This is a genomic window from Streptomyces sp. NPDC050560, from assembly GCF_044457285.1.
GTDB lineage: Bacteria > Actinomycetota > Actinomycetes > Streptomycetales > Streptomycetaceae > Streptomyces.
The window spans coordinates 334919-427264 of sequence record NZ_JBITGT010000009.1; the positions used below are offsets into that span (position 1 = coordinate 334919).

The 92346-nt window shown below is 74.0% G+C and carries 74 protein-coding genes (1 of these 74 running past the window's edge); 40 read left to right on the plus strand and 34 right to left on the minus strand.

The features are described 5' to 3' along the window. On the minus strand, positions 1-120 hold the 5' portion of the coding sequence (locus ACIBIW_RS22780; RefSeq protein ID WP_399338796.1) for a carbohydrate-binding protein. The gene continues 2412 nt to the left of window position 1, outside the view; only the first 120 of its 2532 coding nucleotides appear in the window; its start codon is at positions 118-120; its stop codon lies off the left edge, out of view. A 510-nt stretch (positions 121-630) separates the two neighbouring features. Between ACIBIW_RS22780 and ACIBIW_RS22785 the strand changes: the two genes are divergently transcribed. Beyond that, complete coding sequence (locus ACIBIW_RS22785) at positions 631-2706, plus strand: DUF2264 domain-containing protein (protein ID WP_399338797.1); 2076 nt, start codon at positions 631-633, stop codon at positions 2704-2706. Between the two features lie 18 nt (positions 2707-2724). On the opposite strand, the gene nhaA is transcribed toward ACIBIW_RS22785, so the two are convergent. The 6 genes from nhaA to ACIBIW_RS22815 form a co-directional block, all read right to left on the minus strand. Continuing rightward, positions 2725-4623 (minus strand): Na+/H+ antiporter NhaA, encoded by a 1899-nt coding sequence (gene nhaA, locus ACIBIW_RS22790; RefSeq protein WP_399338798.1) that lies wholly within the window; start codon positions 4621-4623, stop codon positions 2725-2727. A 120-nt stretch (positions 4624-4743) separates the two neighbouring features. Continuing rightward, positions 4744-5559, minus strand: a complete 816-nt coding sequence (locus tag ACIBIW_RS22795) for an alpha/beta fold hydrolase (RefSeq protein WP_399338799.1) — start codon at positions 5557-5559, stop codon at positions 4744-4746. 121 nt (positions 5560-5680) lie between these two features. After that, positions 5681-6451: a DeoR/GlpR family DNA-binding transcription regulator gene (locus ACIBIW_RS22800; protein WP_399338800.1), complete on the minus strand. Its 771-nt coding sequence runs from the start codon at positions 6449-6451 to the stop codon at positions 5681-5683. Next, on the minus strand, positions 6448-8802 hold the full coding sequence (gene pdxA / locus ACIBIW_RS22805; RefSeq protein ID WP_399338801.1) for a 4-hydroxythreonine-4-phosphate dehydrogenase PdxA: 2355 nt from the start codon (positions 8800-8802) through the stop codon (positions 6448-6450). The genes ACIBIW_RS22800 and pdxA overlap by 4 nt, the downstream gene beginning before the upstream one ends. Beyond that, positions 8799-9911: a 2-keto-3-deoxygluconate permease gene (locus tag ACIBIW_RS22810; protein WP_399338803.1), complete on the minus strand. Its 1113-nt coding sequence runs from the start codon at positions 9909-9911 to the stop codon at positions 8799-8801. The genes pdxA and ACIBIW_RS22810 overlap by 4 nt, the downstream gene beginning before the upstream one ends. Before the next feature lie 229 nt (positions 9912-10140). Continuing rightward, on the minus strand, positions 10141-11931 hold the full coding sequence (locus tag ACIBIW_RS22815; protein WP_399338804.1) for a sulfatase: 1791 nt from the start codon (positions 11929-11931) through the stop codon (positions 10141-10143). Between the two features lie 286 nt (positions 11932-12217). On the opposite strand from ACIBIW_RS22815, the gene ACIBIW_RS22820 reads away from it, so the two are divergent. The 4 genes from ACIBIW_RS22820 (at position 12218) to ACIBIW_RS22835 (ending at position 18087) form a co-directional block, all read left to right on the plus strand. After that, positions 12218-13174: a carbohydrate ABC transporter permease gene (locus ACIBIW_RS22820; RefSeq protein ID WP_399338805.1), complete on the plus strand. Its 957-nt coding sequence runs from the start codon at positions 12218-12220 to the stop codon at positions 13172-13174. Positions 13175-13185: 11 nt separating this feature from the next. After that, complete coding sequence (locus ACIBIW_RS22825; RefSeq protein WP_399338806.1) at positions 13186-14115, plus strand: carbohydrate ABC transporter permease; 930 nt, start codon at positions 13186-13188, stop codon at positions 14113-14115. A 39-nt stretch (positions 14116-14154) separates the two neighbouring features. Further along, complete coding sequence (locus tag ACIBIW_RS22830) at positions 14155-15534, plus strand: ABC transporter substrate-binding protein (protein ID WP_399338807.1); 1380 nt, start codon at positions 14155-14157, stop codon at positions 15532-15534. A 123-nt stretch (positions 15535-15657) separates the two neighbouring features. Further along, positions 15658-18087 carry a glycosyl hydrolase 2 galactose-binding domain-containing protein gene (locus ACIBIW_RS22835; RefSeq protein WP_399338808.1) on the plus strand — a complete coding sequence of 810 codons (2430 nt, stop codon included), beginning with the start codon at positions 15658-15660 and terminating at the stop codon, positions 18085-18087. Positions 18088-18158: 71 nt separating this feature from the next. Here ACIBIW_RS22835 and ACIBIW_RS22840 read toward each other — a convergent pair whose 3' ends face one another. Both ACIBIW_RS22840 and ACIBIW_RS22845 read right to left on the minus strand, forming a co-directional pair. Further along, positions 18159-18971 (minus strand): hypothetical protein, encoded by an 813-nt coding sequence (locus tag ACIBIW_RS22840; RefSeq protein WP_399338809.1) that lies wholly within the window; start codon positions 18969-18971, stop codon positions 18159-18161. After that, the gene (locus tag ACIBIW_RS22845) at positions 18965-21109 is read right to left on the minus strand and encodes an alpha-galactosidase (protein WP_399338810.1); all 2145 of its coding nucleotides are present in this window, start codon (positions 21107-21109) and stop codon (positions 18965-18967) included. The genes ACIBIW_RS22840 and ACIBIW_RS22845 overlap by 7 nt, the downstream gene beginning before the upstream one ends. A gap of 205 nt (positions 21110-21314) precedes the next feature. On the opposite strand from ACIBIW_RS22845, the gene pip reads away from it, so the two are divergent. Beyond that, the gene (gene pip / locus ACIBIW_RS22850) at positions 21315-22274 is read left to right on the plus strand and encodes a prolyl aminopeptidase (RefSeq protein WP_399338811.1); all 960 of its coding nucleotides are present in this window, start codon (positions 21315-21317) and stop codon (positions 22272-22274) included. Here the strand turns inward: pip and ACIBIW_RS22855 are convergent. Further along, positions 22261-23586, minus strand: coding sequence for an MFS transporter (locus tag ACIBIW_RS22855; protein WP_399338812.1), 1326 nt, complete (start codon positions 23584-23586; stop codon positions 22261-22263). The genes pip and ACIBIW_RS22855 overlap by 14 nt on opposite strands. Before the next feature lie 229 nt (positions 23587-23815). On the opposite strand from ACIBIW_RS22855, the gene ACIBIW_RS22860 reads away from it, so the two are divergent. Both ACIBIW_RS22860 and ACIBIW_RS22865 read left to right on the plus strand, forming a co-directional pair. After that, the gene (locus ACIBIW_RS22860; RefSeq protein ID WP_399338813.1) at positions 23816-24493 is read left to right on the plus strand and encodes a TetR/AcrR family transcriptional regulator; all 678 of its coding nucleotides are present in this window, start codon (positions 23816-23818) and stop codon (positions 24491-24493) included. Then, the gene (locus tag ACIBIW_RS22865) at positions 24490-24903 is read left to right on the plus strand and encodes a Dabb family protein (protein WP_399338815.1); all 414 of its coding nucleotides are present in this window, start codon (positions 24490-24492) and stop codon (positions 24901-24903) included. The genes ACIBIW_RS22860 and ACIBIW_RS22865 overlap by 4 nt, the downstream gene beginning before the upstream one ends. Before the next feature lie 19 nt (positions 24904-24922). Here the strand turns inward: ACIBIW_RS22865 and ACIBIW_RS22870 are convergent, their stop codons facing one another. Both ACIBIW_RS22870 and ACIBIW_RS22875 read right to left on the minus strand, forming a co-directional pair. Then, positions 24923-26386, minus strand: coding sequence for an FGGY family carbohydrate kinase (locus ACIBIW_RS22870; RefSeq protein WP_399338816.1), 1464 nt, complete (start codon positions 26384-26386; stop codon positions 24923-24925). Then, entirely contained in the window at positions 26383-27447 is a 1065-nt protein-coding gene (locus tag ACIBIW_RS22875) for a 2-hydroxyacid dehydrogenase (protein WP_399338817.1), read from the minus strand. Before ACIBIW_RS22875 ends, ACIBIW_RS22870 begins: the two co-directional genes overlap by 4 nt. Positions 27448-27631: 184 nt before the next feature. Here ACIBIW_RS22875 and ACIBIW_RS22880 point away from each other — a divergent pair, with 184 nt between their 5' ends. The 3 genes from ACIBIW_RS22880 to ACIBIW_RS22890 are packed head-to-tail and all read left to right on the plus strand — an operon-like array spanning position 27632 to position 30573. Beyond that, positions 27632-28270 carry a histidine phosphatase family protein gene (locus ACIBIW_RS22880; RefSeq protein WP_399338887.1) on the plus strand — a complete coding sequence of 213 codons (639 nt, stop codon included), beginning with the start codon at positions 27632-27634 and terminating at the stop codon, positions 28268-28270. A gap of 4 nt (positions 28271-28274) precedes the next feature. Then, on the plus strand, positions 28275-29051 hold the full coding sequence (locus tag ACIBIW_RS22885) for a DeoR/GlpR family DNA-binding transcription regulator (protein ID WP_399338818.1): 777 nt from the start codon (positions 28275-28277) through the stop codon (positions 29049-29051). A 52-nt stretch (positions 29052-29103) separates the two neighbouring features. Further along, positions 29104-30573 carry an FGGY-family carbohydrate kinase gene (locus ACIBIW_RS22890; protein WP_399338819.1) on the plus strand — a complete coding sequence of 490 codons (1470 nt, stop codon included), beginning with the start codon at positions 29104-29106 and terminating at the stop codon, positions 30571-30573. A gap of 159 nt (positions 30574-30732) precedes the next feature. On the opposite strand, the gene ACIBIW_RS22895 is transcribed toward ACIBIW_RS22890, so the two are convergent. Genes ACIBIW_RS22895 through ACIBIW_RS22910 form a run of 4 tightly spaced genes read right to left on the minus strand, consistent with a single transcriptional unit; the run spans position 30733 to position 34650 of the window. Next, entirely contained in the window at positions 30733-31446 is a 714-nt protein-coding gene (locus ACIBIW_RS22895) for a glycerophosphodiester phosphodiesterase (protein ID WP_399338820.1), read from the minus strand. A 20-nt stretch (positions 31447-31466) separates the two neighbouring features. Continuing rightward, entirely contained in the window at positions 31467-32816 is a 1350-nt protein-coding gene (locus ACIBIW_RS22900; RefSeq protein WP_399338821.1) for an ABC transporter substrate-binding protein, read from the minus strand. After that, positions 32813-33694: a carbohydrate ABC transporter permease gene (locus ACIBIW_RS22905; protein ID WP_399338822.1), complete on the minus strand. Its 882-nt coding sequence runs from the start codon at positions 33692-33694 to the stop codon at positions 32813-32815. The genes ACIBIW_RS22900 and ACIBIW_RS22905 overlap by 4 nt, the downstream gene beginning before the upstream one ends. Next, positions 33691-34650, minus strand: a complete 960-nt coding sequence (locus ACIBIW_RS22910) for a carbohydrate ABC transporter permease (protein WP_399338823.1) — start codon at positions 34648-34650, stop codon at positions 33691-33693. The genes ACIBIW_RS22905 and ACIBIW_RS22910 overlap by 4 nt, the downstream gene beginning before the upstream one ends. A gap of 364 nt (positions 34651-35014) precedes the next feature. On the opposite strand from ACIBIW_RS22910, the gene ACIBIW_RS22915 reads away from it, so the two are divergent. Further along, positions 35015-35455 (plus strand): SRPBCC family protein, encoded by a 441-nt coding sequence (locus ACIBIW_RS22915; protein WP_399338824.1) that lies wholly within the window; start codon positions 35015-35017, stop codon positions 35453-35455. A gap of 92 nt (positions 35456-35547) precedes the next feature. Here the strand turns inward: ACIBIW_RS22915 and ACIBIW_RS22920 are convergent, their stop codons facing one another. From ACIBIW_RS22920 to ACIBIW_RS22940, 5 genes are all read right to left on the minus strand, one after another. Continuing rightward, a complete protein-coding gene (locus ACIBIW_RS22920) occupies positions 35548-36792 on the minus strand; it encodes an XdhC family protein (protein ID WP_399338825.1) in 1245 nt (414 codons plus the stop codon). Between the two features lie 101 nt (positions 36793-36893). Beyond that, positions 36894-38351 carry an NCS2 family permease gene (locus ACIBIW_RS22925; RefSeq protein ID WP_399338827.1) on the minus strand — a complete coding sequence of 486 codons (1458 nt, stop codon included), beginning with the start codon at positions 38349-38351 and terminating at the stop codon, positions 36894-36896. Between the two features lie 431 nt (positions 38352-38782). Then, entirely contained in the window at positions 38783-41290 is a 2508-nt protein-coding gene (locus tag ACIBIW_RS22930; protein WP_399338829.1) for a xanthine dehydrogenase family protein molybdopterin-binding subunit, read from the minus strand. Next, positions 41287-41856, minus strand: coding sequence for a (2Fe-2S)-binding protein (locus ACIBIW_RS22935; RefSeq protein ID WP_399338830.1), 570 nt, complete (start codon positions 41854-41856; stop codon positions 41287-41289). The genes ACIBIW_RS22930 and ACIBIW_RS22935 overlap by 4 nt, the downstream gene beginning before the upstream one ends. After that, positions 41856-42749: an FAD binding domain-containing protein gene (locus ACIBIW_RS22940; protein ID WP_399338831.1), complete on the minus strand. Its 894-nt coding sequence runs from the start codon at positions 42747-42749 to the stop codon at positions 41856-41858. Before ACIBIW_RS22940 ends, ACIBIW_RS22935 begins: the two co-directional genes overlap by 1 nt. A gap of 328 nt (positions 42750-43077) precedes the next feature. Here ACIBIW_RS22940 and ACIBIW_RS22945 point away from each other — a divergent pair, with 328 nt between their 5' ends. After that, the gene (locus ACIBIW_RS22945; RefSeq protein WP_399338832.1) at positions 43078-44748 is read left to right on the plus strand and encodes a PucR family transcriptional regulator; all 1671 of its coding nucleotides are present in this window, start codon (positions 43078-43080) and stop codon (positions 44746-44748) included. Positions 44749-45030: 282 nt separating this feature from the next. Next, positions 45031-45807, plus strand: coding sequence for a hypothetical protein (locus ACIBIW_RS22950; RefSeq protein WP_399338833.1), 777 nt, complete (start codon positions 45031-45033; stop codon positions 45805-45807). Positions 45808-45894: 87 nt separating this feature from the next. On the opposite strand, the gene ACIBIW_RS22955 is transcribed toward ACIBIW_RS22950, so the two are convergent. Further along, entirely contained in the window at positions 45895-46596 is a 702-nt protein-coding gene (locus ACIBIW_RS22955; RefSeq protein WP_399338834.1) for a GntR family transcriptional regulator, read from the minus strand. Between the two features lie 257 nt (positions 46597-46853). Between ACIBIW_RS22955 and ACIBIW_RS22960 the strand changes: the two genes are divergently transcribed. Together ACIBIW_RS22960 and ACIBIW_RS22965 are read left to right on the plus strand one after the other, a co-directional pair. After that, positions 46854-47726 carry a (2Fe-2S)-binding protein gene (locus ACIBIW_RS22960; RefSeq protein ID WP_399338835.1) on the plus strand — a complete coding sequence of 291 codons (873 nt, stop codon included), beginning with the start codon at positions 46854-46856 and terminating at the stop codon, positions 47724-47726. A gap of 487 nt (positions 47727-48213) precedes the next feature. Continuing rightward, positions 48214-49302, plus strand: a complete 1089-nt coding sequence (locus tag ACIBIW_RS22965; RefSeq protein WP_399338836.1) for a DUF2637 domain-containing protein — start codon at positions 48214-48216, stop codon at positions 49300-49302. A gap of 121 nt (positions 49303-49423) precedes the next feature. Here the strand turns inward: ACIBIW_RS22965 and ACIBIW_RS22970 are convergent, their stop codons facing one another. From ACIBIW_RS22970 to ACIBIW_RS22980, 3 genes are all read right to left on the minus strand, one after another. Further along, entirely contained in the window at positions 49424-49831 is a 408-nt protein-coding gene (locus tag ACIBIW_RS22970) for an ATP-binding protein (RefSeq protein WP_399338837.1), read from the minus strand. Positions 49832-50004: 173 nt separating this feature from the next. Next, on the minus strand, positions 50005-51747 hold the full coding sequence (locus ACIBIW_RS22975; protein WP_399338839.1) for a pyruvate dehydrogenase: 1743 nt from the start codon (positions 51745-51747) through the stop codon (positions 50005-50007). A 150-nt stretch (positions 51748-51897) separates the two neighbouring features. Further along, positions 51898-54447 carry a hypothetical protein gene (locus ACIBIW_RS22980; protein ID WP_399338840.1) on the minus strand — a complete coding sequence of 850 codons (2550 nt, stop codon included), beginning with the start codon at positions 54445-54447 and terminating at the stop codon, positions 51898-51900. Between the two features lie 500 nt (positions 54448-54947). On the opposite strand from ACIBIW_RS22980, the gene ACIBIW_RS22985 reads away from it, so the two are divergent. After that, the gene (locus ACIBIW_RS22985; RefSeq protein ID WP_399338841.1) at positions 54948-55934 is read left to right on the plus strand and encodes a helix-turn-helix domain-containing protein; all 987 of its coding nucleotides are present in this window, start codon (positions 54948-54950) and stop codon (positions 55932-55934) included. A gap of 57 nt (positions 55935-55991) precedes the next feature. Then, positions 55992-56474 carry a DUF456 domain-containing protein gene (locus ACIBIW_RS22990; protein ID WP_399338843.1) on the plus strand — a complete coding sequence of 161 codons (483 nt, stop codon included), beginning with the start codon at positions 55992-55994 and terminating at the stop codon, positions 56472-56474. A 150-nt stretch (positions 56475-56624) separates the two neighbouring features. Here the strand turns inward: ACIBIW_RS22990 and rsgA are convergent, their stop codons facing one another. Then, positions 56625-57761: a ribosome small subunit-dependent GTPase A gene (gene rsgA / locus ACIBIW_RS22995; RefSeq protein WP_399338844.1), complete on the minus strand. Its 1137-nt coding sequence runs from the start codon at positions 57759-57761 to the stop codon at positions 56625-56627. A gap of 360 nt (positions 57762-58121) precedes the next feature. Continuing rightward, positions 58122-59462, minus strand: a complete 1341-nt coding sequence (locus ACIBIW_RS23000) for a radical SAM protein (RefSeq protein ID WP_399338845.1) — start codon at positions 59460-59462, stop codon at positions 58122-58124. Between the two features lie 193 nt (positions 59463-59655). Between ACIBIW_RS23000 and ACIBIW_RS23005 the strand changes: the two genes are divergently transcribed. The 3 genes from ACIBIW_RS23005 to ACIBIW_RS23015 all read left to right on the plus strand — a co-directional run bounded on the left by ACIBIW_RS23005 (position 59656) and on the right by ACIBIW_RS23015 (position 64686). Further along, positions 59656-60903, plus strand: coding sequence for an FAD-binding protein (locus ACIBIW_RS23005; RefSeq protein WP_399338846.1), 1248 nt, complete (start codon positions 59656-59658; stop codon positions 60901-60903). Positions 60904-61119: 216 nt separating this feature from the next. Then, complete coding sequence (locus ACIBIW_RS23010) at positions 61120-64059, plus strand: glycoside hydrolase family 2 TIM barrel-domain containing protein (protein ID WP_399338847.1); 2940 nt, start codon at positions 61120-61122, stop codon at positions 64057-64059. A 201-nt stretch (positions 64060-64260) separates the two neighbouring features. After that, the gene (locus ACIBIW_RS23015; RefSeq protein ID WP_399338848.1) at positions 64261-64686 is read left to right on the plus strand and encodes a VOC family protein; all 426 of its coding nucleotides are present in this window, start codon (positions 64261-64263) and stop codon (positions 64684-64686) included. On the opposite strand, the gene ACIBIW_RS23020 is transcribed toward ACIBIW_RS23015, so the two are convergent. Further along, on the minus strand, positions 64656-65387 hold the full coding sequence (locus ACIBIW_RS23020; RefSeq protein ID WP_399338849.1) for a helix-turn-helix domain-containing protein: 732 nt from the start codon (positions 65385-65387) through the stop codon (positions 64656-64658). The two genes, ACIBIW_RS23015 and ACIBIW_RS23020, sit on opposite strands and share 31 nt — an antisense overlap. Positions 65388-65411: 24 nt before the next feature. Beyond that, complete coding sequence (locus ACIBIW_RS23025; protein WP_399338851.1) at positions 65412-66647, minus strand: YihY/virulence factor BrkB family protein; 1236 nt, start codon at positions 66645-66647, stop codon at positions 65412-65414. Between the two features lie 17 nt (positions 66648-66664). Between ACIBIW_RS23025 and ACIBIW_RS23030 the strand changes: the two genes are divergently transcribed. The 15 genes from ACIBIW_RS23030 to ACIBIW_RS23100 all read left to right on the plus strand — a co-directional run bounded on the left by ACIBIW_RS23030 (position 66665) and on the right by ACIBIW_RS23100 (position 80688). After that, a complete protein-coding gene (locus tag ACIBIW_RS23030; RefSeq protein WP_399338852.1) occupies positions 66665-68299 on the plus strand; it encodes an acyl-CoA dehydrogenase family protein in 1635 nt (544 codons plus the stop codon). A gap of 464 nt (positions 68300-68763) precedes the next feature. Further along, positions 68764-70041: a GAF domain-containing protein gene (locus tag ACIBIW_RS23035; RefSeq protein WP_399338853.1), complete on the plus strand. Its 1278-nt coding sequence runs from the start codon at positions 68764-68766 to the stop codon at positions 70039-70041. Between the two features lie 86 nt (positions 70042-70127). Then, positions 70128-70697, plus strand: a complete 570-nt coding sequence (locus ACIBIW_RS23040; protein WP_399338854.1) for a GNAT family N-acetyltransferase — start codon at positions 70128-70130, stop codon at positions 70695-70697. Between the two features lie 187 nt (positions 70698-70884). Then, positions 70885-70968, plus strand: coding sequence for a putative leader peptide (locus ACIBIW_RS23045; RefSeq protein WP_399338888.1), 84 nt, complete (start codon positions 70885-70887; stop codon positions 70966-70968). A gap of 168 nt (positions 70969-71136) precedes the next feature. Then, positions 71137-72831, plus strand: coding sequence for a nitrite/sulfite reductase (locus ACIBIW_RS23050; RefSeq protein ID WP_399338855.1), 1695 nt, complete (start codon positions 71137-71139; stop codon positions 72829-72831). A 28-nt stretch (positions 72832-72859) separates the two neighbouring features. Next, positions 72860-73051, plus strand: a complete 192-nt coding sequence (locus tag ACIBIW_RS23055) for a hypothetical protein (RefSeq protein WP_399338856.1) — start codon at positions 72860-72862, stop codon at positions 73049-73051. Then, positions 73048-73761 (plus strand): phosphoadenylyl-sulfate reductase, encoded by a 714-nt coding sequence (locus tag ACIBIW_RS23060; RefSeq protein ID WP_399338857.1) that lies wholly within the window; start codon positions 73048-73050, stop codon positions 73759-73761. The genes ACIBIW_RS23055 and ACIBIW_RS23060 overlap by 4 nt, the downstream gene beginning before the upstream one ends. A 59-nt stretch (positions 73762-73820) precedes the next feature. Beyond that, a complete protein-coding gene (gene cysC / locus ACIBIW_RS23065; RefSeq protein ID WP_399338858.1) occupies positions 73821-74354 on the plus strand; it encodes an adenylyl-sulfate kinase in 534 nt (177 codons plus the stop codon). Further along, positions 74351-75286 carry a sulfate adenylyltransferase subunit CysD gene (cysD, locus tag ACIBIW_RS23070; RefSeq protein ID WP_399338859.1) on the plus strand — a complete coding sequence of 312 codons (936 nt, stop codon included), beginning with the start codon at positions 74351-74353 and terminating at the stop codon, positions 75284-75286. Before cysC ends, cysD begins: the two co-directional genes overlap by 4 nt. A gap of 2 nt (positions 75287-75288) precedes the next feature. Continuing rightward, positions 75289-76626 carry a sulfate adenylyltransferase subunit 1 gene (locus tag ACIBIW_RS23075; RefSeq protein ID WP_399338860.1) on the plus strand — a complete coding sequence of 446 codons (1338 nt, stop codon included), beginning with the start codon at positions 75289-75291 and terminating at the stop codon, positions 76624-76626. Between the two features lie 2 nt (positions 76627-76628). After that, the gene (locus ACIBIW_RS23080; protein ID WP_399338861.1) at positions 76629-76763 is read left to right on the plus strand and encodes a hypothetical protein; all 135 of its coding nucleotides are present in this window, start codon (positions 76629-76631) and stop codon (positions 76761-76763) included. 199 nt (positions 76764-76962) lie between these two features. After that, positions 76963-78072: an ABC transporter substrate-binding protein gene (locus ACIBIW_RS23085; protein ID WP_399338862.1), complete on the plus strand. Its 1110-nt coding sequence runs from the start codon at positions 76963-76965 to the stop codon at positions 78070-78072. A gap of 54 nt (positions 78073-78126) precedes the next feature. Next, positions 78127-78915, plus strand: a complete 789-nt coding sequence (locus tag ACIBIW_RS23090; protein ID WP_399338863.1) for an ABC transporter ATP-binding protein — start codon at positions 78127-78129, stop codon at positions 78913-78915. Further along, positions 78902-79894, plus strand: coding sequence for an ABC transporter permease (locus ACIBIW_RS23095; protein WP_399338864.1), 993 nt, complete (start codon positions 78902-78904; stop codon positions 79892-79894). Before ACIBIW_RS23090 ends, ACIBIW_RS23095 begins: the two co-directional genes overlap by 14 nt. A 32-nt stretch (positions 79895-79926) precedes the next feature. Next, complete coding sequence (locus ACIBIW_RS23100) at positions 79927-80688, plus strand: sirohydrochlorin chelatase (RefSeq protein WP_399338865.1); 762 nt, start codon at positions 79927-79929, stop codon at positions 80686-80688. A gap of 55 nt (positions 80689-80743) precedes the next feature. On the opposite strand, the gene ACIBIW_RS23105 is transcribed toward ACIBIW_RS23100, so the two are convergent. After that, positions 80744-81313, minus strand: a complete 570-nt coding sequence (locus ACIBIW_RS23105) for a DUF1697 domain-containing protein (protein WP_399338866.1) — start codon at positions 81311-81313, stop codon at positions 80744-80746. Positions 81314-81596: 283 nt separating this feature from the next. On the opposite strand from ACIBIW_RS23105, the gene ACIBIW_RS23110 reads away from it, so the two are divergent. Together ACIBIW_RS23110 and ACIBIW_RS23115 are read left to right on the plus strand one after the other, a co-directional pair. After that, the gene (locus ACIBIW_RS23110; protein WP_399338867.1) at positions 81597-83843 is read left to right on the plus strand and encodes an MMPL family transporter; all 2247 of its coding nucleotides are present in this window, start codon (positions 81597-81599) and stop codon (positions 83841-83843) included. Positions 83844-83955: 112 nt separating this feature from the next. After that, the gene (locus ACIBIW_RS23115; RefSeq protein ID WP_399338868.1) at positions 83956-84591 is read left to right on the plus strand and encodes a DUF4865 family protein; all 636 of its coding nucleotides are present in this window, start codon (positions 83956-83958) and stop codon (positions 84589-84591) included. A 69-nt stretch (positions 84592-84660) separates the two neighbouring features. Here ACIBIW_RS23115 and mgt read toward each other — a convergent pair whose 3' ends face one another. Next, on the minus strand, positions 84661-85869 hold the full coding sequence (gene mgt, locus ACIBIW_RS23120; RefSeq protein ID WP_399338869.1) for a macrolide-inactivating glycosyltransferase: 1209 nt from the start codon (positions 85867-85869) through the stop codon (positions 84661-84663). A gap of 145 nt (positions 85870-86014) precedes the next feature. Further along, the gene (prcB, locus tag ACIBIW_RS23125) at positions 86015-86905 is read right to left on the minus strand and encodes a proteasome subunit beta (RefSeq protein WP_399338870.1); all 891 of its coding nucleotides are present in this window, start codon (positions 86903-86905) and stop codon (positions 86015-86017) included. 232 nt (positions 86906-87137) lie between these two features. Between prcB and ACIBIW_RS23130 the strand changes: the two genes are divergently transcribed. Both ACIBIW_RS23130 and ACIBIW_RS23135 read left to right on the plus strand, forming a co-directional pair. Beyond that, on the plus strand, positions 87138-88001 hold the full coding sequence (locus ACIBIW_RS23130) for a phosphotransferase enzyme family protein (protein ID WP_399338871.1): 864 nt from the start codon (positions 87138-87140) through the stop codon (positions 87999-88001). A 156-nt stretch (positions 88002-88157) separates the two neighbouring features. Then, entirely contained in the window at positions 88158-89843 is a 1686-nt protein-coding gene (locus ACIBIW_RS23135; RefSeq protein WP_399338872.1) for a glycoside hydrolase family 13 protein, read from the plus strand. A 7-nt stretch (positions 89844-89850) separates the two neighbouring features. Here ACIBIW_RS23135 and ACIBIW_RS23140 read toward each other — a convergent pair whose 3' ends face one another. Next, positions 89851-90573 (minus strand): 3'-5' exonuclease, encoded by a 723-nt coding sequence (locus ACIBIW_RS23140; RefSeq protein ID WP_399338873.1) that lies wholly within the window; start codon positions 90571-90573, stop codon positions 89851-89853. Positions 90574-90743: 170 nt separating this feature from the next. Further along, complete coding sequence (locus tag ACIBIW_RS23145) at positions 90744-91988, minus strand: SAV2148 family HEPN domain-containing protein (RefSeq protein WP_399338874.1); 1245 nt, start codon at positions 91986-91988, stop codon at positions 90744-90746. Positions 91989-92346 lie beyond the last annotated feature (358 nt).

The following is a 92346-nucleotide window of genomic DNA, read 5'->3' on the forward strand; positions in this document are numbered from 1 at the left end:
GGCGAGCGGTGACGCGGGGGCGGCGCTCGCGCGGCCGGGCGCGCCCGCCAGGGGCAGGGCGAGGGCGGCCGTCCCCACCCCGGTGGCTCTGATGAAGTCGCGACGGCTGAATCCGGTCATAGCTGCTCCTCGTCTCGTTGCGGGGCAGCGGGGCACGCGCGGTCATGGTGGGTGGCCGTGCCGCACTGCGGTGCGGTGGGAACTGCGCGCGGGGAATGCGGAAGGGGCAGGAGCGGCCGCGCGCTGAGAACGCGCATGTCGGGGCGGCGTCGCCGCCCGTCGGATGCGTGGAGATGCCGTACGCCCGGTGAGGGGGGTGGGACTCAGTGTGCTCGGGGCGCGCTTTCCGGGTCAATACTCACGACGGAGAATCAGCACCCCTCCGGTCCACATATGTGAAAGCGGTAATCGATGGAACGGCTGTAATGGTGGCTCTCCAGGGGGTGTTTGACCTTGAGTCGTGCTTCATACCGGTCGTGGTTCACGGATGTGTCCCGTGGCAGCACGTGGGGCCTCGCGGTGGGTTTCGCTCAGCCGTCCCCGCGGCCGTCCACCGGACACCTCTTGTCGAGAAGATAACGCTTACTGCAAGATGAACTGCCCGAAGCCGCCGTCGAATCCGGAGTACCCGTGAACGTTTTCTGTCGTCCCGACCCGGTGGGGCCGGGCCCCTCGGCGGGCGCCGGACATGAGAGCGGCCCCCGTACCCGCGCCGAGTGGGAGGAGGCCGCCGACCGGCTGCTGCTGCCGGTGCGCGCACACGCCTCACCGCGCCACGCGCTGGTCGGGCTACCGGGGGTGGCGAGCCACAACGGCGCCTGGAGCGACGGCCTCGAAGGCTTCGCACGCACCTTCCTCCTGGCCGCGTTCCGGCTCGCGGGCGCGCGCGGCGACGACCCGCACGGCCATGCGGAGTGGTACGCGGCGGGGATCGAGGCGGGCGTCGACCCCGCGAGCGAGGAGCGCTGGCCCACCTTCGCCGAGTCCCACCAGGCCAAGGTGGAGGCCGCGTCGATCGCGCTCGCGCTGCACGAGACGAGGCCCTGGATCTGGGACCGGCTGCCGGAGCGCACCCGCGCCCAACTCCTCGACTGGCTGGGCGCGATGGCGGGCACCGCGATGCCCGGCAACAACTGGATCTGGTTCCAGGCCGTCACCGAGGCGTTCGCCCGCACCGTCGGCGGCACCTGGCTCCCCGCCGACCTGGACCGCACCGTCGAGCTGACCGACGCCTGGTACGCCCGCGACGGCTGGTACTCGGACGGCCTCAGCGGCGGCGCGCACCGCAACTTCGACCACTACAACGGCTGGGCCATGCACCTCTACCCGCTGTGGTTCTGCCGCGTCCTGGGTGCCGACGCCCCGGCCGGGCTGCTTGAGCGCTACCGCGGGCGGCTGCGGCGCTTCCTCGACGACTACCGCCACCTCGTCGGCGGCAACGGCTCCCCGCTCCTCCAGGGCCGCTCGGTGACGTACCGGTACGCGGCGCTCGCGCCGGTGTGGACGGGCGCGCTCTTCGACGCCACCCCGCTGCCACCCGGCCAGACCAGACGGCTGGCCCGGCTGGTGCTCGGGCACTTCACCGCCGCGGGGGACCGCGACGGGCGCGGGCTGCTGACACTGGGCTGGCACCGGCCCTACCGCCCGGTGCTCCAGGGCTACTCGGGGCCCGCGTCCCCGTACTGGGCGAGCAAGGGTTTCGCGGGGCTGCTGCTGCCGCCCGGACACCCGGTGTGGCACGACGCCGAGGTGCCCCTCCCGGTGGAGGGGGGCGACACCGCGCGGGTGCTCGAAGCGCCCGGCTGGCTGGTGTCGGGCACCCACGACGACGGTGTCGTACGGGTCGTCAACCACGGCAGCGACCACGCGGAACCGGCACGGCAGCACTCCGACGACCCGCTGTACGCACGCCTCGCGTACTCCACGCACACCGCGCCCGCGACCCCGGCGGACCCGGCGGGCGGGCCGCTCGACTCGGCGGTGGTGCTGCTGGACGCCGCGGGCGCGGCGAGCCACCGCCGCCCGCTGGAGCGGATCGCGGTACAGGGGCGGGTGGGTGTCTCGCGCAGCCGCGCGCACTGGCCGGACGACGCGCGCTGGGACTGCTTCGGCGGCCCCGCCACCCGCTACCGCACCGGCCCCTGGATCACGGTGGCGTCGGTGCTGCGGGGCGCGGTCGAGGTGCGGCTCGTCCGGGTGGACCCGGGTCCCGGGCGTGCCGTGCGGGACGGTGCGTACCGGGAGGAGCGGGACCCGGGGCCCTGGCGGCTCGCGCTCGGCGGCTGGGCACTGCCGGACGCGCGGCCCGACCGGGACGGCACCGGCACGGACGGCGAAGACGGCGGAGACGGGGACGGCACGGGTACGCACGGCGTGGGCACGGACGGTGTGGCCGCCGCGGTCGTGGGCGGGGGACTGCGCAGTGGGGTGCTCGCGGTGTGGGGTTTCGACGAGGCGGGCACCTCGGTGGCGGACGGTGCGAGCGCGCTGGGCGGCGCGGCCGTCATCCCCTGGGTCGCCACCCGCGGCCCCGTCGGGTACGGGGTGGTGTACGCGGCCGTGGTGCGGCTCGCCGGTACCCCGCACCGCGGCCTGCTCCCCGGGGTGTCGCAACTCGCGGGCGGGGGCGGAGCGTTGAAAGCCGCGGTGGACTGGCCTGACGGCGCGCGGGACGAGGTGGCGCTGCCCGCGCCGCCCGCGCCCTGACGCGCCGTCAGGGCCGGCTCATCCTGACGCGCCGTCAGGGACGAGGCCCGCGCGCACCCGGGCGGCGCGGGCCGCAGCCGACAGGTGCTCGATGTCGTAGGCGCCGCTGTGGCGGCGGCCGTTGATGAAGAACGTCGGGGTGCCCGAGACCCCGCTGAGGTCCGCCGAGTCCACGTCCTGCCCGATACGGTCGGCCCCGCCGCGGGCCCGCAGATGGGCGCGGAACCTCTCGGTGTCGAGCCCGATGCGCTCCGCGTACCGCACCAGGTCGGCGGGGCGCAGGTCGTCCTGGTGGTCGAGGAGCAGGTCGTGCATCTCCCAGAACGCGCCCTGCTCCGCGGCGGCCTCCGACGCCTCGGCGGCGAGCTGGGCGTAGGGGTGGACGTCGGTGAGCGGGAGGTGGCGCCACACGTAGCGGACGTCGCCGAAGTCGGCGAGCAGTTCCCTGATCACCGGCTCCGCGAGGCCGCAGTAGGGGCACTCGAAGTCGGCGTACTCGACGACGGTGACGGGCGCGTCGAGCGGGCCGCGGATCTTGTCGCGCTCGGGGTCGACGGGCACCGCGAGGTCGATGAGGGTCTGCGCGGTGCCGAGCAGCGCCCTGGCGCGCCGCTTGCGGGGCAGCGCGTTGAGCGCGGCGGTGATCAGCCAGGTCAGCGCGGAGGAGCAGACGAGGGCGCCGATGGTGCCGATCTTGGCCTGGTCGAGCCGCTTCCCGTCGAAGGCGAGGGTGGCGATCAGCAGCGACACCGTGAAGCCGACCCCGGCGATGGACCCGCCCGCGCCGATGGCGCCCCAGCCCACCGGGGGACGCAGCCGCCCGCCGCCGATCCGCACCGCGAGCCAGGAGGCGGCGGTGATCCCGATGGGCTTGCCGAGGACGAACCCGAGCAGGATGCCCAGCGTGACGGGCGAGGTGAGGGCGTCGGACAGGGAGTCGCCCGAGACCGTGATGCCGGCGTTGGCGAGCGCGAAGAGCGGCACGATGACGTAGCTGCTCCAGGGGTGGTAGAGGCGCTGTAGCCGCTCGTTGGGGGAGATCGCGGCGGCGAGGCCGAGCCGTGCCGAGCGTTCCAGGTCGGGCGTCGGCTGTTCGCGGAACCGGCGGAAGAGGCCGCTGGCGCGCTCCAGGTCGCTGCGGGCGGCGGGGTAGGCGAGGGTGATGAGGCCCACCGCGAGCCCGATGACGACGGGGTCGATGCCGGACTCCAGCAGCGCGAACCAGGCGGCGACCGCGGGCAGCGCGTAGACCGCGCCGCGCTCGGTGCCGGTGGCGCGGATCAGCAGGATGACGACGAAGAGCCCCACGGCCACGATCAGCGCGCGGACGTGGACGTCCTCGCTGTAGGCGACGGCGATCACGATGAGCGCGATCAGGTCGTCGACGACGGCGATGGACAGCACGAAGGTGCGCAGGCCCGTGGGCAGCCGCCGGCCGAGCAGCGCCAGGGTGCCGAGTGCGAAGGCGGTGTCGGTGGACATGGCGGCGCCCCAGCCGGCCGCGCCCGCGCCGCCCGCGTTGAACGCGAGGTAGATGCCCACGGGCACCGCCATCCCGGCGAGCGCCGCGGCGGCCGACAGGGCGATACGGGGCCGTTCGCGCAGCTCGCCCATGTCGAACTCGCGGCGCGCCTCAAGCCCGACGACGAAGAAGAACAGCGCCATCAGACCGCTGTTGATCCACTCCCGCAGGCCGAGGGTGACGCCGTGGGAGCCGATCCGCAGCGCGAACTCGGTGTGCCAGAACCGCTCGTACCCGCCGATGTTGGCCCACACCAGCGCGGCGAGTACGGCCGCGAGCAGCACGGCGGCGCTGCCGGTCTCGGTGCGCAGGAAGCTCCGCCAGGGGGTGCGGGTGCCGGCCGTGCAGGCGGTGGTGCGGTCGGCCGCGGCCCGTGGGGGCGAGGATTCCGTCATGGGGGAATTGTGTCCCAGCGGGGCGCCGGGTACGGAGACGGTCCGGTGTGATCCACACCCCTGCCGCCCGGTGGTCGGCAATCCCTCCCGCCGGGGCGGCCGCTCCCCCGCCGGGGCGCGTCAGTAGAGCGCGGGCGTCCGGCCCGCCCCCGGGGCGGGGCGCTGCCGGTCACGGGTGAGGAAGTCCCCGATGGCGACGGTGACCGCGTCCGGGGCCTCGACGGGCAGTTCGTGCCCCGCGTCGACGATGCGTACCAGGGCGTCCTGGTAGCGGGCCGCGAGCCCGAGCATCTGGGCGGCGGGCAGTTGGATGTCATGGCGGCCGTGCAGCATCAGGGTGGGGACGCGGATCTCGCCGGCCCGGTCGAGGATGTCGAAGGCGCGCATGGCGTCGTAGCAGGCCATGACCGTGTCCCTGGGGGTCGCCGCGGAGGCGGCGGCGTACGACCGCACCCGGGCGCGGGGGAAGCCGGGTCCGAAGGCGCGGCGCAGGTGCAGTCCGACGAACACACCGTGCGGGAGCAGCCGGGCGGCGCTCATGCCGAGGCCGCGCGCGGTGTCGGACACCAAGCGCCCGGTGGCGGAGACGAGCACCATGCGCTCCACCCTGCCGGGGTGTTCGAGCGCGAGGAGTTGGGTGACCATCGCGCCCATGGAGTGGCCGACCGGCACGCACCGCTCCACGCCGAGCCCGTCGAGCAGCCCGAGCACGTCCCCTGCCAGGTCGCGGATGCGGTAGCCGGGGCCCGGGCCGCTCTCCCCGTGGCCGCGCAGGTCGAGCCTGATCACCCGGCGTCTGCGGGCGAAGCGGTCGGCCTGCCGGTCCCACCTGTGCCGGTCCGCCGTCCAGCCGTGGACGAACACCAGCGGGGTACCGGTCCTCGGCCCCATGTCGTCGTACGCCAGCCTGACGGGGCCGACCCGCGCCACTGCCATCGCCTTGCCTCCTCACGCGCCTGCCGCCATCCGACCGCGTACGGCTTGCGCGCCGCTTGCGCGGGCGGGGAGGCGCCGGGCGTCACGCGCGGGTGGTGTGCGACTCCCCCGGCGCGGGGTGTCAGGCGCCCGGCGCGGCGAGTTCCACGGTGCACAGCGGGTCGTCGGTGAACGGGGCGAGCTGGGCCCCGGTGGCGCCGGTGTCGGTGATGAGGGTCCAGGAGCGGTCGAAGGCGGCCCACCAGTGGGACTCGGCGCGGCCCAGCTTGCCCGAGTCCGCCAGTACGTAGACGTCCCGGGAGCGGTTGATCATGAGCTGCTTCAGCGCGACCTGCTCCTGGCGGGCCTCGCAGATCCCCTGCCCCGCGACCACGCCGTCCGCGCCGAGGAAGACGGCGTCGGCGGTGAGGCGCGCCACGGCGGCCTCGGCGAGCGGGCCCACCATGCCGAGGCTGAGCTGGTGGACGGTGCCGCCGAGCACGATCAGCTCGATGCCCGGCACCCCTGCCAGTATGTCGATGGACGTGAGCCCCGGGGTGGCCACGGTGAGGCCGCCGCGGGAGGCGAGCCGCGCCGCGAGGGCGCCCACCGTGGTACCGGCGTCGAGCAGGACAAGGCGGCAGTCGGCCACATGGGACTCGGCGGCCACCGCGATGGCCGCCTTCTGGGCGCGGGCGAGCTGTTCGCGCTCCCGCAGGGGCTGCTCGTCAGGGCCCGCAGGGGAGAGCGCGCCCCCGTAGGTGCGGACGATCTCACCGGCCCCCGAAAGACGGGTCAGATCGCGGCGGATGGTGGACTCGGACACGTCGTAGCGCTCGGCAAGCTCCGCCACCGACAGCGGTCTGACCTGGAGCAGGTCACGGATCTCGGCGCGCCGCTCGGCCCCGCTCACCCCTGACCGCCCCCGGAACCCGCGCCCTCGCGCCGGGGCGCGAGTTCGACGGCCTGGCGCAGCGCCTCGACCATGCTGGCCTCGTCGGCCCTGCCGGTGCCCGCGATGTCGAAGGCGGTGCCGTGGTCCACGCTGGTGCGGATCACGGGCAGGCCGACGGTGATGTTGACCCCGGCGTCGAGGCCGAGCACCTTCACCGGGCCGTGGCCCTGGTCGTGGTACATGGCGACCACCAGGTCGAAGTCGCCGCGTACGGCGCGGAAGAAGACGGTGTCCGCGGGCAGCGGGCCGCGCGCGTCGATGCCGTCGGCGCGCACCGCCTCGATGCCCGGCACCACCTTGGACTCCTCCTCGCCGTGGCCGAAGAGGCCGTTCTCCCCGGCGTGCGGGTTGATGCCGCACACCGCGATCCGGGGCTCGGCGACCCCGGCGGCGACGAGGGTGGCGTGGCCGCGGCGGATGGTCCGCTCGACGAGCCCAGGATCGATCCGCGCGACCGCGTCGACCAGGCCGATGTGCGTGGTGACGTGGATGACGCGCAGCTTGGGCGCCGACAGCAGCATGGAGACCTCGGGGGTCCCGGTGAGTTCGGCGAGCAGTTCGGTGTGGCCGGGGTACTGGTGGCCGGCCGCGTGCAGCGCCTCCTTGTTGAGGGGCGCGGTGCAGATGGCGTCGACCTCGCGGTCGGACGCCAGTCTGGTGGCGGCCTCGACATACCGGTAGGCGCCCTCGCCCGCCACCGGTGACAGCTCCCCGAAGGGGAGGTCGGCGGGGATGTCGGCGAGGTCGAGGCAGTCGACGGTGCCGGGCTGCCAGGCGGCGTCCGCGACGGAGGCCACCGGGTGGACGGCCAGTGCGACACCGGTGATCTCGATGGCGCGGCGCAGCCGCGCCGCGTCCCCGACCACGAACGGCAGGAAGGGCAGACCGGCGGCGGCGCCCGCCAGCGCCTTGACGATCACCTCGGGCCCGACCCCGGCGGCGTCGCCCATGGTGAGGGCGATTACAGGCTTTGACATGCTGTCATCCTTCCGGACGTGGTGCGGTGCGAGGGCCCCGGGGGGCCCGGAGATCCGGTGCGGCGCGGGCGCCGTGGCCGTGCGGGCCCCGGTGGCGCCAGGTGCGGCGAGGGAGCGGGCGGCGCGCAGCAGGGTGCCCGCGTCGCCGAAGGCCCCGGCCTTGGTGACGACCGTCAGGCCGTCGGCGGTGCGGGCCCGTACGACGCCGGGTTCGCTCTCGCCCTCGACGGTGAGGACGCGTGCGCCGATCGCGAGCAGGGTGGCGCGGGCGGTCTCGCCGCCGGTGGCGAGCAGCGCCCCGGCGGCGTCGGCGCCGCCCGCGGCCGTCGCGGCGAGCGCGGCGGCGATCTCCTGGGCCCTGGCGGGTTCGACGGGGAGCGCGGGGTCGGGCAGGAGCAGGGTGTGCCGCCCGGCGCGCAGCGCGCTGCGCAGTTCGCGCGCGGCGCGGGCGGTGTCCGCGGGGACGCTGGTGACGGGGAGCGGGACGGCGGGCAGCCCCTCGGCGAGCGCCCGGCACTGGGCGGCGGCCCCGGCGCTGCGGCTGCCGACGACGGCGAGCACCGGGCCCCGCACGGCGTCGGGCGCGTCGGACGGGTGGCGCGCGGTGCGCGGGGGTGTGCCCGCGGGCAGCCTGAGGTGGTGGGCGAGTCCCGCGGAGCCCGTGGGCAGTACGGGCAGCCCCGTGGTGGCGGCCATGGTGCGGGCGAGGTCGTCGTCGGTGGTCGCGTCCACCACCACGGCGTCCACCCGGCCCACCGCGTCGGCGAGGGCGCGGGCGGGGTCGCCGGTGCGCAGTTCGCGCAGGCCGAGCAGGCGGACGGTGAGCCCGGCGGCGCGCAGGTGGTCGACGAGCGGGGTGCGGCCCGGGTGGAGCGCCGTCACGGGCTCGCCCGCGACGAGGACCACGCCGCCCTCGACGGTGCGCCCGGTGGCGGGGAAGGCGGGCGCGACGACGGCCAGGTGGCGGGCGCCGCGCACCGTGCCGAGGGCGGTGAGGGCGCCGCGGAGTTCGGGCCCGATGTTGCCGCGGAGGGTGGAGTCGATCTTCTTGTAGACGAGGGTGCCCTGGCCCGCCCTGCGGACCGCGGCGGCGGCGCGCGCTGCGGCGGTGTCCGGGTCGGCGTAACGGCTGTCGGTGTCGACGGAGACGGCGGCGGCCGGGGGCAGGGGCGCGGTGGCGTCCAGCAGGACGACGGTGTCGGCGCGGTCGGCGAAGGCGACGGCGCTGTCGGCGGCGCCCGAGAGGTCGTCGGCGACGACCAGCACGGCGGGCGCCGCGGGCGCGGCGGGTGGTGCCGCGGGCGCCGTGCGCGGGGCGGGCTGCGCGGTCACCGGTGGGTGTTCCCCTCGGGGGCGAGGGCGGCGGGCCCGGCGGCGGTGTCCTCCCGGGTGCCGACGCCGGGGGTGTCCGGTGCGGCGGGCGCGTCGGGTGTCCCGGGGGTGTCGGGTGGTGTGGCGGGGGTGCCGGTGCCCCGGACCGACTCCGGGTCCGTACGGAGCAGCCTGCGGTGGTAGGCGGCGGTGATGACCGGGGTGAGCAGGGAGGTCACCACCACCGAGGCCGCGACGAGCACGGTGGCGCGGTCGGCCGCCTCCTGGTACGCGGGGTTGGCCGCCGCCACCAGTGCGGGCACCGCGGCGGCGTTGCCCGCGGTGCTCGCGGCGGCGAGCCCGGCGAGGCCGTTGCCGCCGATGAGCTTGTCGGTGACGAAGAGGGAGCCGCCGCTGACGACGAGCACGAACACCCCGAGGCCGAGGCCGAGCAGGCCCGCGGTCCACACCGAGGCCAGGTCGATGCCGGAGCCGAGCGCGAAGGCGAAGAAGGGGATGCACACCGGGACCGCGGCGCCGAGGAACCTGCGCATCTCCGGGTCAAGGTTGCCGATGACCATGCCGACGATCAGCGGCAGGATCGCACCGAGCATGGTCTGCCAGGGGAACGCGGACAGGCCCGCGACGCCCAGCGTCAGCATGGTGAGGAACGGCCCCGACTCCAGGGACATCAGGGAGTACGCGGCGGCGTCCCTCGGCTTGCCGAACTGCCCCATCAGCGCCATGTAGAGGCCGCCGTTGGTGTCGTTGAGCGCGGCGACCATGGCGAGGGTGGAGAGCCCGGCGAAGACGCCGCCGTGCACGGGCGCCTCGTGCAGGAAGTGTCCCGCGACGACGCCGACGACGACCGCGATGACGGCCTTGACGACCAGCAGCACCCCGCCCTTCTTGAGGATGTAGGGGGTGGTGCGCAGTTCGATCGTGGCGCCCATGCACACGTAGAAGACGGCGAGGATGGTGAGGGAGCCGGAGAACAGGGCGCCGGTGAAGGAGCCGAAGAACTCGCCCGTGCCGCTGTGCGCGGTGTTGATCACGGCGCCGATCAGGAGCGGGACCAGCATCATCCCGCCGGGGATCTTCTCCAGCGTGCGCTTGATGGGGACGGACATCTGCGATCCCTGCCTTTCTCCGGCGCCGCGCGGCCCCGCCTCACGACGGCGTGCCGCGGTTGCCTCCGGAACGGAGCCGTTCCGGCGGTGTCGCGCCGAGCGTAGGCCCGGCTGCGCGTTTCGCGCAAGATGCTCGAAACAAGCACTTCACCTCGGGGTCATGTAGGGCGTACGGCATGGCGAGGGGGTGTGTTGCGCGTTTCGCGCAACAGCGATGGGCAGGCACGGGTCAGGTACCGACCCGGGCCAGCTCCGCGTCCAGCTCCCGCAGCGCGCCGACGGAGATGCCGGGGGTGGTGGCCGCGAGACGCCAGGGCGAGGCGTCGGAGAGCGGGCCCGCGAAGTCGGGGTTGGCCAGCATCGGGAGATGGCGCAGTACGGCGGCGCGGGTCGCGGGCGCGGCGAGCAGGTCGCGCACGGGCGTGGTGACGCAGGGGCCCTCCCGGTCGAACTCCGCACGGCGCGGCAGGTCCTCGGTGGCGGCGCGCACCAGTCCGTACTGCTCGCGGGCGAGCAGATGGTCGCCGGTGACGGGCCCGGTGGCGGGCAGGCCGAGCCTGGTGAACTGCTCGGCGGGGGCGTCGGCGGCCCGCATCAGCTCGGTGAGCAGGGTCGTCATGCGCAGTTCCACGGTGTCGTCGAGCAGGGGCGCGCGCTGCCCCGGGTCGCTGTCCAGGTCGAAGAGCATGGTGCCGAAGGCGTGCGGGTTGCCCCAGGCGTGCCCGGTGAGCCTGAGCACGGGGGCGCCCTTGGTGAACGGCAGCGGCCCGGCGAGTTCGGCGTCGGCCAGTTCCCCCGGGTCGAAGCGGGACGCCATGTGGGTGGGCATGAGGGTGTACTCGTGGAGGGGTTCGTTGGCGGCGCGCACCGGGGCGCGCATGTACACGTACCGGCCGTCGGTGACGTTGACATGGCCGCCGAAGGAACCGAAGAGACCGGCCTCGCGCACCGGGGTGTCGTCGGCGACGGTGCGGGCGAGCGGGCGGCCCTGCATCAGGTCCGGGACGGGCAGCCCGAAGTAGTCGAGCAGGGTGGGGCCGAAGTCGATGGTCTGCACGAGCCGGGCGCGCCGCTCGCCGCGTACACCGCTGCGCGGGTCCCAGACGAACAGCGGGGTGTGGATGTTCTCGTCGTACCAGGGCTGGATGGACTTGCCCCACCAGCCGTGCTCGCCGAGCAGCAGCCCGTGGTCGGTGCAGACGATCAACAGGGTGTCGTCCCACAGCCCGTGCTCGTCCATCGCGTCGAGGACGCGGCCGAGCGACTTGTCGCACATCGACAGCAGGGAGGCGTACTCGGCGCGCAGCCGGTCGGTCTCCGCGCCGCTCTCGGTGACACGGCGGTAGTCGGGCCAGTCGGCGGTCAGCTCCTCGCCCGCGTCGTTCTTGACGACCTCGTGGACGTAGTGGGAGCGGTGCTCGTCGTAGGTGAAGAAGGGCTCGTGCGGGTCGAAGCACTCGATCTGGAGGAACCAGCGGTCCTCGGCCGCGTTGGTGGCGACGAACTCCAGGCCCGCGTCGACGGTCAGGGTCTGCGAGTGGCGGTCCTCGGTCGCCATGTACTGCCGGTTGATCCAGTCCTGGCGGCGGTAGCGGTCGTTCCGCCAGCTCAGGGACGGCGGCAGTTCCGGGTCGGCGACGTGGCCCTTCCACTTGTCGCCCTCCTGGCCGCGGAAGAACTCGTAGGTGTCGTAGCGGTTGTGGAAGGTGGCGCCGCCGTCCTCCCAGTAGTGCTGGTGGTCGGTGACCAGATGGGTGTGGACGCCGGAGCGGGAGAGCAGTTCGGGCACCGAGTCGTCGAAGGGTTCGAGGGGGCCCCAGGAGCGGTGCAGGAAGTTGTGCCGCCCGGTGTGCATCTCCCGCCTGGCCGGCATGCAGGGCATGCTGCCCGCGTACGCACGGTCGAAGACCGCCGTCAGACCGCCAAGCCGCTCGAAGTTCGGCGCGTGCACACCCCGCGCCCCGTACGCCGGCAGGAACCGCCGGTTGAGCGTGTCGAACATGACCATGATCGCCCGCATTTGTCCACCCCTTCGAGACGTCGAAGACCCCATCACGAGTTCATTATTTACGAATAAATACCTGGCTCAGTGTATTGACCCTGGCCAGAAACCGCCCATATGGTCGCCGTGATCTCGCCGACGAAACGGCGCCCCAGGGCTGGTTCGCGCCGCGTGGATCTTCGCGTCCCGGTCGAAGATCCCGGGCCATGGACCGGCGCCGCCGCGCCGACTGCTCCCCGGTGCCCACGGTGGCCCCCGGTCGCTTCCGCTCGGTCGGCGGATTCCGAGAGCCGAGGAGTGCGTCATGGCGCAGTTGGTGAAGGAAGGTGTCCCCGCGCGCGGCAGCCGCAGGGGCCCCGGCGGTCCCGGCGGGCGGCGCGGCACCGCGGCCGCGCGCCGCGGCGACGGCAGGCTGGCCTGGCTGCTGATCACGCCCGCGGTCGCCGGGTTCCTGGTGTTCTTCGCGTACCCGACCCTGCGCGGCGTCTACTACAGCTTCACCACGTTCCACATCCTGACCCCGCCGAAGTGGGTGGGGCTCGCGAACTACCGCGAGATGTTCGGCGACTCGGTGTTCTGGCACTCGCTGCTGGTCACCGTGTACTTCGTGGGCCTCTCGGTGGTCGTCGGGGTGCTGCTGTCGCTGGTCACCGCGGTGGTGCTGCACCGGCTGACCCGCTCCACCGTGGTACGGGGCCTGATCATCCTGCCGTTCCTGATCTCCGGGGTGGTCGCCGCGCTGGTGTGGCAGTGGATGCTCGATCCGCAACTCGGTGTGGTCAGCCGCCTCATCGACGACATCACCGGCTCCCACCTGCTGTTCTTCGGCGACAGCAAGCTGGCCGTCCCGTCGCTCGCGGCCGTCAGCGTGTGGAAGTCGATGGGCTACAACGCGGTCCTGATCTTCGCGGGGCTCCAGACCATCCCGCCCACGGTGTACGAGGCGGGGCGGCTCGACGGGGCGAGCGAGTGGCAGATGTTCCGCCGCCTCACCGTGCCGCTGCTGCGGCCGATCCTGGTGATGGTGGTCGTCCTGACGGTGATCGGCTCGTTCCAGGTGTTCGACATCGTGCAGGTCACCACGCGCGGCGGCCCCGCCAACGCCTCCAACGTCCTCCAGCAGTACATCTACGAGAAGGGCTTCGGCGAGCTGGACTTCGGCTACGCCTCCACCATGTCGCTCGCCCTCTTCGTCCTGCTGATCGCGATCACGTTCACCCAGATGCGGCTGGCCCGCGCGGGCGAGTCCGACCTGAGCTGAGGAGCCGTACCGTGACCACCCTCTCCCCGGCACGGCCGGCCGCCGCGGGCGCCGTGCGCACCCGCGGGCGCTTCTCCCCCGGCCGGGCCGCCGCCTGGATCTACATCGTCGTGGTGCTGGCCGTGACGGTGTTCCCGTTCTACTGGATTCTGCGCACCGCGCTGTCCGACAACGTGTCACTGCCCACCGATCCGATGTCGCTGCTGCCCGTCGACTTCACCTGGGGCGCGTTCGAGCGGGCCCTCGGCCTCGCCTCCACCGCCGAGGCGCAGGCGCAGGGCGGCTCGGGCGCGTCCCTCGACACCGCGCTGTTCCTGCGCAACTCGGTGATCTACGCGACGGTCCAGACCGCGCTCGTGGTGTTCTGCTCCGCGATGGCCGCCTACGCCTTCTCCCGGCTGCACTGGCGGGGCCGCGACGCCGTCTTCAACATCCTGCTCGGCGCGCTGATGGTGCCCGCGATCCTGGTACTGCTGCCGAACTTCATCTTCATCCGCGATATCCACCAACTGAACTCGTTCACCGGCCTGTTGCTGCCCGGCGCGTTCTTCTCCGCGTTCAACGTCTTCTTCCTGCGCCAGTTCATGCTGGGGCTGAGCACGGAGGTGGAGGAGGCCGCGCTGATGGACGGCGCGGGCAGGCTGCGGATCTTCTTCACCATCACCCTGCCGATGACGTCGGCGCCGCTCGCGACGCTGTCGATCCTCACCTTCATCAACACCTGGAACGACTACTTCTGGCCGCTGCTGGTCACCAACGACGAGCACGCCAGACCGCTGACGCTCGCGCTCGGTGTGTTCAAGCAGTCCTCGCCGCAGGCCGCGCCCGACTGGGCGGGCCTGATGGCGGCGACGATGATCGCGGCCCTGCCGATGCTGCTGCTCTTCATGGTGTTCGGGCGCCGCATCGTCAACTCCCTCGGTTTCACCGGCATCAAGTAGCCGGTCCGGCAGGACCGCGCCCTCACGAAGGAGAACAGCATGGGGACACACCGCGCCCGGCGGTGGCCGCGCCTCCTCGCCCCCGCCGCCGCCCTCGGCCTCACCGCGGCGCTCGCCGGATGCGGGGCGGGGACGGGGTCCTCGGGGAGGACCACGGTGAACTGGTGGACCTGGGACGACCGGCAGGCCGCCGCCTACCGGCTGTGCGCGGACGCCTTCGAGAAGACCCACCCCGACATCCACGTGCAGATCAGCCAGTACGACTCGGCCGACTACTTCACCAAGCTGCTCTCCGGCTTCGTCGCGGACACCGCGCCCGACGCCTTCATGAACAGCGTCCAGTACATCCAGCAGTACGCGTCGCTCAACCAACTCATGCCGCTCGACGACCTGATGAAGCGGACCGGCTACGACACGGACCGCTTCTCCGTGGGCGTCGACGACTACAAGTACACCGACGGCAAGCAGTACGGGCTCCCCCTCGACTGGGCCTCCACGGCGCTCTACTACAACAGCGCCAAGCTGAAGCAGGCCGGGCTCACCGAGCACGACGTCGACACCATGCGCTGGGACCCGGACGGCGGCGGCACCTTCGAGAAGGTCGTCGCCCACCTCACCGTGGACAGGAACGGCACCCGCGGCGACCAGCCCGGCTTCGACAGAAGACACGTCGCCACCTACGGCATCAACAGCATGGTGACCGTCGGCAACGACTTCAACGGCCTGACCACCTGGCGCCCCCTCGCCTCCTCGCTCGGCTGGCGCATCGGCGACCGCGCCAGCTACCCGACCGTCTTCCGCTACGACGACCCGCGGCTGAAGGAGACGTTCGCGTTCGTACGGGAGCTGACCGACAAGGGGTACGCGCCCGGGCCCAACGAGTTCTCCTCCGCGGGCAACTCGGCGAGCGGCGCCCAGCTCCTCGGCTCCGGCAAGATCGCCCTCTACTCCGGCGGCTCCTGGGAGGCGGCCACCCTCGCCACCCTGCCCAAGCTGAGGATCGGCACCGCCCCGATGGTGGCCGGCCCCGACGGCACCCGGGGCACCGTCAGCAACGCCAACGGCAATGTCATCTGGTCCGGCACCGACCACCCCGACGAGACCTGGGCGTGGGTGTCGTACATGGGCACCGCCCGGTGCCAGAAGACGGCGTCGCGGACCGGCACGTTCCTGCCCTCGATCCCCTCCGCCGTGGACACCTCGGCCGCCGCCATGAAGAAGCAGGGCGTCGACCTCTCGGTGTTCCAGCAGCAGGAGAAGGACAAGCAGCTCCTGCCCAACACCCCGTACGCCAACGGCACCGCGCTCCAGACCGCGCTGCTGCCGCTGATGCAGCAGTACTTCGCACACCAGAAGGGGGACGGGGTGTTCGCGCAGATGACGCAGGAGAGCAGGAAGCTCCTCGCCGACAAGGACTGAGCGGCGGGCCCCCGGCGGCCCGCCACGTCCCACCCCCGCCCCCGACACGACCCGCCTCGACCCGACCGCACGACCACGCACCACGACCGGGGCACGCCCCGGCGAGAGACGGACACTTGCGCCATGACGACCACCGACCGCGCACGGACCACCACCACCCTCACCGAGGGCTGGACCCTGCGGCACGACGGGGACCACCTGCCCGCCCGGGTGCCAGGGTGCGTCCACACCGACCTGCTGGCCGCGGGCCGCATCCCCGACCCCTTCCTCGGCACCCACGAGAACGACGTCCAGTGGGTGGGCCGCGCCGACTGGACGTACGACACCGTGCTGGCCGCACGCGACACCCACCACGAGCGCACCGACCTGGTCTTCGAGGGCCTGGACACCGTCGCCGAGATCACCCTCGGCGGCGAGCCGGCCGGCCGCACGGCGAACATGCACCGCGGTTACCGCTTCGACGTCACAGAACGCCTCGGCACCGCGCCCACCCCGCTCTCCGTCCGCTTCACCTCCGCCTACACCGCCGCCGAGGAGACCAGGCGGCGGATGGGCGCCCGCGAGGAGGCATACCCCCACCCCTCGGCGTTCGTACGGAAGATGGCCTGCGCCTTCGGCTGGGACTGGGGCCCCTCGCTGCCCAGCGCCGGCATCTGGAAGCCCGCGAGGCTCGAACACTGGTCCACGGCGCGGCTGTCGAGGGTGCGGCCGCTGGTCACGGTGGACGGCGCCACCGGCCGGGTCGAGATCAGGCTCGACGTGGAGCGCACCGCGTCGGGCACCGGGCGCACCCTGACCGCGGAGGTGCGGGTGGGCGGGACGCACACCGCCGCCGTGGCCTTCGACGGGGACGGCGCCACGGTGACCGCCGAGGTGCCGGACGCCGCCCTGTGGTGGCCCCGCGGCTACGGCGAACAGCCCCGCTACGACTGCGAGGTGACGCTCCGTGACACGGACGGCGCCGCGCTCGACACCTGGTCGCGCCGGGTGGGTTTCCGCACCGTCGTCCTCGACACCACGGCGGACGAGCACGGCACCCGCTTCACCTTCGCAGTCAACGGCGTACGGGTCTTCGCGCGCGGGGTGAACTGGATTCCCGACGACGTGTTCCCCTCCCGGGTCACCCCCGACGACTACCGCGAACGCCTCACCCAGGCCGCCGAGGCCGGGGTGGACATGGTGCGGGTGTGGGGCGGCGGCATCTTCGAGCGGGACGACTTCTACGACGTCTGCGACGAACTCGGCATCATGGTCTGGCAGGACTTCCTCTTCGCCTGCGCGACCTACCCGGAGGAGCAGCCGCTGCGCTCCGAGATCGAGGCCGAGGCCCGCGAGAACGTGGTCAGGCTCATGCCGCACCCCAGCCTGGTGCTGTGGAACGGCAACAACGAGAACCTGTGGGTCTACACCATGTGGAACTGGGAGGAAACCCTGAAGGGCGACTCCTGGGGCGAGGGCTACTACCTCGCGCTGCTGCCCCGTGTCGTCGCCGAGACCGACCCCACCCGCGCCTACTGGGCGGGCAGCCCCTGGTCCGGCTCTTGGGAGCACGCCCCCGAGGACCCCGACCACGGCTGCACCCACCTGTGGGACGTGTGGAACAAGACCGACTACACCGACTACCTCGACAGCGTGCCGCGCTTCGTCTCCGAGTTCGGCTGGCAGGCACCGGCCACGTACGCGACGATGCGCCGGGCCCTGCCGGGCGAGGAACTGGAGCCCAACTCCCCCGGGATGCTGCACCACCAGAAGGCCGACGACGGCAACGGCAAGCTGGAGCGCGGTCTCGCCCGGCACTTCGCGGTGCCCGAGGACTTCGACACCTGGCACTATCTCATGCAGGTCAACCAGGTCCGGGCGTTCTCCACCGGGGTGGAGCACTGGCGCTCGCACTGGCCGAGGACGGCGGGCGCGATCGTCTGGCAGATCAACGACTGCTGGCCGGTGACGAGTTGGGCGGCGGTGGACGGCGAGGGCCGTCGCAAGCCGCTCTGGTACGAGCTGCGCAGACTCTACGCGGACCGGCTGCTGACGCTCCAACTCCGCGACGGCGCACCCGCATTGTGCGCGGTGAACCAGGCCGCCGACGCCTGGCGGCCCACGGTGCGGCTGCGCAGGATGGCCGCCGACGGCACCGTGATCGCCGAGGAGAGCCGTGAACTCGCGGCGGGCGCACGGGAGGTGGCCACGGTCGCGGTGCCGCCGGGTCTTGTGCCCGAGCCGTCGGGCACCGAGTACCTGGTCGCGGACGCCGTCGACGGGACCGGGCTGCGCGCGCTGCACTTCCCGGTGCGCGACCTCGCGTTCTCCTACCCGGAGCCCGAGTACGAGGTCACGGTGGCGGGCGACGGCGCGGACGGGGCGGTGGTGCGGGTGACCGCCGGGACCCTGCTGCGTGACGTGCTGCTCCAGGCCGACCGCCTCGACCCGGCCGCGGTCGCGGACCGGGGCCTGTTCACCCTGCTGCCGGGCGAGAGCGCCGAGGTGCGCGTCACCGGCTGGGCGGAGCCGGACGCGGAGGCCGCCCGGAGGGCGCTGTTCACCGTGCGGTGAGCCGCGGCGGGGACAGAGCCAGGGCCCAGGACCCGCACCTGACGGCGGGTCCTGGGCCCTTCCCATGGGTGCTACAGGTGAAAGGCCGTCAGGGTGAGCCGCCAGCGGATCTCGCCGGAGGGCGGCACCCGCGCCACATCCGCGTCCTTCGCGCCCGCGAGCGCGAAGGAGCGCCCGAGCATGGGCTCCACACCGATGGAGCGGTACGGGGCGCCCTCGGGGAAGCCGCCCAGATTCCGCCAGACGGCGATGCTCACGGGGATGGTGTCGGCGTACGTGTCGAGCCGCATGCGGAGGCTGTCGCGCCCGTCGCGTACGGTCACCTCGGGGGCGGCGGCCACCGCACCGACCGCGGTGCCGTCCGCGGGCCCGAAGCGGTCGAGCCGCGCTCCCCCGGCGGACGGCCAACTCGCCTGCTCCCAGCGGTCGGTGGCGTCGGGGTAGAAACGCAGCGGGGCGCCGGCCGGCAGCTCCGCGCCTGCCTCATCCGACAGGTCGAGCAGGGCGTGCGCCGCCCATACGAAGCGGAACCCGGGCCGTGCGGTCAGCCGGTAGTGGACCGTGGTGGCGGTGGGCGCGGTCTCGACGCGGCGGGCGAGCCGGAAGCCAGGGCACTCCACGGACTCCGCACCCGCGCGCCGCTCCCACGGCCGCGACCACGCGTCCCCGTGGTCGGGCACGCCCCGCACCGTCGGCACGCACTCCTCGACGCCGCCCGCGTCCACGAAGGCGTCCCCGGGGACGACCCGTTCACGCGCCGGGTCCGCGCGCCGCCACAGCCACTCGCGGCCCCCGGACACCAGCGAGGTCCAACGCCCGCCGTGCGCGGGGTCGGTGACGAGGCGCGGCGCCGACGCCCCAGCGCCGCCTGCCGGGTTCAGCACCGGTCGAGCACCACCAGGTCGGCGTCGTATGTGGCGCTCCAGGCGAACGGGAGCCCGGCGTGGCGGAGATGGGCGGCGCTGTAGACGGTGCCGGTGCGGATGTCGCGGTAGCGGGTGGCGGGGTCGCCGAGGGCGCCGGCGAGCCGCAGCCGCGCCGGGCGCCCCGGCACCAGCGGGGCCCCGTCGAGCCGCCCGGTGTTCCAGGCGGTGACGGCGATGCGCGCCCCGCCGTCCGCCACGTACTGCACCCCGCAGGTGGCGTCCCGCGGTGTGCCGAGCAGCCGCGCCTCCCCGTGGTGGACGGTGTCCCGCACCTCCTTGTACCGGCCGATCCACTCGGCGGCCTCGGCGCGCTCCCCGGCGCCCCACCGGCGGATGTCGCCGCCGATGCCGAGGACGCCCGCGATCGCGGTCACGAAGCGGAAGGCGAGGCTGCGCGGGCGCGGGTCGAAGACGCCGGGCGAGTCGGTGACCCAGGAACTCATGGTGTGCGGGGCGTGCGCGTGCAGATACCCGTACTGGATGGCGAGCCGGTCGAGCGGCGCGGTGTTGTCGCTCGGCCACACCACGTCGGTGCGGGCGATGGTGGCGCCCTCGATGCGCCCGCCGCCGCCCGCGCAGCCCTCGACGGTGACGTGCGGGTGCCGGGCGCGCAGGTGGTCGAGGACGCGGAGGTAGCCGGCGACATGGGCGGCGTCGAGGTCCTGGCGCTCCACGGGTCCGCCGCCCGGCCTGCCGCGCTCGGTCGGCGGCCGGTTCATGTCCCACTTCAGATACGTGATGTCGTACGCGCCGAGCAGCCGGTCGAGGGTGGCGAGCACGAAGTCCTGGACGTCGGCGCGGCCGAGGTCGAGGAGGAGCTGGTTGCGCACGAGGGTGGCGGGGCGGCCGTCGATCCGGTAGACCCACTCGGGGTGGGCGGTGTGCAGCCCGGAGCCGGGGTTGACCGCCTCGGGCTCGATCCACAGCCCGAAGTCGAGGCCGAGTTCTCTGACTTGGCCGACGAAGCGGTCGAAGCCGCCGGGGAAGGAGGCCGCTTCGGGTTCCCAGTCCCCGAGCCCGGCGGTGTCACCGTCCCTGCCCGCGAACCAGCCGTCGTCGACGACGAACAGCTCGACGCCCATCTCCTTGGCGGCGCGGGCCAGTTCGAGCTGCGCATCGGCCCGGACGTCGAAGCCGGTGGCCTCCCAGGAATTGTAGAGCACCCGCCGGGTGCGGTGCAGCCGGTCCCCCGCGAGGCCGCGCTCGTACCGGTGCCAGACCCGTGCGAGCCCGGCAAGGCCCTCGGGGCTGAAGGCGCAGGCCAGCCAGGGTGTGGTCAGGCTCTCCCCGGGCGCGAGGCGCACCGCCCCCTCGTGCGGGACCCGGCCTGCCCGCACCCGCAGCGCGCCGCCGGGCTCGGCCTCCGCGGTGATGTGCCAGTTCCCGGGCCATTCGAGGGCGATGCCGTAGGTGGGGGTGTCGCCCTCGGGGGGCAGGGCGGCGTCCTGGACGGCGAGCCAGGGCGCGTACGCGTGCCCCGGCACCCCCTGGGTGCTGCCGATCTCGAACCGCCCGCGTGCCAGGTCGAGTTGCTGGAGCTGGAACTCCTGCGACCACTGCCCGGCGAGATGGCTGAGGCGCGCGGCCTCGGTGACGGGGACGTTGACCGCGCCGGAGTCGAGGCGTTCGAGGCGCAGTTCGTCGTTTCCCGTGCAGGTCAGCTCGGCCCTGCGGCGGATGACGTCGCTGCCGGGTACGGCCTCGTAACGCAGCTCGACCTTGAGCCCGAGCTGCCGGTCGGCGAAGGAGAGCAGCAGGGTGCGCTCCCCCGGGCCCTGCTCGGCCCCGTCGAACTCCCACCAGACACCGCGCTCCTCGCCCGGCCGCCCGGCGACGAGATCGGCCCCGGTGAAGGGGCGCAGGCCGTGCGGGATGTACTCGGCGGGCGCGGCGTCGGCGGACGTGATGAAGTGGGTGCGGCGCGACCAGTCGAGCGGCGGGGGCCCGGTCTCCACCCCGGCGGGCCCCCACACGGCCAGTTCCGGCCAGCGGCCGTCCGGCGCGAGGGCCACCACGTACACGGTGCGCTCGGTGCGCACCACCCACCTGCCCGGCTCCGCCTCGTCACCCGGCTGCCCCTGCTCGTGCTGCGTCACGTCCACCGCTCCGGTCTCTGCCGCCCCATGTCTCTCGTTACGGGGCCAGCCTGCGGGACCACACCACGACCGTCAACATTAATTCGTAATTTATTGGCTCGTCTTCTCCGGGGGGACCACCGTCCGCCGAGGGGGCGGTGCCGGTACGGGGTGCCGGGGGGCAGCGGCGCCGCCGTCCGTCCGCGCGCCCGTAGGATCGCGGGTCATGGTTGACCTCTACCCTCCGACCAGCCCCTACGACTCCGGATACCTCGACACCGGCGACGGGAACCGGATCTACTACGAGCAGCTCGGCAACCCCGAGGGCAAACCCGCGCTCCAGGTGCACGGCGGGCCCGGCGGGGGCGCCACACGGCGGCCGACGCGGGCGTGGGACCCCGCGGCCTACCGGGTCGTCCGCTACGACCAGCGCGGCTGCGGCCGCAGCACCCCGCACGCCGCCGAACCGGCCACCGACATGAGCCTGATCACCACCCAGCACCTGATCGACGACATCGAGCGGCTGCGTGAACACCTCGGCATCGAGAAGTGGCTGCTGAACGGGGCCTCCTGGGGCTCGACGCTCGGCATCGCCTACGCCGAGCAGCACCCCGGGCGGGTCACCGAGGCCGTGATCGCGGCGGTGACCACGTCCCGCAGGACCGAGATCGACTGGCTCTACCGGGGCGCGGGCCGCTTCAGGCCCGAGGCGTGGGACCGGTTCCGCGACGGTGTGCCCGAGGAGGAGCGGGACGGCGATCTGCTCGCGGCGTACGCGCGGCTGACGGCGAGCCCCGACCGGGCCGTCCGGGAGCGGGCCGCCGCCGACTGGCTCGCCTGGGAGGACGCGGTCATCACCGACGAGCCCCATGTGTCCACGGGCATGTACAGCGACCGCGACACCGACGCGCAGATCGCGTTCGTACGGATCTGCGCCCACGTCTTCGGCCACGGCGCCTGGCTCGAAGAGGACCAACTCCTGCGCGGCGCCCACAGACTGGCCGGCATACCGGCCGTCCTGGTGCACGGCCGCCATGACGCGGGCAGCCCCGTGCAGACGGCGTGGGAGCTGGCGAAGGCATGGCCGGGCGCCCGGCTCCTGATCTTCGAGGACTCGGGACACACCGGGAGCCCCGCCATGCAGGAGGCGGTCCGCGACGCCATCGAGGAGTTCAAGTACCGCTGACCGCCCACCCGGCAGGCGCCGGGTCGTTGATGCGGCGGCGCAGCGCGGCGAGGGCCGCGAGCGGTGCCCAGGTGGCGACGGGGCCGCGCGCCAGGAGCGCGGTCATCAGGGCGGGTGTGACGACGTCCCCGATGCTGAACGCCATCTGGGAGAGGGAGTTGTAGCGGCCGCGGCTCGCGGCGGTGGCCGTGTCGTTGACGACGGGGCCCACGACGAGGTTCTGGATGAGTTCGCCGAAGGTGACCAGGACCACCGCACCGAAGGCGAGGCCCACGCCCGCGGCCCGGGGCACGTAGGCGCAGCACAGCACCGTGAGGAAGCCGACGCCGACGGCGGCCTGGGAGAGCAGCAGGCTGCCCGAGCGCCTGCGGCCCGTGATGGCGGCGCCCACCGGGGTGGCGCCCAGCGCGCCGAGTCCCGCGTTGACGGCGAGGACCGTGCCGGGAATCCACGGCGGCAGATGGACGGTGTCGACGAGGAAGACCGGCACGGCCAGGGCGAAGGCGAGGGAGAGCAGGGCCAGGCCGAGGTTGAGGACGACGAAGCCGAGGAAGGGACGGTCGCTGAGCGCCGCCCCCCAGCCACTCGCGCCCGGCTGCCCTGCGGTCGGCTTCCCCGCGCCCGGCTGCCCGAGCGGCGGCTCCGTCACGGGCGGTGGTCCCACGGGCGGTGGCCCCGCAGGCGGCTCTCCGGCCGACGGTGCCCCCGCGGACCGTGCCGCCGCGACCCGCCTCCGGCCCGCGGCCGGGTTGTCGAACCAGGTCAGGGTGGCGGCGACGGTGAACGACAGGGCGTTGACCGCGACGATCGCGGTGTATCCGTGCACCCCGCCGACCGCCACGGCGAGGCTCGCGCCGAGCGCGCCCACGCCGAGGCCCGCGTGCCGCAGCGCGGTGATGAGAGCGAACCACGACTCCTGGCGCTCGCCCCTGGCGACGTCGTGCACCAGGGTCGGATAGGCGACCCAGAAAGCCGAGTTGCCGACCTGTACGACGATCGCGGCGACGAGGAGGTGGGCGAAGGAGCCCACCAGGAGGTAGTTGGCGAACCCGGCCGCCTGGACCAGGTTGGAGAGGATCACCGTGTTGCGGGCGCCGAAGCGGTCGCAAAGCATCCCGGCGCCGGGTGTCGCAGGGATGCGGACCAGCGCGGCGACGGACAGGGCGAGGCCGACCGCGGCGAGCGACAGGTCGGTGGTCGCGGTGAAGTAGAGGACGGAGAACGGGAGGAAGAGGCCCGTTCCCAGGGCGTCGATGGACAGCGCGGAGAACAGGCGCCGGTGGCCGCGGGTGTCGGGAAGCCATGCGCGCACAGGAGAAACCGCTTCGGGAGATGCCAGCCGCGTCATGAGCCGTGCGACCCCACCCGGAAAAGGGCAAGACGGGGAACGTACAAAGCGGTCGTTCCGCGTGTCAACCCCGGCCGCCCGCCGCGGGCGTCGCACACCGCGCACCGGTCGCGGGGCCGGCCGGGGCTTGACAGGCCAGGCCCCACAGAAAATACTAACGGCGTTAGGTGTTCTAACGCCGTTAGGGGTTCATATGGGGAAGCGGGAAGAGGTGCGCCGTCAGACGTTCGCCGAGATCCTGAAGACCGCCGACCGGATGGCGGAGGCGGAGGGCTGGCGGGCCGTGACGATCCGGCGCATCGCCGCCGAGATCGGCTACAGCGCACCGGTCATCTACCAGCACTTCCCGAACAAGGAAGCCGTACTGCGCGAACTGCTCGGACGTGCCAACGCCGACCTGCTGGACCGGATGCGGACCGCGGTGGCCGGTGAACCGGCGGCGTCCGGCCCGCATCTCGCGGCGGCCGCATACCTGGAGTTCGCTCGCACACGTCCCGGTCAGTACCAGCTCGTGACGGGCGGCCAGGACACGGACGTCGACGCCGCCACCCGCCGCGAGGCCGCCGCCGACGTGCTCGCCTTCACCCGGCGGGTCATCGGCGCGTGGGCGGCAGCGAGCGGCGCCGGGGCGGTCCCCCTCGACGACGCCTGCGACCTGCTGTGGGGGGCGCTGCACGGTCTCGCCGGGATCGGGTCGATCGAGGACATCGGATTCGACCGCGCCAGGCACCTCGCGGACCAGGCGGTCTCGGCCCTGCTCGGCTACTGGTCGGGCCCGCCCGCGCAACCCCGCGAACACCACCCGTCCACCGGACACCGGGCCACCAGCGGCCCGGCCACCGGCCGTTCGACCGTCAGGGGAGAGACATGATCTACCACCACAACCGGTTCGCCTTCAAGAAGACCGCCACCGCCGAGCAGCGCGACGAGGCCCTGGCCAGCCTGCGCAACCAGGGCGAGTCCATCGACGCCGTCGTACGGTACGTCGTCGGCAGGGACGTCGGCGGCGAGTTCGAGTACGGCGCCGTGTTCGTCCTCGAAGACCTGGCCGGGTACAGGGAGTACCTGATGGCGCCCTCGCACGCCCGCACCGACCGGATCGGTCTTCCGCTGCTGGAAACCTTCGTCTCCTACGACACCACCGACAGCGACGACCCCGACATCGCCGGGAAGATAGCCGCCCTGCACGCACGGCGCTACGCGGGCGACCCGGCACTCACCAAGCTGGTGGCCGACCTCCCCTCCTACACCGGCAGCGCCGCCCCGAAGGCGACGGGCTGACCGCCCCGCGCGGGGGCCGCTACGCGTTCCACTCCTCCCGCGCCGCCCCCAGCGCCGCGCGGTACGCCTCGTACCCCGCCTCGTACACGTCCCGCGTCGCGTCGCGCGGCTCGACCACCCGGAAGCGGTCGGGGGCGTGAGCGGGGACGGGAGGCAGGCCGAGGGCGCGGCGGGAGACCATCGCGGCGCCGAGCGCACCGGCCTCCGCGGTGCGCGGGATACGGACCGGGCGGCCCAGGATGTCCGCGAAGAGCTGCGCCCAGGTGGTGGAGCGCACCCCGCCGCCGCAGGCGGCCAGCGTGCCGGTGAGGCCGGCCGTCTCCAGGCAGTGCCTGGCCGCGTAGCCGATGGACTCGCAGACCGCGCGGACCACGTCGGTGCGGGTGTGCTCCAGGGTGAGCCCGTCGATCCTGCCACGGGCCGACGGGTCGACGAACGGGGCGCGTTCGCCCGCGTCGGAGAGGAACGGCAGGGCGCGCACCCCCCGGGCGCCCGCGGGGCTCTCGGCGAGCAGCGCGTCGAGGTCCGCGGTGGTGGCCCCGGTGACGCCGAGGGCCCATTCGAGCGCGGCGGTGCCCACCATCGCGGGCATCGCGCGCAGCCAGCGGTCCCGCTGCGGCATGCACAGCCACATGCCCGCGGGCTCCGCGTCCGTCTCCAGGTGCACGGTGTCGGTGAGCACCTGGGACGCCAGCGTCGTACCGACGATGAGGACGCCGTCGCCGACGTCGCGCACCCCGGCGCCGATCGCGCAGGCCGGGAGGTCGTACGGGCCCGAGGTGAGCGGGGTGCCGGTGGGCAGGCCGAGGAGGGCGGCGCCCTCGGCGCCCAGCGCGAGCACGGTGCCGGGCTCCGCGGGCGGCGGCAGCAGCCCGGCGTGGTCGGCGACGCCACAGGCGGCAAGCGCCTCGGGCGAGTAGCGGCGGGTACGGGGGTCGAGGAAGGGCAGGGTGGCGTCGGACGCGTCCACGCTGACCCGGCCCGTGAGGTACTGCGCCACCGTGTCCACGCAGTACCCGGCGGTGGTGGCGCGGGCCAGCGTCTCGGGCTCGTGCTCGGCGAGCCAGGCGAGCAGGGGGGCGTGGCAGCCGGGGAACATGCCGGAGCCGGTGTGCCCGTACACCGCGCGCACCGTGCCGTCGGCGAGCCAGCGGGAGACGGTGGCGGACGCGCGACCGTCCATCCAGGAGATGGCGGGACGGGCCGGGCGGCCCTCGGCGTCCCGCAGCCACAGGCCGTCGCCCTGCCCGGTGAGGGCGATCGCGGCGGGCGGCGCGGACAGCGCCGCGGCGGTCTCGCGTACCACCTCGGCGACGCTGCGCACCACGTCGTCGGGGTCCTGCTCGACCCGGCCGCCCGGGAGCCTGTCCAGACGGCTCGGGCGGGCGGCGGTGGCGAGGGGGGCGCCGTCGGCGTCGAGGGCGACCGCCTTGGTGACGGAGGTGCCGACGTCCACCCCGATCACGGCGGCGGTGCCGGTCACTTCCGCCCCACCTCCGGGTTCGCCAGGTGCGCCAGGGGTTCGCCGCGCACGAAGCGGCCGACCTCGGCGGCGGTGATGGCGGCGGCGCGGTGCGCGGTCTGCCGGGTGGCGCCCGCGAGGTGGGGCGCGGTGACCACGTTCGGGGCGCCGTGCAGCGGCCAGTCCGCCGGGGGCGGCTCGACGTCGTACACGTCGAGGGCAAGGGCGCGCAGCCTGCCGTCCTTCAGCATCGCGGGCAGCGGCGCGTGGTCGAGGAGGTCGCCGCGCGCCGAGTTCACCAGCACCGCGCCCTCGGGCAGCAGGCCGAGGCGGCGGGCGTCGACGAGGTGGCGGGTCTCCTCGGTGAGCCGGGCGTGCAGGCTCACCACGGAGCTGCGGCGCATCAGGTCGTCGAGGTCGACGGGCTCCACACCGTCCGCGCGCGCCGCCACGGGGTCGGTGTACGGGTCGGCGACCAGGACGTGTGCGCCGAGGGCCCGCAGCACCCTGGCGACGCGGCGGCCGATGGCGCCGTAGCCGACGAGGCCGACGGTGGCGCCGTCGAGTTCGTCGCCGCTCTCGTCGTACGCGTAGAAGTCGCCGCGCCAGCGGCCCGCCTTCAACTCGGCGTCCGCGGTGGGGATGCGGCGCAGCGCGGCCAGCATCAGGCCGACGGCGAACTCGGCGGCGGCCGACGCGTTGCGCCCCGGGGCGAAGCTGACGGCGACGCCGTGCCGGGTGGCGGCGTGCAGGTCGACGTTGACCGGGCCGCCGCGGCCCACGGACACCAGGCGGAGGCCAGGGCTCGCCTCGAACACCTTCGCGGTGAAGGGGCCCATCTGGGTCACCGCGGCCTCGGCGTCCTCCAGCGCGGCGATCAGCTCCTGCTCCGTGCCGCTGGCCTCCAGCACACCGCCGACAGGGCCGAACGGCTCGTGCGGCCAGGGCAGCGTGAGGCCCACCACATCGAGTTCCCCGATGCGTTCGAGCCCGCCGGAGCCGTCGGGACCCAGCTCCCGCTGGAGCGCCGTGCGGATCAGCTCCGGGCGGACGAAATGGTCACCTGCGGCGAGAATGCGCATGGCGCGTGATCCTTCGTACGGGGTGCGGCGGGGCAGGGCGGTGGGTGCGCGGCCGGAGGGCTCCCGCGGTGGCGGAGCCGCCCAGGCCATCACCGTGCTTGATAGATTTAACAGTCCTTACGTGAAGAATCAATGCGCGGCGGCCCCTGTGCTCCCCCACGCCGCGGCCGAGGAGGCGACCGGGATGACGACGCGGCTGCTGCTGGTGCGGCACGGCGAGACCGTGTGGCACGCCGAGAACCGCTACGCGGGCAGCAGCGACGTGCCGCTGACCGAGCGCGGCAGGCGGCAGGCCGAGCGGCTGGGCGCCTGGGTGGCGCGGCGCGGCGTGGACGCGGTGGTGTGCTCGCCGCTGAGCCGGGCGCGGGAGACCGCGGCGCCCGCGGCCGGCCGCCTGGGGCTCGCGCCGCACGTGGTCGAGGAGCTGCGCGAGGTGCACTTCGGCTGGGGCGAGGGGCGCACGGCGGCGGAGCTTGCGGCGGAGGACCCGGAGGCGGTACGGCGCTTCCGGCACGACGCGGAGGAGGGCGCCTTCCCGGGCTCCGAGCCGCCGTCGCGGGCCGGGGCACGGGCCGCCGCCGCGCTGCGGGGGCTGGCCGCGCGGCACGACGGCGGCACGGTGCTCGTGGTGGCGCACAACACCCTGCTGCGGATGGGCCTGTGCACCCTGCTCGGCATCCCGGTGGGCCGCTACCGCAGGGTGCTGCCCCGTCTCGACAACGCCGCGGTGACCGAGATCGACGTGGCGGGCGGCGAGACGGCGCTGCGCTCGCTGAACGTACCGACCGGCGCGGAGGGGGCGGACGGCGATGGGACAGACTGAGCGCATGACGCAGCCCCCGACCAGGCCCCAGGACGCCCGCCGCCAGCAGATCACGGAGCATGTGCTGGCCCGGGGCACGTCCACGGTGGCCGAGCTGTCCGAGCTGACCGGGGTCAGTGTGATGACGGTCCACCGGGACCTGGACGAGCTGGCGCGGCTCGGGGTGCTCAGACGGTTTCGCGGCGGGGTGTCCGCGCTGCCCTCGACGGTGTTCGAGAGCAACCTCGACTACCGGCTCGGGGTGAACGTCGCCGAGAAGGAAGCCGTCGCGCACACCGCGCTCGACCTGGTGGAGCCGGGCATGTCGGTGCTGCTCGACGACTCCACGACGGTGCTCGCGCTGGCCAGGCTGCTGGTGGAGCAGCCGCCGCTGACGGTCGTCACCAACGCCCGCCGGGTGATGGACGTCTGCGCGGGCCGCGACGGCATCAGGCTCATCGCGCTCGGCGGCGAGTACTCCCACACCCATGACTCGTTCCTCGGGGTGCCGTGCGTGGAGGCGGTGCAGGCGCTCTCGGTGGACCTGGTGCTGGTGTCCACCTCGGCGATGGACGCCAGGATGACGTACCACCAGGAGCAGGACGTGGTCCTGGTCAAGCGGGCGATGCTGGAGTGCGGCACCCGCAAGGCGCTGCTGATGGACCGCACCAAGCTGGCCAGGACGGCGCTGCACCGTCTTGCGCCGCTCGACGCGTTCGACCACCTGGTGGTGGACTCCGGGGTCGACGAGGAGCTGGTGAGCGCGGTGCGCGAGCGCATGGACGTACGGGTGGCCGAGTAGCGGGGGCGGGCGCCCCGCCGGTGTTAACGCGCCGCGTGTTAATTTCACATGCATGACGATGCGCGACGGTGGCGGGGCCCGGGTCGTGGCCGGGGTGGATGTGGCGACCGCGGCGGTGCGCGTGGTGTGCGCGGACGCCAGGGGGCGGGTGCTCGCGAAGGGCGGTGCCGCGCTGCCGCGCCCCGAGCGCGGTCCCGGCGGGCGCAGCGAGCAGGACGCCGGGGCCTGGTGGCCCACCGCGGCGCGGGCGCTGCGCAGGGCCACCTCCGCGCTGCCGGGCGGGGGCCGCGAGGTGGTGGCGGTGGCGGTGTCCGCGACCTCGGGCACCCTGGTGCCAGCCGACGCGCACGGGCGGCCCCTCGGCCCCGCCCTGATGTACGACGACCGGCGCGGCGCGGAGCTGAACGCCGTGGCGCAGGAGGCGGGCGCGGACCGCTGGGCGGGGCTCGGTCTGACGGTGGGGCCGACGGCGGCGCTCGGACGGCTCGCGTGGTGCCTGCGGGAGTACCGGGCGGCCCGGTATGTGCTGCACACCCCGGAACTGCTCGGCTGGCGGCTGACCGGGCACCCGGTGGCGGCGGACTGGAGCCACACCCTCAAGACGGGCTACGACCCGCGCGCGGGAGAGTGGGCCACGGAGGCGTTCGAGGCGCTTGAGGTGCCCGGGCGGCTGCTGCCCGAAGTGCGGGCGCCCGGGGCCGAGGTGGGCCGGGTGGACGCCGCGGCGGCCGCGGAGACCGGGCTGCCCGAGGGGTGCTCGGTGCGGCTCGGCATGACCGACGGCTGCGCGGGCCAGCTCGCCACCGGGGCGGTGGAGCCCGGGGAGTTCGTGGGCGTGCTCGGCACCACCTACGTCCTCAAGGGGGTGGCGCGCGACCTGGTCAGGGACCCCGCGGGGGCGCTCTACAGCCATCGGCACCCGGACGGCTGGTGGCTGCCCGGCGGTGCCTCAAGCACCGGGGGCGAGGCGCTCGCGGACGTGCCCGCCGAGCGGCTGCCGGGTCTTGACGCCGCGGCCGCTGCCCGGGGGCCTGCCTCGTACCTCTGCTATCCGCTGCGCCGCGAGGGCGAGCGGTTCCCGTTCGTGGCCGCAGGGGCGCGCGGCTTCACGGTGGGTGCCCCCGCCGACGACGCCGACCGGCACCGCGGGGTGCTTGAAGGGGTGGCGTTCCTGGAGCGGTTCGCGCTCGACCGGCTCGCCGCGCTCGGTGCCGAGGTGTCGGGCCCGCTGTACGCGGCGGGCGGCGGGGCGCGCAGCGAGACGTGGTGCAGGATCAGGGCGACGGTGCTCGACCGGCCGCTGCGGGTGGCGGCGCGCGCGGAGACCGCGATGGGCGCGGCCCTGCTGGCCTCCTGCGGCACCCTGCACCCGGGCCTCGGCCCGGCGGCGCGCGCGATGACGGTGTCGGGGCGGCGGGTGGACCCGGTGGTGTCGGAGCGTGCGGCGCTCGACGACGCGTACGGGCGCTTCACGGCGGAGCTGGAGCGGCGGGGGTGGGCGCAGCCGCCCGCGTCGGTCTGAGCGTGGCGGGGCGCCCCGTGCCGGGCGCGCGGTGGGTACCCGGCGGCGTGCGCGAGGTGTGGGCAGGTGGCGGCGCGCGTGGGTGGGGCGGCGCGCGCGGGCCCGGGGCGGTGGCCGCACACCGCCCCGGGCCCTCTCCGGTGCCCCCGCCGGTCCTGGTTACGCCGGCTGCCGCCCCGGGGCCAGCCACTCCCGTGCGGCGGCGACGAAGTCGGTGGTGACGGCGTCCGCGCCGATCTCCGCGAACATCCTGGCCTTCTCCTCGTCGGCGGCGGGCCAGGCGTCCACCCGTACCGACGCGGCGTGGCACTTCTCGACCAGGGCGCGGTCGAGGCCCGGCTTCAGCTCGGGGCAGACCCAGTCGGCCTTGAGATCGAGCGCCCTGGCGAGCATGTCGTCGCCCGGGTGGTGGGTGATCAAACCGCGCGGCACGTGCGGGAGGAGCCGGGCGGCCTCCTCCACGGCGCGCTCGCTGAACGAGGTGAGGACCACCCCGTCCGGCAGCGGGGTGTGCCGGTCGCGCTCCGCGAGCGCCGCCACCGACTCGAACGCCTTGATCTCGATCTGCACCGGCACCGTGCAGACCGCCATGGCCTCCTCGAACGTGGGGATGCGCTCCCCCTGCCCCGCGTCGAGTGCCTGGATGTCGGCGAGGGCGAGCGAGGCGATCTCGCCGCTGCCGTCGGTGGTGCGGTCGACCGCCGCGTCGTGGATGATCACGAGATGGCCGTCGGCGCTGACGCGTACGTCCAACTCGATGCCGTCGGCGCCGAGTTCGATCGCGCGGCGGAAGGACCTGAGGGTGTTCTCCGGCTCGTCGGCCCTGGCGCCCCGGTGTCCGTACACGAGCGGGCGCCCGGTGGGGTGGTTCACAACTGCTCCTCGGTTGCCGTTCAGAGATGTTTCTCTATGGTCTCTCGGTAGTGGTCGACACCCTTGCGCAGTTGGTCGGCGACGCCGTGGAACGCCTTCTCGGCCGGGGTGTTGGCGGACCAGATGCCCTGGAGGCCGGTGTAGACGCGGACGTTGGCGTTGGGGATCATCATCCGCACCTGGTCGCCCTTGCGGGTGAGTTCGAGCTGTTTGACGGCGGTGGTGAAGTTCGGGTCGTCCTTCATCAGCTTGGCCAGCTCGGGGGTGTGCACGGCGGCCGGGACCACCGGCAGGTAGCCGGTCTGCACGGCCCAGGTGGCGGCGTTCTCCGGGCGGGCGAGGAAGCGTACGAACTCCACGGCGGCCTGCTTGCGTTCGCGCGGGGCGCGGCGGAAGATCCCGAGCCCGCCGCCGCCGGTGTTCACGGCGAACTTCTTCTGCTTCGGCAGAAAGCCGGTGCCCAGCTCCCAGCCGCCCGTCTTCGCCATCTCGGTGAGCTGCTTGAGGCCGCCGGTGGAGGTGATGACGGTGGCGGTGAGCTGGTTGCCCATGTCGTTGGTGGGCGAGTCGGCCATGTAGGCGATGCGGTCGCGGAAGATCAGCTTGCGCTGGTACTCGCCCGCCTCGACGGCGCCGCCCTCGTCGAGGGTGACGTCGAGTCCCCGGGAGAAGGCGCCGCCGAACTGCCAGGCGGTGCACTGGAACTGCCAGTCGCCGTCGATCTTCTGGTACGACTCAAGCGCCACCGCCTTGCCGTTGATCTTTATCTTCGTGAACTCCTTTGCCCACTCGTAGAGTTCGGTGTAGGTGGTGGGGGCGCGGTCGGGGACCCCGGCCTTCTTGAAGAGGGTGCGGTTGTAGTAGAAGAGCGGGGTGGAGCGGGCCAGCGGCAGCCACCAGGTGTGGCCCTTGAGCCGCCCCTCGTCGAGCAGCTTCTTGTTGTACGTCGCGTCGAGTTCGCCGGGGTCGAAGTAGTCGTCCCAGGGGTCGAGCGCGTCGCCGAAGTAGAACTTGGACCACTTCACGTCCGAGAGCACGCACAGGTCGGGGGCCTGCGCCGCGAGCAGGCTGATGATGGCCTTCTGGGCGCACTCGTCGTACGAGCCCTGGAACTGCACCTCGACGTAGATGTCCTGCTGGGACTCGTTGAAGGCGTCCGCGAGGGACTTGAGGGTGTCGCCCGGGATGTCCGCGAAGGTGGACCACAGCACGATCCTGGTGCGGCCCCGGTACTTGCCGGGGACCACGCCGCCCGGCTGCGAGACGGGCCCCGAGGTGCGCCCGCAAGCGGCCAGTGCGGCGGCGCCCGCGAGTCCCCCGCCGACCCCGAGGAACCGCCGCCTGCCCAACTGGCCGAGCCGGTACGTCATTTCTGGGCCCCCTGGGTGAGTCCTGCGATGATGTAGCGCTGGGCGACGAAGAACACCACGAGCACCGGCACGATCACCATCACGGTGCCCGCGAGGATCGCGCCCCAGTTGGCGTACGTCTCCTGGTTCTTGAGGAAGAGCAGGCCGATGGGGAGGGTGCGCATGTTGTCGCTGCTGGTGATGATCAGCGGCCAGATGTAGTCGTTCCACTTGGTGACGAGGACGACGATGCCGACGGTGACCACCATCGGCTGCGACATCGGCAGCACCACCCGTACCAGGGTCCGCAGATGCCCGGCGCCGTCGATCCTGGCCGCGTCGATGACCTCCTTCGGCAGCGTCAGCATGTGCTGGCGCAGCAGGAAGGTGCCGAAGACGGAGCCGAGACCCGGCGCTATCAGCCCCTGCCAGGTGTTGATCCAGCCGAGCTGGGCGATCGTCAGGAAGTTGGGCAGCAGGGTGACATGGCCCGGCACCATCATCGCGCCGAGCAGCAGCATGAAGAGGAACCTCTTGCCGGGGAACGGCAGGAACACGAAGGCGTACGCGCACAGCAGCGAGGCCGCCAGCTCGATGGCGGTCCCGGCGATCGAGACCACCGCGGAGTTGAGGAAGAAGCGGCCGAAGGGGGCCGCCGTCCAGGCGTCGGAGAAGTTGGACCAGCGCAGGTGCGTCGGTATCCAGTGCGGCGGATAGCCGTAGATCTGGGTGTTGTTCTTCAGCGCCGAGGTGATCAGCCAGTACAGCGGGCCGCCCGCGATGAGCGCGACCACGACCAGCAGGACGTAGAGCCCGAAGCGGCGCGCCCGGGCCCCGGGGGTGCGGCGCGCGGCGGCGGGCGGCCGCGCGGTGGGCGCCGGGGTGTCGAGTGCGGTCACTGGTAGTGCACCTTTCGCTCAAGGAAGCGCGCCTGGAAGCCGGTGATCAGCAGCAGCACCACGAACATGATCATCGCGCTGGCCGAGGCGCGGCCCGCGTCGAAGGTGCTGAAGCCCTCCTGGTAGATGAACCAGGAGAGGATCGACGTGGAGTTGGCGGGGCCGCCCGCCGTCATCACGCTGATCACGTCGAACGCCTGGAAGGTGCTGACGGTGGTGGTGACCACCAGGAAGAAGGTCACGGGCGACAGCAGCGGCAGCACGATCCTGCGCAGCCTGGTCCAGGGGCCCGCGCCGTCGAGCGCGGCGGCCTCGAAGACGTCCCTGGGCAGGCCCTGGAGCCCGGCGAGGTACACCACGGCGACGAAGCCGGTGTTCTTCCAGAGGTAGACCATGACGAGGCCGAACAGGGCCCACTTGGAGTCCGTCATCATGGCGGGCGCGGTCAGTCCGAGCGGCGCGATCAGCGGGCGTATCAGGCCGTAGTTGGGGTCGAAGATGAACAGCCAGAGGGTGCCGACGGCCGCGCCGGAGAGCACGTAGGGCGCGAAGGCGAGGGTGCGCACGGCGTTGCGGCCGCGCAGCCGCTGGTTGAGCAGGAGCGCGGTGGCGAGGCCGAGGACGAGGCCGCCCACGACGACGCCGACGACGAACAGCACCGTGGTCCAGAGCGTGGAGCCGAACTCCGGGTCGGTCAGCAGCCCGGTGTAGTTGTCGAGGCCGATGAAGCGGCGGACCGGGGAGATCATGTCCCAGTCGGTGAAGCTGAGCCAGATGTTGTAGACGATCGGCCAGTAGGCGAACACCAGCAGGAAGAAGAAGTTGGGAAAGGCGAACGCGGCGAACAGCAGGTAGTCGCGCCGCCGTCGCCTGGCGCGCAGACGGCGGCCGACCGCTTCTGCGGCCGTCCCTGGCGGGGAGGCGCTGCCGCCCCGCTGCACTTCGGTGGCGGTCAAGACAGCGGTCTCCTTCCGGTTGGTGGACGAGGAACCCCCCGTCGGGAAGTCCGGCACTAGCAATACCAACAACGTGAATGAGAAGTGAACACCACGGGTGTTACAAATTTCCACCCGCCCGCCGCGCCCGCCCTCCCCCGCATCTCGTCAAACAGGCTCTGATCTGCGCTTACTTCGCCCACATGGCGCGCCGCCCGGTCTCACACCACCGATGTGACGAACCGGCGCGAGCGGCCGGTGGACTGCCGCGGGGCCGGGCGCGTGGCGCCAGCCTTCGACGCGGGCCCCGGCGCGCACAGCCCACGGCAAGGCGTACCGGCCGTGACTCCCGACGCCGCCGGGGGCGTGAGCCTAGGCTCGGAGCATGGCGCTGTTCGTGGTGGTGCGGGAGGTGGGGTGCTCCGCGGGTGAGGCGTGGGCGCGGGTCACCCGGTGGGAGCGGCACGGCGACGTGGTGCCGCTGACCCGGGTCACGGTCCTCACCCCGCCGCCCTCCGGGCTCGGCACGGCGTTCACCGCGCGTACCGGTGTCGGGCGGTTCGGCTTCGACGACCCGATGGAGGTCACCGGCTGGCGGCCCCCCGAGGACGGGGCGCCCGGCCTCTGCCGTCTGGAGAAGCGCGGGCGTGTGGTGCTCGGGCGCGCCGACATCGAGGTGCTGGCCACCCCGGGCGGCGCCCGGGTGGTGTGGCGGGAGGAGTTGTCGCTGCGGGCGCTGCCGCGCGCCTTCGACCCCCTGCTGCGCACCGCGGGGCGCGCGGTGTTCGGCCGCGCGGTGGACCTACTGCTCGCGCCCCGTCCGTAGGCCGCGCCCGGTGTGCGCACCGGGCCAGGTCGGCATCGGCCCGTTGACGCGGGGCGGCGGCGTCCCGCGCCCGCGTGCGGCCTGAGGGGCCGTCAGGTCGTCACGCGCCACGGCGACCTGATGCCGCTCGCGCCCGCGTGGGCGGGTGTGGACGCGTCCGCCGTCGGCGGGTACGGGCCGAAGGGCCGGGGCTGCGACGCGGCGGCGCGCGCGGCGCCGCCGGGGGCCTCGTGGTGGATGGGGGTGTGCGCGCCGGTCAGCGGCGCCCCGCTGCCGCCCCTGCGGCTCGACACGATCTCGGACGCGATGGACAGCGCCGTCTCCTCGGGGGTGCGCGCCCCGAGGTCGAGGCCGATCGGGGAGCGCAGCCTGGCCAGTTGGGCCTCGGTGACGCCCGCGTCGCGCAGCCTGCGGCCGCGGTCCTCGTGGGTGCGCCGCGAGCCCATCGCGCCGACGTACGCCACCGAGAGGCGCAGCGCGAGCACCAGCAGCGGGATGTCGAACTTGGCGTCGTGCGTCAGCACGCACAGCGCGGTGCGGGAGTCGACGTCGGTGTGGGCGAGATAGCGGTGCGGCCACTCGACGACGACCTCGTCGGCGCCGGGGAACCTGGCCGCGGTCGCGAACACCGGGCGGGCGTCGCACACCGTGACGTGGTAGCCGAGGAACTTGCCGGCCCGTACCAGCGCCGCCGCGAAGTCGACGGCCCCGAACACGATCATGCGGGGCGGCGGCACCGAGGACTCCACGAGCAGGGTGACGGGCTCGGCGCACCAGCCGCCCGCGCCGTCGAGCGCGACGGTGCCGGTGCGCCCGGTGTCGAGCATCGCCCCCGCCTGCGCCGCCGCGGCCTTGGCGAGTCCCGGGTACGCCGCGAAGCCGCCCTCGTAGGAGCCGTCGGGGCGCACGAGCAGCGGGGCGCCGAGCAGGTCGGCGGGGCCCGCGGTGACGCGTGCGAGGGCCGCCGCCCTGCCCCGCGCGGCGTCCGCGAGCGCCCCGGTGAGCGCCGCGCGACCCGGCGTCGCGGCGGTGACCGGGGTGATCAGTATGTCGATGACACCGCCGCAGGTCAGGCCGACCGCGAAGGCGTCCTCGTCGCTGTAGCCGAAGCGTTCGAGCACGGGGGTGCCCTCGCGCAGCGCCTCGGCGCACAGTTCGTACACCGCGCCCTCGACACACCCCCCGGAGACGGAGCCGATGGCGGTGCCCTCGCTGTCGACCGCGAGCGCGGCGCCCGGCAGCCGCGGCGCGCTGCCGCCGACCTCCACCACCGTGGCGACGGCGAAGTCGCGCCCCTGCTCGACCCACCGGTGCAGTTCCTCGGCGATGTCCAGCATGCTGCGCCTCCTCGTGACGGGGGCCGCCGGTGCGGCCCGCTTCCTTCCGTTCGGTCGTACGGGGCGGCCGGGCGCGTGCTCGGGGCGCCCGGCCGCCCTGGTCAGTGCACGCCCAGCCAGCCCTCAATGGGGTGGAGCGCGTAGAAGACCACGAAGACCGCGGTGAGCACCCACATCAGCGGGCCCACCTCGCGGGCCCTCGACTGGGCGGTCCTGACGGCCACATGGGAGATCACGCCCGCCGCCACGCCCGCCGTGATGGAGTACGTGAACGGCATGATGACCACGGTCAGGAACACCGGGATCGCGGTGGCGCGGTCGCCCCAGTCGACATGCCGCGCCGTCATCATCATCATGGCGCCGATCACCACGAGCGCCGCCGACGCCACCTCCTGCGGCACGATCGCGGTCAGCGGGGTGAAGAAGAGGCAGGCGGCGAAGAGCAGCCCCGTGACCACGGAGGCGAGCCCGGTGCGCGCCCCCTCCCCGACGCCGGTGGCGGACTCCACGAACACCGTCTGGCCCGAGCCACCCGCGACACCGCCGATCGCGCCGCCGGCGCCGTCGACGAAGAGGGCCCTGGAGAGGCCCGGCATCCGGCCCTCGCGGTCGGCGAGCCCGGCCTCGGTGCCGACGCCGATGATGGTGGCCATCGCGTCGAAGAACCCGGCGAGCACCAGGGTGAAGACGATCATCCCGACGGTCATCGCGCCGACGTGGCCCCAGCCGCCGAAGTCGAGGTCGCCGACGAGCGAGAAGTCGGGCGTCGAGACCGCGCTGCCGTGCAGCGACGGGGCGCCGTTGGTCCACTGCCGCGGGTCGACGGCCCCCACGGCGTTGAGGATCACCGCGAGCACGGTGCCCGTGACGATGCCGATGAGGATCGCGCCGGGCACCCGGCGGGCCTGGAGCATGAAGATGAGCAGCAGGGTGAGCGCGAAGAGCAGCACGGGCCAGCCGGTGAGCTGCCCCGAGGGGCCGAGGCTGACCGGGGTGGACTTGCCGGGCTGCACGAACCCCGACTTGTAGAAGCCGATGAGCGCCACGAAGAGGCCGATGCCCATGGTGATGGCGTGCTTGAGCGCCAGCGGTATCGCGTTCATGATCATCTCGCGGAGCCCGGTGACCACCAGGAGCATGATCACGACGCCGTAGACCACGCACATGGCCATCGCCTGCGGCCAGGTCATATGGGGCACGACCTGCGAGGAGAGCACCCCGGACACGGAGAGCCCGGCGGCGAGCGCCAGGGGCACCCTGCCGACGACGCCCATCAGCAGGGTGGTCAGCGCGGCAGCGCCTGCCGTCGCGGTGATCAGGGACCGCTGCCCGAGGGTGTCCCCCGCGACGTCCTTGCCCGACAGGATCAGCGGGTTCAGCAGCAGTATGTAGGCCATCGCCATGAAGGTGGTGACCCCGCCGCGCACCTCGCGCGCGACGGTCGAGCCACGGCGGGAGATGTGGAAGTACCGGTCGAGGCGGGACCGCCCCGCGGGCGGCGGTGGGCCGGCGGCCGCGTCCTGCGCGGTGGCCGTCGGCTCGACGGACGACTGTGTCATGGGCCTGCTCCCAAGGTTCATAGGGGCACCCGTCCGCCGCGCGGGGCGCGGCTCTCGCCACCGGGGCGCCGCCTGGCGGGCCCCGGCGGGACACCCCTCGGGGCATCGGCGGGATTTGGGATGTTCGGTTATGACCACGGGGGACGGCCCGGGGGACGGCGGCTGAACAGACTCAGCCAGTGTATACGGGTGTGTACAACCTCCCTAGGTCCTGTCTGGTAATTCGCGTCGGATCAGGTCGCGGCGTCTGGTGCTGGGGGTACCTCCCACGCCTTTCGGGCAGTGGGGGAGCATCGCAAGGCGGAGGGTCGTCCGCGTACTGGACGTACGTGGGCGTGCCCGACAACGCGGCGTGGGGGCACCTCCCGGCCGAAGGCTGGGGGAGTGCGGTGCCAGGCGTCGCGACCCCGGCGGGAATTGTCAGACAGGGCCTAGAGGATGAGGTCGTCCGGTCGTACGGGGGCGTGGGTGAGAGGGGCGCCGGTGGCGGCGCGGATGGCGGCGAGGATCGCGGGCGTCGAGGAGAGGGTCGGCGCCTCACCGGCGCCGCGCAGGCCGTAGGGGGCGTGCGGGTCGGCGAGTTCGAGCACGTCGACCGGGATGGTGGGGGTGTCCAGGATGGTGGGGATGAGGTAGTCCGTGAAGGACGGGTTGCGCACCTTCGCGGTGACCGGGTCCACGATGATCTCCTCCATCACCGCCATCCCGAGCCCCTGGGTGCTGCCGCCCTGGATCTGGCCGGTGACGGAGAGCGGGTTCATCGCCTTGCCGACGTCCTGCGCGCAGGCCAGCTCCACCACCTTCACCAGGCCGAGTTCGGTGTCGACCTCGACCACGGCGCGGTGCGCGGCGAACGAGTACTGCACATGTCCCCTGCCCTGCCCGGTGCGCAGGTCGAACGCCTCGGTGGGGCGGTGGCGCCACTCCCGCTCCAGCTCGACCACCTCGTCGCCGAGCACGTCGGCGACGGACGCCAGCGCCTCACCGCCGTCGGTGACCACCTTGCCGCCCTCCAGCAGGAGTTCGGCGGTGGCCCAGGCGGGGTGGTAGCTGCCGAACCTGCGCCTGCCGAGGTCGAGCACCCGCTCCCGCACCAGCTCACAGGCGTGCCTGACGGCGCCCCCCGTGACGTACGTCTGCCGGGACGCGGAGGTGGAGCCGGCCGAACCGACCCTGGTGTCCGCCGGGTTGATGGTGACACGGGTGACGCCGAGTTCGGTGCGGGCGATCTGCGCGTGCACGGTGACCCCACCCTGGCCGACCTCGGCCATCGCGGTGTGCACGGTGGCGACGGCCTCGCCGCCGATGACCTCCATGCGCACGCGTGCGGTCGAGTAGTCGTCGAAACCCTCGGAGAAGCCCACGTTCTTGATGCCGACCGCGTAGCCGACACCGCGCACCACGCCCTCGCCGTGGGTGGTGTTGGACAGGCCGCCGGGCAGTTGCCGCACGTCCGCACCCTCGGTGGTCTCCCACTGGCGCTCGGGCGGCATCGGCATGGCCTTGACCCTGCGCAGGATCTCCGCGACGGGCGCGGGCGAGTCGACCCGCTGTCCTGTGGGCAGCGCGGTGCCCTGCTCCATGGCGTTGATACGGCGCAACTCCACCGGGTCCATGTCGAGTTCGGCGGCGATCCTGTCCATCTGCGCCTCGTAGGCGAAGCACGCCTGGACCGCGCCGAAGCCGCGCATCGCGCCGCACGGCGGGTTGTTGGTGTAGAGCGCGAGTGCCTCGATGTCGACGTCCTCGACGACATAGGGGCCCGCGGAGAGCGAGGCGGCGTTGCCGACCACCGCGGGCGACGCGGACGCGTAGGCGCCGCCGTCCAGCACGATGCGGCACTTCATGTGGGTGAGCCTGCCGTCGCGGGTGGCGCCGTGCTCGTAGTGCAGCCGCGCCGGGTGGCGGTGGACGTGGCCGAAGAACGACTCGAAGCGGTTGTAGACGATCTTCACAGGCTTGCCGGTGCGCAGCGCCAGCAGACAGGCGTGGATTTGCATCGACAGGTCCTCGCGCCCGCCGAAGGCGCCGCCGACGCCGGAGAGCGTCATCCGCACCTTGTCCTCGGGCAGGCCGAGCACGGGCGCGATCTGCCGCAGGTCGGAGTGGAGCCACTGGGTGGCGATGTACAGGTCGACACCGCCGTCCTCGCCGGGCACCGCGAGGCCCGACTCGGGGCCGAGGAACGCCTGGTCCTGCATGCCGAAGGTGTAGTCGCCCGTGACGACGACGTCGGCACGGCGGGCGGCGGCGTCGGCGTCGCCGCGCACGATGGGCTGGCGGTGGACGACGTTGGGGTGCGGCACATGGCCCGCGTGGTGGTCGTCGCGGCCCGGGTGGAGCAGCGGGGCGTCGGGGGCCGTGGCGCTCGACTCGTCGGTGACGACGGGGAGTTCGCGGTAGTCGACGCGGATCTTGGCGGCGGCGCGGCGGGCGGTCTCGGGGTGGTCGGCGGCGACGATCGCGACGGGTTCGCCGTGGTGGCGCACCCTGCCGTGGGCGAGCACCGGGGTGTCCTGGATCTCCAGGCCGTAGTGGCGCACCTCGGTGGGCAGGTCGTCGTACGTCAGCACGGCGTACACACCGGGCTGGGCCAGGGCCTCCGAGGTGTCGAGGGCGGCGATCTCGGCGTGCGCGACGGTGGAGCGCAGGATGTGGCCCCAGAGCATGTCCTCGTGCCACATGTCGGAGGAGTACGCGAACTCGCCGGTGACCTTGAGGGTGCCGTCGGGGCGCAGCGTGGACTCGCCGACGCCGCCCCGGGTGCCGGAGCCCTGGGTGAGGCGGGTGGGCGCGCCGGTGCCACGGTCGGTGCGCGCCGAGGGGGCGGCCGGTGCGGCGGTGTGCGGGGGCGCGGTGTACGAGGGCGCCGGGGACGCGGTGTGCGAGGGCGCCGGGGACGCGGTGTGCGAGGTGTGGCCCTGGGGCGTGGTGGTCACCGGCCCACCTCCTGCGACTGCCGGGCCGCCGCGAGCCGGACCGCGTCCATGATCTTCTCGTAGCCGGTGCAGCGGCAGAGGTTGCCGGAGAGCGCCTCGCGGATGTCCGCGTCGGAGGGGCTGGGGTTGCGCTCCAGCATCTCGTCGGCGGCGACGAGCAGGCCAGGGGTGCAGAAGCCGCACTGCACGGCGCCCGCGTCGATGAACGCCTGCTGGACAGGCGACAGCGGGGCGGCGGCGGTGTCGGCGGCGGGCTCGGGGGCCCACGCCCGCGCCTCCTGGAGGGCGACCCCGGCCGCGCTCCCCTCGTCGCGGGCGCGCGCGTGGTCGGCCAGGCCCTCGACGGTGGTGACGTCGCGGCCCTCCGCCTGTCCCGCGGCGACCAGGCAGGAGCACACCGGCACACCGTCGAGCCGCACCGTGCAGGAGCCGCACTCGCCCTGCTCGCAGGCGTTCTTGGAGCCGGGCAGGCCGAGCCGTTCGCGCAGGACGTACAGCAGGCTCTCGCCCTCCCAGACGTCGTCGGCCTCCTGACGGCGGCCGTTGACGGTGAACGTGACACGCACTACGCGGCTCCTTCGGTGGTTCGGCGGGTCGCGCGGTACGCGTCCCAGGCCCAGGTCAGAGTGCGGCGCGCCAGCACCCCGACCGCGTGCCTGCGGTAGGCGGCGGTGCCGCGCACGTCGTCGATGGGGTTGCAGGCGGCCGCGCAGAGGGTGGCGAACTCCTTGACGAGCGACGGCGCGAGCGGTGCGCCGCTGTCCCAGAGCCCGGCCTCGCCGAGGGCCGCGCCGAGGAAGCTCTCCGCGTCTTTGGCGCGGACCGGGGTGGGCGCGGCGGAGCCGATGCCGGTGCGCACGTCCGCGGTGTCCGGGTGCAGCGCGAGCCCGAAGGCGCAGACCGCGATCACCATGGCGTTGCGGGTGCCCACCTTGGAGAACTGCTGGGGGCCCGTGGCCCTCCTGACGTGCACGGCGCGGATCAGCTCGTCGGGCGCGAGGGCGTTGCGCTTGACCCCGGTGTAGAAGTCGTCGATGGGGATCATCCGGGTGCCGCGCACCGAGGCGGCCTCGACCTCGGCGCCCGCGGCGAGCAGCGCGGGATGGGCGTCGCCCGCGGGCGAGGCGGTGCCGAGGTTGCCGCCGACACCGCCGCGGTTGCGGATCTGCGGGGACGCCACGGTGTGCGAGGCGAGCGCGAGTCCTGGGAGGTCGGTGCGGAGATGCTCCATGACGTGGCTGTACGGCACCGAGGCGCCGAGCCTGACGGCGCCCTCCCCGGCCGGCTCCCACCCGGCGAGTTCGGTGATCCGGCCGAGGTCGAGCAGGTACTCGGGCCTTCGGTGGTCGAAGTTGATCTCGACCATCACATCGGTGCCGCCCGCGATGGGCACGGCCGAAGGGTGCTCGGCCTTGGCCGCGAGCGCCTCCTCCCAGGACGCTGGGCGAAGGAAGTCCATGCTGTGCTCTCTTCCTGTCGGGACACTCGGGGGTCCGGGGCGCACGGGATGCGCGAGGAGGGCGGGGGCGGGAGTGCCCGGGGTCCCGGGCGGGGGGTTCGGGTGCGGCGCCCGGGGTGGGCGCACGGCGCCGTTCGCGCGGTGTGTCCCAGTACACATCGGGCACCCGGCTCTGTTCAGTCACCGAAACCATGAAGGACCCGACCGACCGACGTGCTCATCTTGTAGATTCGTATGAAAGTCGATGCTGCGGGGAGCGGCGTGACGGCGGTGGCGAGGCCGCGCCCGCCGGTCCCGAGCGCAGGACCCTCACGAGATCGGCGACGACATGCGGCTGCGCGCACTGCTGGACAACGACGCGCTGGGGCTCGGACTGCTCGGCGGCGAGGACGAGCTGGACCGCACCGTGCGGGGCGTGATGACCACCGACCTGCGGGACCCGAGCCGCTATCTCTCCGGTGGCGAGCTGGTGCTCACCGGGCTCGCCTGGCGGCGCGGCCCCGAGGACTCCGAGCCGTTCGTGCGGCTGCTCGCCACCGCGCAGGTCACGGCGCTCGCGGTCGGCGACGCGGAGCTCGACCGGGTCCCCGAGGACGTGGTGGCGGCCTGCGCCAGGCACCGGCTGCCGCTGTTCTCCGTGGACGCGTCGGTCGCGTTCGCCACCGTCACGGAGCACGTCGTACGGCAGGTGTCGGGCGAGCGCGCCGGGGACCTCGCCACCGTGGTGGAGCGGCACCGGCGGCTGATGGCGCCGGGGCACGCGGGCGAGGGGCCCGACGCGGTGCTCGGGCTGCTCGGCTCCGACCTCGATCTGCGGGCGTGGGTGCTCTCGCCCACCGGGCGGCGCATCGCGGGCGACCTCGGCGACGGGGGCGCCGCGGGCGGGCGCGCGCTGGGCGCGGACACCGCGGCGCGGCTGGCGGCGGGCGCGCTCGCGGCGGCGCGCGGCGGGCGGCGCGGGCCGCACAGGATCGAGGTGGGGCCGACCGTGTACTCGGTGTTCGAGGTGGCGCCCGCCGACGACGGCACGGGCGGCGCGGGGGACGCAGGGGTCGCGGACGCCCAGGGTTCGCGGCTCACCGGCTGGCTGCTCGCCGTCGAGGCGGACGCGGGCGAGTGGCCCCCCGAGCGCCTTGACCTGCTGCGCGGTGTCACCGGTCTGGTCGCGGTGGAGCGTGACCGCAGGGACGCCGCGCGCAGCGTGCGGCGCAGGATGGCACGGGACGTGCTGACGATGGTCGCCGAGGGCGCGCCCGCGGCGGAGATCGCCGCCAGGCTGCGGGTGGCGGCGCCGGTGCTCGGCCCCGGGCTCGGCGGCACACCCCGCTGGCAGCTCGTGGTGGCCGCGGTGGAGTGGGACGGCGCCCCGGACGCCGCCACCGCCCAGACCGTACTGGAGGAGGCGCTCGTGGAGCCGGGCCCGCGGCGGCCCGCGCGCACCGCGGTGGCCCGCACCGGGGACGAGGCCGTGGCACTGCTGCCCCTGCCCCCCGACGAGGAGGCGGGGGTGGACGCCGAGGCGCTGGTGCGGCGGGTGGCGGGACCGCTGGGGGCGGGGCTCGGCGACGACGGGCGCTTCACGCTCGGCCTCAGCGCCCCGGTGCAGTCCGCGCAGGCGCTGCGCGGCGCCCTGGAGGAGGCCAGGCACGCCCGCCGGGTCGCGGCGGCGCGGCCCGGCGCCGTCAGCGCGGCGGGCCACCGGGAGCTGGCCTCGCACGTACTGCTGCTGCCCTTCGTGCCCGAGGACGTGCGGCGCGCCTTCACCGCCCGGCTGCTCGACCCGCTGCGGGCGTACGACGAGCGGCACCGCGCCGAGCTGGTACCGACCCTGAAGGCGTTCCTCGACTGCGACGGATCATGGACGCGCTGCGCGGGGCGGCTGCATCTGCATGTGAACACGCTGCGGTACCGGGTCGGCCGTATCGAACAACTGACCGGGCGCGATCTGTCCCGCCTTGAGGACAAGCTCGACTTCTTCCTGGCGCTGCGGATGGGGTAGTTCCGCGTAACGCGCGGCACAACGTCCCAGCCCAGACGGCGTGTCGGAGTGGTGCGCGGGCCGGGCGCGCGCTCCCGGCGCAGGAGCGCGGACGGTGCGGCGATGGTGCGCCGGTCCCGGGGCCGCGTGCCAGGGAGCGGACAGGGAAGCCCGGAGCACGGTGGCACCGGGCTCATCCACACTTTGTGAAAAGATTCACCACGCCCTCTTGGCTGACCCGCCCATTCGTGCTGAGATGCCGCCACGGCTCAACAACACAAGGGTGTGGACGGGGAGGGCAACGTGGCGCGTACCGCCGTGTCCGGTTCCGGAGCGAGTGCGGGGGACGACCCGCTCCAGACAGCGGTGTGGCGGCTGCGCTCGCGCGCGTGCTGGACGGACGCGGCGGCGCTGCTCGAACCGCTCGGCGCCACCGACGCCGCGGCGGCGCTCCAGCGGGTCGAACTGCTCGTCGAGCGCTGTCTGTACACGGAGCAGGGCTGGGACGAGGCCGAGGACGCGCTGCGCACCGCGGAGGCGCTGGCCCGCGACGACGAGGAGCGCGGCGCCGCCGCCTGCGAGCGCGGCCACCTCGCCTACGTGGCCACCCTGCTCGGGCGCAGGGACCGGGCCGACGAGGCGCGCTCGGCGCTCGGCAGGGCCGCGGCCCTGATTGCGCCCGGTGCCCCGGGGCGCGCGCTGCTCGACTTCCGGCGCGGTCTGATCGCGGAGAACCTGGCCGACTCGCCGACCGCGGCCCGCGCCGCCTACCGCAGGGCGCACACCGTGGCGAGCGCCGCGGGGGACCAGTTCCTGCTCTCGTTCACCTGGCGGCACCTGGCCGGGCTCGCGCTGCGCGAGGGCGAACTCGCCGAGGCCAGGCACGGGTTCGCGGAGTCCCTGCGGATCAGGGAGGAGCTGGGCTACCTCGTGGGCACCGCCCCCGCGCTGGTGTCCCTCGCGGACGCCGAGGACGACCCGGAGGCGGGGCGGCTGCGCGCCGAGGCCACCCGGCTGTTCCGGCTGCTCGGCGGTGTGCCCACCTGGCTCGCGGGACAGTTGGCGCCCCAGGCGGTGTGAGGCCGCCGGTACGGGGCCGGGCGCGTGGCGCCCGTACGGAGCCCGGGGCCCGGGGCCTCGTCGTACCCGTACGGGCGGGCCGCCTGGTCAGGGGCGAGGGCGGCGCGCGGGGCGTGGCTCGACATGGTGGCGGGCCACCGCCTCCACCCGGGCGGTGTCCCCCTCGCTGAGCGCGTCGAGGAGCGCCGAGTGCTGGGCCGCGTCCGCGAGCAGCTCGGCGCGCACCGAGCCGGGCGGCCACTGCGCCCTCCTGTGCAGCTCCTGCGCCGTCCGTACGAGCTGGTCGTTGCCGCAGAGCGCGAGCACCGCGCGGTGGAAGGCGAGGTCGGCCTCCGCGTAGCGGACCCGGTCGCCGCGGGTGGCCGCCAGCGCGGTGGCCTCGGCGGCCGGGCGCAGCTCGGCCCAGGCGCGGGCGGGCACGGTGCGCGCGAGCCGCAGCAGCACCGGCACCTCGATCAGCAGCCGCACCTCGGCGAGGTCCGCCAGCTCGCGCTCGCCGGGCGCGGCGATCCGGTAGCCGCGGTTGGGCACCACCTCGACGGCGCCCTCGGCCGCGAGCTGCTGCATGGCCTCGCGCACCGGGGTCGCGGACACCCCGAGCCTGCGGCCTATGCCGGGCGCCGAGTAGACCTCGCCCGCGGCCAGCTCCCCGTCGAGCAGCGCTGCACGCAGCGCGGCGAGCACCTGGCCGCGCACCGACGAGCGCCGTACCGCCTGGGTCGGGACCCGGGGCGGTACGGCGGCCCCGGCCTCCCGGCCGAGCGCCCCGTCCCCCGCTGGTGCTGCCACTGGTGCTCCTTCGAAACCGGCCGCCGCCGACGCCCCGCGCGCTCCGGCCGCACCGCGTGCGGGCCGGGGCGGCGCCGGCCGCCCAGCCAGCACCTTAGGGCATCTCCCCGGCCCTTCGGCGCGGTCCTCGCGCACCGGGGCGAGGGCCGGGTGATCCCCCCAACGGGTGCGCGAGGAGGGGCAGCACTTCCCTCTGCGATCATTTTCGCTAAGGTAAGGCTTACCTGCCAACGTTCTTGGATTCGGTGGTCCCCCGCATGCACCTTCACGCGCCGGTCACCAGCACGCGCCCCGCCGTGTCACGCCGCGGCGGCTCCCCCGTCCGGGCGGCGTACACCCGGCTGGCCGCGGTGCTCCCGCTCTTCTCCGTCGTCGAGACGGCGCCCGGCGAGCCGCTGCCCGCGGGCGACGGCTGGACCCCGGCCGCCGCGCTCGCCGCGCCCGGGCCGGTCAGGGACGCGTTCCTCGCCGAGGACGCGGCGCAGATGACCCGGGACTTCGGCGGCACCCCGCGCCCCGACGTGGTGGCGGGGTTCTCCCTGCACCGCTACGCCTGGCCTGCCTGCTTGCTGTTCACCGTGCCGTGGTTCCTGCACCGCAGGGTGCCCGACATCCCGCTGGACGCGACGGCGGTGCGCAGGGGCGGCGGGCCGCTCGCGGTCCGCGTCGAGTCGTTCTCCTGTCTGCCGGGCGACCCCGCGGCCACCCTGCCGGGCGCCCGGGTGATGCCGGACGAGGAGGCGCTGCGCGCCCGGGTGCGCGAGGCCGTGGCCACCCACCTCGGACCGCTGCTCGAAGGCTTCGGGCCGCTGATGCGCCGCCGCGGCCGCGCCCTGTGGGGGCTCGCCACCGACGAGATCACCGAGGGCCTCTGGTACGCGGGCCGGGTGCTCGGCGCCGAGCCGCGCGCGAGGGCGGACCTGCGCAGGCTGCTGCCCGGCGGCACCGCGCCGTTCGCGGGCGCCGCCGCCTTCCGCGGCCTCGCCGCGCCCGACGGCACCGCGCTCACCACCAGGGACCGCGCGAGCTGCTGCATGTTCTACACACTGCGGCCCCAGGACACCTGTGTCACCTGCCCCCGCACCTGCGACGCGGAACGGATCAGCAAGCTGACCGCCACCGCCGCCTGACACACCCCGCCTGACACACCGTCAGAACGGTTGCACCGTCGCCGGGACCGGCGGCCCGGCCCCGGGGCCGGGCGCCCACCACGCACCGGCCGACCGCCCACGGCGACACCCCCGCGGGACCGTTGCGGGGCCGCCATGTGCCGGGCACCCGGCCGCGGGGACACACCGCCCCGCACTCGCCCCGCACCACACACCGCGCGGCCCCGCGGGTGGCTCCGCCGCGCCCCGGGCCGCGCCTCGCGCACATGTCACACCCCGCACCGCCCCACCCGTCACTGTCCGCCCCAGCACTCCCCTGAACCACCCTTGAGGGCCCTTTTCTTCGCACAGAACTCCTGTGGTTGAATCGGGCGTTCGAGGAGACCGCCGCCAATCCCGCGATCCGGCACCCCCCTTGGCGTTCTCTTACTCCGAAACCCTCAGAGGGCCGCCCGGGTTGGGCCACTATGGCGGCCGAAACGCCCTCACGCTATTGCAAGGGACCCAGATGAGACTGACCGACATATCGCTGAACTGGTTGCTGCCGGGCGCCGTGCTGCTCCTGGGCATGCTGGTGGCGGTCGTCGTACTCGCACGCGGCAAGCGCTCAGGGGAGAAGTCGTCGTCCGCCGACGACTCGTGGGAGCGCAGCGAAGAGCGCAGGCGCCGCAAGGAAGCCGTCTACGGCAGCGCCTCCTATGTGCTGCTGTTCTGCTGCGCGGCCGTCGCCGCCGCGCTCTCCTTCCACGGTCTCGTGGGCTTCGGCGAACAGAACCTGGGGCTGAGCGGGGGCTGGGAGTACCTGGTGCCGTTCGGGCTCGACGGCGCCGCGATGTTCTGCTCCGTGCTCGCCGTGCGCGAGGCGAGCCACGGCGACGCGGCGCTCGGCTCGCGCCTGCTCGTCTGGCTGTTCGCGGGCGCCGCCGCCTGGTTCAACTGGGTGCACGCGCCGCGCGGTTTCGGGCACGCGGGCGCCCCGCAGTTCTTCGCCGGGATGTCGCTGTCCGCGGCGGTGCTCTTCGACCGCGCCCTGAAGCAGACCCGCAGGGCCGCCCTGCGCGAACAGGGCCTGGTGCCGCGGCCGTTGCCGCAGATCCGCATGGTCCGCTGGCTGCGCGCGCCCCGCGAGACGTACGCCGCCTGGTCGCTCATGCTGCTCGAAGGTGTACGCAGCCTGGACGAGGCCGTCGAGGAGGTGCGCGACGAGCGCAGGCAGAAGGAGGAGGGCCGGCTGCGCAGGCGCGACCACCAGAAGCTGGAGCGCGCCAAGATCAAGGCGCTCAGCCGGGGCCACTGGCCGACCCGCGGCGGCCGCCAGGTCGAGGTCACGGCCGGGCACGCGGGCGGGGACTCGGGCGGCGGTCTGGAGCCTGCCATAGTGAGCCCGGAGCTGACCGCGCGTCCCCCGCTCCAGGCCGTCACGAGGGGCGGTGAGCCGTCCGACGCCAAAGGGGGCAAGGACGCCTTTCCCGTTCTGAGCGGCCCCGAGTCGGCGCCCGTCACCGTCGACCTCACCGCGGAGGACGACACCCAGGCCCTGCCGAGGCTCGACTCGCTGGAGCGGAAGCTGAAGGACCTGGAGCAGCAGTTCGGCTGAGCCACCGGGGCAAGCGGCACGCACGGGAGGGGGGTTGACCGGAGTTTCCCGGTCAACCCCCCTCCCGCACGCTGTTCTTCCGTGCGCTGCCGCAGCCGGCGGCGTCCCCCGCGGATGCCGCTCAGCTGTCGCCCAGCTCGAACCAGACGATCTTGCCCATGCCGTGTGCCCTGACCCCCCAGGCGTCCGCGAGCGACTGCACGAGCAGCAGCCCACGGCCGTGGATGTCCTGGGTGTCCTCACCGGTCCTGCGGCGCGGCATCACGGCCACGAAGTCCCGCACCTCCACCCGCAGGGTGCCCGGGCTGACGGTGGCCGTCAGCACCGCCTCGTGGTCGGTGTGCACCAGTGCGTTCGTGACCAGCTCGGTCGTCAGCAGCTCGGCCGTCTCGGAACGGCCCGGCTTCCCCCAGTTGTCGAGCAGCTCGCGCAGCGCGTGCCTGGTCTCGGGCACCGCCCGCAGATCGGCACGCCCCAGCCTGCGTCGCAGCCGCACCCCGTCGTCGGTCTCCCGTGCCTGTTCCCTCATGTCCCCCGCCCACACGCCGAACACCGATTCCTTTCGCTTACTCCTCCGCTCTGCCCTCTCCCCCGCGCCTTTCCTCGAAAGTCACTCCAACGAGTACACGAGATGCATGCCCCGCCCGAGTTGCGGCATTCCTGCACACCGCCGATACCGGTCACAGCCAGTGTCGGTGCCCGTCACGGCCTGGGTACATTCCGCAGGTTGGATCGCGCCATCTGGACCATGCGGCCCACCCCGCCGTCGAGGACCATTTTCGAGGCCGAAAGTGCGAATCCGGTCACCATCTCGGCGCTGATCCTCGGCGGAATGGAGAGGGCGTTGGGGTCGGTGACGACATCGACGAGCGCGGGGCCCTTGTGCTTGAAGGCGTCCTTCAGCGCGCCCGCGAGCTGTTTCGGCTTCTCCACCCGCACCCCGTAGGCGCCGCAGGCCCGCGCCACCGCGGCGAAGTCGGGATTGGTCTGCGCGGTGCCGTACGAGGGGAGGCCCGCCACCAGCATTTCCAGTTCCACCATGCCGAGCGAGGAGTTGTTGAACAGCACCACCTTCACCGGCAGATCGTGCTGCACCAGTGTCAGGAAGTCCCCCATCAGCATGGAGAATCCGCCGTCCCCCGACATCGAGACGACCTGGCGTGACCGGTCGGTGAACTGCGCCCCGATGGCCTGCGGCAGCGCGTTCGCCATCGAGCCGTGCGAAAAGGAACCGATGATGCGGCGCCTGCCGTTCGGGGAGAGATAGCGGGCCGCCCACACATTGCACATTCCGGTGTCCACGGTGAACACCGCGTCGTCGTCGGCGAGTTCGTCCAGGACCGAGGCCACGTACTCCGGGTGGATCGGAACGTGCTTCTCCACCCTGCGGGTGTACGCCTTCACCACGCCCTCAAGGGCGTCCGCGTGCTTCTTCAGCATGCGGTCGAGGAACTTGCGGCTGGTCTTCGGGCTCACCTTCGGCGTGAGGCAGCGCAGCGTCTCCCGTACGTCGCCCCAGACCGCGAGGTCCAGCTTGGAGCGGCGTCCGAGGTGCTCCGGCCTGACGTCGACCTGGACGATCTTGACGTCGTCGGGCAGGAAGGCGTTGTACGGGAAGTCGGTGCCCAGCAGGATCAGCAGGTCGCACTCGTGGGTCGCCTCGTACGCGGCCCCGTAGCCGAGCAGCCCGCTCATGCCGACGTCGAACGGGTTGTCGTACTGAATCCACTCCTTGCCGCGCAGCGCGTGCCCGACCGGGGACTTGACCTTCTCGGCGAACTCCATCACCTCGGCGTGCGCGCCCGCGGTGCCGCTGCCGCAGAACAGGGTGATCCGGTCCGCCTCGTCGATCATCCGCGCCAGCTTCTCGACCTCCTCGTCGCCGGGGCGCACGGTGGGGCGCGAGGTGACGATGGCGTGCTCGGTGGCCCGTTCGGGCGCGGGCTCGCCCGCGATGTCCCCGGGCAGCGCGACGACGCTGACGCCCGACCGCCCCACCGCGTGCTGGATGGCGGTCTGCAACAGCCGGGGCATCTGCCTGCTGTTGGAGATCAGCTCGCTGTAGTGGCTGCACTCGCGGAAGAGCTGGTCGGGGTGGGTCTCCTGGAAGTATCCGAGGCCGATCTCGCTCGACGGGATCTGGGAGGCGAGCGCGAGCACGGGGGCCATGGAGCGGTGTGCGTCGTAGAGCCCGTTGATGAGGTGCAGATTGCCGGGCCCGCAGGAGCCTGCGCAGGCCGCGAGCCGCCCGGTGACCTGGGCCTCGGCGCCCGCCGCGAACGCGGCCGTCTCCTCGTGGCGCACCGGCACCCAGTCGATGGCGGAGTTCCTCCTGATGGCGTCCACGACGGGGTTGAGGCTGTCCCCGACGACGCCGTACAGGCGCTGGACACCGGCCCTGACGAGGATGTCGACGAACTGCTCGGCGACGTTCTGCTTGGCCATGGTGGTACGTGCTCCTCGGTTCGCAGGTCCCCGCCGGGGCCTCGGGGGACCCGGCGGGGCGGGGTTCTCGGGTGCCCGGGCGGGCAGGGGCGTACGCCCGCGCGGGCGGGGCGTGCGGCCGGTGCGGCCGCGCGCCTTCCCACCATCAAGTCACAGCCGCCCCTCCCGCGCCTCCCAGACGGCGGCGGCGGTGCGGTCCTCACCGCCGTCCGCATGGCCGGGCGCGGGGGTCTCCAGGTCGGCGAGGAAGGCGCCGAGGCCGGGTGGCTCTGCGGCGCCCCAGCGGGTGGCGAGGTGCCCGGCCAGCGTGGCGGCGCCCCGCAGCGGGGCGGCCAGGCCCCGGGTGCAGACCAGCAGCGTGTCGCCGGGTTCCGCCGCCGCGGCGTGGAAGAGGAACGGCGGCCTCGGCGGCTCGGCGGCCAGCTCGTAGGGGCTCGGCGGGGTGCTGATGCCGAAGTCGACGGTGAGCCGGTCGGCGCCCGGGGTGTCGGGCGGCGGGGGCGGCGGCTGCTCGGCCGGGCGGGGCTCGATGTCGTGCCAGCGGCCGTCCCGCAGCAGGAAGAGGCCGCCGGGCCCGGCGCCGAAGAAGATCCGGGTGCGGCATGCGGGGTCGGCGGGCAGCAGCAGGCAGCGCAGCGAGGACACGTAGTCGGCGGGCGCGACGCCGAGTTCCGCGGCGCGGGTCCTGAGCTTGCCGACGGTACGGTCGGTGAGTCGGCCGAGGCCCGACTTCAGGCCGCCGCGGCGGCCCGCCCTGACGTCCTCGGCGAGCCTGGCGTGCACCCGGCCCACGGCGGCGCCGATGCGCTCGCACGCCTCGGCCGCGGCGTGGTGCACCCCGGGCGCGGGGCGGGTGCCGGTGGCCATCGCCACCAGGACGAGGGCGCCGTCGCCGCTGCCGAAGCGCACGGTGAGCATCGCCTCGCCGCGGGCCTCCCCGAGCCGCCTGGACTCGGTGCCGCGCAGCGAGGCCGCGCGCAGGACGGCGCAGCCGCAGCGGGCGCCGTCGAGCACGGTGTCGGGGACGGTGTCCCCGAGCCGTTCGGGGTCGGCGGGCGGCAGCGTGCCAGGGCCGCCGTGGCCACCGGACGGCGCCGGGGGGCTCGCGGCGGGGGCGGGCGTGGAGCGCTCCGGGGTGGGCGCGGCGGGGCCCGCGACCGAGGGCCCCGGCGGCTCCTTGCGCAGCGGCGGCGACACCGGGACCGAGACGGTCGGCCGGTGCGCGGCGGGGGGCGTGGGTGCCGGGGTGGGCGTGGGCTCCGGGGTGGGGTCGGGCTCCGGTGCGGGCCTGGGCTCTGGGGCGGGTGCCGGCTCTGGGGCGGGTGCGGGCGCGGCGGGCCGTGGCGCGAACCATGGCGCCTCGCCGCCCGCGGGGACCGCCGGGCCCGCCCCCTCCGCCTCTTCCCCGCTTTCTGCGCTTGCTCCGTTTCCCGCGTCTTCTCCGTTCGCCCCGGCGTCGCGGGGCCGGAACCAGGGCCCGGGCTCCCCCTTCCCACGCGGCTCGTACCAGGGCTGACGCGGCGGCCCCGAGGCGGACTCGTCCTCCGGGGGCGCGGGGTCCTCATGCGGTACGGGGGCGGGGGGCGCGGGTGCCTCGTCCGGTACGGCCGGGGGCGTGGGCGCGGGGACCTCGGACACGGCGTCCGGGGCCCGCGGCGGGAGCCCGGGGCGGGTCGGCGGAAACCAGGGCGCCGCGGCGGGCGGCGGGGTCGGCTCGGAGGCGCTGGGGCGCTCGGGCTCTTCGCCTGGCGCGCCGGATGCGGGGGGCGAGGCGGGCGAGGTGCCGTCGGCGAACCAGGGCGGCGCCCCGTCCACCGGCGCCCGCCCCTCGGCACGGGCCCGCTCGGCGGCGGCCCGAGCAGCCTCGGCCCCACTGGCGGCCCGCCGCTCGGCCTCGGCCTGCTCGGCGGCTATTCGCTCGGCCTCGGCCCGCTCGGCAGCAAGGCGTTCCGCTTCCGCCTGCTCCACGGCCATGCGTTCGGCTTCCGCCCGTTCGGCGGCTATCCGCTCCGCCTCGGCCTGCTCCGCGGCCCGCCGTTGCTCCTCGGCCTGGCGCTGCTCCTCGGCCTGGCGTTCCGCCTCCGCACGCTCCGCGGCTATTCGCTCGGCCTCCGCCCGCTCAGCAGCCCTACGCCGCTCTTCCGCCAAGCGCTCGGCTTCCGCCCGCTCGGCGGCTGCTCGCTCGGCCTCGGCACGTTCTGCGGCCTGCCGCTGCTCCTCCGCCACACGCTCGGCTTCCGCCCGCTCGGCGGCTATTCGCTCGGCCTCGGCACGTTCTGCCGCAGCGCGCTCCGCCTCCGCCTGCTCGGCAGCGACGCGTTCCGCCTCCGCCCGGCGCCGCTCCTCCGCGCGCTCGGCGGCCTCGCGCTCCTCCCGGGCCGTTCGCTCGGCCTCCGCGCGCTCCGCCGCAAGGCGTTCCGCCGCGTCCCCCTCCCCGCCGCGGCGGACAGGCGGCTCCTGGGAAGGGAGTTGGACGGTTGCCGTCCAGGCGGTCGGCGGGGCGCCGTCCGTGGACCAGGGGAACATGTCGTCGTCCCAGCCGTCGTCGCCCCCGGGCGGCGGGGCGGCGGTCGGTGCCTCGGCGTAGCGGTCGTCGACGGTGTCCTCGGTGGCGGTCGGGCCCGTGTCGCCCGCCGAGCCGTCGTACAACTGCCCCCACCAGTCGTCGTCCTGTCCCTGCCGGTCCCCCTGATGGCTCATGAGGCCAATTCTCCACCGCGCGGGGCGGCCGGAAACCGGGCGTCGGCAAATAGGGACCGACGCGAGACCGCCGGGCGACCCCACCCCCCACGGGAGAGCCGCCCGGCGGTCGCCGATGTGATCCGGTCCAGCCGCGGGACCGGATCACAAGCCGTGGCAATACGCCGCGATGCCACTGTGCACGTCCTGCGGCCATGGTGCACCGCCGCAGCGGCGGCGGCACCGGCCGAGAGCCTGCCGCTTCCATTCTGGTGGAGATCCCCCGTGGACGTCCACGCGGGCCACAGGGAGGGAAGCGGACCGGCCGGTTCAGCGCCGCCCGCGCAGCACGTGCACCCGGCGCCGCCTTGCCGTGACCACGGGTGGTGCGGGGATGATGTGACCGGGGCGGGTTCGCGCCGCGGCTCCCCGGCGGCACCTGGGCTCGCGAGCCCACCATGGTCCGGACGAGAGGCCCTGGCGGCGCCGCACGACGGATTCTCGGGGAGGGACGTCGCCGGATGCTCGGTGCGATAGGTCTGGACGAGGTACACGAATCGGCGTACCGCGCCCTGGTGACGGTCGGCGCGGCCGACGTACGGGATCTCGCGCGGCGGCTGACGCTCGGCGAGTACGACACGGAGCGCGCGCTGCGCCGCCTTGAGCACCAGGGCCTCGCCGCTCGCTCCTCGGACCGCCCGGAGCGCTGGGTGGCCGCGCCGCCCCGGGTGGCGCTGGGCGCGCTGCTCACCAAGCAGCGGCACGACCTCGAACAGGCCGAGATGACCGCGGCCGTGCTCGCCGAGGAGTACCGCAGCAGGGCGGCGGAGCCCACCCCGCAGGAGCCGGTGGAGGTGGTCACGGGGGCGCGCGCGGTGGACCAGCGGCTGCTTCAGTTGCGGCGGGGCGCGGCCCACGAGGTCTGCGCGCTGGTCACGGGGCGCCCCCCGATGGCGGCGGCGCTGGGAAGTCCGGTACGGGAGACCGCGGGGGCGCCGGGCGCGGCGGGGGCCGGCTGGCGGGTGGTGGTGGAGCGGGCGGCGCTGGCCTCCCCCGCGGAGTCCTGGGGGCCTGCCGGGTCCTGGCGGGTGCGGGTCGCGGACGCGCTGCCCGCCGATCTGGTGGTGGCGGACGGCGCGCTCGCGATGGTGCCGCTCGGCGCGCCGGGCGGCGGCCCCGCGGCGCTCGTGGTGCACGCGGGCGGGCTGCTCGCCACGCTCACCGCGCTCTTCGAGGCCGTGTGGCGCCAGGCGCTGCCGCTGCGCCTCGGCGCGGGCGGCGAGCCCGGGGCCCTGCGCCCCGCCGGTCCGGACGGCACCGACCTGGCGATCCTCTCGCTGCTGCTCGCGGGCCTGACCGACGCGAGCGTCGCCAAGCAGCTCGACCTGGGGCTGCGGACCGTGCAGCGTCGGGTGAAGCACCTGATGGACCTCGCCGGGGTCACGACCAGGCTCCAGCTCGGCTGGCACGCGTACGAGCGCGGCTGGATCGCACGCGACGGCGCCTGAGGCCGCCCGGGGGCCGCCCCGACTGCGGGGCGGCGCCGGGTGGGGCACGCTGGTCAGATGGGAGTGCCGGACCTCCTGCTGGTCGGGGTGGTGCTGCTGCTGGGCCTGACGGGAGTGCTCGTACCGGGCGTGCCGGGCGCATGGCTCGTGTGGGCGGCGGTGGCCTGGTGGGCCCTCCAGGAGCCCAGGGGCGTCGCCTGGGGCCTGCTGGGCGGCGCGACGGTGCTGCTGCTCGCGGCGCAGGCGGTGCGCTGGCAGCTCCCCTCGCGGCGGCTGCGCGACGGGGCGCTCGACAGACGGCTCTCGGTGAGCGCGGGTCTCGGGACCCTGGTGGGTTTCTGTGTGCCGCCGCTGGTCGGGGCGCCGTTCGGGTTCATGGGCGGGATCTACGTCGCGGAGCGGCTGCGGCTCGGCGGGCACGGGCAGGCGGTCGCCGCGGTGCGCGCGGCGATGCGTGCGGGCGGCTGGGGCGTCTTCGCCGAGCTGTTCTCCTGTCTGCTGGTCGCCGCGGCCTGGCTCGGCGTGGTGATCGCGGGGTGAGCCCCGCCGCTCCCCCGGGGTGAGCCCGCCGCCCCCGGGGGTGACCGGCGTGTTCCGCCTCGCCATGAACACCACAGAAATTTGGCGCAATCCCCTCGCCCCTGAGGGCGGGGCGAGGGGTCGCACGGCGCGCCGCGGGGGCGCGCCGGCTCAGCGCAGGCGCCCCCGCTTGGCGGCCTGGGCCGCGCGGCCCTGGGCGCCGCGTGACTTCCACTCCCTGCGCAGCTCGGCCCTGACCCGGGCGTCGGTCTTGGCGACGATGTACTGGTTCTCCCTGAGCAGCTTGCGGTAGCTGTCCAGGCGGCGCTGCGGCAGCGTCCCGTCCGCCGCGGCCGCCAGTACGGCGCAGTCGGGCTCCGCGATGTGTGCGCAGTCCTGGAAGCGGCAGCGCTCCGCCAGCTCCTCGATCTCCGCGAAGACCTGGCCCACGCCGCCCTCCGCGTCCCAGAGGCCGACGCCGCGCAGCCCCGGGGTGTCGATCAGGACGCCGCCGCCGGGCAGCACGAGCAGGTTGCGGGTGGTCGTGGTGTGCCGGCCCTTGCCGTCCACGTCCCGTACCACGTGGACCTCCATGGCGTCCTCGCCGTGGAGCGCGTTCGCGAGGGTGGACTTCCCCGCGCCCGACTGCCCGATGAGAACGCTGGTGCCGCCCGCGGCGATCGCGGCGAGGACGTCGGTGCCCTCCCCCAGGGCGGCGCTGACGGTGAGCACGCTCACCCCCGGCGCCGCGCCCTCCACGTCCTCGACGAGATGGGCGAGGGTGGCGGGCTCGGGTACGAGGTCGGACTTGGTCAGCGCCACGACGGGCGCGGCCCCCGACTCCCAGGCCAGGGTGAGGAAGCGCTCGACCCTGCCGAGGTCGAGTTCGGCGGCGAGCGAGACGCACACGATGACGTGGTCGACGTTGGCCGCGAGGATCTGGCCCTCGGAGCGCTTGGACGAGGTGGAGCGCACCATGGCGGTGCGCCTCGGCAGCAGGGTGCGGACGTAGCGGGGGTCGCCGCCGGGGTCCACGGCGCACCAGTCGCCGGTGCACACGACCCGCATCGGGTCGCGCGGGACGACGAACTCGGTGTCGGCGCGTACGGTGCCCGTGGCGGTGACCACGTCGCACTGGCCGCGGTCGACGCGCAGCACCCGGCCGGGGAGCAGCCCCTGCCCGGCGTGCGGGGCGAACGCGGCGGCCCACTCCTCGTCCCAGCCGTAGGGGACGAGCGGTGCGGTGTCGCCGGGCGTACCGGCGGGGTGTGGCGGGGTGGTGAAGTCAGCGGAAGCCGAGGAAGACAAGGGTGACCCTTCGGGAAGGGTGGCCCCCGGGCGCCCGCGCGAGCGGCGCGGGCGTGGCTGCGGGACTACGGGCCTGCGGGACTGCCGCAGGGGCACCGGAGAGGGCGTGGGACGCCGCGCGCGGCGGCGTCAGCCGGGGACCACGGGAGAGTTGACGGAACGTGGCGTGCGGATGCGGGCAGCACCCAGTGCGGTGACAGCCATCGGTCAACACCTCCCTGATCGCTCACGGCCGCAGTCGCTCCCGGCCTCACGGTCTCCGTACGGTCGCACACTCCCCGCGGCGCCGCCAGCGGTTTTCCCTGCCCCCTGCGGCGGGGGCGGCGGCGTGTGCCCGCCGCCCCGCCGTCCGGCGGGCGCTCACCCCGCGGCGGCGGCCGTCTCGCTCTCCTGCGCGGGCAGGCTGTCCATGAAGGAGCTGACCGAGAAGACCGCGTTGCCAGGTCCCGGGGGGCCGTATCCGGGCGGGGACGAGAGGCCGTACTCGTCCATGGTGTCGCGGTAGGCCCGCAGCAGCCTGATGTGGTATTCGAGCGGCGCGCCACCGGGGTTGGTCCTGCCGAGCGGGGTCGTGGGCTCGGGGCACCAGGTGGTGAAGCGGGGGGTGATGCCCTTCGACATGAAGAACCGCAGCCCCTCGGTGGTGGAGGCGATCGCCTCGTCCACGGTGGTGAAGCCGTGCGGGGCGGCCATCTCGACGCCCGCGACGAAGTTGGGGATGACGTTGCGCGGCCCGAAGACGTCGGCGGAGTCGAGGATGCGGCGGTGCCACTCGTCGCGGCCGACGTAGCGCTCCTTGCCGGGGCAGTACAGCTCGAACAGGCGGCGGTCCCACACCTCGAAGTTGGGGTGGTAGATCTGCACGCCGTAGTCCTTGAAGCGCTGGACGTCGGCCTTGGGGAGCGCCTGGGCGACGACCTTGCCGATCCAGCGTCCCGGGAAGCGCTCCTCGATGGCCTGGGCGTACTGGCCGTAGAACTCGGCCTCGTCCTTGCCGCCGATGTGGGAGGTGATGGCGCCGCCGGTGAGGGTGTAGGCGGTGGACGCCTTCGCGGTGTCGTACCTGTCGATGATCTCCAGCGCCTCCAGCACCTCCTCGACCGGCTTGACCCCGGTGTAGGGGCGGCCCGCGGCCTTGTGCTGGCGCCAGTTGTGGTTGATGTCGCAGTACTGGCACTCCTCCTTGGCGCCGAAGTACTGGCAGACCCGGAAGACCGTCAGGTAGATCAGGTAGCCCCACTGGATGGTGGGCGCCACCTCCATCACGGACTTGCCGCCCGCGAGCGAGTGCCGGTAGTAGTCGGGCATCGGGGGGACGCCGACGTCGGAGATGCGGCGGCCGTCGAGGTAGAGCCCGAGCATGCCGTCGTCGCCCGCCGCGACCCGGTAGGGCGAGTTGGGGTTCACCCGCACCGACACCACGGTCCTGCGCAGGTCGTAGGGGCCGCCGGTGAGGACGATCTCCTCCGGGGGGCGGCGCAGCGCGGCCTCGCCGAGTTCCGGCAGGGTGCCGTGGTCGAAGGAGAAGATGAAGTACGACTTCGGTTTGACCTCGCCGCTCTCGTTGTCGCTCAGCGCCGACCTGTCGAAGGCCATGCCGCCGCGCAGCAGGTCCTCCTTGATCACGGCTTCCCTCGGCACTCCAGGGAACCGCTCCATCAGCTCCTCGACCAGCGCCGTACGGCTGCCGGTGGTGCTCATCGCTTCTCCTCGCTGTCGGGGCTGTCGGACACGACCCGGTCCACCCCCTCACGGTATGCCCACCGGCGCCCGGCACCCGCGCGGCCCCGCGCGCGCCCCGCGGCCCCGCGGGCCCCGCCGCGGGCACGGCACCCAGGTCGTGGGCGCGCGGCGGGGTGGCGGATGATGGGGGCGTTCCTAGGAAAGGGTGCGCATGGGCGGGAGTGGTGACCGGCGTAACTGGGCCGGAAACGTGGTGTTCTCCGCGGCCGGGTCGGCCGCGCCCGGGTCCCTCGACGAGCTGCGGGCGGTACTGCGCGGGGCGCGGCGGGTGCGGGTGCTCGGCAGCGGGCACTCGTTCAACCGGATCGCGGACACCGACGGCGTGCTGGTGTCCCTGACCGGGCTGCCGCCCGCCGTCGAGGTGGACACGGCGGCGCGCACAGTGCGGGTGTCGGGCGGGGTGCGGTACGCGGAGCTGGCAAGGCGGGTGCACGAGCACGGGCTCGCGCTGCACAACATGGCGTCGCTGCCGCACATCTCGGTGGCGGGCTCGGTGGCCACCGGCACCCATGGCTCGGGGAACGGCAACGCCTCGCTCTCCGCGGCGGTGCGTGCCGTGGAACTCGTCACCGCCGACGGCTCCGAGGTGACGCTGCGCCGCGGCGACCCGCGCTTCGACGGCGCGGTGGTGTCGCTCGGCGCGCTCGGCGTGGTGACGGCGCTCACCCTCGACCTGGAGCCCGCGTACGAGGTGCGGCAGACCGTGTTCACCGGTCTCGCGCTCGCCGACCTCGACTTCGACGCGGTGACCTCGGCCGCGTACAGCGTGAGCATGTTCACCGACTGGCGCGAGCCGCGCTTCCGGCAGGTGTGGCTCAAGCAGCGGGCGGGCGAACGCGAGCCGTTCTTCCCCTGGGCCCCCGCGGCGACGGAGCCCTGCCACCCGGTGCCGGGCATGCCCGCGGAGAACTGCACCCCGCAGCTCGGCTCCGTGGGCCCCTGGCACGAGCGTCTTCCGCACTTCAGGGCCGAGTTCACCCCGAGCAGCGGCGCCGAGTTGCAGTCGGAGTTCCTGCTGCCGCGGGGCGAGGCGGGGCGCGCGCTGTCGGAGCTTGCGGCGGTGCGGGAGCGGATAGCCCCCGTGCTCCAGATCTGCGAGGTGCGCACGGTCGCGGCGGACGGGCAGTGGCTGAGCCCCGCGTACGGCAGGGACACCGTGGCGCTGCACTTCACCTGGGTGCCGGACACCGAGGCGGTGCTGCCCGCGGTGGCGCTGCTGGAAGAGCGCCTCGACCCGCTGGGCGCGCGGCCGCACTGGGGCAAGGTGTTCACCAGGGACGCGGCCGAGCTGGGCGAACGCTACCCGCGTCTCGGTGACTTCGCGGCGCTGGCGAAGGAGATGGACCCGGGGGGCCTGTTCCGCAACGCGTTCGTGGAGCGCGTCCTGTCCGGGGCCTGAGCGCGCCGGGCGGAGCCAGGCCACGGCCGGGGCGGAGCCCGGCACGGCGTGCGGCGGAGCCCGGCGCGGCCCGCGGCGTGCGCCCTGTGGGGTGTCCGCCGCCACGTCCCATTGAGTCTTGCGGCCCAGCACAGAACAATAGTGAACAACACCACACAACACTCAACAGCCGCCGAGACTCGCTGGAACGCCGACAGCAAGGACGTGTGACCGCCCATGACCGTCTCCGCCACGCCCACCTCCCCGGCGGCAGAAACCGCCCCGCGGCCCGCCCCCGACCGCGACTCCGTCCCCCGCCACGAGGACTTCTCCCCCGGCACCGGCGCCCTGCCGCCGCGCTCCTGGTACCCGGGCTCCGACGCGCCACGGCTCCCCCTCGACGGCGCCTGGCGCTTCCGCCTCGCGGACCGCGCCGACGCGCACGACACCGCCTTCGCCGACCCCGGCCACGACGCCTCGGGGTGGGACGAGATCGCCGTGCCAGGGCACTGGGTCCTCCAGGGCGACGGCGCGTACGGCAGGCCCGCGTACACCAACGTCGACTACCCCTTCCCCGTGGACCCGCCGCACGTCCCCGACGAGAACCCGACCGGCGACCACCTCAGGGTCTTCGACCTGCCCGCCGACTGGCCCGCGGGCGGCGAGACGGTGCTGCGCTTCGAGGGCGTGGAGTCCTGCGCGCTGGTGTGGCTGAACGGCACCCCGCTCGGCGAGTTCAAGGGGTCGCGGCTGCCGCACGAGTTCGCGGTCGGCGGCCTGCTGCGCCCCGAGGGCAATGTGCTCGCGGTACGGGTGCACCAGTGGTCGTCGGGCTCGTACCTGGAGGACCAGGACCAGTGGTGGCTGCCCGGGATCTTCCGCGAGGTCGGGCTGCACCACCGCCCGGACGGCGCCGCGGCCGACTTTTTCGTGCACGCCGGCTACGACCACCGCGACGGCACCGGCACCCTGCGCGTCGACTCGACGGTGCCGGGCGCCCGGGTGCTGGTGCCGGGGCTCGGCCTCGACATCGCCGCGGGCGAGTCGGTCACCGTGCCGGTGCGGCCGTGGACCGCGGAGACCCCGGACCTCTACGACGGCGAACTCGTCACCCCGGGCGAGCGGGTGCCGCTGCGTCTGGGCTTTCGCACCGTCGCCGTCGAGGGCGGCCTGCTGCGGGTCAACGGCCGCCGCATCCTGCTGCGCGGCGTCAACCGGCACGAGTTCCACCCCGAGACCGGCAGGACCCTGGACGCCGCCACCATGCGCGCGGACCTGCTGCTGATGAAGCGTCACAACATCAACGCCGTCAGGACCTCCCACTACCCGCCGCACCCCGCCTTCCTGGCGCTCTGCGACGAACTCGGCCTCTGGGTCGTCGACGAGTGCGACGTGGAGACCCACGGCTTCGGCCGCGACGGCTGGGCGCGCAACCCCGTCGACGACCCCCGCTTCACCCCCGCCCTGCTCGACCGGGCCGAGCGCATGGTGGAGCGCGACAAGAACCACCCCTCCGTCATCCTCTGGTCGCTCGGCAACGAGGCGGGCACCGGGCGCGGCCTCACCGCCATGGCCCGCTGGATGCGCGAGCGCGACCCGGGCCGCCCGCTGCACTACGAGGGCGACAGGAGCTGCGCCGACACCGACGTCTACTCGCGGATGTACCCCTCGCACGCCGAGGTCGAGCTGATCGGCCGCCGCGAGGACGAGGGCCCCGAGCGGCGCGCCACGCTGCCGTTCGTCATGTGCGAGTACGGCCACGCCATGGGCAACGGACCCGGCGGACTGACCGAGTACCAGCGGCTGTTCGAGACGTACGAGCGCTGCCAGGGCGGCTTCGTCTGGGAATGGATCGACCACGGCATCGCCCACCCCGGCCTCGGCTACGCGTACGGCGGCGACTTCGGGGAGGAGCTGCACGACGGCAACTTCGTCTGCGACGGGCTGCTCTTCCCCGACCGCACCCCCTCCCCCGGGCTCACCGAGTTCAAGAAGGTGATCGAGCCGGTACGGATCACCCCCGAGGGCCCGGGCCGCGCCCGGGTGGCCAACCTCCACGACTTCGCCGACCTCGGGCACCTCGTCCTCGACTGCGTCCACGAGTCGGAGGCGGGCGAGACGCCCGGCGGGCCGCTGACGGTGCCGCCGCTCGGCCCCGGCGACAGCGCCGTCGTCACCCTGCCCCCGGTCCCCGCGGGCGCCGGGGGCGAGGGCTCCTGGACGGTGTACGCGCGGGTGGCGAAGGCGGACTGGGCCGAGCCGGGGCACGTGGTGGCCTGGGGCCAGGTCCCCACCGCCGCGCGCCGGGTGCCCGCGCCCGCGCGGGGCGCCGCGCCCGTCGTCGAGGCGGACCTGATCACCCTGGGCCCGGCGGCTTTCGACCGGACGGGGCGCCTTGTGGCGCTGTGCGGCACCCCGGCCGAGGGGCCGCTGCTCGACGTGTGGCGGGCGCCCACCGACAACGACGGCGGCCTGCCGGAGAAGGCCGCGGGCGGGGTCGCCGCGCAGTGGCGGCACATGGGCCTGCACCGGGCACACCACCGCGTCGACCGGGTCTCCGTCCTCGACGACGCGCTGGTGGTACGGGCCCGGGTGGCACCGGCGGCCGTACAGCGCGGCCTCGCGGTCGTCTACCGGTGGACCGCGGACGGCGGCCGGACCACACTCACCGTGGACGTGACGCCCGAGGGCGAGTGGAAGCTGCCGCTGCCCAGGCTCGGGGTGCGGCTCGGTCTTCCGGCCGCGCTGGTGCGCGTCGAGTGGTTCGGCGGCGGCCCGGGCGAGGCGTATCCCGACACCCGCGCCGCCGCCCGGCTGGCCCGGCACGGGGCGGCGGTGTCGGAGCTGCACACGCCCTATGTGCGGCCGCAGGAGAACGGGGCGCGCGCGTCGGTGCGCTGGGCCGAGGTGACCGGCGCCGACGGCGGCGGGCTGCGGATCGAGGGCGAGCCGGCGTTCTGGCTGACCGCGCGCCGCTGGACCACCGAGCACCTGGAGGCCGCGAGGCACAGGACCGACCTGGTGGCGGGCGACACCCTCTGGCTCCACCTCGACCACCGCCACCACGGCATCGGCACCGCGTCCTGCGGCCCCGGCGTGCTCCCGCAGCACCGCTTCGACGCGGGTCCCGCCAGGTTCGCCTGCACCTTCTCCGCGGTGCGGGGGGCGACGGGGTAGGGCGCACGGGTCCTGGGAGGGGCCGTACGGGACCGGGCGCGAGGCCGTCGTGCCGGGCCGGGTGCGCCGGGCTGTCCGGGGGCCGTCGTACGGATAATCGGGCGACATATGTCCGATATCCGGGCGACGGCGACCCGGTCGCGGCGGATTTAGTCCGTTTCGTTCAATACGAAACGGCTTCGGGTTCGTACGCTGCACGCCATGAACAATCCCGATCTTTCTCCCACGCCCCGCCTCGGCCAGATCGGGGTGGTGGTCACCGACATGGCCGCCGCCCTCGCCTTCTACCGGCTGCTCGGGCTCGCATTCCCGCCGGGCTCCGAGCAGTTGCCGCACGCGGAGGCACCGCTGCCCGGCGGTCTCAGGTTCGCGCTCGACACCGAGGTCACGGTCCGCTCCTTCCACTCCGGGTGGCAGCCGCCCGCCGGGTCCTCGCGGGTGTCGGCGGCGTTCCTGTGCGGCACGCCCGCGGACGTGGACCGGGTGTACGGGGAGCTGACCGCCGCGGGCCACCGGAGCGCGCACGAGCCCTGGGACGCGGTGTGGGGGCAGCGGTACGCGATCGTGCTCGACCCCGACGGGAACGGGGTGGACCTCTACGCGCCGCTGCCCGACGCGGGGGTGTGAGCACCCGGCACCAGCACCGAGAACCGACACCCCGTCAGATCCCGTGCCTCACGGGCGAGATGGGGCTGGTCGGCGTAGCCGGCCCGGGCCGCGGCGAGCGCCGTGGGCAGACCGCCGCGGGCCAACGCCAGGGCGCGTTGCAGCCGCAGCACCCGGGCGAGTGTCTTGGGCCCGTAGCCGAAGGCGGTGAGTGAGCGGCGGTGCAGCAGCCGCGCCCCGAGCCCGGCCGCGTCCGCCACGGCGCCGACCGTGAGCCCCGCCGCCAGGTCCCGTACCACCCCCGCGACCAGCGGATCGGCGGGCGGGGCCGCGGCCGCCCAGGCGCGGGCCACGCGCTCCAGGGCGGCGCCCGGGTCGGGCGCGGCGGCGACGGCCGCTGTCAGCCGCCGCACCTCGGCGGCGGGGCGCAGCTCCTCCAACGGCACACGGTGGTCGCGCAGTTCGTGGGCGGGCACCCCCAGCAGGCGGGGCGCGGTGCCCGGGTGGAAGCGGACACCGGTGTGCCGCGAGTGCCCCGGCGCGGCGCCGTCGTCGGGGCGGAAGGCGTGGGTGTCGGGGCCCGCGATGCTCAGCCGGCCGCCGCTCCACAGCAGGTCCATACAGCCGTCGGGCAGCACGAGGGGTGTCCCGCCAGGACCCGGCGGGGCGCTGCGGGTCCACACCGTGGCGTCCGGCAGGGCCGCGGGGCGTTCGCTGTACACGAGGTGCAGGGTACGCCTGGCCGCTCAGGAGGGGCCCGGACCCGGGCCCGGCTCGTCCTCGGACTCCTGGGCGCCGGGGTGCAGGAGGCCGCCACCGACCTTGCGGACCTGGGTGCGCAGCCGCGTCGTCAGATCCTCGGGGGGCAGGAAGTTGGACCAGCGCTCGGGGAACTCCGAGGGCATGCTGCCGGGGTCACCGAGGTCCTCCTCCTCGTCGAAGTCGTCGACGTCGGTGTCGACGTCGTCGGAGTCGCCGAGCTGGGCCCTGCGGGCCGCCGCCCACGCCGTGTACTGGGCGGCCTGCGCGGTGCGGACGCGCTCCTGGGCGGCGCGGGCCGCGGCCGTCGCGTCGGACGGCCACACCCGGTCGAGTGCGGCGTTGACGGCGGCGCCCACCAGCACCGCGAACGCCGAGACACCGATCCACAGCAGCACCGCGACCGGCGCCGCGAGCGACCCGTAGATGGTGGGCCCCTCCACGGTGCTCGTCAGGTAGATCCGCAGCAGCACGCTCCCGATCACCCACATCGCCAGGGCGACGAAGGCGCCGGGGGTGTCCTCTATCCAGGGCGAGCGCACCGGCACCGACACGTGGTAGAGCGTCGTCAGGAACGCGATACTGAGGCTGATCACCACCGGCCAGTACAGCACCTGGACCACGGTGGCCGACCACGGCAGCACCTTGAGCACCGCGTCGGGCCCCGCGACCATCAGCGGCAGCGCCACCGAGCCGATCAACAGGCCGACCACGAACAGCAGGAACGACAGCAGCCTGGTCTTGACGATGCCCCGGGCGCCGTCGAGCCCGTACATCACGGTGATGGTGTCGATGAAGACGTTCACCGCGCGCGAGCCCGACCAGAGCGCGAAGACGAAGCCGATGGAGATGACGTCGGGCCTGCCGCCCTTCATCACGTCGCTCAGGATGGGCTGGGCGATCTCCTTGACACCCTGGTCGGACAGGACCGTGCGGGAGGTGTCGAGGATGTTGTTCTCCAGGCCCGCGATGCTGTCGGCCCCCGTCCAGGCGTCGACGTACCCGAGCAGCCCGATCAGGCTCAGCAGCAGCGGTGGGACCGAGAGCAGCGTGAAGAAGGCCGCCTCGGCGGCGAGACCCAGAATCCGGTACTCCATACAGGAGTTGACCGTGTCCTTCAGCAGCAGCCAGGCGGTCCTGCGCTTCGACATGTTCCGGTAGAGGGCACGCGCGCGACGCAGCCGCCCCGCTGGGCGTCCGGGTGTTTCGTTTGCCTGGTGCACCTCCTTACCGTATCGGCATGGCACCGACCACCCACACAGTGACCAACCAGCCTCCACCCCTGGTCGGATATGACGTCTTTGTGTCCGACCGGGCCCTCACCGAGGGCGTGGCACGACACCTCGACGCGTCCCTGACGGACACCGCGATCGCCGAACTCACCGCTCTGGGCAGGGCCGCGGGGTCCGAACAGGTCCAGCGGTGGGGAGCGGACGCCAACGCGAACCCTCCGATACTGCACACCCACGACCGCTACGGGCACAGAGTCGACGAGGTGGAGTTCCATCCCGCCTGGCACCGGCTGCTGGGCAAGGGGGTGGGCGCCGGGCTCACCGCCGCCTGGGCGCGCCCCGGCGGCCATGTCAGGCGGGCCGCGGCGACGGTGGTGTGGACCCAGGTGGACGCCGGCAACAACTGCCCGCTGTCGATGACCCACGCCGCGGTGCCCGCACTCCGCTCCGACCCGGCGCTCGCCGCCGAGTGGGAGCCGCGCCTTGCCGCCACCGTGTACGACCCGGGGCTCAGGCCCGCGGGCGACAAGGCGGGGGTGCTCTTCGGGATGGGCATGACGGAGAAGCAGGGCGGCAGCGACGTACGCGCCAACACCACCAGGGCGGTGGCGCTCACCCCGGGCGGCGAGTACCGGCTGACGGGGCACAAGTGGTTCTGCTCGGCGCCGATGTCGGACGCCTTCCTCGTCCTCGCGCAGGCCGCCGACGGGCTCACCTGCTTCCTGGTGCCGCGGGTGCTCGACGACGGCTCCCGCAACGTGTTCGCGATCCAGCGCCTCAAGGACAAGCTCGGCAACAGGTCGAACGCGTCGGCCGAGGTCGAGTTCGACGACACCTGGGCGCGCCGGGTCGGCGACGAGGGCCGTGGGGTGGCCACCATCATCGGGATGGTCGCGGCGACCCGGCTCGACTGCGCGCTGGGCTCGGCCGGGCTGATGCGGCAGGCGGTGGCGCAGGCCACCCACCACTGCGCCCACCGGGAGGCGTTCGGCGGGCTGCTCACGGACAAGCCGCTGATGCGCAACGTGCTGGCGGATCTGGCCCTGGAGTCGGAGGCGGCGACGACGCTCGCGCTGCGGCTCGCCGCCGCCTACGACACCGACGACGAGGGCGAGCGCGACCTGCTCAGGCTCGCGGTGCCCGCCGCCAAGTACTGGGTGACCAAGCGGTGCACCCCGGTGGTGGCGGAGGCCCTGGAGTGCCTGGGCGGCAACGGCTACGTGGAGGAGTCGGGGATGCCCCGGCTGCTGCGGGAGTCGCCGCTGAACTCGGTGTGGGAGGGCTCGGGCAACGTACAGGCGCTCGACGTGCTGCGGGCGCTCGGCGGCTCCACGCGGGCCCTCGACGCCTATCTGCGGGAGGTGGGGCTCTCCAGGGGAGCCGACCGCAGGCTCGACAAGGCGGCAGGGGAACTGCTGGCCGACCTCGCCGACCTGGAGGGCGCGGAGGGCCGGGCCAGGTGGCTCACGGAGCGGCTGGCACTGGTCCTCCAGGGCTCGCTGCTGGTGCGGTTCGCGCCGCCCGAGGTCGCCGACGCGTTCTGCGCCTCACGCCTCGGCGGGGAGCACGGCGGCGCCTTCGGCACCCTGCCGAGGACGGTGGCGACCAGGGCGCTGGTGGAGCGGGCGAGGCCGCTGCTCTGAGGGCGGCCCCGGCCTGTCGCGCCGTACCCGCGCGGGGGGGTCGGCGGCGCGCGAGGGCCGCGGCGGGGACAAGGGTGCACCCGGCGGCCGGAGCGGGCCTGCCGGTCTGCGGGGCGTGGGCCCACTGCCGAGGCGGCCGGGGAGTCCAGGGAGGGAGGTGCGGGAGGTGCGGGGGATGCGGCGGGCCGTGGCCGCCGGGTGCGGGACACGGGGGTGGTACTGCGCCGACACGGCACCACCCCCGTAGTCAAGCCCCGCGTACGGAGCATGAACGCCGCCTTGCGGCGACACCTGTCCACTCTTGTGTGTGCTACTCCGATTGGCCAGAGTTGCAGGGGGTTGCAACCCCGTGCCGGGCCTGGGTCGTACGACACGGCCTGCGCACTTCCCGCGTACCGCCGTCCCTCGGCGGGGCGCGGCAGGCCGACAGCGGGCCCCGGCGGCGGGCACGCGGGGGAGGACATGTGGGGCAGGGACCGGGAATCGATCTGACCCGGGTCGCGGCGGGCGAGGTCGTGCAGGCCACCCGGCAGCTCGTGGAGGCGCGGGCCGCGGCGCTCGCCGGGCGGCGGCCGAGGCGGCGCCCGCGCCCCGTGATAGGCGAGTCCTGGCTGCGGATGATCAGACGGGGCGTCGACCCCGAGGAGGGCAGCCCCGCCGCGCCGCTCGGCGCCGACGCCCTGGAGCCGCTGCGGCACCACGCCAGGATCGGCGCCGTACTGCCGCTGCTGCGCGAGCGCCTGGTGCCGGTGGCCGAGGCCGCCGACCACATCATGGTGGTGTGCGACCCGCAGGGCCGGGTGCTGTGGCGCGAGGGCAGCACCCCGGTGCTGCGGCGGGCCGACGGGATCAGCCTGATGCCGGGCGCCGACTGGCGCGAGGGCGAGGCGGGCACCAACGGGATCGGCACCGCGCTGGTGGTGCGCAGACCGGTCCAGGTGACGTCGGCCGAGCACTTCGTCAGCCGGCACCACCCCTGGACCTGCGCCGGAGCACCGATAACGGACCCCAGGGACGGGCGGCTGCTCGGGGTGGTGGACCTCAGCGGGCCGCTCGGCAGCCTGCATCCGGCGATGCCGGCGCTGGTGGGCTCGGTGGCGAAGCTGGCCGAGGCATGGCTGCGTGAGCGGCACGCTGCGGCGCTCGACCGGCTGCGGGCGACCGGCACCCCGCTGCTCTCGCGGGCAGGCGGACGGGCCCTGGTGGTGGACGCGCAGGGCTGGACGGCCGCGGTCAGCGGCATGGCGCCGATCGACAGGCTGGCGCTGCCGACGTCGTTCGGCGCGGGCACCAGGCGGCTGCCCGCGCTCGGCGCGTGCGCGGTGGAGCCGCTGCCCGGCGGCTGGCTGATCAGGCTGGAGACGGGGGACACGCCCGCCGTCACCCGGGTCACGCTCGACGTCTCGGGCGCCAGGCGCTGGTGGATCACCGTGGCGGGCGAGGCGGGCGACTGGACCCACGAACTGAGCCCGCGCCACGCGGAGCTGCTGTACCTGCTGGCCGCGAGGCCCGCGGGCCGCACCGCGTCGGAGCTGGCCGCCGAGGTCTTCGGGGCGCCGGAGCGCACGGTGACGGTGCGCGCGGAGCTGTCCCGGGTCCGCCGCTACCTGGGCGGGGTGCTGGAACACCGGCCGTACCGCTTCCGGGAGGACGTGGAGGTGGCGGTGGTGGCGCCGCGGTGGCCCGCGGAGCTGCTGCCGCACTCGGTGGCGCCCACCGTGCTGCGGGCGCGCTGCGGGTAGCCGGGGCGCGTGGCCCCACGGGCGGCGCGGCGACGTGGGCGAGAGGCGGTCTCGGGCGGTCGGCAGGCGTGTGATGGGGTGGGCGGGTGAGCGTTCTCGTCACCACCTGGTACCTCCAGCAGTCGTCCGCGGCAGAACTGCGGCCCGCGGCCGCCCCCGGGCGGCCGGTCGAGATCGCCAGGTCCGGGGTCCCGCTGCCCGAGTTCAGCCGCTTCCTCTACACGGCCGTGGGTGGCGACGTCCGGTGGACCGACCGCCTCGCGTGGCCGTACGAGCGCTGGGCGAGCCACCTCGGCAGGCCGGGCGTCGAGACCTGGGTGGCGTACGAGGACGGCACCCCCGCGGGGTTCGTGGAGCTGGCGGCCGGGCCCGAAGGCGCGGTCGAGATCGTCTGCTTCGGGCTGCTGCCCGCGTTCCGCGGCCGGGGCGTCGGCGGCCGTCTGCTGCACGAGGGCGCCGCGCGGGCCTGGGACCTCGGCGGGCGCTGGCCCGGGCTCGGCCCCACCCGCCGGGTCTGGCTGCACACATGCAGCAAGGACGGCCCGTACGCACTGGACAACTACCGGCGGCGCGGCTTCACCGTGTACGACACCGTCCAGGAGCGGGAGCCCGAGACCGCGAACCCAGGCCCCTGGCCCGGCGCCCGACGGCCCTGAGCCGCCCGGCCCTTCCCACGGGCCCTTCCCACGGGCCCTCCCCCGGGCGTCCCGTGGCGGTTTCATGAACCCGCCATCCGCCCGCCACACGCGTGACACACCTCACGCATATCATTATCCGAGACAACTATGTCCACATCTCGGATAATGGTGGACTCTCCCAAGACCGCCGTGACACGCTTCGTTCATGTCACGAGCTGGAATCGCCCTGGTGTGTCGGCGGCACGTCGATCTCGTCCGCACCTCCAGCGCCATCTGTCCGGCGGGCTGACAGTCTCAGCACCGCAGGACATCGAGGTTCCCCCGCTCTTTCTCCCCCCTCTTTTCTGACTTTTCCGTCCCGGTTCGCGCAGTGCCGCGCGGCCTGGGCCACCGCTGCCTGCCCATGCCCGTACGCAGGTCACAGCCGCTCCCGCTCGCATCCGAAGGACGTTTCACGATGGCCGCCTCTCCGCAGAAGCCTGCCGCCACGCCCCGGCGCAAAGTGAGCCGCCACCGGGGAGAGGGCCAGTGGGCCCTGGGACACTTCACCCCGCTCAACGGCAACGAGCAGTTCAAGAAGGACGACGACAGTCTCAATGTCCGGACACGGATTGAGACGATCTACTCCAAGGCCGGATTCGACGCGATCGACCCCAACGACCTGCGTGGCCGGATGCGCTGGTGGGGCCTGTACACCCAGCGCGCCCCCGGCATCGAGGGCGGCAAGCACGCCGTGCTCGAACCGCAGGAGATGGACGACAAGTACTTCATGATGCGGGTCCGCATCGACGGCGGCCGGCTCACGACCCGCCAGCTCCGGGTGATCGGGGAGGTGTCCGCCGAGTTCGCCCGCGGCACCGCCGACATCACCGACCGGCAGAACATCCAGCTCCACTGGATTCGTATCGAGGACGTGCCCGAGATCTGGCGGCGGCTCGAAGGCGTCGGCCTGTCCACCACCGAGGCGTGCGGCGACAGCCCCCGTGTGATGCTCGGCTCCCCCGTGGCGGGCATCGCCGAGGACGAGGTCATCGACGGCACGCCCGCGCTCGACGAGATCCACCGCAGGGTCATCGGGAACCCCGAGTACTCCAATCTGCCGCGCAAGTTCAAGACCGCGATCTCCGGCTCCCCGCTGCTCGACGTGGCGCACGAGATCAACGACATCGCGTTCGTCGGCGTGCGCCACCCCGAGTACGGCCCCGGCTTCGACCTCTGGGTCGGCGGCGGCCTGTCCACCAACCCGAAGATCGGGCAGCGGCTCGGCGCCTGGGTCCCGCTCGACGAGGTGCCCGACGTCTTCGAGGGCGTCATCTCGATCTTCCGCGACTACGGCTACCGCAGGCTGCGCACCAGGGCCCGGTTGAAGTTCCTGCTGGCCGACTGGGGCGTGGCGAAGTTCCGCCAGGTGCTGGAGGACGAGTACCTGCGGCGCCGGCTGCTCGACGGGCCCGCGCCCGAGCAGCCGGTGGAGCGCTGGCGCGACCACGTCGGCGTGCACCGCCAGCGCGACGGCCGCTACTACGTGGGCTTCGCCCCGCGCGTCGGGCGCGTGGACGGCACCCTCCTCAGCAAGGTCGCCGAGCTGGCCGAGGCGCACGGCTCGGGGCGGGTGCGCACCACCGTCGAGCAGAAGATGATCGTGCTCGACGTCGAGGAGGACCGCGTCGAGTCGCTCTCCTCAGGGCTTGAGGCGCTGGGCCTGAGCGTGCGCCCCTCCGCGTTCCGGCGCGGCACCATGGCCTGCACCGGCATCGAGTTCTGCAAGCTCGCCATCGTCGAGACCAAGGCGCGCGGTGCCCGCCTCATCGACGAACTGGAGCAGCGGCTCCCCGACTTCGACGAGCCGATCACCATCAACGTCAACGGCTGCCCCAACGCCTGCGCCCGTATCCAGGTCGCCGACATCGGACTCAAGGGCCAGCTCATGCTGGACGAGAACGGCGAGCAGGTGGACGGCTACCAGGTCCACCTCGGCGGCGCCCTCGGCCTCGACCCCGCCTTCGGGCGCAAGGTCCGCGGCCTCAAGGTGACCTCGGAGCAGCTTCCCGACTACGTGGAGCGGGTGCTGCGCCGCTATCTCGACGGGCGCGCCACGGGCGAGCGGTTCGCCACCTGGGCCGCACGCGCCGACGAGGAGGCCCTGAAGTGACCGGCGGGCCCGGGCGGGGAGGCCGGTCATGAGCGAGCGCGCCGCGCCCTTCTACTGCCCCTTCTGCGGCGAGGAGGACCTCCGCCCCTCGGAGGAGTCGCCGCGCGCATGGGAGTGCGGAGGCTGCAACAGGGCTTTCCAGGTGACGTTCCTCGGGCTGCTGGCCCGGGGACTTCGGGGCCGTACCGGCCAGGAGGCCGGGGAAGGAGACCGGGCATGAGCGCCGTCGCGGCTCGGGAACGCACACCGGAAGAACTCAGGGACCTCGCCCGCAGCGCGGGCCGTGAGCTGGAGGACGCCTCGGCGCAGGACATCCTGGGCTGGGCGGCCGAAACGTTTGGGCACCGCTTCTGTGTCACCTCGTCCATGGAGGACGCCGTGGTGGCGCACCTCGCGTCCCGCGCCATGCCGGGCGTCGACGTGGTGTTCCTCGACACCGGCTACCACTTTCCCGAGACCATCGGCACCCGCGACGCCGTGGACGCGGTGATGGACGTCAACGTGGTCACCCTCACCCCGCGGCGGACCGTCGCCGAGCAGGACGCCGAGTTCGGCCCGAAACTCCACGACCGTGATCCGGACCTGTGCTGCGCGATGCGGAAGGTCGCCCCCCTGAAGGAGGGACTGGAGGGTTACGACGCGTGGGCGACGGGGTTGCGAAGGGATGAATCTCCGACACGTTCCGAAACGGCGGTCGTCGATTGGGATGAGAATCGGATGAAAGTCAAGATTGCCCCTATTGCCCGCTGGACCCAGGACGACGTGGACGCCTACGTTGCTCAGCACGGCGTCCTCACCAACCCGCTCCTGATGGACGGTTACGGCTCCGTGGGGTGCGCGCCGTGCACCCGCAGGCTACTGGATGGCGAGGACGCGCGTGCGGGCCGCTGGGCGGGCCGCGCCAAGACCGAGTGCGGGCTGCACCTGTGAGTCGGCCGGCGGGGGAAGACACGAGCGGCCACAGTCCGCCCGAATCCGAGGAGAGACACGTGACGGGAGCCACCATCTGGCTCACGGGGCTGACCAGCGCGGGCAAGACCACCATCGCATCGGAACTCGCCGCCCGCCTGCGGAAGGAGGGACACAGGGTCGAGGTGCTCGACGGGGACGAGATCCGCCAGTTCCTCTCCGCGGGACTCGGCTTCAGCCGCGCCGACCGCGACACCAATGTGCAGCGCATCGGCTTCGTCGCCGAACTGCTCGCGCGCCACGGCGTGTTGGTGCTCGTCCCGGTCATCGCGCCGTACGCCGACAGCAGGGCCGCCGTGCGCAAACGGCACGCGAACGAGGGCACCCCGTACCTGGAGGTGCACGTCGCCACGCCGGTCGAAATCTGCTCGGAGCGCGATGTGAAGGGCCTGTACGCCAAGCAGGCGGCCGGCGAGATCGCCGGGCTCACGGGCGTCGACGACCCCTACGAGGCACCGGAATCGCCCGACCTTCGCATCGAGTCACAGCACCAGAGCGTCGGGGAATCCGCCGCGGGACTGCGCGCACTGCTCGCCGAGAGGGGCCTGGCATGACCGCAGAAGCGACGCCCGAGGGGGACGCCGACACCCCCTACGCGCTGAGCCATCTGGACGCGCTCGAGTCCGAGGCCGTGCACATCTTCCGTGAGGTGGCCGGGGAGTTCGAGCGCCCGGTGATCCTGTTCTCCGGCGGCAAGGACTCCATCCTCATGCTGCACCTGGCGCTGAAGGCGTTCGCGCCCGCGCCGGTGCCGTTCGTCCTGCTGCACGTGGACACCGGGCACAACTTCCCCGAGGTGCTCGACTTCCGCGACCGTACCGTCGCCGAGCACGGGCTGCGGCTGCACGTCGCCTCCGTGCAGGAGTACATCGACGCGGGCACCCTGCGCGAACGGCCCGACGGCACCCGCAACCCGCTCCAGACGGTGCCGCTGACCGAGGCCATCCAGCGCCACCGCTTCGACGCCGTCTTCGGCGGCGGGCGGCGCGACGAGGAGAAGGCGCGCGCCAAGGAGCGGGTGTTCAGCCTCCGCGACGAGTTCTCGCAGTGGGACCCGCGCCGCCAGCGCCCCGAGCTGTGGCAGCTCTACAACGGCCGCCACGCGCCCGGCGAGCACGTCAGGGTCTTCCCGCTGTCCAACTGGACCGAGCTGGACGTGTGGCAGTACATCGCCCGCGAGGACGTCGCGCTGCCGCAGATCTACTTCGCCCACGAGCGCGAGGTGTTCCGCAGGGCCGGCATGTGGCTGACCGCGGGGGACTGGGGCGGCCCGCGCGCCGGGGAGCCCGTGGAGAAGCGGAGGGTGCGCTACCGCACGGTCGGGGACATGTCCTGCACCGGCGCCGTGGACTCCGACGCGGCCACCCTCGACGCGGTCATCGCCGAGATCGCCGCGTCCCGGCTGACCGAGCGCGGCGCGACCCGGGCCGACGACAAGCTGTCGGAGGCCGCCATGGAGGACCGCAAGCGCGAGGGGTACTTCTAGCCATGAGCGGCACCATCGACCAGCTCGCCGGGCTCTCGGCGACGACCCTGCTGCGGTTCGCCACCGCGGGCTCCGTCGACGACGGCAAGTCCACCCTGGTGGGCCGGCTGCTGCACGACTCCAAGTCCGTCCTCACCGACCAGCTCGAAGCCGTGGAGCGCGCCTCCGCGGGGCGCGGGCAGGACGCGCCCGACCTGGCGCTGCTCACCGACGGGCTGCGCGCCGAGCGGGAGCAGGGCATCACCATCGACGTGGCGTACCGCTACTTCGCCACGCCGCGGCGGCGGTTCATCCTGGCCGACACCCCGGGGCATGTGCAGTACACCCGGAACATGGTCACCGGCGCCTCCACCGCGGAGCTGACCGTGATCCTCGTCGACGCGCGCAACGGCGTCGTCGAGCAGACCCGCAGGCACGCCGCCATCGCCGCGCTGCTGCGGGTGCCGCACGTGGCGCTCGCGGTCAACAAGATGGACCTGGTGGGCTACCGGGAACCCGTGTTCGCCGCGATCTCCGAGGAGTTCACCGCGTACGCCCGCGAGTTGGGCGTGCCCGAGGTCACCACCATCCCGATCTCCGCGCTCGCGGGCGACAACGTCGTGGAGCCCTCGGCGCACATGGACTGGTACGGCGGCCCCACCGTGCTCGAACACCTGGAGAGCGTCCCGGTCAGCCACGACCTGGCCACCTGCCACGCCCGGCTGCCCGTCCAATATGTGATACGGCCGCAGAGCGCGGAGCACCCCGACTACCGGGGCTACGCGGGCCAGATCGCCGCGGGCACCTTCCGCGTCGGCGAGGACGTCACCGTGCTGCCGTCGGGCCGCAGCTCCACGGTGGCCGGGCTCGAACTGCTGGGCACCCCGGTCGACGTGGCGTGGACGCCGCAGTCGGTGACCGTGCTGCTCGCGGACGACCTCGACGTCTCACGGGGCGACCTGATCGTGCCGAGCGCCGACGCGCCTGCCACCACCCAGGACGTCACGGCCACCGTCTGCCATGTCGCGGACCGGCCGCTCACGGTCGGCCAGCGGGTGCTGCTCAAGCACACCACCCGTACCGTGAAGGCGCTCGTCAAGGAGATCCCGTCCCGTCTGACGCTGGACGACCTGTCCCAGCATCCGGACCCCGGGCGGCTCGTCGCCAACGACATCGGGCGGGTGCGGGTGCGCACCGCGGAGCCGCTGGCCCTCGACCCCTACGAGGACTCACGGCGCACCGGCTCCTTCCTGCTGATCGACCCGGCGGACGGCACCACGCTCACCGCGGGGATGGTCGGCGAGGCGTTCGGCGGTCACCGGGCGACACCGGCCGCCGCCGACGAGGGCTGGGACTTCTGACGATGGGCAGGGGCGACTGGCACACCGCAGGGGCGTCGGGCATCGACGCCTGGGCCACCTTCGCCAAGGAGGGCGGCCGGATCGGCAGCGGCAGGCTCGGCAGCGGGCAGGGCGGGGTGGCGCGATGTGTGCGCTGACCGCGGCACACCCGCTCACACCGTTTCCCGCACCCCCCGGGGCACGGCCCGCCGCGCCCCCGCGCGGGGCGGCCACCGCCCGCTCCCGGCGCCCGGCCCTCACCGGCCGGGCCGCCGCGCCACCAAGACCCGCCGCTGTGCCGGCCGCCCCCGCTGACCGGGGCCCCTGAGAGCCGGACCGACGAGAGGACCGCCTCCCGTGCCCGCCTTCACCTCCCGCCGCGCCCTCGCGGCGCTCGCCGCACTGCCCCTGCTCGCCCTCACGGCCACCGCCTGCGGCTACGGGTCCGACTCCGACGACGACAAGAACGACAAGGCCCAGGTGCAGGACGGCGCCAAGAAGCTCTCCGCGGACACCGTGCGGATCGGCTACTTCCCGAACCTGACCCACGCCACCGCACTCGTCGGCGACCAGCAGGGCCTTTTCCAGAAGGAGCTGGGCGGCACCAAGGCGTCCTACAACCAGTTCAACGCGGGGCCCTCCGAGATCGAGGCGCTGAACTCCGGCTCCATCGACATCGGCTGGATCGGCCCCTCCCCCGCCGTCAACGGCTTCAGCGCCTCCGCGGGCAAGGACCTGCGGATCGTCTCGGGCTCCGCGTCGGGCGGCGTCGACCTGGTGGTCAACCCGAAGAAGATCAAGTCCGTCAAGGACGTCAAGGGCAAGAAGATCGCCACGCCCCAGCTCGGCAACACCCAGGACGTGGCCTTCCTCAACTGGATATCCGAGCAGGGCTGGAAGGTCGACGCGCAGAGCGGCAAGGGCGACGTCTCCGTCGTCCGCACCGACAACAAGATCACCCCGGACGCCTACAGGTCGGGCTCCATCGACGGCGCCTGGGTCCCGGAGCCCACCGCGTCCAAGCTGGTCTCGGAAGGCGCGAAGGTGCTCCTCGACGAGTCCACGCTCTGGCCCGACAAGAAGTTCGTGATCACCAACGTGGTGGTCTCGCAGAAGTTCCTCAAGGCGCACCCCGACGTGGTCGCCGCGGTGCTGCGCGGCTCGGTGAAGTCCAACGCCTTCATCAACGACCACCCCGACGAGGCCAAGAAGGCCGCCAACGCCAAGCTCAAGGAGCTGTCGGGCAAGGCGCTGCCCGCGGAGCAGATCGACCCGGCGTGGAAGTCGATCCGCTTCCTCGACGACCCGCTGGCGGACACCCTCAGCGCCCAGGCCGACCACGCCGTCAAGGCGGGCCTGCTGGAGAAGCCGCTGCTCAAGGGGATCTACGACCTGGGGCCGCTGAACAAGGTACTCAAGGCGTCGGGCAAGGCCCCGGTGAGCGCCGCGGGCCTCGGCTCCGAGTAGCCGACGCCGCCGAACGCCCCCATCCCGCCCCTCGTTTCCAGGAGGAGACCGACCGTGGCAACCACCTACGCCAAGGCCCCTGACGCCGCCGAGGCGATGGACCACGCGGCGCGGATCGAGCACGTCTCGAAGTCGTTCCCGGCCCCCGGCGGCCGCCAGCTGGTCCTGGACGACATCAGCCTCGACGTCGCGCCCGGCGAGTTCGTCACCCTGCTCGGCGCCTCGGGCTGCGGCAAGTCGACGCTGCTGAACCTCGTCGCCGGCCTCGACGCGCCGAGCGAGGGCACCATCGCCACCCGCGGCAGGCCCGCGCTCATGTTCCAGGAGCACGCGCTGTTCCCCTGGCTGACCGCGGGCAAGAACATCGAACTCGCCCTGAAACTGCGCGGGATGGCGAAGCCGGAGCGCCGCGGCAGGGCCGAGGAGCTGCTCGGGCTCGTGCGGCTCAAGGGGGCGCACGGCAAGCGGGTGCACGAGCTGTCCGGCGGGATGCGGCAGCGGGTGGCGCTGGCCCGCGCGCTCGCCCAGGACAGCAGGCTGCTGCTGATGGACGAGCCGTTCGCCGCGCTCGACGCCATCACCCGGGACGTCCTCCACGACGAGCTGACCAGGATCTGGAGCGAGACGGGCCTGTCGGTCCTCTTCGTCACGCACAACGTCCGCGAGGCGGTACGGCTCGCCCAGCGCGTCGTCCTCATGTCGTCGCGGCCCGGGCGGGTGGCGCGGCAGTGGGACGTCGGCATCGCGCAGCCGCGCCGTATCGAGGACAGCGCGGTCTCCGAACTGTCCGCCGAGATCACCGAACATCTGCGTGGGGAGATCCGCCGCCATGGCCAGCACTGAGACCGGCACGGACCACCCGGAGCGCAAACGCCCGGCCGCGGAGACGGCCGGGACAGGCGGGACGGCGAAGACGGAGGCGGGCGCCGAGACCGCGGCGGCCCCCGCGAGGAGCGCCGACTCCGCCGCCGACCTCGCGGGCCTCGAAGCGGGCCTAGACGCCCTGGAGACCGGGCACTCCGGGCGGCCGCCGCTGCGCGAGACCCTGCTGCGCAAGGTGCTGCCGCCGGTCGTCTCGGTCGTCCTCGTGCTGGTCGTCTGGCAGGTCCTGGTGTGGGCGAAGGTCACGGACAGCTACAAGCTGCCCTCGCCCTCGGCGGTGTGGGACGAGGTCGGGGACGCCTGGCTCCAGGGCACCCTGCTCGGCTACATCTGGACCAGCGTCTCGCGCGGCCTGCTCGGCTTCCTGCTCGCCCTGGTGATCGGCACCCCGCTCGGCCTGCTGGTGGCCAGGGTGCGGTTCGTGCGCGCCGGGATAGGGCCCGTGCTGTCGGGGCTCCAGTCGCTGCCCTCGGTGGCGTGGGTGCCGCCCGCAGTGATCTGGCTCGGCCTCAACGACTCCATGATGTACGCGGTGATCCTGCTCGGCGCCGTGCCGTCCATCGCCAACGGCCTGGTGTCGGGCGTGGACCAGGTGCCGCCGCTGTTCCTGCGCGCCGGGCGCACCCTCGGCGCCACCGGGCTGCGCGGCACCTGGCACATCGTGATGCCCGCGGCGCTGCCCGGCTATCTCGCGGGCCTCAAGCAGGGCTGGGCGTTCTCCTGGCGCTCGCTGATGGCGGCGGAGATCATCGCCCAGTCGCCCGACCTCGGCACGGGCCTCGGCCAACTGCTCGAAGCGGGCCGCACCAACAGCAGCATGGCGCAGGTGTTCCTGGCGATCCTGCTGATCCTGACCGTGGGCATCGCCATCGACCTGCTGATCTTCAGTCCTCTTGAGCGGTGGGTGCTGCGCAGCCGCGGCCTCCTGGTGAAGAGCTGAACCGGCGCCGCTCCCCGTACCCTGGAAGGCCCATGCGCACGTTCGTACGACCCGCACCGCCGGCGCTGCTCGCCGTCGCCCACGGCAGCCGCGACCCGCGGCACGCCGCGACGGTGCACGCCCTGCTCGGACGGGTGGCGGCGCTGCACCCCGGGCTGCGGGTCGCGGTCGGGTTCCTGGACTTCAACCTGCCGTCGGTGCCGGGCGCGCTGCGCGCGCTCGCCGCCGACGGGGTACGGGACGTGGTGGCGCAGCCGCTGCTGCTGTCGCGCGCCTACCACGCCAAGCACGACATCCCCGCGGTGCTGCGCCGCGCGCCCCGGGGCCTGCGGGTCAGGCAGGCGGACGTGCTCGGCCCCGCCCCGCTGCTGACGGCGGCGCTTGAGCGCCGACTCGCACAGGCGGGCCTCGACGCCTCGTGGCGCTCGGGGACCGGGGTGGTGCTCGCCTCGGCGGGCTCGTCCGACCCGGCGGCGGGCGCGGCGCTCGCCGGGATCGCGCGGGAGTGGCAGGCCACCGGCTGGCGCGCGGTGCGCACCGCGTTCGCCTCCGCCTCGGGGCCCCGTACCGAGGACGCCGTACGGCTGCTGCGGGCCGAGGGCGCGCGCCGGGTGGCCGTCGCGCCGTACGTCCTGGCCCCCGGCTTCCTCCCGGACCGCATCGCGCGGGGCGCGAGGGAGGCGGGCGCCGACGTCCTCGCGAACGTGCTGGGCCCGGCCCCCGAGGTGGCGGAGCTGCTGCTGCGCCGCTACGAGGAGACAGCGTCGGCGCGGGACGAGCGGGCGGCGGGCTGAGAAGGGGGCTGCCGCGCGGCGGCGCCGGTGCCGCCGGGCGACTCGCCCGGCCCGTTCACCTGGTCATCTCCACGAGCCGGGCGACCGTGTTCCAGTTGCGGCTGGTGGCGACCACGCCCGGGGTGAGCGCGGGCCTGGCGAGCGCCTGGCCGAGCCGGGAGCGGCCGAGCCCTTCGGGCGCGTAGAGGTAGAGCACCCGGTCGCCGAGCCGGTAGTCCTCGGGGGCGTAGTCCGCCGGGTCGAGCCCGGCGAAGCGTGCGGGGTCGACCGGCGCGGAGAAGAAGGTGGCGTGCAGTTGCCGCCCGGCGAGTGACGCCGCGGGGAACGGGCAGCCGGCCTCGGCCGCGCGCAGATACGCGCCGTCGCGCACCACACAGCCGACAGGGAAGCCGAAGCGCTCCTGGAGCGCGTGCTCGATGCGCGCGGCAAGCCGCTCCTCCGCGCCGTCGCCCGGCTCCCCCGGCTGCCGGGCGGGGTCGGCGGTGAAGACAGCGTTGCCGCTCTGTAGATGGGTACGCACGTCGTCGAGTCCCAGGGTCGCCATCAGGGTGCGCAGCTCTGCCATCGGCACCTTCCTCGCGCCGACGTTGACCCCTCTCAGCAGGGCGGCATAGGTCGTCTTCATGCTGCTCACCCTATGTGCGCGCAGGCGGCGATGTCAGGGCGTCCCGGCCCGGCGACCCCGAGGCCGCGGCGCGGCGCCCCGATACCTGTAGGGGTCACCGCTCCTCCTGGGCGGTGAGCCCGCGCCGTACGGAGGGAGGAGCGGCGGGCGCCCCGGTTCCGCAGGCAGCACGACGAGCGGGCCCGGTTTCGGCCATAGCGTCGTCGTGGAGTCGGCGGCGGGGGTGCCGCGGGCACGGCTGAGGGGGCAATGACGCGTGAGGGGCAACCACAGAGTGACGGGGGTGCGGGGCTTCGCGGCCCGCGCCGGGGGGTGGAGCGCCGGCCACCGGTGGTCGGCGATCGGCGTCTGGCTGCTGTTCGTCGTGCTCGCCATGGGCCTGGGCTCGGCGGCGGGACGCGTCGACGTACAGGAGGACAACCAGCTCAGCGGGGAGACCAGCCAGGCGGCGCGCATCCTCGACGACGCCGGGATCGAGGAGCCCGCGGGCGAGACGGTGCTGGTCCAGGCGCGCGGCCAGGACACAGGCGCCCGTGACGCCGGGTTCAGGGCCGCCGTGGACGAGGTCGTGAAGGCGGTCGGCGGGACGGGCGCCGTCACCCATGTCGCCTCCCCGTACGACACCGGCACCCTCTCGAAGGACGGGCGCAGCGCGCTGGTGCGCTTCGACATGAAGGGCGACCCGGAGACCGCGGGCGAGCGGGTGGGGCCCGTGCTGAAGGCGGTCGAGGGGGTCCAGAAGGACCACGGGGACCTGCGCGTCGAGGAGATCGGCGCGGCCAGCATGAGCAAGACCTACGACGACGCCTTCGGCAGCGACTTCACCAAGGCCGAGTACTCCGCGGTGCCCGTGGCCCTCGGCATCCTGCTGATCGCGTTCGGCGCGGTGGTGGCCGCGCTGCTGCCGGTGGCGCTGGCGATCACCGCGATCGTCGCCACCATGGGCCTGATGGGCCTCGTCAGCCACCTCCAGCCGATGAGCGATACCGCGAACTCGGTGATGCTGCTCGTGGGGCTCGCCGTCGGCGTCGACTACTGCCTGTTCTATCTGCGCCGGGAGCGCGAGGAGCGGGCCGCGGGCCGGGACGCGGGCACCGCGCTGCGGATCGCGGCGGCGACCAGCGGGCGCGCGGTGGTGGTCTCCGGTGTCACGGTGTGCGTGGCGATGGCCGGGATGCTGTTCACCGGGATCGCCGAGTTCGAGGCGATGGGTCTCGCCTCGCTGATGGTGGTGGCCGTCGCCATGGTGGGCTCCGTGACGGTGCTGCCCGCGCTGCTCTCGCTGCTCGGCGAGCGGGTCGAGAAGGGCCGTATCCCGTTCCTGCACCCGGACAAGCGCCGTACGAGGCGGCCCGTGGGCGAGGGCAGCAGGGTGTGGCGGAGGGTGCTCGGGGTGGTGCTCGCCAAGCCCGCGGTGTCGCTGGTGGTGGCGGTGGGCGTGCTGCTGGCGATCGCGGCGCCCGCGCTCGGCATGAAGACCCAGAACCTCACGCTCGACCAGGAGTTCGGCGACCGGCTGCCCATCGTGGCCACGTACGACCATGTCAACGAGGCGTTCCCGGGCGGCTCGGAGCCCGCCCAGGTGGTGGTGAAGGCCCCGGACATCGGCGCGCCCCGGGTGGCCTCGGCGATCGAGGACTTCCGGCATCGCGCGGTGTCCTCCGGCGCGTCCGGCGGCCCGGTGGGCGTGGCGGTGCACAAGGAGCAGAATGTGGCGGTGCTCTCGGTGCCGCTGGTCGGCGGCTCCGACATGGACAAGGCAGGGCACAGCCTCGACGTGCTGCGGGACGACGTGCGGCCCGCGACGCTCGGCCGGGTCGCGGGCGTCGAGGCCCCGGTGACCGGGGACGTGGCGGGGTCCAAGGACTTCAACGACCAACTGGTCGGCTCGGTGGCGCCGGTCTTCGCCTTCGTGGTCGTCTTCGCCTTCCTGCTGATGCTGCTCTCGTTCCGCTCGCTGACCATCGCCGTCACCTCCATCGTGCTGAACCTGCTGTCGGTGGGCGCGGCGTACGGGGTGCTGGTGGCGGTGTTCCAGCACGGCTGGGGCGCCTCGCTCGTCGGGGCCGACGGGGTCGGCGCGATCATCACCTGGCTGCCGCTGTTCCTGTTCGTGATCCTCTTCGGGCTCTCGATGGACTACCACGTGTTCGTGGTCTCCCGGATCAAGGAGGCCAGGGCGCGGGGCCTGAACACCAAGGACGCGATCACCCGGGGCGTGGTCACCACGGCGGGCGTCGTCACCAGCGCGGCGGTCATCATGGTCGCGGTGTTCGCCATCTTCGGCACGCTGTCCATGCAGTCCATGAAGCAGATGGGCGTGGGGCTCGCCGCGGCGGTCCTCATCGACGCGACGGTCATCAGGGGCGTCCTGCTGCCCGCGGTGATGGCGCTGCTCGGCGAGCGGAACTGGTACTTCCCCCGCTGGCTGCGCCGGCTCCCCGACCTCAGCCACGACGAGCCCGCCCCCGCGCAGAGCGCGCCGCAGCCGGGCACGGCGCCCGGTGTGGAGCCGCCCGTGCGGGTGTGAACGGGGACGCCCCCGCCGCTGTAACTACCAGTATGTACACTCATCTCACCGCCCCGCACCGGGACCGATCCGGTGCGGGGCCGCCCCCGTTCCCGAGGAGAGGTACGCCGCCGTGTACGCGAAGCAGTACGAGATCACCCTCCCCGCCGACTACGACATGGGGATCATCCGGAGGCGGGTGGCAGCGGCGGGCCCCACGTTCGACGGCCTCGCGGGCCTCGGTCTGAAGGCGTACCTGGTCAGGGAGCGCGGCCGGGACGGGTCTGGCGTCAACGAGTACGCGCCGTTCTACCTGTGGAACGACCCGGGCGCGATGGCGCGCTTCCTGGTCGGCGGGGGCGGCTTCCAGAACATCGTCCGCGACTTCGGCCGCCGCGCGGTGCGGCACTGGACCGGTGTCGCCTGCCACGCGGGCCCCGCGAGGGCCGCGACCCCGCGCGCCGCGGGACGGCTCCGTACGCCCCTGGGCGCCGAAGCCGACGGCGCGGCGGCCCCGGACGGCACGGAGGGCACGGGGCTCGGCCTGGCCGCGCTCGTGGAGCGGGAGGCGGCGGCGCTGCGCGTGCTCGCGGCACGCCCCGGGGTGCACACGGCGGCGCTCGCCGTGGACCCGTACCACTGGGAGCTGGTCCGCCTCACCCTGTGGGAGGAGAGCGTGCCGGAGGACAGCGGCGATGTGGAGCGCTACCGGGTGCCGCACCTGTCCGCGCCGGGGCTCGACCGGCTGCCCGAGGGGCCGGCCTGGTGACGGGCGTCGCCGCGCGCCCGGCGCGTCGCGGGCGCGAGTGGGCGTGCGCTCACTGCGGGCGCCCGGCGCTCACTCCGGGCGCAGATAGGACTGGATCAGCCCGGCGGCCCTGGGCGCGCCGCCCTCGGCGGCCATCTCGGTCCTGATGCGCGCGAGCCTGGCCGCGACCTCCGGGTCGGCCACCAGGTCGAGGACCGCGGAGCGCAGCGCCCGCGGGGTGGCCTCCTCGGTGGGGAGCGTGCGGGCCACGCCCAGCTCCTCCAGCAGGGCGGCGTTGCCGAACTGGTCGACGGCCTGGGGCACCGCCACCATCGGTGTGCCGGTCGTCAGGCCCTCCTGGCTGCCGCCCGCGCCCGCGTGGGTGACGAACGCGTCCGCCTGCCGCAGCACGTCGAGCTGCGGGACCCAGGGGTGCACCTCCGCATTCGCCGGGATCGGGCCGAGGTCGCCGGGCGCGACATGCCTGCCGACGGAGAGCACGAGGTGCCAGCCGGGCAGCCCGCCGAACGCTTCGAGGCAGGCCCGGTAGAACCCGGGCTGCTTGGTGAACGTGGAGCCGAGCGACACCAGCACCACCTTCCCGACCCCGGCGGGGCGCCGCCACTCCCCCTGGTGCGCCCGTGGCCCCTGGCAGGAGCCGACGAAGGTGTAGACCGACTCGTCGACCCGGTCGGCGTGCGGCTGGAGGACCCGGGGGATGAGGACGAGGCAGCGGTCGGGGCGGCCCATGAACCGCTCCACCTCCAGGTCCATGCCGTTCTCGGCGATCCAGCGGGCGAAGGTGTCGTAGAAGGCCCGGCCGCGCGCGGTCCGCTTCAGCGGCTCGAACAGCGGCTTGCCGACCTCCTCCTCGTATCCCTCCCAGGCCACCAGGTTCGGTGAGAGCTGGATGAGGGGGACGCCCCAGCGGTGCGCGAGCACCCGCGCGGGGTAGGCGGTGATGTCGTAGAGGACGAGGTCGGGCTCGTCGCCCCGGTAGACCTCGGCGAGCTGGGGCAGGGCCTGGATGGCGTCCGTGAGGAACGGCTCCATGTGGTCGATCGGCTCGGTGCCCCATGCCTCGGGGTCGTCGTCGGTGGGCAGCGTGGAGTGCCAGGGCTTCGGCTCGGCACCGACGCCCGCGACGAGGTCCGCGAAGGACGGCGGCACGGCGTAGGTGACCCGCACCCCCCTGGCCACCAGCTCGCGGATGACTTCGAGGCTGGGGTGGACGTGGCCGTGCGCCGCGATGGAGAACATCGCGACGTGCGGGCGGCCGTTGCGGCTGCGTGGGCTCATGTGATCAACCCTAGGCGAGACGAGACGTCTCGTACAATGAGTTTTCCCGGGCGGGGCAGGGCCCCTGGCGCGGGCGGCGGCCCCGCGCCGGAGCGCCGGGGCGCGCCCGCGGTGTCGTGCCGGGCGGGCCGCGCCCCGCCGTGGCTCAGAGGTCGGCGACCGGGCCCTCGGGGCGCCGCTCGCGCTGCTCGATCATCTCCCTGCTCAGCTCGGCGGTCTCCGCCTCGGAGAGCCGGTCGTAGCCGTCCGCGGTGATCACCGAAACGATCGGGAAGATCCTGCGGTACAGGTCGGGGCCGCCGGTCGCGGAGTCGTCGTCCGCGGCGTCGTACAGCGCCTGGAGCGCGGCGAGCGCGGCCTGCCTGCGGGACATCCCGGGGCGGTAGAGCTTCTTCAGCGCGCCGCGCGCGTACGGCGAACCCGAGCCCTCGGCATGGAAACCGACCGCCTCGTAGGGGCCGCCGGTGACGTCGAAGCTGAAGATGCGGCCGTTCTCGCCCTCGGGCGCGGTCAGGTCGTACCCGGCGAGCAGCGGCACCACCGCGAGGCCCTGGATCGCCTGGCCGAGGTTCTGCCGGATCATGTGCGCGAGTCTGGTCGCCTTGGCGCCGAGGGTCATCGTGGTGCCCTCGATCTTCTCGAAGTGCGTCAGCTCGACCTGGTACAGCTTCACCATGTCGATCGCGATGCCCGCGGTGCCCGCGATGGCCACGGCGGTGTGGTCGTCGGCCGGGTACACCTTCTCCATGTCGCGCTGGGCGATGACATTGCCCATGGTGGCCCTGCGGTCGCCCGCGATGAGCACGCCGTCGGCGTACGTGAGCGCCAGGATCGTGGTGCCGTGCGGAATGCGTGAGGTGTCCATGCCCCCGCCCCCCTGCCCCGCTCTCCGGTCGGGGCCGTCCCCGCGCGTTCCGGACAGCAGCCGCGACGAGAGCAGCTCCGGGCGGTTCTCCGCCACCAGTTCCATGAACGACGAACTGCCCGGTGTGAACAGGCTCGGATCGGAGTCGGGGCCACCCGCGGTGCCTGCCATCTCGCTCTCCCTTGGTCTTCTCGTGCTCGGGGACCCCCGGGGCTCGAACGCCGCGGAACACCCGCCGAACAGTGTCTGTCCTCACTAGTACCAGAGCCCGGGGCCCGGAAACCCCTGGCGGGGACCGGGGGCGGCGGCGCCTCCCGGCACACCGCGCCCCGGCGGGCGGTGACAGACTGGCCGCCGAGCGGGCCCGCGGTGCGGCCCGCCGTGCGAAGAGGGGCGTGGACGCATGGACGAGGCCGCCGCCCGCGCGGCACTCGCGGTCGCCGGGGTGCTGCCCGAAGGCGGCCGCGGGGCACGGCTGCTGACCCTCGGTGAGAACGCCGTGTTCGCCGAGGGCGATCTCGTGGTGAAGGTCGGCAGGGCCCCGGAACTCGCCGGGCGCGCCGCGCGTGAGCTGCGCGTCGCCGACTGGCTCGCCGCCGAGGGCGTGCCCGCGGTACGGGCCGCGGTGGCGGAGCCGCTGCTGGCCGACGGCCGCCCCGTCACCGTGTGGCACCGGCTGCCCGAGCCGGTGCGGCCCGCGGTCCCCGCGGACCTCGCGGTGCTGCTGCGCGCGGTGCACGCCCTGCCGCCGCCCGCGTTCACGCTGCCGCCGCGGGAACTGCTGGGCGGGGTCGAGCGCTGGCTGCGGCTCGCGGGCGACGCGGTCGACCCCGCGGACGCGGCGTATCTGCGGGCGCGCAGGGACGGCTTCGCCGAGGCCGCCGCGGCCCTCACGTCCCGGCTGCCGCGCGGCCCCATCCACGGCGACGCGCTGCCGCGCAACGTGCACATCGGTCCTGAAGGGCCCGTGCTCGTCGACCTGGAGACCTTCTCGCACGACCTGCGCGAGCACGACCTCGTGGTCCTCGCACTCTCCCGCGACCGGTACGGGCTGCCGCCCGAGCAGTACGACGCCTTCACCGCGGAGTACGGCTTCGACGTGCGCGAGTGGGAGGGGTGCGCGGTGCTGCGGGGCGCCAGGGAGACGGCCAGTTGCGCCTGGGTCGCCCAGCACGCGCCGGGAAACCCCAGGGCGCTCGCGGAGTTCCGCCGCCGGGTGGCGTCGCTGCGGGACGGGGACGCGTCGGTGCGCTGGTACCCCTTCTGAGGTGCCGATGCCGGTACCCCTTCCGAAGTGCCGAAGCCGAGGCGCCGGCCGAGGCTCCGGGCGCGGGGCGCGGGCGGGTGCGCGTTCCCGGCGTGCCGTCCGCGGGGAGGGTCAACGGGGCGAGCCCGTAAGGGAAGCCGTCGAAAGGAGCCCCCCGTGACCGAGCAGGAACGGCCCGACCTCTCCTCGCAGGACCCCGACTGGTGGCGGCAGGCGGTGGTCTACCAGGTCTACCCGCGCAGCTTCGCCGACTCCGACGGCAACGGCGTCGGCGACCTGCCCGGCGTCACCCGCCGCCTCGGCCACCTCGCCGACCTCGGCGTGGACGCGCTCTGGCTGAGCCCGTTCTACCCCTCCGCGTGGAAGGACGGCGGCTACGACGTCGCGGACTACCGCGACGTGGACCCGCTGCTCGGCACCCTCGACGACTTCGACGAGCTGTCCCGCACCGCGCACGCCCTCGGTCTGAAGGTGCTCGTCGACATCGTCCCCAACCACTCCTCCGACCTGCACCCCTGGTTCCGTGAGGCGCTGGCCGCTGCCCCCGGCTCCCCGGCGCGCGACCGCTACATCTTCCGGCGCGGGCGCGGCCCGGGCGGCGGGCGGCCGCCCTCGGACTGGGAGGCCGACTTCGGCGGCAGCGCCTGGCAGCGGCTGCCCGACGGCGAGTGGTACCTGCACCTGTACACACCGGAGCAGCCCGACTTCAACTGGGCGAACGAGGAGGTGCGCGAGGACTTCAGGCGCACCCTGCGCTTCTGGGCCGACCGGGGCGTGGACGGCTTCCGCATCGACGTCGCGCACGGCCTCGCGAAGGACCTGGCAGAGCCACTGCGCGACCTGGGGCCGGGGCAGCGCGCGGGCCGCGACGAGCGCTCCGCGGATGGCACAGACGGCACAGACGGCACCCACCCGTACACGGACCGGGACGAGGTGCACGAGATCTACCGCGACTGGCGGCTGGTCCTCGACTCGTACACCCCACCGAGGATGGCGGTCGCCGAGGCATGGGTGAAGAACTCCCGGCGGGTCCTGTACACCCGGCAGGACGAGCTGGGCCAGGCGTTCAACTTCGAGTTCCTCCAGTCCGGCTGGTCGGCGCCCGAGCTGCGCGCCGTCATCGGCTCCTCCCTGGAGGCGGCCCGCGCCGCGGGCGCCTCGGCGACCTGGGTGCTCTCCAACCACGACGTGGTACGGCACGCCTCCCGGCTCGCGCTGCCGCCGGGCGCCGACCCGGACGCCTGGCTGATGTCCGGCGGCACCAGGCCGGCGGTCGACCCCGCGCTCGGGCTGCGCCGGGCCAGGGCGGCGACGCTGCTGATGCTGGCGCTGCCCGGGTCCTCGTACCTCTACCAGGGCGAGGAGCTGGGTCTTCCCGAGGTCGCCGACCTGCCGCCCGGCGCGCTGCGCGACCCGGTGTGGGAGCAGACCGGGCACACCCGCAAGGGCAGGGACGGCTGCCGGGTGCCGCTGCCGTGGACCCCCGAGGGGCCGTCGTACGGCTTCGGGCCCGACGGCGCCTGGCTGCCGCAGCCCGCCTCCTTCGGGCCGCTGTCGGCGGCGGCGCAGCGGGCCGCCGAGGAGGCGGGCGCGGCAGGCACCACGCTCGGCCTCTACCGGGCCGCGCTGCGGCTGCGCGGGGAGCTGCTGGGCGACGAGAGCCTGGTGTGGCACTCCTCGCCCGAGGGCGTGCTGGACTTCGGGCGCTCCTCCGGCTGGCGCTCCGTCACCAATCTGTCGGCGACGGCGGTGGCGGTGCCGCCCGGCGAGCAGGTGCTGTGCAGCGCGGGCCCGGTGCCGGTGTCCGCCGTCGCGCCCGACACCACGGTGTGGCTGCGCTGACCCGCCCTCAGCCGCCCTGCCCCGCGGGTATCCGCAGCGGCCAGGCCCCGTCCACCACGGCGTCGGGCTCGCCGCTGCGGCGCAGATACGACTGGAAGTCGGCCGCGCGGCTCGCGGACCAGCCGATCTGGCTGCGGTGCAGCTCCGCGGGGCCGAGGGCGGCGATCTTGGGGTGCCGCTCGGCGATCGCGCGGGCGAGCCGGGCCGCGGCCAGCGCGTCGGACGCCGCGTCGTGCGCCGTGGTGAGCGCGACGCCGTACTCGGCGCAGACCGCCTGAAGGGTGCGCTTGCCGCGGCGGTAGCGGTCGACCTGGCGGTCGATGGTGTACGGGTCGACGACCGGGGCGGGCGGGGCGCCGCCGAGGCGCTCGGAGAGCGAGGGCAGCCCGTGCCGCAGCAGCTCGGCGGAGAGCAGGGTGAGGTCGAAGGAGGCGTTGTACGCCACCACGGGGACACCGGCGCGCCAGGAGGAGGCGAGCGCCTCCGCGAGGGCGTCGGCCACCTGGTCGGGGGGCGCGCCCTCGGTCGCCGCGCGCTCCGTGGTGATCCCGTGCACCGCGGTCGCCTCCGCGGGGATGGGGACGCCGGGGTCGGCGAGCCACTGCCGCTGCGCGGTCTCGGCGCCGGCCCCCAGCTCCACCACCGCGCCCGTGACGATACGGGCGCCGAGCGGGTCGGTGCCCGTGGTCTCCAGGTCGAATCCGGTCAGCGGCTCGCGGTGCCAGGTCATTTGCTCCCCCTTGGTCATGACACGCCCCCCGTGGCGGCGCGTTCACCCGTGCTCCTCACCATGGCACGCGGCACTGACACCGCGGTCCGCCGCGGCGCCGGGAGGCGGCGAGGGGCCGGGACGAGGCCGGGAGGGCGGCCGCTCCTGGGGGCCCGGGGCGGCCCCGCGGTTCAGGAGACCGGACGCGAGTCGCCCCACGCCAGCTCGAACTCCTCCCGGTAGACGCCGAAAAGACCGCCGTCCGCCGGGTCGGCGCCCTGCTTCACGGTCCGTCCCGCGCCCCGCAGCACCAGGACGGGGGCGTCCACGCCGCGGCTGCCGCGCAGGTACGACTGGAGGATCGCGATGCCGTCGCTGCCGTCGCCGTCGACCATGTACGCGGTGAAGCGCGGGGTGTCGTCGAAGACCTGGATCTCGAAGGCGCCCGGGTCGCGCAGCCTGCCCTTGACCCGCCGCATATGGAGGATGTTCATCTCCACGGACCTGCTCAGCTCGCCGCGCTTGAGGCCGAGTTCGCGCTCCCTGCGCTTGATGGAGCTGCTTGCCGGGTTGAGGAAGAGCAGCCTGACCCGGCAGCCGGACTCGGCGAGCCGTACCAGGCGGCGGCCGGAGAAGTTCTGCACCAGGAGGTTGAGCCCTATGCCGACGGCGTCGAGCCGGCGCGCGCCGCCGAAGATGTCCTCGGCGGGGAACTGGCGCAGCAGCCTGACCCGGTCGGGGTGCACCCCCACGACGTCCCCGTACCTGTCCCCCACCAGGTTCTCCACCGCGTCCACCGGCAGCCTGCGGGCCGACGGCACGTCGGAGCCCGCGCCGAGGATGCCGAGCAGCCGGGCGCAGGCCCGCTCGGCCTGGGCGAGGACGGTGCCCGACAGGGCGCGGTTGCGGGAGACGACGTTGCGGGTGACCTCCAGCTCGTCGAGGACGAGTTCGACGTCGCGGCGGTCGTCGAAGTACGGCTCGAAGCAGGGCCAGTGCTGCACCATCAGCTCGCGGAGCTGGGGCAGGGTCAGAAAGCTCAGGACGTTGTCGTCCGCGGGGTCGAGGAGGTAGCCCTTGCGGCGGCTGACCTCGCGCACCGCGACGGCCCGCTGCACCCACTCCTGCCCCGCCGGGCCCGCGGCCGCCACCACCCAGTCAGCGCCGTGCACCGGCTCGTAGATCGGGCGCAGCACGGCGGCGACCACCGCGCGCAGCCGCTGTTCGACCAGGTTCAGCCAGATGTAGGCGCGGCCTGCCCGCTGGGCGCGGGTGCGCACCTCCGACCAGACCTCGGCGTCCCAGTCCAGCTCGGGCCCGATCTCGGACTCCTGCTCGACCGTCCGTGCCAGGGACACCCCCCCGGGCGGGGCCGCTCCGGGCTCCCCTTCCCGGCCGTCGTCACCAGGGGGCAGCTCCAGCCCTCCCGCACTCACCCACGTACCGCCTTCCGCTCCCCCGAGTGCCTCCCCGTTCAACGATCAAGGAAGCCTACTCCGCGAGCGCTGGCCGGTGCAGCCCGGTGCACACGCAGCTAATCACAACTCGGTTCCGGCGTGCGGCCCTTCCCGGGCTACCGCGGATGCGCGGTGGTGCGCCCCCGGCGCCCGGAGCCACGGCACGAGCGGGGCCGATCGTATGATCGACGCCGGGGCGGGTATGTGCGGACGGGTGGTCGTCCCACGGCAGTGGCGGACGTCCTAGGGCGTGTCCGCAAAGTCAGGGTAGCCACAGTCGTAGGCAGGCGAGGGTGACCAGGGCTTGGTAGTGGCGGGCGCGTTTGTCGTAGCGGGT

Coding starts and splice junctions, on each gene's coding strand:
- ACIBIW_RS22810 (WP_399338803.1), bottom strand. CDS start 9,911: ATGTCCGTCCCCATCAAGCGCACGCTGGAGAAGATCCCCGGCGGGATG.
- ACIBIW_RS22835 (WP_399338808.1), top strand. CDS start 15,658: ATGACGACCACCGACCGCGCACGGACCACCACCACCCTCACCGAGGGC.
- ACIBIW_RS23000 (WP_399338845.1), bottom strand. CDS start 59,462: ATGAGCACCACCGGCAGCCGTACGGCGCTGGTCGAGGAGCTGATGGAG.
- cysD (WP_399338859.1), top strand. CDS start 74,351: ATGACCGCAGAAGCGACGCCCGAGGGGGACGCCGACACCCCCTACGCG.
- ACIBIW_RS22865 (WP_399338815.1), top strand. CDS start 24,490: ATGATCTACCACCACAACCGGTTCGCCTTCAAGAAGACCGCCACCGCC.
- ACIBIW_RS22940 (WP_399338831.1), bottom strand. CDS start 42,749: ATGGACTTCCTTCGCCCAGCGTCCTGGGAGGAGGCGCTCGCGGCCAAG.
- ACIBIW_RS22875 (WP_399338817.1), bottom strand. CDS start 27,447: ATGCGCATTCTCGCCGCAGGTGACCATTTCGTCCGCCCGGAGCTGATC.
- ACIBIW_RS23005 (WP_399338846.1), top strand. CDS start 59,656: ATGGGCGGGAGTGGTGACCGGCGTAACTGGGCCGGAAACGTGGTGTTC.
- ACIBIW_RS23055 (WP_399338856.1), top strand. CDS start 72,860: ATGAGCGAGCGCGCCGCGCCCTTCTACTGCCCCTTCTGCGGCGAGGAG.
- prcB (WP_399338870.1), bottom strand. CDS start 86,905: ATGGCAGGCACCGCGGGTGGCCCCGACTCCGATCCGAGCCTGTTCACA.
- ACIBIW_RS22795 (WP_399338799.1), bottom strand. CDS start 5,559: ATGGCAGTGGCGCGGGTCGGCCCCGTCAGGCTGGCGTACGACGACATG.
- mgt (WP_399338869.1), bottom strand. CDS start 85,869: ATGAGCCCACGCAGCCGCAACGGCCGCCCGCACGTCGCGATGTTCTCC.
- ACIBIW_RS22975 (WP_399338839.1), bottom strand. CDS start 51,747: ATGGCCAAGCAGAACGTCGCCGAGCAGTTCGTCGACATCCTCGTCAGG.
- ACIBIW_RS22885 (WP_399338818.1), top strand. CDS start 28,275: ATGACGCAGCCCCCGACCAGGCCCCAGGACGCCCGCCGCCAGCAGATC.
- ACIBIW_RS23045 (WP_399338888.1), top strand. CDS start 70,885: ATGTCACGAGCTGGAATCGCCCTGGTGTGTCGGCGGCACGTCGATCTC.
- ACIBIW_RS23130 (WP_399338871.1), top strand. CDS start 87,138: ATGGACGAGGCCGCCGCCCGCGCGGCACTCGCGGTCGCCGGGGTGCTG.
- ACIBIW_RS23140 (WP_399338873.1), bottom strand. CDS start 90,573: ATGACCTGGCACCGCGAGCCGCTGACCGGATTCGACCTGGAGACCACG.
- nhaA (WP_399338798.1), bottom strand. CDS start 4,623: ATGACGGAATCCTCGCCCCCACGGGCCGCGGCCGACCGCACCACCGCC.
- pip (WP_399338811.1), top strand. CDS start 21,315: ATGGTTGACCTCTACCCTCCGACCAGCCCCTACGACTCCGGATACCTC.
- ACIBIW_RS22890 (WP_399338819.1), top strand. CDS start 29,104: ATGACGATGCGCGACGGTGGCGGGGCCCGGGTCGTGGCCGGGGTGGAT.
- ACIBIW_RS22920 (WP_399338825.1), bottom strand. CDS start 36,792: ATGCTGGACATCGCCGAGGAACTGCACCGGTGGGTCGAGCAGGGGCGC.
- ACIBIW_RS22985 (WP_399338841.1), top strand. CDS start 54,948: ATGCTCGGTGCGATAGGTCTGGACGAGGTACACGAATCGGCGTACCGC.
- ACIBIW_RS23015 (WP_399338848.1), top strand. CDS start 64,261: ATGAACAATCCCGATCTTTCTCCCACGCCCCGCCTCGGCCAGATCGGG.
- ACIBIW_RS22880 (WP_399338887.1), top strand. CDS start 27,632: ATGACGACGCGGCTGCTGCTGGTGCGGCACGGCGAGACCGTGTGGCAC.
- ACIBIW_RS22990 (WP_399338843.1), top strand. CDS start 55,992: ATGGGAGTGCCGGACCTCCTGCTGGTCGGGGTGGTGCTGCTGCTGGGC.
- ACIBIW_RS23075 (WP_399338860.1), top strand. CDS start 75,289: ATGAGCGGCACCATCGACCAGCTCGCCGGGCTCTCGGCGACGACCCTG.
- ACIBIW_RS23030 (WP_399338852.1), top strand. CDS start 66,665: ATGGCACCGACCACCCACACAGTGACCAACCAGCCTCCACCCCTGGTC.
- ACIBIW_RS22900 (WP_399338821.1), bottom strand. CDS start 32,816: ATGACGTACCGGCTCGGCCAGTTGGGCAGGCGGCGGTTCCTCGGGGTC.
- ACIBIW_RS23010 (WP_399338847.1), top strand. CDS start 61,120: ATGACCGTCTCCGCCACGCCCACCTCCCCGGCGGCAGAAACCGCCCCG.
- ACIBIW_RS22860 (WP_399338813.1), top strand. CDS start 23,816: ATGGGGAAGCGGGAAGAGGTGCGCCGTCAGACGTTCGCCGAGATCCTG.
- ACIBIW_RS22925 (WP_399338827.1), bottom strand. CDS start 38,351: ATGACACAGTCGTCCGTCGAGCCGACGGCCACCGCGCAGGACGCGGCC.
- ACIBIW_RS22915 (WP_399338824.1), top strand. CDS start 35,015: ATGGCGCTGTTCGTGGTGGTGCGGGAGGTGGGGTGCTCCGCGGGTGAG.
- ACIBIW_RS23100 (WP_399338865.1), top strand. CDS start 79,927: ATGCGCACGTTCGTACGACCCGCACCGCCGGCGCTGCTCGCCGTCGCC.
- ACIBIW_RS23095 (WP_399338864.1), top strand. CDS start 78,902: ATGGCCAGCACTGAGACCGGCACGGACCACCCGGAGCGCAAACGCCCG.
- ACIBIW_RS22815 (WP_399338804.1), bottom strand. CDS start 11,931: ATGCGGGCGATCATGGTCATGTTCGACACGCTCAACCGGCGGTTCCTG.
- ACIBIW_RS22970 (WP_399338837.1), bottom strand. CDS start 49,831: ATGAGGGAACAGGCACGGGAGACCGACGACGGGGTGCGGCTGCGACGC.
- ACIBIW_RS23105 (WP_399338866.1), bottom strand. CDS start 81,313: ATGAAGACGACCTATGCCGCCCTGCTGAGAGGGGTCAACGTCGGCGCG.
- ACIBIW_RS23080 (WP_399338861.1), top strand. CDS start 76,629: ATGGGCAGGGGCGACTGGCACACCGCAGGGGCGTCGGGCATCGACGCC.
- ACIBIW_RS22965 (WP_399338836.1), top strand. CDS start 48,214: ATGAGACTGACCGACATATCGCTGAACTGGTTGCTGCCGGGCGCCGTG.
- ACIBIW_RS22980 (WP_399338840.1), bottom strand. CDS start 54,447: ATGAGCCATCAGGGGGACCGGCAGGGACAGGACGACGACTGGTGGGGG.
- ACIBIW_RS22830 (WP_399338807.1), top strand. CDS start 14,155: ATGGGGACACACCGCGCCCGGCGGTGGCCGCGCCTCCTCGCCCCCGCC.
- ACIBIW_RS22960 (WP_399338835.1), top strand. CDS start 46,854: ATGCACCTTCACGCGCCGGTCACCAGCACGCGCCCCGCCGTGTCACGC.
- ACIBIW_RS23060 (WP_399338857.1), top strand. CDS start 73,048: ATGAGCGCCGTCGCGGCTCGGGAACGCACACCGGAAGAACTCAGGGAC.
- ACIBIW_RS22945 (WP_399338832.1), top strand. CDS start 43,078: ATGCGGCTGCGCGCACTGCTGGACAACGACGCGCTGGGGCTCGGACTG.
- ACIBIW_RS23050 (WP_399338855.1), top strand. CDS start 71,137: ATGGCCGCCTCTCCGCAGAAGCCTGCCGCCACGCCCCGGCGCAAAGTG.
- ACIBIW_RS22820 (WP_399338805.1), top strand. CDS start 12,218: ATGGCGCAGTTGGTGAAGGAAGGTGTCCCCGCGCGCGGCAGCCGCAGG.